Here is a 115,343-nt window from a genome sequence, read left to right on the forward strand (position 1 = left end):
TTCAAAAACACCATCATACACTAAATCAGTAAGTTGGCAGCATCACCGAGCTTCCCTATGTCACGATTGCGCCCGTGCTATATGAATTCTCTATGACCTTTCCTGAGGTCGATATCCATATCAAAGAGCCTTTTCGCGGCGATGTGGAGGCGATGGTGAAAAATGGCGAAGTCGATCTGGGCATCGCGCTGTCTCACCCCGTTGAGAGCGAGAAAATTCAGTTTAGGCAGCTGGGGAAAGTGGTCATGGTGCATGTCGTCAGCGCCGCGCATCCGCTGGAGCAGCGCATCCCCGTCTCCTTTGCCGATTTGCACAGCTGGCGGCACATCACCTTTGGTTCCCAGGAGACAAGGATCGCCACCACCGAATACTTAGGCAGTCCCATGCTCTGGCGGGTGGAAAGCTACAGCGCGATGCTGGAGGCGGCGCTGGCCGGTCTCGGATGGGCGTCGCTTCCTCGCGAGTTCGTCGATCGCGAATTGCGCGCAGGGACCTTGATCGAGCTACGGCAGCAGGAGTACCCCCATACCGACTGGATCGTCGGCATTGATCTGCTCTGGTCTAAACAGGCGCCCGCCGGCAAAGCGCAACGCTGGCTGCGCGACCGTCTGGTGAAACATAAAATTTTTGAGCAGGACAGGGCGGGGAACCGAACCACGCTATAACGGTTAAAAATAGTTATCCAGACGTAAACGCCCAGGTTTTTTTCACCGAAATCATTTGGCCTGCTCGCTTTTTTACCAGACAATCTGCCGCCTTGTTATGTGTCTGGTCTGGCGCGGATGTCCGGTCTCCTTCGCTCTGTTCAGTCTGGCCAGACAAAGAGTGATCAATCCTGTTGCGCCGGCATCTGAACAACCAGTAATTCAAAGTGTAAAAATGACTATTCAAGCAAGTACGGAAAACGCAGTAGCAAACAGACCATCCTGGTCGCTGAAAGATACCATCTGGATGATGGGGGTATATGGCACCACGGTGGGCGCCGGCACGCTATTTTTGCCGGTGGAGGTGGGAACGCGCGGGCCGCTGGTGTTTTTTATGATGCTGCTGCTGGGCCTGCCGCTGTCGCTGATACCGCACGTGCTGATCTGCCGCATCTTTATGCGCGACCATCAGGCGGAAAACGCCGCTCTTCCGCTCTTCGGTAAATTCTTCGGCCCAAAAGGGCGTCAGGGCATTAAGATCTTTTTCTGCGTAGCCCATTTTCCCGTCACGCTGGTGTACGTCGTCTCGCTGGTCAATGCGTTAGACAACTATGTTACCGCCCACCTGCATGTCGCCGCGCTGAACCGCGCCGTGCTGGCTTTTATCGCGGTGTCGTTACTCTATCTGGTGTTAAGCAAAGGCCGCGACCGCGTGGTCACCACCATGAGCACGCTGGCGATCCCCTTTGCCGTCTCTCTGCTGTTGATTGCCATGATGCAGATCCCGTCGTGGCATCTCTCCAACCTGATTCAGGCGCTGCGAGAGACCACGGCCGCACCTGCTGGCGAGTCGCTGAAGGCGCTCTGGCTGGCGCTTCCGCTTATCACTTTCTCATTCTGTTCCGCGCCGATGATGTCGCCGCTCTCCTCCTGGTACCAGGAAAAGGGGAAGGGCGGCGAGCAGAAAGCCGTACGCGTGGTCCGTCTGGCTTACTGCGCCATCTTTTTCAGCATCATCTTTTTTGTGCTGAGCTGTGTGCTGAGCATGCCGCGCGAGGTGTTTATCGCAGCCAGGACGCAGAACCTGAACGTGCTCGCGGTGATGGAAGGGAACAGTGGCGCAGGTCTGCTGTTTATCGTTGCGCCCTTTATTGCGATGGTGGCGATGACCAAATCGTTTCTGGGGGTTTGTCTGCCGGTCGCCGAAACTTTCGCTACGCTGATCGGCGACGCCGCCGGGCTGAAAGATCAATCCGGCCGCAAGCGAGCCAAAGCGGTGGCCTTTGCGCTGATGTTTGCGGTGTCGCTTGCGGTGGCCTACTGGAACCCGGACGTGATTGCGCTGATTGAAACCGTCTGCGGGCCGCTGATCGCGATCTTCCTGTTCGTGATCCCCGCCTGGCTGGTGTACACCCGAAGCGAGCTGCAGACGCTGCGAGGCGGCATGTCGCTTATCGTCATCGTCGGCGGCCTGCTCACCGTGTCGGCGCTGATGTACGGCATGCTTTAAACCGCGCCCCCCGGAGAAACGGGGGCGCGGTCGGGCGGTCAGACCTGACCGCTCGCCTGATTCCGGCCGTTGCGCTTGGCTCTGTAAAGCGCGCGGTCGGCCTCTTTTTTCAGCTGTTCAGCCTCTGCCGGTTTGCCTTCAGAGACCAGCGAACTGTAGCCGGCGCTGATGGTCACGATACCGAGCGAGACTTCGGTACTCTCATGCGCGATGCCCATCTCCATCACGCTCCTGACGGCGCGCTCGGCCACTATCTTCGCCTCGGACTCGTCGGTGTTCGGCATAATAATCGCGAACTCTTCGCCGCCGTAGCGCGCGACCACATCGCCGTGAAAATGAACGCTCTCTTTCAGCGCGTGGGCGACATCCTGCAGACACTCGTCGCCGGCCACATGTCCGTACGTATCGTTAAAGCGTTTAAAGCAGTCGATATCGATCATCACCAGCGCGATCGGGTCGCCGGTTTTCAGCGATTTAAGTAACCCCTGCTCAAGCAGCGCATCAAACTGCCTTCGGTTGGCCAGGCCGGTTAAGCCGTCGACCAGCGCCAGCGACTGCAGCGTGTGATTGATGTTGGTCAGCTCATCGCGCACGTAGGTTAATTCAATCTGATTTCTGACGTTGGCGCCCACCTGGCGCAGCAGCATGATGCCCATGCCGGTAATAGCGCAGAGCAGAGCCAGGTTAAGCAGCAGGTTAACCAAATTCCCCGCCAGCCATTCCCGACGAATGCTGTCGCGGTCGTAGCCCGCCGTGACGATCAACGGATAGCGCTCCAGCCGGGTGTAGCCAAACACGCGCACCACGCCGTCCAGCGTAGAGCGCCAGGTGGCGTTGCCGCTTGAGGCGGCCTTAAGCTCCGTTTTAAACAGCGGGCTGGACGCCAGCGTCCGGCCGATAAAGGCGTCAGGGAACGGGCGAATATATAAGACGGAGGAATCCGCCAGGATCAGCCCCAGGGTGTCTTTATTGCCCAGGGCGAAATAGCTGTAATACTGACGGAAATAGTCAACCCGCACGGTGGCCAGCGCGACGCCGGCAAAATGGCCCTGGCTGTCGTTCAGGCGAACGGAAACCGGGATCACCAAATCGCCGGTTGAGCGGCTGCGGATGACCCGGCTGATAAGCAAATTCGTATCGTTATGGGTCCGATGCCAGATGAAATAGGCGCGATCGGCATTACTGGCGTTCGTCGGAACAAAATTGCCGGAGGAGGCGATCCAGTGCCCCTCGGTGTCGTAAATGAAGAGCCCGTGCAGCTGCGGTAGCTTAGCCTGCTGCTCTTTTAGCTGGTGCAGGAAAGCCGGCGTCGCGGCGTACTCATTGCCCCGCTGCCGGAGCTGCCGGACCGCATCCGCCAGGGTGATATCTACCTGCAGAAACGCATCTTCCGCCTGCTTCGCCAGCGAAACCGACAGGTTGCGGGCGTCGTCGTTTTTTTCGCCCACCGTCTGCTGCCATGAGTTCCATAACGACCAGGCGTCGATGGCGATAACGAAGAGGCTGGTGAGCAACAAAAACACGGCCATGCTTTTGCCGAGAGAGGTTTTTAACAGGGCGACGCCGGAAGCGCCTGATTGAGTTTTTCGCATAGTTAAGGGGGATATCAGCGCATGCGGCAAAGGTCAGTAACGCATAATACATTAATTATGCTCAGGTCATAATGGTTAGCCGCATGCATTCTGAGCGCGCGCAGGTGCATGAGTCGCCTTTCAAAAAACGAATAAGTCATTCTCGCCTATACTTCACCGCGTTTGCTGGAATGTTCAGTCGCGCTCAGGTTTGCCGTTCGCGCGGCGGCGTATTCAGGCATAACGAGACGCATGATTTTTATCATTTTATTCTTACAGGGGATTTGCTGCTATGTTGCATTCTCAACCTTCACGCGCCGGCACGCTGCTGCTCCTGCTGGCGGCCGCGATCGGCTTCGCGCTGGCGCTCTACGCCTGGCTGACGCCTCTGACTGGCGTCACCGGCACCATCGGCGCGCTCGGCGTGGCGATCGCCAGCGTAGTTCTGGCTTTGCTGACGCTGATTTTGCGCGCCGCGTCAGGGCGCGGCGCACGCATTTTCTGGGGCATCGTGACGCTGATTGTGCTGGTGGGTATCGGCTTTGCCGCCTTACTGCTCCATCAGGGGATCATTACCGCCGCCATGGTACTCGGTCTGGCTGGTCTGATCCTTCTCGGCCGCCGTCCCGCCCGTCACACCACACCCGCCAGAGCCTGAGGAATTGCCCGTGCATAGCGATAAACAAAAGCAGCTGATGAAAGTCAGCATGACGGCGCTCGCGCTGCTGATGACGCCACTCACATTACAGGCCGAGGATAAGGCCGCCGAAGCTTCTCAGGGAACGCAGGAGAAGCTTAATGTGGATGCCGCCGATCAGCAGTCGCCTGGCACCACGAACACCACTAAAGAAGCCTCTTCCGAACAGGATGGCAAAAAGGTCGCGTCCGCCGCTAATACGGCGTCGCCGCTGGTGCCGGAAAAAGCGACCTGGGACAGCTTCCACGGCCAGCTTAACGCCCAGAAGTACAGCCCTCTCAAGCAGATCACGGCCGATAACGTCAGCAAGCTGGAAAAAGTATGGGAATTTCATACCGGCGACGTCTCCGACGGCAAAGGCAAAACGCCTGCCACCGTCTGGTCGGCCACGCCGGTGTTCGCCAACGATACGATTTACATCGGCACGCCTTTTTACCGGCTGATTGCGCTCGATCCCGGCACCGGGAAAGAAAAGTGGCATTACGATACGAAAGCGCCGCGCGAAGCGCTGACTCAGCCGGTCCTGAAGAACCGCGGCGTCTCTTACTGGCAGGCGAAAAACCCGGTTGCCGGGCAGGCCTGCCAGAAGATCGTTTATATGGGCACCGTTGACGGCAAACTCTATGCGCTGGATGCCGACTCCGGCAAACCATGCGAAAAATTTGCCGATAAGGGCGTGCTGAACGTCGAGCAGTGGAACACCCTGAATGCGAAATTTCCGCTGTCGCTGCTGCAGCCGCCCACCGTGGTCGGCAACCATCTGATCGTCGGCTGGGCGGGTAAAGACTGGGCCTATGCCGAAGCGCCTCCGGGTACCGTCTTCTCCATCAATGCCGAAACCGGTCAGCGCGAGTGGACCTTTGACGCCATTCCCGCCGACATCAGAAAGCGCACCGGCACCGCCAACGTCTGGACCCATATGTCCGCCGACGAGGCTAACGGGCTAGTCTATCTGCCGGTCTCTTCGCCTTCGCCTAACTACTGGGGCGGCAACCGCGTCGACGCCATTCCGCTCGGCACCTCAACCACCGCGCTTGATGTGAACACCGGCAAAGTCGTCTGGTCGCGCCAGTGGGTGCATCATGACGTCTGGGATTACGACATCAACTCCGCGCCGACGCTGATGGACATCACGGTCAACGGCAAACCGATCCCGGCGCTTATCCAGGCCACTAAACAGGGCTTCCTGTTCGTCGTGAACCGCCTGACCGGCGAAGATGTCTGGCCGATCGAGGAGCGTCCGGTTCCGCAGGGCGACGGCTCCGTTCAGGGCGAGAAACTTTCGCCTACTCAGCCGTTCCCGACCAAACCGGCGCCTTTGCTCGATCAGTCTAAAAAACCGGAAATCTGGAAGCTGGCCGATATCGTCGGCGCCGGGCAGTGCTCGCGTCTCTGGGATAAGCTGACCTATGAAGGCATGTATACGCCGCCAACCACCAAAGGCGAGGGGGCATTAACCTATCCTGACAGCGCCGGCGGCGTGCAGTGGGGCGGTGTCGCCTTCGATCCGCAGAATCAGATTGCGGTGGTGAACACCTCGCACATCGTGCAGTACGTCAAGCTCTACAGCCGTGAAGAGTACAATAAGGCGGATAAAGACTCCGGTAATGAGAGCGGATTCGCGCCGCAGGAGGGCGCGCCTTACGGGATGCGCCTGAACGTGGCGAATAACTGGCTCGGCATGCCGTGCTGGCAGCCGCCGTTTGGCGAGATCGTGGCGCTGGATATGCACACCGGCGACGTGAAATGGCGACGTCCGGTTGGCGCGTCTCAGCAGTACGGGTTCTTTATGCCGGAAAGCTGGGGCTCGCCCACTATCGGCGGCCCGGCGGTCACCGCAGGCGGCGTCATCTTTATCGGCGCCTCGATGGACGCGAAAGTCCGCGCTTACTCGCTGGCGAGCGGAGAGGAGCTTTGGTCCGATCAGGTTGAAGCGCCAGCCGTGGCAAACCCCTCGGTGTATGAATACAAAGGACGCCAGTATGTCGCCTTTGTCGCCGGCGGCAACACCATACTGAAAGATCAGGTCGGCGACCAGGTCGTGGTCTACGCGCTGCCTAAATAACCCTGCTGATAAGTTCTGAATCGAGAGCAAAGCGATTTGCTCTCGTTCAGAACGTAAAGAAGGCAGGCGACGCGGACGTTAGTTAAACACCATACCGCCGTCGATTAATAAGGACTGCCCGGTCATATAGTCGGAGTCGGGACCCGCCAGGAAAGAGACGCAGGCGGCGACATCTTCCGGCTCGGACAGTCTCCCCAGCGTAATGCGTTTAGCAAATTCCCGCGTGCCGTATCCCGCCGGCTCTCCCGCCGCCTCCGATATCTGCTTGTCGATCGCTTCCCACATCGGCGTTTTTACAATGCCGGGACAGAACGCGTTGACCGTAATGCCCGCAGCAGCCAAATCTTTAGCCGCCGTTTGCGTCAGCCCGCGCACCGCGAACTTGCTGGAGCTATACACGGCCAGCTCTGGGTTGCCGACGTGGCCCGCCTGAGAACAGGCGTTGATAATTTTCCCGCCGTGGCTTTCCGCGGCGAAGGCCTGGATTGCCGCCTGCATGCCCCAGATAACGCCCTTCACGTTGACGTTATACACCTTATCGATCACCTCTTCGGTGATATCGGCGATCGGCGTAGAGGGCGCGACGCCGGCATTGTTCACAATGACGTCGAAGCCGCCCAGCGCGCGTCTCGCCTCCTCGACCGCCGCAAAGACGCGATCGCGCCGGGCGACATCGACCTGCAGCGCAACCGCCTTGCCGCCGGCGCGGGTAATCGTCCCCGCAACCTGCTGCGCGGTGTCGGCATTATAATCGGCGACCGCCACGGCAAAGCCGTCTTTCGCCAGGCGTAATGCGATCGCCGCGCCGATGCCCTGACCGGCGCCGGTAACAAAAGCCACTTTATTTTTCATAACGCTATCCTTTTAAGGTTAGATCAGAGCAGCTGGCTGAGATGAAGCTGTCCCATCAGCAGCGGGTTGTCGCTGTAGTCGACGGGAAGGGCAACCACAGCCGGCCCGTTCACATCCATCGCTTTGCGCAGCGTCGGCTCCAGCTCTGCCGCGCTGTTTACCGCAAACCCGGCCGCGCCGAAGGCTTCGGCATAGGCTTTAAAGTCGACCGGGCCGAAGTTGACGCCGGAGAGGCGCTGGTACTTTTTCTCCTCCTGGATGGCGACCATGTTGTAGGCGTTATCGACCCAGATAATGTGCAGAATGTTGGCCTTCAGCCTGACGGCGGTTTCCAGCTCCATGCTCGACTGCAAAAATCCGCCGTCGCCTGAGACCGACACCACTTTGCGCGACGGATCCACCAGCCAGGCGCCGATAGCCCACGGCAGCGCGACGCCCATCGTCTGCTGCCCGTTGGAAATCATGATTTGACGCGCGCGGAAGCTGTAAAGATAACGGGCGATCCAGATATGAAAGCTGCCCATGTCGACGGTCAGGCTGACGTCGTTGTTGATGATGTCCTGCATGGCGCGCACGATGCGCAGCGGATGCAGCGCGAACTGATCCAGGCTGGCGCCCTGCATCGCCAGCAGCTGCCGTTGCTGGCGGCGATCCTCCAGCACGGCGGCGGCCGCCTCGCTGAGCTGCAGCGGCGAGGCGATGCGCGCGGCGATTTTACGCACGGTCTGGGCGATATCACCCACCAGCTCGGCGTCAGGCAGGTAGAGATTGTCAGCCTCCGCCGGCAGCACATCGATATGCACCAGCATCGCTTTTCCGCTGTTCCACATCGCGGGCTCATACTCAACCGGGCTGTAGCCGATGGTGATGATCAAATCGGCCTGCTGCAGCAGACGATCGCCCGCCTGGTTGTTAAACAGGCCGATACGTCCGGCGAAGCGCGAAAAGTGCTCCTGACGCACCGCGCCGGCCGCCTGATAGGTGCTGGTGACGGGAATGCGGCTTTTGCTCAGCAGCTCGTGGATCGCCTCGCTGTTCTCTGGCTGGCTCGCCATCAGGCCCAGCAGGATCACCGGATTTTTGGCCCGGGCGATTTCGCGGCTGACCGCCTCGACCAGCGAATCGGGCGCGGCGCCCAGCGTGACGCGTCCCTTGTGCTGCAGCGGCGTGCCTGACACCGGCTGGTCGACGATATCCTGCGGCAGGCTGATAAAGGCGCCGCCGCCGCGGCCGTTCTCAGCATGGCGAAAAGCGTTGGACACGCATTCGGCCAGCGCAGAGGCGTCGGTAACCTCGACGGCGAATTTCGTCACCGGACGAAACATCGACACGGTATCCATGCTCTGATGAACCTGCTTGGCGCTGTCGGAACGCTTTACCGCGCCGCCAATCGCCACCACCGGATCGCCTTCGCTGGTGGCGGTAGCCATGCCGGTCACGAGGTTCGAGCAGCCCGGCCCCGAGGTGACCAGCGCCACGCCGGCGCTGCCGGTCAGCCTGCCGACCGCGGCCGCCATAAAGGCGGCATTCGCCTCATGCCTCACCGGGATCAGCTGAATAGGGGAATCCACCAGTGAATCGAACACCTTGTCGATTTTGGCGCCGGGAATGCCGAACACATGGTTGACGCCCTGCGCTTCAAGCTGCGCCACCACGAGATCGGCGCCGCTGTTCCAGAGCACGTTGGTTTTTAGCGTTTTCATCATCACCTCAGTTGTTAGCTTTCGACAGCCCGAATGGCTTCATCCAGATCCTGCGGGTTCAGATCCGCCTGCAGAAAATCGCGGTCCTGCGGCAGATCGATCACCAGCTGGCTGATGGCGCCGAACGTCAGCTCTCCTCTCTCCAGCACATAATCGAGGATGTGGCCGCCGCCCTGGCGATCGCCGGTAATAAAGTGCTCGTGGTAGCCTGCGACGTTGATGCCCTGCATATACTGCGGCGTGCGGAAGCCAATCAGTTCGCCCTCCGCCTCGCGAAAGTCGAAGGTGGGCTGATTGCCGAGCACTTCAGGCATGGTGCGATAGGGACGACACTGGCAGGGCACGGTGCGCGTCTGTACGGCATGAAAGCGGCCACTGATGCGCAGCGCGCAGAACTGGTTATCTGAGGTGATTTTGCTGTCGATAACGCGGTGCACATCGTCACGCGTGGCGGTTTCAGCGAAGCGGTGCTGGTATTCAGGTTTGAAAAATGTCATTACCGCAAAAGGCGTTTTCTGATCGGGCCTGGCAGGACGGGCGCTGCCGTCGGAGCGGAGCTGATACACCTCGCTGTCAAAAGCGATCAGCTCGCCGTCGAGCTGATTAAAAGTGCCCAGACCAAAATCGCCTTTGCGCAGCAGATCCGCAACCGTGGTCGATCCGTCGTAAACCCCGTTAAGAAGCGCGCTCATCAGCGAGGTCTGATAGATAACTTTTTCTGGTGATTTTTCCGCAAGTTTGCCAAGGGTTTCCTTGAGCTGATCCTCACATGAACAATCAGATACAATATTACACATATGGTGCCTCACAAACCCATAGTTAAGCCGTGTTAATATCATGTTGGGCCAGTTGGCTCGCAGAATCCAATAGCGAAACCTGTTAACTTTGAGACGTTTTTGATATGGAACTTCGGCATCTACGTTATTTCGTTGCTGTGGCCGAGACGCTGCACTTTACCCGCGCAGCGGAAATGCTGGGCATTTCTCAGCCGCCGCTAAGTCAGCAAATCCAGCGTCTGGAACATGAGATTGGCACGCCGTTGCTGAAGCGCTTAACGCGTGGGGTCGAGCTGACCGAGGCGGGCAGCGCGTTTCTGCCTGATGCAATACAGATTGTGCAACAGGCCGATAATGCGCTGGAGAAGGCGCGCGGCGTGGCGCGAGGCATCAGCGGGCAGATGTCGCTGGGCTTCGCCAGTTCGGTGGCGTTTGGTCAGCCGGTATTCGATTTGATCCGGCGTTTCAAGGCGCGCTATCCCGCCATCACCCTGACCACGCGGGAGGAGAACATGGCGCTGCTGATGCAGGATTTACAGGAAGGACTGCTCGACGCGGCGTTTATTCGCCTGCCCTGCGAAAGCAGCAAAGCCTTTAATCTGAAGGTGATCGCCACCGAGAGAATGCTCGTCGCCTTGCCCGCTGGCCACGCGCTTGGCCATCAGCGAAGCGTGGCGCTGTCGCAGCTGGCGGACGAAACGCTGATTATCTTCCCGCGCGACGTCTCCCCAAGCCTGTATGAACTTATCGTCAGCACCTGTCTGCGCGCGGGCTTTTCCACGGCGCGATTTCAGCAGGCGCCGCAGATCGCCTCCTCTCTCGGCATGGTGGGCGCCAACTGCGGCATCGCGCTGGTGCCGGCCTCTATGTGCTGCGTCAATAACCCGCAGATTGTGTTTTGCGAGATCGAGAACAACACGCTTTATACGGATATCGCCTTTGCCTGGCGACGCAGCAGCACGGCCAGAACGGTATCGCACCTGCTCAGGCTGATTAACGATGCTGAGCAGGCCGCGTCGGGCGAGCCCTCTCCGCCCGACGGCGAGTGATCTTCAGCCCGCCAGCGCCGCCGCGAAGTCGCGGTACGAATGCAGCGGACGGCCCAGCAGCGCCACCAGCCGCTCACGATCGCCAGTCTGCGGGATCATGCCGTCGCTGACGTAGCGCTCGGCCATCAGACGCATTTCATAGGCCATCCATCTCGGCATAAATCCCGCCATGTTCGCTTCAAACGCGGCAGGATCGTCGCCGCCGTAGTTAACCGGTCGCCCGAGCGCCTCAGCCCATACCGCAGCGGCCTGAGGTCCGGTAAGGGTATCGGGTCCGACGATATTGATGGTTTCGACCGGCAGTTTGCCGGGAGCCCGGTCGCGTCGTATCAGTTCGATAGCGGCCACCTCGGCAATATCGCGCACATCGACCATCGCCAGCCCGACGTTTCCGATCGGCATCGGATAAACGCCGTGGTTGAAGATGACCTCTTTAACCATCGCGTCGTTATCGATGTAATAGGTCGGCCGCAGGATGGTGGCGCTAAAATTCATCGCCGCGAGCATCTGCTCCGCGCCGTACTTAACGGCAAAATGGGGAACGTTTACCGCTTTATCCGCCTCGAACACCGAAAGATAGACGATCCGTTCAACGCCGCATTCGCGGGCGACGTTCAGGGTAATGATGGCCTGCGTAAACTCATCGGCCGTGACGGCGTTCAGCAGGAAAAGCGTGCTAACGCCTGAGAAGGCGGCGCGCAGGGCGTCGAGATCGAGCAGCTCGCCTTTAACCGCCTCGACGCCTGGCCCAAAGCCGGCAGCGTCAGGGTTACGCGTCAGTACGCGAACAGCAGCGCCGCGGCTGATAAGCTGGGCGACGACATGGCGGCCGACACGGCCGGTGGCGCCGGTAACAAGAATAGTCATGATGTTTACTCCGTGATGTCAGGTGGGTGTAAACAGAGATTAGGGTGTTTTGTTTAATGGCGGAAGACGCTATTCTCGAGACTCTTTGTTCCATAAATGAGACAGCGTATGGATCTTAACGCCTTAACAGATTTTCACCTTATCGCCGCCTCGGGCGGGTTCGGCGCCGCCAGCCGCGCCAGCGGGCGTTCAAAGGCAACACTGTCGCGGCGGCTGGCCGATCTTGAAGAAACGCTTGGCGTCCGCCTTATTGAGCGCGGCAACCGTCGGCTTGAAATTACCGAGGCAGGTAAACTTCTGCTGGCCAGAACGGCCGGGGCCATGCGCGAAATCAGCGAAGCTGTCGTTATGACGCAGGAGGGCGCGACCCGTCCCAGAGGATGCCTGCGTATTGCAGCACCGCTGCTGTTTTCACAGGTGGCGCTGGGCCAGCTCACAGCCCGATTCCGCACGCGTTATCCCGACGTCCGGATTGAGTCCGTGGCAGAGGACAGGCTCAGCAATCTGGTTGAGGAGCACTTCGACGTGGCAATTCGCATTAATCCCCCACCGGACAGCGCGCTGGTGGGCAGATGCTTTGCCAGAGACAAGCTCATGCTGGTCGCCGCTCCCGGGTTTGAGATGCCGCTCAGCGATGGCGGCCGCCCGCTCCCGGTTGCTGCGGTCGTAATGCCCACGCACCGGGAAGGCGAAATCTGGTCGCTGGATAACGGGCGACGCTGCCTGGTCCCGCAGCCGGTGGCGCAGTTCTCTTCCCTGCTGGCCGTGCGTGACGCCGTAACGGCAGGCGCCGGCGCGGCGATGCTGCCCCAGTCGATTGTCAGTAATCTGCTGGAAAAAGGCGCGTTGATCGCATGGGGAGAGGCTAACGAGACGACAGAGCTGTGGGTGCTGCACACCTCTCGCCGCCTGCAGAGCCCAAAAGTCAGCGCCTTCGTGGCATTCATCTGCGAGCAATATCCCGGCGGCTGGTTTACAGCCTGAACCCGCGGGTTTAACCGGCGGGTTCAGGTGCATGCCGTTATTGTGCGCTGCCCGACTCCAGCGCACGCTGCAGCCGTTGCGCCGTGTTTTGCTCGCCCCGGCTCTCAAACAGCGGCACCAGTTCGGCCAGCTGCGCATCCGTCAGCCCTACGTTCCGGCTGATATTCAGGTGCGCTTTTAGCTGGGACTCCACGCCGGTCATGGCTGCCAGCGCGCCTACGGTCGCCAGCTCCCGGCGTTTCCAGTCGAGGTTGTCGCGGCTGAAAATATCGCCGAAAAGATGAACCTTCAGATAGCTATCAATGGCTGGCGCGAAATCGAAAAGCGCGCCTTTGACCGGGCCGCCAGCGAGCGTGGTCTGGTTCTGCGTGCCGACCGCCAGCATCTCTTCAGGCTTCGACAGCGGCCCTGGCGTGTTGCCCTCCGCATCGTTTTTACCCTGCTCACGACGCGCCTCAACGACTTTCATCAGCTCAGCCAGCGCATTCAGGCTACGGGGAAAACCGGCGTAGGCGTAAAGCTGGACCAGGATCTCACGACAGTCGCTGATGGTGAGACCGGCATCCAGCCCCTGGTGCAGCGCAGCGTTCAGTGCGGGTATGTCGCCCGTCGCAGCGCTGGCGGCAATCGCCACCGTCTGCTTCTGCGGCGCGGTAAGAGGATGTTGCTGCTGGGTCAGCATGGTTCTGTTCCTTATCGAAGTGGGACTGGAAGCTTCTTCGGCAGCGCCGCTGGAGCAAAACAGCGCGACGCAGAGCGCCAGCAGGCTCCCCATGCGCCGCCGAATCGTTATGCCGTCAAGATTTATCATGAAACGCATACTGCTCGTCGCTGACGTGCTCCATCCAGTCAACCGCTATGCCTTCCTGCGCCTCGGCAATGGCGATATGCGACATGCTGTTCTGCGGCGCAGCGCCATGCCAGTGCTTCACGCCCGCCGGGATCCAGACGATATCGCCAGGCCTGATCTCGCGCGCCGGACCGTCCCATTCCTGAACAAGGCCGAGCCCTGAGGTGACAATAAGCGTCTGGCCGAGGGGATGGGTATGCCACGCCGTACGGGCGGAAGGCTCAAACGTCACGGTCGCGCCGCCCACGCGCGCCGGATCGCCTCCCTGAAACGGCGAGTCAATGCGCACCGTTCCGGTGAAATAGTCTGGCGATCCCGGTACCGAGGGTTTTTCTCCACTTTGCATGATGGTAATCACAGGTGTCTTCTCCTTTGAGTAAGCAGCTGAACAGGCCAGTGCGAGGGACATCGCAGCAGCGGCAAGGGTCTTCATACGGCTCCGGTTCTCAGTACAGGGAGCAACGTCAGGCGCCAGCCCCGCTGGTGGATAGTGAGTTCAGTGTAGGCTCCGTAAGATTGTTTGATAAGATGGTCAAATGTGAATGCGTATGTGCAGAATATTCAACAATGGTCCCTGAAAATCTCAACGACCTGCGCGCCTTTCTTCATGTGGCGCGTGAGAAAAACTTCACCCGAGCGGCCGCGCAGCTCGGCATGTCGCGCTCTGGATTGAGCCATGCGATTACGGCGCTGGAGGCGCGCCTTGGCGTCAGACTGCTGACGCGCACCACGCGCAGCGTCTCCCTTACCGAAGCTGGCGCGCGGCTCTATAACATGCTGCTGCCGATGCTGCGCGAACTCGACAGCGAACTTGCCTCGCTTCGCGCGCTGGGTAAAAAACCGGCAGGCACCGTGCGCATAACCGCGCACGATCACGCCATCGAGTCCGTGCTCTGGCCGCGACTGCGGCCGCTGCTGAAGCGCTATCCCGAGATGCAGATCGAATTAAGCGTGGACTATGCGCTGACCGATATCGTGGCGCAGCAGTTTGATGCCGGGGTGCGGGTCGGCAACGTGGCCGATAAGGATATGATCGCCGTCAGGATCGGCCCTGACTTTTATATGGCGGTAGTCGCCTCGCCAGATTATCTGCAGGATAAAACGGTGCCGGAAACGCCCGCTGAGCTGACGACGCATCAGTGCATCAATCTGCGGCTGCCGACACGCGGCGGGATCTACGCCTGGGATTTTGAAAAAGCGGGCAAAGCGTTATCGGTGCGGGTGCAGGGACAAACCGTTTTTAACACGACCGGGTTGATGCTGCAGGCGGCGCTGGATGGGCTGGGGCTCGCTTATGTTCCGCTGGATCTGGCGCAGCACTATATCGAAAGGGGAAAATTAGTGCCGGTTCTGCAGGCGTGGTGGCCGCTTTTTCCGGGATACCATCTTTACTACGCCAGCCGCCGTCAAATGATGCCTGCGCTGACTGAAGTGATTAACGCGTTGCGCTACAAGGAGGCCTGAGGTTCATAAAGCGTGCGAATAAGCGAATTTAGCTGAACCATCATGGAAAAAAACGGTCAAAGTCTGTTGGCTGCACACCTCCAGATATGACATTAACGCATGGCTAAACAACAGGGGGATAACCTGATGTATTTGCGTGTTAATTCAGCGCTAAAATCGGCCTGTTTCCTGCAATACTGTACCGTTCAGCGCATCTTTTCCCGGAGTTTCACACAGGCTGTCCACTTTTTCTGTGGATAACTTAGCGGCTTACTCTTCACTGTTTTCCATCAGATCAACCATTGCGCCTTTGTGCGCTTCCACATAGCGGATATAGCGCATCAGCGTTTCCGGTTTTTTCCAGGTCCCTTCCTGCATGATTTGCGGAACAGAATAGCCTTTGCGCGCCAGATCCTGCGCGGCACCCACGCGTGCGCTGTGGCCGCTCCAGCGGCGATAGCGATTTTTGTTCGGCTTCACGGTCGTGGTATGCCCGGCAGCCTCCCACGCGCGGGTGAAAATACTTTTCAGCGCGGGCGTGCTCATGGGTTCGTCGGTCACGATCATCACTTTTCCTGAGCGGTGCACCGGCGCAAAGAGATAGGCATCGGGTTCATTAATCAGTCCGGATGCCATAATCCACTTTGTCAGCACCGCTGACGACTTCGACCCCAGCGCTTTCACCAGGCTGCCGGTGTCCAGAATGGTTTTGGTCCAGGAACCTTCCAGGATGATGCGGCCATCTTCGGCGCGCATTACGTCGCCAACGCGAAAGCGCGCCACTTCACTGATACGCATTAAGGTACTGTACGCCACATGGAGAAAGGCGAGATCGCGCAGGTGACGCAGGCTCGCATTTTCTGACCATGCTGCTTCCACCTTTTGCAGATCGCTTAGCCGGAAAGGAACCGCCTGGCCGGTGCGCTCGCCGGAGACCACCGCCACGCGATTGATCTTTTTTACCGCACGCGAGACCAGCGGCGAGGTCGATGGCGGCACCAGCCCAGCGTTACGGTGTAACATCGTGATCAGCGACTGATGCGTGCCGATAGTCGATGACGCGCGCCCGATAGACTGCAAATAGCTCAGGTAGTCGCGCAGATCTTCAGGCGACATAGGAAGCAGCAGGCGATTGTTGGCCAATGCCCAGCGGTGACAGACGCGCATTACGCTCATTAGCTGTCGCCAGGTATTGGGCGCAAACGCATCTTTATCCTGTACGAACTCGCGCAGGCGTTGCGCAAGGTCGTCATCCGACTGAGAAAGCGGGAGCAGGGCGTGTGAGGTGATTAATCCATCCATATCTGTTCAATTTGTCCGCAATTCAGCTGGGGATCGCGCTACGTGAATTCTGAAAAAAAAGCAGGGGTAAACTGCTGCAGATTTTGCGTAGCGTTGTCATTTTAAGGCACATTGGTTGCCTTTTTTAATGTCCGGACATCGTTTTAAAGAGGAAGACGGAGGGCAAATAGCGCTTTCACTCAGGATTCAGACCGGATCCGCATGATAGCGGGTTTAGGAAGGGATGTCGCTGGGTTTGTATAAGTCTTATTATATGAAGTTAGAAATTTAGCTCACCCATGATGGATAGTGAGCAGGAGGCACAGGCAGAATCAATATTCAACTATGCTGACAGTTTCAAATAAAAACCAATTCAATTAGAGGCCTAAAATTGCAGATTCAATAACAAATACTGAACCTGCAACTCACCGGCTTTAAATCAGGCTTTGGCTAAAAATCGCGCCCGCCAGGGCTTAAGTACCCATATGGCAAGTAAAGCACAGGCAATGTCCAGAGTAATGGCGCTACCAAATACTATGCTCCAGTTATGCGTATGCTGATAAAGCAATGCCGCTACGGGACCACCGAATATAGAACCAATACCCTGAGAAATATAGAGCCAACCGTAATTCTCCGTAGCGAAGCGAGTGCCAAAGGTGTCCGTTAAGGTTGCCGGGAATAAAGAAAATATCTCTCCCCAGCCAAAGAAAACTACGCCGGAAAGTAAAACAAATAACACAGGATCACTTTTACATAACAGCCACAACGTCATAGCAATGCCTTCAAGACCAAAAGCAAAAAACATCATTTTTTCACGACCAATACGATCGGAAATGTAACCACAAAAGGGTCGTGTAAGGCCATTCATCAAGCGGTCTATGGTCATGGCCAAGGGTAAAGCCGCCATCCCCAAAATTGTTATTGAAGTGATGCCAAAGTCTTCAGCAAATATAGCCATCTGTGACGTAACCATAAGTCCTGATGTAGACATCATGGTCATCATGATAAACATCAGCCAGAATATGGGCTGCCGTAGCATTTCTTTTGAGCTGAAACTTTTGGGAGCGTCAGCTGATCGCTGCCCTGCGCGCGATTCAATACTATCTTTTGGCATCCTTAGCCCCTGGCTGGCAATAAATCCAACGGATGCCATCATAATGCCAAACTGCCAAAACGTCTTTTCCAGTCCTGCTGTAGCGAGCGAGGCGGTGACGGGAAAGGTTGTTAAAATGGCCCCCATTCCATAACCTGCTGCCACCATGCCCGTTGCAAATCCTCTTTTTTCAGGGAACCAGCGAACCATTAATCCGACCACACCGATATAAACGATGCCCGTGCCAAGACCACCAATTACTCCATAATAAAGGTAGAGTTCAAAAAGCGAGTCAAGCCGTGAGACGAGCATCCAGCTAATACCGGCCATCAGCGTCCCGATGGTGATAAGCACGCGCGGGCCAAAACGGTCAATTAATTTTCCCTGAAGCGGGGAGAAAAACGTCTGAAGGATGATTAAAAGTGAAAAGGTGATCTGAATTTCTGCCAGTGGCGCGTGTAATTTTTCCATCAAAGGTCGGGTAAAAAGCGCCCAGACATATTGCGGGCTGGAGATTGAAATCATACACACCAACCCCAAAAAGAGTTGCGCCCATTTCTTTCTGTAGTGGGAAACCTCTACCTCTGATAATACTGAACTTGACATCATCACACTCCGGCTTAAACGCATTTTACTTTTTAAAGCATTTACCGTGCCATGCCTGATCAGAACGCTAATATCGCTGTTTTATAGAAATTTAATATACATGAGGAAGATTCTTGCCCTAAAATGTGGCGTCTCGCATCAAAAATGTGCGAGTGAATATATTTATAGCATTACCAGGGCTGATCTCCCCAAACAAACTGTTACGCAAAGTGATGGTTTACATGTTTATCTATTTTTTGCGCGAAAATATTGCGCATTTTAGCTAGCAGATCGTGATTTATTTTTTTTACAAATACCTTACTTCAGTTTTAATGTAGTTGTTACAAGGAAAAAATAAATTGCACCTTTGCTGACTTGCTTTTGAACAATTTGCACCCCTCCCAATCCTCTCCTACGCTTTCCCCCCTGAACACACAAAACCCATTGCGACTACGATCGCCTTTTTAAGCTGTAAAGGAGGAAAGTAAATGCAATACCGTAAACTGGGCCACTCGGGCCTGCTGGTCTCGAAATTCGTGCTGGGCACGGTGCCGTTCGGCGGCAAAGCGGGATTTGAAAAAACCGGCAACGTTAACGCCAGCGAAGCGCGCCGCTTTATCGATATCGCGCTGGATCACGGCGTTAATATGATCGACACCGCCGATCTCTATTCGATGGGCGGCGCGGAAGAGGTGGTCGGCGAAGCGCTCGGCGATAAACGTGACAAGGTCATTCTGGCGAGCAAAGCGCGCAGCCCGCTGGGCGATGGCCCGAATGAGAGCGGCGCCAGCCGTTACCATCTCGTCAAAGCGTGCGAAGCGAGCCTGCGCCGCCTGAAAACCGACCACATCGACCTTTATCAGATCCATAACTGGGATGGCGTCACCTCGGTTGAAGAGACGCTGCGCGCGCTGGAAGATCTGGTGAAAAGCGGCAAAATCCGCTACTTCGGCACCTCCAACTACACCGCCTGGCAGATGATGAAGACGTTAGGCTGCGCCAGCGAACAGCAGCTGCTCAAGCCCGTCAGCCAGCAAATCTACTACACGCCAGAATCGCGCGAAGCGGAGTTCGAGCTGCTGCCGATGGCGATTGACCAGCAGATCGGCACGCTGATCTGGGGGCCGCTGGGCGAAGGCCTGTTGACCGGCGCGGTCAGCCGTCACGGCAAAGCGCCGGAATCCACGCGTCAGGGCAGCGGCTGGCCGGAACCCTACGTCCACGATATGGAGCACGCCTATAACGTGATCGAGGTGCTGGAGCAGGTCGGCAAAGAGATTAACGCCTCTATCGCGCAGGTCTGCCTGGCCTGGCTGGCGGAGCGTCCCGGCGTCAGCGCGCTGATCGTCGGCAACCGCAGCGAAACGCATCTGCGTGAAAACCTCAATGCCTTCGAGCTCACCCTGAGCAATGAGCAGCGCCTGCGCATTGAACGCGTGACGCGTCCGGCGCCGCGCTATCCCTACTGGCACCGCTTCACCAGCGGCATGGACCGTATCGATCCGGCAGAGCAACCCTTCCTGGATGAGTACCGTCAGACCCTCGACGAACGTAAAGATCAGGCGCAGAAATAAGCCGCACGCTGGCCGCGCGATGTGGCCAGCCTTTATTTTTATGCCGTAAGCACCTCTTTCAGCACAAATAAAAACGGCGGCCCTAAGGCCGCCAAAAACCCTCAATTATGGTTAGTATTGAGGAAGCAGTGGCACTGCAATGATGAAGAGATTAGCCCTTAACGCCGCCCGCCGTCAGGCCGCTGACCAGCCAGCGCTGCGCCAGCAGAAACACCAGCGTGATCGGGATGGCGGAGAGCACGGCGGCGGCGGCGAAGTCGCCCCACAGATAGTTCTGCGGGTTGAGATACTGCTGCATCCCCACCGCCAGGGTGTAGCTGTTGACGTCCCGCAGCAGCAGCGAAGCAACCGGCACTTCCGTTACCGCGGCGATAAACGCCAGAATAAACACCACCGCCAGAATCGGTACTGAGAGCGGCAAGAGCACCAGTCGGAACGCCTGCCACGGCGTCGCGCCGTCCAGCGCGGCCGCCTCTTCAAGCGAGCCGTCGATAGTTTCGAAATAGCCTTTAATCGTCCAGACGTGCAGCGCGATACCGCCAAGGTAGGCGAAAATCACGCCGCCGTGCGTATTCAACCCCAGGAAAGGCAGATACTGCCCCAGCCGATCGAATAAAGCATAAAGCGCCACCAGCGAAAGCACAGCCGGGAACATCTGAAAAATCAGCATCCCTTTCAACAGGCTGGCGCGTCCGGCGAAGCGCATGCGAGCAAAAGCATAGGCGCAGGTGGTGGAAAGCGCCACTATGCCGAGCGCGCTGATGCTGGCGATCTTCACCGAGTTCCACAGCCACAGCAGCACCGGAAAGGGCGGCGGCGTGACGCGGCCGTCGGCATGGGTCACGCTGAAGCCCAGCGCCAGCCGCCAGTGCTCCCAGGAGATCTGCTCCGGGATCAGGCTGCCGGTGGCGAAGTTGCCCGCGCGCAGCGAGATCGCCACCACCATCAGCAGCGGGAAAAGAATCGCGGCGATAAACGCCAGCAGCAGCAGATGGGTCAGCAGCAGACGCAGCTTCTGCGATTTAGGTTGTACCATAGCCATAACGCCTCCTTAGTCGAACTTCATCCGCACGGCTTTCAGGTTAATCACCGCCAGCGCGCCCACCAGCAGGAAGATCAGGGTGGCGATCGCCGCCGCCAGACCAAAGTCCTGTCCGCCGCCCCCCTCGAAGGCGATGCGCCACGTATAGTTCACCAGCAGATCGGTATAGCCCGCCGGCGTGGTGGTGCCAAGGCGATCGGGGCCGCCGTTGGTCAGCAGCTGCACCAGCACGAAGTTGTTAAAGTTAAAGGCGAAGCTGGCGATCATCAGCGGCATCAGCGGCTTCAGCAGCAGCGGCAGGGTAATCAGAAAGAAATTCTGCATCGGCCCCGCGCCATCCATCGCCGAGGCTTCGTAGAGATCGTCTGGAATCGCCTTCAGCAGCCCCATGCAGAGGATCATCATATAGGGATAGCCCAGCCAGGTATTGACGATAACCAGCATGGCGCGCGCCAGCAGTGGGTCGCTGAACCAGGCGGGCTGCAGGCCGAACAGGGCGTTGAGCAGCACGTTGATCTCGCCGAAGCTCTGGTTAAACAGCCCCTTGAAAATCAGTATCGAAATAAAGGCCGGTACGGCGTAGGGCAGGATCAGCATCACGCGATAAATCGCTTTGCCTTTCAGCGCCTCCCACTGCACCAGACAGGCGAGCACCATGCCGACGGCGACGGTCAGCGCCACGGTCAGCAGCGAGAAGAGCAGCGTCCAGCCGAAAATCGCCAGGAAGGGCTTCTGGATGCCTTCGTCGGTGAAGACGCGCACAAAGTTCTTCCAGCCTGCGCCAACCGTAAAGCCCGGGCTGAGCTGCTCGCTGCCCCAGCTGCCGTCGGCGTTGACGCGCTGGAAGAAGCCGGTTTGATCGTTCGCCTGATAGATCTCGCCGCTCTGCTGATTTTTCAGCCGCTGGTCGGCGGTGAGCTGATAGAGCGACCGCGTGCCGGAGAACTGCCGCAGCGAACTCATCACCAGTTCGCGACCGTCCGGCAGCCTGGCGCGGAGTTGACTGAGCGCCTGCCGGTTGCCGGTGACGACCTTCAGCGTCGCGCGCTGGCCCGCCGGCGGCGCGGCAGGGGTCATGCTGAGCTGCTGTTCGCCGCCAAAAGCGAACGGCGGCGAGACATAGCTCTCGCTGTCAGCGGAGAGCACCAGCTGCCAGCGATCGCCCGCAGGATAGAGCGCGAAGTTCATTCCCGCGCCGTCCTGATACTGACGGCTCAGCAACACCTGCTGCGCGCGCGCCTGGGTGAGCTGGTTGGTGCTGCTGTAGTTGGTAAAGGCGATCGCCACGGTACAGGCGAGGGGAAAGAGCACAAACAGCGCCATCCCGGCGAGACCGGGATAAACGTAGCGCCAGGCGTAGGCGCGCCGGTTAGCGTAGATCCAGATGCCCGCCGCGCTGACGATCAGCGTCAGCAGCGCAAACAGATATTCGCCCTGCGCATACATCAGCACCAGAAGGTAGCCGACCAGCAGACAGCAGATCCCGACGAGAACGCGCTTCAGCAGCTGGCCCGCGCCTCCTGTTTTCGGTTTTCCTGACATGATTCGGTGTTCCTTAACAACCAGTGGTAAGCCGGCGCGAACCGGCTTTGGGAGAGGCGTTACTTGTTCAGGCGCGCCTGCGCGTCTTTCAGTGCGGCATCGACGCTCTGACGTCCGCTCAGGGCGTTAAGCGTGGCGGTGCGCATCGCATACCAGAAGGCCGCCATCTGCGGGATATTCGGCATGATGTCGCCGCTACGCGCGTTGTTCATGGTAGCGGCGATGCGCTCGTCTTTTTCCAGCGCCTGCTGGAACGACTTCAGCGTGACTGCGCCCAGCGGTTTGTCTTTATTCACCGCGTCCAGACCGGCATCGGTCAGCAGGTAGTTCTCAAGGAACTCTTTCGCCAGCTCTTTATTCGGGCTGGCGGCGTTGATGCCCGCGCTCAGCACGCCGACGAAGGTTTTCGACGGTTTGCCGTTCAGGGTCGGCAGCAGCGTGACGCCGTAGTTGATGCCGCTCTTGTCGATATTGCTCCAGGCCCAGGGACCGTTAATGGTCATCGCGGTCTGGCCTTTATTGAACGCCGCTTCGGCGATAGAGTAGTCGGTGTCGGCGTTGAGGGTTTTGGCTTTAACCTGATCGACCAGGAACTGCATGCCCGCTTTCGCGCCGGCGTTATCTACGCCGGTATCTTTGACGTCGTAGCCGCTGTCGCTCTTTTTAAAGGCGTAAGCGCCGCCTGCAGCCAGCAGCGGCCAGGTGAAGTAGGGTTCCTGCAGGTTGAACATAATGGCGCTCTTGCCTTTGGCGCGCAGCTGTTTGTCGACGGCCGCCATCTCTTCCCAGCTTTTCGGCGGGTTAGGCAGCAGGTCTTTGTTGTAGATCAGCGACAGCGATTCCACTGACACCGGGTAGCCGATCAGCTTGCCGTTAAAGCGCACCGCGTCCCAGGTAAAAGGAAAGAGCTTCTCCTGGAAGCTTTTATCCGGCGAGATCTCCGCCAGCAGCCCCGACTGGGCATAGCCGCCGAAGCGGTCGTGCGCCCAGAAGATAATGTCCGGGCCGTCGCCGGTGGCGGCCACCTGCGGATATTTCTCTTCCATTTTATCCGGATGCTCGACCGTGACTTTAATGCCGGTATCCTGCTCGAACTTCTTACCCACTTCGGCCAGCCCGTTATAGCCTTTATCGCCGTTGATCCAGATAACCAGTTTTCCCTCTTCGATCTTCGCGATTGCCGAGGCCGAAAACAGCATGGCCGTAAGGGCGGAAAGGGCAAAAATGCGTGCGCCGGTTTTCATTGTCATAACTCCATCCTGTTAGCGGAAACGGAAATCGTTTTCCCGCACATTGTGACCATCCGCCGCTGCTTCTCATCCTCCCGCGCTCTACGCCTGCCGACGCTAAGCCGTGATCTCCGTTGCAAAACCGGGCGGTTATCACGGTCTGGCGCACACTCCGGTCGCCGCGACTCTGCGCAGTCGATCACAAAAAACCGCGCGCCGCTGCCGTTACAGGGAGAGGCGCGGCGATCTCCTCCTCCTCTCTCATCCCCCAGCTAAAGCGCCTGCGGCGGAGGATGCGCGCGCCCGGAACCTTTCCCATAGTGGACGCCGGAGTCTGCCTGCGGCGATGCAGGCAAGAATGAGCAAGCGGAGAGGAAAGCATCATGGCGAGCGTCGCGTTACGCAATGTCACCAAGGCCTGGGGCGACACCCTGGTCTCGAAGGACATCAATCTGGAAATCGGCGAAGGAGAGTTTGTGGTGTTCGTCGGCCCGTCGGGCTGCGGCAAATCCACGCTGCTGCGCATGATCGCCGGTCTGGAGACCATTACCCGCGGCGAGCTGCTGATCGGCGGCCAGCGAATGAACGAGGTGCCGCCCGCCGAGCGCGGCATCGGCATGGTGTTTCAGTCCTATGCCCTCTATCCGCACCTGTCGGTGGCGGAAAATATGTCTTTCGGCCTGAAGCTGGCGGGCGTCAGGCGTGACGAGATCCAGCATCGCGTTAATCAGGTGGCGGAAGTGCTGCAGCTGGCGCATCTGCTCGACCGTCGGCCCAAAGCGCTCTCCGGCGGTCAGCGCCAGCGCGTGGCGATCGGCCGTACGCTGGTCGCCGAGCCGCGCGTCTTTTTACTCGACGAGCCGCTCTCCAACCTGGACGCCGCGCTGCGCGTGCAGATGCGCATCGAGATTTCGCGCCTGCACAAGCGCCTGAAGCGCACCATGATTTACGTCACCCACGATCAGATCGAGGCGATGACGCTGGCGGACAAGATCGTGGTGCTGGATGCCGGGCGCATCGCCCAGGTCGGCAGGCCGCTGGAGCTCTATCACTATCCCGCTAACCGCTTCGTCGCCGGATTTATCGGCTCGCCGCGCATGAATTTCCTGCCCGTTAAAGTGACCGCCACCGCTATCGATCAGGTGCAGGTCCGCCTGCCTAACGATCAGCGCATCTGGCTACCGGTCGAGAGCGCAGGCGTCCAGGTGGGCAGCAATATGTCGTTAGGCATCCGACCTGAACACCTGCTCTCCAGCGATATCGCCGACGTCACGCTCGAGGGCGAGGTGCAGGTGGTCGAGCAGCTCGGCAACGAAACGCAAATCCATATCCAGATCCCCGCTATCCGTCAAAACCTGGTTTACCGCCAGGAGGACGTCGTGCTGGTAGAAGAGGGCGCCCTGATGGGCATTGGCCTGCCACCGGAGCGCTGTCACCTGTTCCGCGAGGACGGGAGCGCCTGTCGCAGGCTGCATCAGGAGCCTGGTGTTTAGCCCTGCAAAACAATAAAAGCAATGATCTCAGGAGATAGAAAATGATAACTCTGCGCAAACTTCCCGTCGCTATCGCCATCGCGGCGGGCACGATCTCTGCCTCGTCGATGGCGGTCGACTTTACCGGCTACGCCCGTTCCGGCATCGGCTGGACCGGCAGCGGCGGCGAACAGCAGTGCTTTCAGGCTACCGGCGCGCAAAGCAAATACCGTCTGGGCAACGAATGCGAAACCTACGCCGAACTGAAGCTGGGCCAGGAAGTGTGGAAAGAGGGCGACAAAAGCTTCTACTTCGACACCAACGTCGCCTATTCAGTGGCGCAACAGAATGACTGGGAGGCGACATCCCCCGCCTTCCGCGAGGCGAACGTCAAAGGCAAGAACCTGATCGACGCGCTGCCGGGCTCCACTATCTGGGCCGGTAAGCGCTTCTACCAGCGTCACGACGTGCATATGATCGACTTCTACTACTGGGATATCTCCGGCCCGGGCGCCGGTCTGGAAGATGTAGATCTCGGCTTCGGCAAGCTCTCTTTCGCGGCGACGCGCTCCTCAGAGGCGGGCGGCTCCTATACCTTCTCCAGCGATCGCATCCGCGATTACGCCACCAGCACCGCCAACGACGTCTTCGACGTGCGCCTGGCCGGACTGGAAACCAACCCGGACGGCGTGCTGGAGCTGGGTGTCGATTATGGCCGCGCCAACGCGCGCGACGGCTACCGTATCGAAGACGGCGCGTCGAAAGATGGCTGGATGTTCACGGCGGAGCATACCCAGAGCATGCTCAAGGGCTACAACAAATTCGTGCTGCAGTACGCCACCGATGCGCTCACCTCGCAGGGCAAAGGGCTGCCGCAGGGCACCAACATCAACAACAACGGCAGCATGTACCGCGTCCTCGATCACGGCGCCATCTCGCTCGCCGACCGCTGGGACCTGATGTACGTGGCGATGTACCAGAACACCGATCTGGACAACAACCGCGGCACCGAGTGGTACACCGTCGGCGTGCGCCCGATGTACAAATGGACGCCGATCATGAGCACGCTGCTGGAAGTGGGCTACGACAACGTGAAGTCGCAGCAGGTCAGCGAACGCAACGGCCAGTACAAAATCACCCTCGCTCAGCAGTGGCAGGCGGGCGACAGCATCTGGTCGCGCCCGGCGCTGCGCCTGTTCGCTACCTATGCCAAATGGGATGAGAAGTGGGGCTACAGCAAAGATGCCTCCGGCGATCTGACCTCGCTGGCTTCCGCAGACAGCACCGGCAACGGGCTCTTCACCAACAGCCGCGGCGACAACGATGAGTGGAGCTTCGGCGCGCAGATGGAAATCTGGTGGTAAACCCTACCGACCTGTAACGCAAACGGCCGCCGTGCGTTCAGCGCACGGCGCTTTCTGAGCAGCCGCGGCCATTGCCTGGCTTCAGCGGCTGTCCGACAGCCTGTTGAGAATATAAAAAATGAAAAAGAAAACGCTTACCGCACTCTGTCTGAGCGTCGCGCTGCTGACGAGCCTCGCCCTGCCAGCGCATGCTGAAATTAACCTGGTGCCGCAGGATCTCTCCGCCGCGCCGACGATCCCGACCGCGAGCCTGCAGCGACTGAGCTGGCAGCCCGTCGACACCTCGCGCCCGCAGAGCATCTCGCTGTCGCAGAGCGGCACGCAGCTTGACGTCAGCGGCATCACCGGTCCGGTCGCCGCGTTTAGCCTGCCTGCCAGCCAGGGCGAGCTGACGGTGACGCTGAGCAGCGAAGTGTCGCACAATCAGGTATTCGCCCCCAATGTGCTGGTGCTCGACGAGAATCTGCGTCCCGCCGCCTGGTTCCCGAGCCGCTTTTTTACCTATCAACAGCCGGGCGTGATGAGCGCCGACCGCCTGGAAGGGGTGATGAAGCTGACGCCGGCGCTGGGCCAGCAAAAAATCTATCTGCTGGTATTCACCACCGCGCAGGATCTCGGCCAGACCACCACGCTGGTGGATCCGGCGAAAGCCTACGCCAGAGGCACCGGCCATGCGGTGCCCGATATTCCCGATCCGGTCGCGCGTCACGGCGTGGACGGCAAAATAAAGCTGAAAGTCTCCACCAGCTCCGCCTCCTCGATTCTGGTCGGCCCGCTGTTCGGCTCCTCAGGTCCGGCGCCGGTTACGGTCGGCAGCACCCAGCCGGTTGCGCAGGCGGCGGCACGCACCGCGCCCGCCGCGCCGTCGGCGCCGCTGGTGGACGATACCGAAAGTTACTTTAATCAGAGCATCCGTCAGGCGGTGGATCAGGGCAATATCGATAAAGCCCTCAAGCTGCTGGACGAGGCGGAACGCCTGGGTTCGACGTCGGCGCGCAAAACCTTTATCAGCAGTGTTAAAGGCAAGGGGTGATGCTGCCCCGACAGTGCTGAGTTGCCCCACCTGGTGCGCTACGGCGCACCTTTTTTTATGGAAAAATAACGTATGAAGGGCGGTTATACATCACGCCTTCCCCGGCATATTCTTGGCATATGTAAGGATGGGAGGACAAAAAAATGCGTACGGTATCGATATTCAAAAACGGTAATAAGCGGGCGATTCGCCTGCCGCGCGATCTCGATTTCGACGGCGTAAACGAACTGGAGATTATTCGCGAAGGCGACTCTCTGATCCTGCGACCAGTCAAGCCGAGCTGGGGGTCATTTCGCGAGCAAGAAAAGGCTGACGCCGATTTTATGACGGAGCGTGCAGACGTTTTCAGCGATGAAGGGCGATTTGAGCTGTGATTAAAACCTATATGCTCGATACAAATATCTGCTCTTTTATTATGCGGGAACATCCGGAAGCCGTACTCATGCGGCTGGAGCAAGCTGTGCTGCGTCGTCATCGAATTGTTGTGTCGGCGATAACCTATGCGGAAATGCGGTTTGGCGCTGTTGGCAAGAAAGCGTCGCCTCGCCATGTACAGCTGGTTGAAGCGTTCTGCGCGCGCCTGGATGCCATTCTGGCCTGGGATCGCCATGCAGTGGACGCAACTACAGAAATCAAGCGTGCGCTGACCGCTATTGGCAGGCTCATTGGTCCGAATGATACCGCCATTGCCGGGCACGCTATTGCGGCTGACGCCATGCTTGTTACCCATAACGTCAAGGAATTTGAGCGCGTGTCAGGGCTTGTTTTTGAAGACTGGAGCAAATGATCGCCTGACGGTGATGGAAATAGCGCAGTCCATAATCGTCAGCCCGCGCGCGGCGGGCTAACGTCTCTCTTCTATTTCATCCCCTTTCTGCCGCGATCCACCGCCGCCAGCAGCGCATCGACCGCCGGATCGCTGAACATCTCCTCCAGCGTCGCGCTGAGCTTGCGCCGCCAGTTAGGCCAGGCGTCGACGGTGCCGGGCACGTTTACCGGCGTCGTCATATCCAGCCACTCTTCCGGCTGCAGGCCGAGCAGGGCGCTTTGCGTGTCGGCCAGATAGCCCAGAATCGCCTGGCTGAGCGCGCGAGTCATACGCGCGCCGCCCCGCTGAAAGCGCCGGCGCGGGGGCAGCGCGCCGCTGCGCAGCAGGGTCTGCAACAGCGCTTTCCTTGCCGCCTGCCTGTCGCGATACAGCCCCGCTAGGACATCCTTATCGGGATAGAGGCCCAGCTTGCTGCCCAGACGAAGATCGTCGCTGCGCCACCAGCCGCGCAGCGTCGGCATATCGTGGGTGGTGGCGACCGCCATCGCCTGGCGCGGCCACTGCCCCGGCGCGCGGAACGCCTGCTTCGACGCCTGCTCGAAATAGAGCACCTTGTAGGAGTAGACGCCCGCGTCCCGCAGTTTGTCGACGATCGCCGCCGGCACGGTGCCTAAATCCTCGCCGATCACCATACAGCGGTGGCGCTGACTCTCCAGCGCCAGAATTGCCAGCAGCGCGTCCACCGGATAGTGCACATAGGCGCCTTCCGCCGCGCTTTCGCCCTGCGGGATCCACCAGAGGCGCAGCAGCGCCATCACATGATCGATACGCAGCGCGCCGCAATCCTGCATGCTGGCGCGCAACAGGGTGATCCAGGGCTCAAACGCGCGCGCGGCCATCACCTGCGGATCCATCGGCGGCAGCCCCCAGTTTTGCCCCAGCGGACCGAGAATATCGGGCGGCGCGCCGACGCTTGCTTCAAGACAGTAAAGCTCCCGCTCGCGCCAGGTTTCCGCGCCGTCGCGCGCCACGCCTACCGCCAGATCGCGGTACAGGCCGACCGCCATCTCATGCTGCCGACAGCGCTGCCAGCACGCCGCGAACTGCCGGGCCGCCAGCCACTGCAGCCAGAGATAAAAGCGCACCTCATCGCTCTGCTCAATGCGAAATGCCAGCACGGCGGCGCTGTCGGGATGCTGAAAGGCGTCCGGCCAGCTTTGCCAGCCGTGACTGTCACCATCCTGCTTACGTTGCTCGGCATGCAGGGCGTCAAACAGGCCCTGGCAGAGCAGGCTGTCGCCGCCCGCCTCGACAAAATCCTCAAACGCCGCCGCCTCCGCGTCATCCGCGTCGCGCAGTCGAAACGCCTGCCAGGCCAGCCGTAAGCCCTCCAGCTTCAGGCGCGTCACGGCAGGGTAATCTACCCATTCCGCGCGGCGCGCCGCCTGCAATGCCTGCTGGGTCGCCTCAAGACACCACCAGGCCCGCGCCGCCTCGCTCTGCTGAAAGTCCGGCACCGCGTTGACGTCGATGTAGAGAATATTGAGCCAGCGGCGCGACGAAGGACTGTACGGGCTGGCGCTCTCTGGCTCGGCGGGAAACAGGGCGTGCAGGGGATTCAGCCCGACAAAGGCGCCGCCGCGGCGCGCCGTCTCGTCGATCATCTGCCGCAGATCGCCAAAGTCGCCGATGCCCCAGTTATGTGCCGATCGCAGCGTATAGAGCTGGATGCAGCTGCCCCACAGCGATTCGCCCGCCAGCAGCGCGGGCGGCTCATAGCAGCGCGGCGGCGCGACGATAACGCAGCAGCCGTAGCGCTGCGCCTCATGCTCCAGCGTCAGCTGGTGGTAGCCGTCCGGCAACGGCGGCAGCGTCAGGGTTTCGCCCGCCGCGCAGCGGCCTGACCAGCACGCGCCCCCTTCGCTGGTCAGCTGCCAGCTGGCCGCGCTGAGAAGCACCGGCGAGAGCGTCAGCGGCTCGCCCTGGCGGAAGATGGCCGCAGGCGGCAGCGGAGACGCGCCCGCGTTCTGAGGCTGCATCAGCCCCAGCAGACGCTCGCGGGTCAGCGTGGAGACCTGCTGCGGCCGGCCGTGGGCATCAATGTAATCGGGCGCAATCAGGCCGTCTGCGGCGCGATCGAGATGATTTTTCGGTTTCATGGCGTTCCTCAGCGCGCGGCCTGCCAGATACGTTGCTGATAATCGCGGATGGCGCGGTCGGCGCTGAACATGCCGCAGCGCGCGGTGTTCAGGATCGCGGCGCGCGTCCAGGCGTCCGGATCGGCCCACAGCGCTTCGACCTGCTGCTGGGCGTTGAGATAGTGGCGGAAATCGGCCAGCACCAGGTAGGGATCGCCGCCCGTCGGGCCCAGGCTGCGCACCAGCGCGTCGAAGGCCGTCGTGTCACCGTCGCTAAAGGTGCCGTCCTCCAGCGCGGTCAGCGCCCGATCCAGCTGCGGATCTTTTTTGCGCCAGGTCGCCGGCGCGTAGCCCGCCTGCTTCAGCGCAGTCACCTGCTCGACGGTATGGCCGAAAATAAAGATATTCTCCTCGCCGACCTGCTGGGCGATCTCCACGTTCGCGCCGTCCAGGGTGCCAATCGTCAGCGCGCCGTTAAGCGCCAGCTTCATGTTGCCGGTTCCGGAAGCCTCTTTGCCCGCCGTCGAGATCTGCTCGGAGAGATCGGCGGCAGGAATGAGCCGCTCCGCCACCGAGACGTTATAGTCGGGAATAAACACGATTTTAAGGCGGTCGCCGACGCGCGGATCGGCGTTAACCACGGCCGCCACCTTGTTAATGGCGTAAATGATATTTTTCGCCAGCGCGTAGCCCGGCGCCGCTTTGGCGCCGAACAGCATCACGCGCGGCGTCAGATTCGCCTGCGGATCGCTGACCAGCGTTTGCCACAGGGCGATGATATGCAGCAGCATCAGATGCTGGCGCTTATATTCGTGGAGGCGCTTGATCTGCACGTCGAACAAGGCGTCAGGCTGAACGCGGATGCCGGTCTTTTCGGCGATCCAGCGCGTTAACGCCGCCTTGTTCTGCTGCTTGATGGCGCGATACTCCGCGCGAAACGCGGCGTCGTCCGCCAGCGGCGCCAGGTCGCTGAGCGCATCCAGATCGTTAACCCAGGGGCGCGACAGCGTATTGTCGATCAGCGTGGCCAGCGCCGGATTGCACTGCTGGATCCAGCGACGCGGCGTAATGCCGTTAGTGACGTTGTGAAACTTCTCCGGCCACAGCGCGTGGTATTCCGGGAAGAGATCCTGTACCACCAGCCGGGAGTGCAGCGCCGCCACGCCGTTGACCGCAAAACCGCTGACCACGCAGAGGTTAGCCATGCGCAGCTGCTGATTGTGCACCACCGCCAGCTTCGCCCAGATCGCCTCATTGCCGGGCCAGCGCGCCTCGACCTCTTTTTTGAGCTGCGCGTTCAGCGTATTGATAATCATCATATGGCGCGGCAGCAGCGCGCGTACCAGACGCAGGTTCCAGCACTCCAGCGCCTCCGGCATCAGCGTATGGTTGGTGTAGGCGAAGGTGCGCTGCGTAATGCGCCACGCCCGATCCCAGGAGAGCTGATGCTCGTCGATCAGCAGGCGCAGCAGCTCCGGGATCGCCAGCGTTGGATGGGTATCGTTGAGCTGGATCACTTCATAGTCGGGCAGCGTCTCGATGGCGCGGCCAGCCTGATGGTGACGACGCAGGATGTCGGCCAGCGTGCAGGCGCACTGAAAATATTGCTGCATCAGGCGCAGCTTTTTCCCGGCCTGGTGATTGTCGTTGGGGTAGAGCACCTTCGTCAGCTTCTCCGCATCGATGCCCTGCTGTTCGGCGCGCAGGAAATCGCCGTCGTTGAAGCGCTGCAGGTTGAACGGACGCGCGTGTTTCGCCTGCCAGAGGCGCAGCGGCTGGGTGACGCCGTTGCCATAGCCGACGACGGGCAGATCCCAGGCCTCGCCCTGCAGCAGGAAAGCGGGCTCCCAGCGCGGGCGCCCCTCTTCCGTCACCACTTTGCCGCCCAGACCGACCTGCACGGTCAGCGCGGCGTTGTGACGAAACCAGGGATAGCGGTCGCGTCCCCAGTCGTCAGGCTGTTCATGCTGCGCGCCTTCGATAAAACGCTGGCGAAACAGGCCATATTGATAGTTCAGGCCGTAGCCGATGGCGGGCTGGCCGGTGGTGGCCATCGCGTCGAGAAAACAGGCCGCCAGCCGTCCCAGGCCGCCGTTGCCGAGCGCCGGATCGGTCTCGCGCTCCAGCACGTCGCTCAGGGCGATGTCCCAGGCGGCGAGCGCGTCGGCGACCGCCTGATACCAGCCCAGGTTGAGCAGGTTATTTCCCGTCAGCCGGCCGGTGAGAAACTCCATGGAGAGATAGTTAACGTGGCGCTGCGACCCGGATGCGGGCTGCGCAGGCAGTTCGGCCAGTAGTTCGGCCAGCGCGCCGCTCAGCGCCTGCCACCACTGCTGTTGCGTCATCTCCTGCGCGTCGCGCAGGCCGAAGCGTTGCCACTGCCGCGTGAGTGCGGCGGTAAAGCGGGCGTGATCGAAGGGTTGCGAATTCATGTCGTGTGCTTCCTGTCAGAACGAAAAGGGATTGCCTGCCAGTTTGCCTGCCGCCTTTCGGGCGCTCCTCCTCCTGCATGAAATTCAGCAGGGAGGATAACGAGGGCGGAGAGGCCAGGGTAAATCTGAAAGCGGCGCAGGAGTGTGATTGCACTCGCTTTTGTTAAGCCTGCCTTACAGGTTCGCTTGCATTCAGCTAACGGATCAGTGAACGTGTATGAAGATTAATTACGAAGCGTAAAAAAATGATGCGCTGAACGTTAATGGAGAAGCGTGCGCCCATGTTAATTCCCTCGAAGCTCAGTCGTCCCGTACGCCTTGAAAGCACCGTCACGCGCGATCGCCTGCTGCAAAAGCTGGGCGCAGCGGGCAATTACCGGCTGGTGTTGATTACCAGCCCTGCGGGCTACGGCAAAACCACGCTGGTCTCGCAGTGGGCGGCGGATAGAAAGGATCTGGGCTGGTATTCATTAGACGAGGGCGACAATCAGCCGGAGCGCTTCGCCGACTATCTTATCGCGGCGCTGCAGCAGGCGACGCAGGGCGGCTGCAGCCGCAGCGAAACGCTGGCGCAGAAGCGGCAGTACGTCAACCTCAACGCGCTTTTCGCGCAGCTGTTTATCGAGCTGGCCGACTGGCGGCAGCCGCTGTGGCTGATCGTGGATGACTATCACCACATCGCCAACCCCGCCATTCATGAGGCGATGCGCTTTTTCCTGCGCCATCAGCCCGACAACCTGACGCTGGTCGTGCTGTCGCGCAATCTGCCGCAGCTCGGCATCGCCAATCTGCGCGTGCGCGAACAGCTGCTGGAGCTGGGCAGCCAGCAGCTGGCGTTTACCCATCACGAGGCGAAACAGTTTTTTGACTGTCGCCTGAGCGCGCCGCTCGCCTCTGAAGAGAGCGGGCGCCTGTGCGACGACGTGGCGGGCTGGGCGACGGCGCTTCAGCTGATCGCTATCTCCGCGCGTCAGGGCGCCGGCTCGGCGCAGAACTCCGCGCGGCGGCTCTCCGGCATCAACGCCAGCCACCTTGCCGACTATCTGGTGGAGGAGGTGCTGGACAATATCGACGACGCGACGCGTCATTTCCTGCTGAAAACCGCGCTGCTACGCTCGATGAATGACGCGCTGGTCGCCTGCGTGACCGGCGAGGCGAATGGGCGCATGCGGCTGGAGGAGATTGAGCGGCGAGGGCTCTTCCTGCAGCGTATGGATGATTCGGGCCAGTGGTTCAGCTATCACCCGCTGTTTGGATCGTTTTTGCGCCAGCGTTGTCAGTGGGAGCTGGCAGCCGAGCTGCCCGCGGTGCATCGCGCAGCCGCGCAAAGCTGGATGGCGCAGGGATTCCCCGGCGAAGCGATCCATCATGCGCTCGCCTCAGGCGACGTCGAGATGCTGCGCAACGTGCTGCTGGCGCACGCCTGGACGCTGTTCAATCAGAGCGAGCTGGCGCTGCTGGAGAACTCGCTGAGCGCGCTTCCCTGGGCGACGCTGGTGAATAATCCACGCCTGGTGCTGCTACAGGCCTGGCTGATGCAGAGCCAGCATCGCTTTTCCGAGGTTAACCGCCTGCTGGCGAAGTTCGAGCAGGCGTGCAGTTGCGAGATCGACGCCGCGCTTCAGGGCGAATTCAACGCCGTGCGTGCGCAGGTGGCGATCAACGACGGCAACACCGAAGAGGCGGAGCAGCTTGCCCGCCTGGCGCTGGAAGCCCTGCCGGAAAGCCGCCGCTACAGCCGCATCGTCGCCACCTCGGTGCATGGCGAAGTGATGCACTGCAAAGGCGAGCTGGCGAGTTCGCTGGCGCTGATGCGCCAGACCGAGCAGATGGCGCGCCGCGATGAAACCTGGCACTACGCGCTCTGGAGCCTGATCCAGCAAAGCGAAATTCTTTTCGCGCAGGGATTTCTGCAGGCCGCCTGGGAGATTCAGGAGAAAGCGTTCGTGCTGGTTGGCGAGCAGCATCTGGCGCAGTTTCCGCTGCACGAGTTTCTGCTGCGCATTCGCGCCCAGCTGATGTGGGCGTGGGGCCGGCTGGATGAGGCGGAGCAGGCGGCGCGCGAAGGTATGAAAGTGTTGAAGGGCTACCCGCCGCAGCAGCAGATCCAGTGTCTGGGCCTGCTGGTGCAGTGCTCGCTGGCGCGCGGCAATCTGGATAACGCGCGCAGCTACCTGAACCGTCTGGAGAATCTGCTCAACAACGGCAGCCTGCACAGCGACTGGATCGCTAACGCCGACAAGGTGAGGGTGATCTACTGGCAGATGACGGGCGACGTGCAGAGCGCCAGCCACTGGATGCGGCACACCGCGAAGCCCGCCTTCGCCAATAACCACTTCCTGCAGGGGCAGTGGCGCAATATCGCGCGGGCGCAGATCCTGCAGGGCGATCTCAGCCAGGCGGAAGTGGTGCTGGAAGAGCTCAACGAAAACGCGCGCGCGCTGCGTCTGATGAGCGATATGAACCGCAACCTGCTGCTGCTCAATCAGATCTACTGGCAGACCGGACGCAAAGCCGAAGCGCAGCGCGCGCTCATCGAGGCGCTAAAGCTGGCGCGCGGCACCGGCTTTATCAGCCATTTCGTGATCGAAGGCGAGATCATGGCGCAGCAGCTGCGCCAGCTTATCCAGCTTAACGCGCTGGAAGAGCTGGATAATCATCGCGCGCGCCGTATCCTGAATGAAATTAACAAATACCATCGCCATAAGTTCGCCCATTTCGACGAGGGATTCGTCAGCCGACTGCTGAATCATCCCGACGTGCCGGAGCTGATCCGCACCAGCCCGCTGACGCAGCGCGAATGGCAGGTGCTGGGCCTGATCTACTCCGGCTACAGCAACGACCAGATCGCCGGGGAGCTGGATGTGGCCGCCACCACCATTAAAACCCATATCCGCAACCTCTATCAGAAGCTGGGCGTCTCGCATCGCGCCGAGGCGATGCATCAGGCGCAGTCGATGCTGAAGCTGATGGGATATGTGTGAAGTTGCCCGCCCTGTGCTCGAGCGCGATAGCCTCATGAAAATGTCCGGTATTTCCGGAAAGGGTCTGGCACAAATCCGCCACTGAGGCTCTTTCCCGCCAGCCTGCGGCCAGAAATGCCCCCCTCACAGCCCCCCCCTTTTTTACGGCTGTGAGAGGGGCACACCGCTTTTACTCACTGTACCGGATAGCGCGTCGCGCTCAGCGCACCGCGGCGGTCGAAACGCCGCATCCCCAGCCACAGCAGCGCCGTAGCGAACCAGCCGATAACCCACGAGACGTCATTCCCGGCGAAAATCCAGGTCAGCGAGCCGTGGTGCAGCGGATTATCGATAAAGGGCAGCTGGATCAGCACGCCGATAAAATAGGTGGCGATGCCCGGCCAGTTCCAGCGGCCGTAGCGCCCGTCCGGCTGCGACAGCGCGGGAATGTCGATATGGCCTTTGGTAATAAGGTAAAAATCGGTCAGGCTGATGGCGCTCCAGGGCACGAAAAAGGCCAGCAGGAACAGCAGAAAGTGGGTGAACGATTTAAGAAAAGCGGGCTCACTGATCAGCGCGATACCGCAGGAGATCGCCACCATCAGCACCACGAACCCAATCCGTCCGCCCCGGCTCAGGGAGGTTTGCCGGCTGAAGCCGGAGACGATGGTGGTCAGCGACATAAAGCTGCCGTAGGCGTTCAGCGTGGTAAAGGTGATCTTGCCGAAGCAAATGGCAAAATAGATCACCATCGCCATGGTGGCGCTGCTGCCTAAGCCAACGATATAGCCCACCTCATTGCCGGAGAAGGCGCTGCCCGCGATAGCCGCGACGATAACGCCCAGCGTCATCGACGCCTGGGTGCCGAACACGGTACCGAAGAACACCGCGCTGAACAGACGTTTCGCGGAGACCTCCTGCGGCAGGTAGCGCGAATAGTCGGAGACATAGGGGCAAAACGCGATCTGCCATGACGAGGAGAGAGAGACGGCGAGTAAAAAGGTTGAGAAAGCGAAGTGGCGATTCTGCCAGAGCGGCGCTAAATCGTGGGTCGAGAGCAGCGTGACGAACAGATAGAAGAACGCCAGCACGCCGATGACGCTGGCTACTTTGCCCAGCTTATGAATAACGCGATATCCCAGCACCGCAATCACGATAATGATCAGGCTGAACAGGATCATCCCGGCGGCGTTATCAATATGCAGCAGCTTCGCCATCGCCTGACCGGCCAGCACCGTGCCGCTGGCGGAGAAGCCGATATACATAATGCATACCAGCACCAGCGGGATCACCGCGCCGAAGACGCCGAACTGAATGCGGCTGGTGATCATCTGCGGCAGGCCCAGTCGCGGTCCCTGCACGGCGTGCAGCGCCATCACCGCCGCGCCGATGATCTGACCCACGAGCAGGCCGATAATCGACCAGACCACATCGCCGCCCAGCACCACGGCGAGCGCGCCTGTGACGATAGCCGTAATTTGCAGATTGCCGCCGAACCATAGCGTGAACTGGCTGAACGGATGTCCGTGACGTTCGCGGTGAGGAATAAAATCGATCGATCGGGTTTCAGAAAGCCGCCGGCTCTCGCCGTCTGAACGCGCTGATGCAGGAAGTTCCGCTGACATAGGTTCCTCGCCAGGTTGAAGTGTTAATTATTATCTGCCCTTTGTTAACCGTTGCGATGCTACATGTATATACATGTACGGATGTTGTCATGCCGTTTTAAAAGTTACAAGGCGGCGGGTCATTGGAAATTGTGATGGCGCTGGCAAGCCTGGCATGACGAACAGAGAGAAAAGCGCGCAAGAATATGCTACATAAGCGCAGTCTGCCGCCGCGATAAAAACAGCAGATGAGAAGAACGGGCTAACCTGCAGTAAGCGCAGGATTTACCCGCAAGATTATTGTATAGTCCGCGCTTTTTGGAGGTTTCCCTTGCTTAACGCATCCACGCGCCTGAACAAATACATCAGCGAGAGCGGAATCTGTTCGCGCCGCGACGCCGATCGCTACATCGAACAGGGCAACGTGTTTATCAACGGCAAACGCGCTGCCGTCGGCGCGCAGGTCTTTCCGGGTGACAGCGTCAAGGTAAACGGCCAGCTGATTGAGCCCCGCAGCGAAGAAGATCTGGTGTTGATCGCTCTGAACAAGCCGGTCGGTATCATCACCACTATGGAAGAGGGCGAACGCGACAACATTCGCGACTTCGTTAACCACAGCGAGCGCATCTTTCCTATCGGCCGACTGGATAAAGATTCCCAGGGGCTGATCTTCCTCACCAACAATGGCGATCTGGTGAATAAAATCCTGCGCGCGGGCAATAACCACGAGAAAGAGTATGTGGTCACCGTTGATAAGCCGATCACCGACGACTTTATCGCCGGTATGGGCGCAGGCGTGCCGATGCTCGGCACCGTCACTAAAAAATGCAAAGTGGTGAAAGAGTCCACGTTTGTCTTCCGCATTACGCTGGTGCAGGGCCTGAACCGTCAGATCCGCCGCATGTGTAAGCATTTTGGCTTTGAGGTCACGAAGCTGGAGCGCACGCGCATTATGAACGTCAGCCTGAAGGGCATTCCGCTGGGCGAATGGCGCGACCTTACCGACGACGAGCTGGCGGAGCTGTTTAAGCTAATCGAAAACTCCTCTTCGGAAGAGAAGCCCGCAAAGAAAAAGACGCCCGCGAAAAGCAGCGCGGTGAAAAAGCCGGTTATCAGCAGCGCGCCGAAGAAAAGCGAGAAGAGCGACGACCGCGCGGGCAACCGCAAACGCTTTGTCCAGCCAGGACGCAAGAAGAAGGGGCGTTAACGCCCGGGCCATAACGGCGGCAGCGCGTTGATAAGCGGTTCAGGCGATATCGACGCGCTGCCAGTCGGGCTGGACGTCGGCGATCTCAATGCCTGAAAAAGCGCTCTCCGCGAGCGCATTGCAGTCCAGATGAAGATACACCGGCCGTCCAGCACCAGCCGGTCGAGGCGAATCCCGCTTCCCGGCCCGGAGAACCGCAGGTCAGCCGGCGCCGGGTATCGCCAGATCGTTGTGATCGCCGGCGCCGCCCTGGCAAACCGTTACGGCTATTTTCTTTTCATCATGCTGCTTCTTTTATCCCGTTGATTAGAAAGCTTTTTAACGCTTTAGCATAATCCATGATAAAGTAGACGCAAAAAAATCGCGCCCGCGTCTAGACGACCGGTCTAATAAAGGCTATTTTGAATTCATGAACACAGTCGCTCACAAGCACAGAGAAGACATTCGCGAACATATCCTGGACACCGGCCAGCGCATTATGGCCAGCAAAGGATACTCGGCTGTCGGTCTCAACGAAATTCTGACGGAAGCAGGCGTGCCGAAAGGCTCGTTCTATCACTACTTCGGTTCGAAAGATGCCTTTGGCGTCGCTATGCTGGAAAGTTACTTTGACGACTATCTGGCGAATATGGACGAGACCCTGAGCCAGCCCAACTGCACGATGCAGCAAAGGCTGATGCACTACTGGCAGCAGTGGCAGGATACGCAATCTTTTCAGGACTGTCAGGGCAAATGCCTGGCCGTCAAGCTGGGCGCCGAAGTGGCCGATCTCTCGGAAGCGATGCGCCATACGCTGGAAAAGGGCACCGCCGGCATCGTGGCGCGCCTGACGGACGCCATTGAGGCGGGCGTAGCGGAAGGGTCGCTGCGCACTGAAGAGAAGCCGGCCGTGGTGGCGGAAACTCTCTATCAGCTCTGGCTCGGCGCCAGCGTGATGGTCAAGATTGTACGCAACAAGCGGCCGTTTGCATCAGCCATGGCGCTGACGCAGCAAATGCTTAACGCTGCCTCCTGACGGGGCGGCAAAAAAGGTCGGCAACGACTTTTTTTATCAGCAAAATCTAGACGACTGGTCTACTATTTAAATGGCAACTTCATTAAGCGGAGAACAGACATGAAAGTATTAATGGTTTTGACCTCGCACGATCGGCTGGGCGACACCGGACGTAAAACGGGTTTCTGGCTGGAAGAGCTGGCCGCGCCTTACTACGCCTTTAAAGACGCCGGCGCCGAAATTACCCTGGCCTCGCCGCAAGGCGGCAACCCGCCGCTGGATCCGAAAAGCAATGAGCCTGATTTCCAGACCGAGCTGACCCATCGCTTCGAGGCGGATGAAGAAGCCAAAGCGCAGCTGGCGTCAACGGTACGCCTGGAGAGCGTTTCCGCCTCCGACTTCGATACGGTGTTCTACCCAGGCGGCCACGGCCCGTTATGGGATCTGGCGGAAGATCAGCACTCCATCGCCCTGATAGAAAGCTTTATTGCCGCTCAAAAACCGGTTGCGCTGGTTTGTCATGCGCCGGGCGTGCTGCGCCATGTGAAAACCGCAGAGGGGCGTCCGCTGGTCGAAGGTAAAAAAGTGACCGGCTTCGCTAACAGCGAAGAAGAGGGCGTCGGCCTGACCAACATCGTGCCTTTCCTGGTAGAGGATGAGCTGATCGCCAAAGGCGGCCTCTATTCCAAAGGCGAAGACTGGGGCTCCTGGGTAGTGCAGGACGGCCTGCTAATCACCGGACAGAACCCGGGCTCATCGGCGGCAACGGCGGCGCAGCTGCTGAAAGCGCTAGCGAAGTAATCGCTTATTCTGCGGCGGCGCACCTTCGCCCCGACGAGGGTGCGCCGGTCGTCTCCTCGCCGTATTCGCCCCAGATGCATCGCCTTTAAATCACTGTAATCTGCTTTTGCGCCAGCAGCCTCTTCATCTCCGCATCCGGCTCGCCGTCGACCACCAGCGTGCTGGCCAGCGTCAAATCGCCGATGGCAAACGCCGAGGCCGAATTCATCTTCTCCTGCGATACCATTACCACGGTTTCCGAGGCGCGCGCCGCCAGCGCCCGTTTAATTCCCGCCTCTTCATAGTCGCCGGTGGTCAATCCTGCGTTCTTATGAACGCCCGTGACGCCCATAAAAAAAAGATCGGCATTGATGCGTGCGATAGCCTCCAGCACCGCTGCACCTACCGCCACGACAGAGTGACGATAGAGCAGTCCGCCAAGCATAATCACCTCGACCTGAGGAGAGTCGACCAGCGCCACGGCAACGCTCGGGCTGTGGGTGACGGCGGTAAACGCCAGATCCGCAGGCAGCTGCCGCACCATCGCTTCGGTGGTGGTGCCGCCGTCGATAATCACGACCTGACCGGGCTGGATAAGTCTGACTGCTTTTTGCGCGATAAGCTGCTTGGAGCCGGTATGCACGTTTTTGCGTGTTTCAAAAGGGGCCACCGCTGCAGATACCGGCAGCGCGCCGCCGTGTACGCGCTGCAGCAATCCTTCCGCCGCCAGCTCGCGAAGATCGCGCCGTATAGAGTCCTCTGAGACGCTAAAGCGCTGGCTCAGCTCGCTGGACATCACCTGTTTTTCCTCGGCGAGTATCGCCAGGATCTGCTGCTTGCGCTGTGAACTCAGCATAAAGAAACGCCTTTGTTTTTTCTTGATGTTGCACGATTATGCATGGTAGCGTGTTTTTTGTCACCTTCCTGAGGAGAAAACATGCAGCCGAACATACGTCACCTGCGCGAGCAGGTGTTATCCGATAACTGGTACACGCTGAAGAAATATACCTTTGAGCAGCAGCGCGCCGATGGCAGCTGGCAAGAGCAGAGCCGTGAAGCCTACGATCGCGGCAACGGCGCGGTCATTCTGCTTTACAACCGCGCGCGTAAAAGCGTGGTGCTGACCCGCCAGTTTCGCCTGCCGGTCTATATCAACGGCCATAGCGGCTATTTAATCGAGGCGGCGGCTGGCCTGCTCGACAACGCCTCGCCCGAAGCGCGCATCCTCGCGGAGGCGGAAGAGGAGACCGGCTTCCGGGTCACGCATGCGGAGAAGGTGCTGGAGGCTTATATGAGCCCCGGATCCGTTACGGAAAAGCTCTACTTTTTCATCGCCGAATACCATGACGACGATCGGCGCGGCAAGGGCGGCGGGCTGGCGGAAGAGGGCGAGGATATCGAAGTGCTGGAGTGGCCTTTCGCCCGCGCGCTGGCGGCGATCCGCAGCGGCGAGATTGAAGATGCCAAGACCATCATCTTGCTGCAGCACCTGGCGCTCAGCGCCGTTTTCGAGGGGGACAGCCAATGATGATTTTGATCGCGGGCCCGGTTCGCAGCGGCACGAACGGCGATCCGGCGTTGATCGATGCCAACCTGGCGAAGATGAACCGCATGGCGCTGGAGGTTTATCAGCGCGGACATACGCCGGTGATCGGCGAGTGGCTAGCGCTGCCGCTCGCGGCGGCCGCAGGATCGGCCCACATCGGCGACGAGATCAGCGAGAGATTTCTCTATCCGGTCGCGCATCGCTTAATCGCCTGCTGCGACGCCATTTTGCGCATGCCGGGCGCGTCGCAGGGCGCCGACAATGACGTGCGCCTTGGCCAATCCCTCGGCCTGACGATCTTCACCTCGCCAGAAAGCCTGCCTGTCATCAAGCCGTAGTAAACAGAGCGAAGCGGGTGACAGCTTAGCCGCCGGAAGGCGCGGCGGCTAAGCGTAATGAGTCAGGCAGGACTTAGTGGCGGATCTGCTGCAGATCTTCTTCGGACAGGCCCGTCACTTTCATCACTGAAGGCACGTCCATACCGTTTTTCAGCAAGTTTCGGGCGATATTGAGGCTGGCTTCACGCTCGCCAAGCTGGCGGCCTTGTTCCAGCCCTTGTTCCAGTCCTTTTTTCAGGCCTATCTGCTCAAGCTGTTGTGCAAGGGTCATCAGTTCATCCTCATGCTGCGGCACGCGCTGTGCCAGTTCACGAATCATCGCTTTCGCGTCCGGCGTTTCGCCGGCCTGAAGCATATAGTTTACCAGCGCCATCACCTGCTGTCCGGTCATAAATTCCGTCAGCATTAGCGTGGCCAGCTGATCGAGCAGTCCTCGAAGATCGCGCTGGCGAATATGCTTTTGCAGCAGGGTCAGGGCCGCCATGCTGCGGTGCTGCATAATCTCTTCATCCGGGATCACGGTCACGTCCACCAGCGGAAAATGTCCGCTATAGAGCGCCGCGGCCCGCTCACGTTCGCTAAACGAATCGAGCCAGTTCATCGAGTAAGGATAAGGGCTGCGCTTGCCCTGGTAAAAAAGTACCGGGATCACCAGCGGCAGGGTTTTATGCCCGGCATCAAGATGACGCTGCATCGCCGCCACGGCATAGCGCATCAGCCGAAACGCCATATGCTTATCCGGCGAGCTCTGATGCTCAATCAGGACGTGCACATAGCCATCCCCGCCGCCGGTTTTCAGCGAGTAAAGCACGTCGCTGTAGTAAGGACGCAGGTCATCCTCGACGAAACTGCCGGATTCCAGCTTCAGCGTCGAGAGATCGCAGATCGCCAGCAGCGCGGGCGGCAGATGCAGCGCCATGAAGTCGCGCGCCGTCTCAGGGTGCGAGAGAAAGGTTTTGAACACCGCGTCGTGCGGGGTCGGCGTACTGTTTTTATGCATCCCGATTCGCCTCATGCGGTCTGAAATCCGTTCGGCGCATAGTATCACAAGGTATCCGCGCCGGTTCAGGAATCGCCCTGCCGCAAAAATATTTTCCGGCAGCGAAACTTTTCCGCAGCGGCTGACGAACCTCTGATTACATCCTCCAGGCATGTCGCCTGATTACCCACGGAGAAGAATGAGATGCCGATGAAAAACAACCTGAAAACGCTGGCGGCCGCCACGCTTCTCGCCCTGAGCCTGCCTGTCGCCTCGGCGTTCGCCGCGCTGCAGGTCGGCGACAAGGCGCCCGATTTCACACTCGGCGCGGCGCTGGCCGGTAAAGCGACCACCTTCTCTTTGCAGCAGGCGCTGCAGAAAGGGCCGGTAGTGCTCTATTTCTTTCCGGCGGCCTTCAGCGCGGGCTGCACGCTGGAAGCGCACGATTTCGCCGAGGCGACTGACGAATTCAACAAGCAGGGCGCGACGGTCATTGGCGTGACCGCGGGCAATACCGACCAGATTGCGAAATTCTCGCAGCTCGAGTGCCGCGATAAATTCACCGTTGCGGCCGATCCCGGCGCCAAAGTGGCGGCGGAATACAAAAGCACTATGGATTTTAAAGGGAAAACTTTTTCCGATCGCACCTCTTACGTGATCGCCCCGGACGGCAAAATTCTGCTCAGCTATACCGACAAAAATCCGGATGCGCATATCCAGAAGGCGATGGACGCGGTGAAAAAATATCGTCAGGCCAATCCTGCCTGACCCCTGAACCAGGTGAAATTATCATGCTGACAGCTATCGCCGCCGCGTTTCTCGACGGCCTGATACTCAATCTTATGCCGTGCGTATTCCCGGTGATTTCGCTGAAGGCGCTGAGTTTGATCCGCCATCACGACAAACCGGCGCACGCCCGCGCCGAGGGGCTGGCGTTTTTACTGGGCGTGGTCGTGACGATGCTGGCGCTGGTGGGGGTACTGCTGCTGGCGCGAGCGGGCGGCGCCTCGGTCGGCTGGGGCTTTCAGCTACAGTCGCCGATGGTCATCGCGCTGCTGATTCTGGTGATGCTGGCCTCGGCGCTTAATCTCTTCGGCGTGTTTGAAATTGGGCTTTCCCTGCAGCGGGCAGGCGAGGTGGGCGGCAATCGTGGCGGCTTAGTGGGGTCGGCGTTCACCGGCGCGCTCGCTATCGTCGTGGCGACCCCGTGCAGCGCGCCCTTTATGGCCAGCGCCGTCGGCTATGCGCTGACGCAGCCGCCCGCCGTCAGCCTGGTGATTTTTATCGCGCTGGCGCTCGGATTCGCCGCGCCCTTTACCCTGATCGCCTTCTTCCCGGTACTGGCGCGCGTGCTGCCGGCACCCGGCGCCTGGATGATGACGCTGAAACACGGGCTGGCTTTCCCGATGCTGGGCGCCGTTGGCTGGCTGATTTGGGTGCTGGAACGCCAGGCGGGTTCGGCGGCGCTGGCGGCGATCCTCGGCTGCTGCCTGCTGCTCAGTTTTGCCGCCTGGCTATATGGCATGGCGCAGAAACGCCGTATGATGGGACGTCGCCACTGGGCGCTGCATCTGACGACGGCGGTTTTCCTGCTGTTGCTGGTGCCGCCGCTGATCAATCTGAAAAGCGTTGCCGCGCCTGAAGAGAACGTCGGGAGCGCCGTGGCGGCGGCGGCCGTCGCCTGGTCGCCGCAGAACGTGGATGCGATTAAAGGCCAGGGCAAGCCGGTACTGGTGAACTTTACCGCCTCCTGGTGCATCACCTGCCAGGTTAACGACCGCACCTCTTTGTCGACTCAGGCGGTGAAAGCGGCGATGGCGCGCACCGACACCATCTATATGGTCGCGGACTCCACGAAATATAATCCGGACGTCGAGCAGGCGCTCAGCGATTTCGGGCGAGGCGGGCTGCCGCTCTATGTGGTTTATCCGGCAAACGGCGGAAAACCGCTGGTGCTGCCGCAGGTCCTGACGCCGGGCATCGTTATTTCGGCGCTTGAGCAGGCCGCTGAAAGCGGAAAGAAAACGTGAACGGGTGAATATTGATTAACCTCTTAGCCGGGCGGATGGTTCAGCCTTTAAGCGCGGGCGATGCCCGCCACTGACGCGCGCGCTCAGCACTGGCCTCTCTTAATGGCCCGCGCGCAGGCTGGCGATAAAGCCGCCTATAACCAGCTTCTGAAAGCGATGGTGCCCGCCATCCGTGCCCTGGTGCGCAAAAAAATCGCCGACGACGCGCTGGTTGAAGATGTGATTCAGGAGACGCTGCTGGCGATACATCGGGTGCGCCACACTTACGATCCGCGCCGTCCCCTGCTGCCCTGGGTGGCGGCTATCGCTTCGGCAAGGGCGATCGACGCCCTGCGTCAGCGTGGCCGCCAGCATGAAGTGCAGGACGAGGACGTCCTTCACCGCCTGACGACGGAAACGAACGAGGCCGATGCAGGCGAGGACGCGCTAAACGACTGTTTAGGCGCGCTGCCGGCACGTCAGCGACAGATCGTCGAGTCCGTTCACCTGCGCGAACAGAGCCTGGCCCAGGCGGCGGCTGAGGCCAATCTTTCGCTTTCTGCGGTCAAATCGCTTTTGCACCGCGCAATGCTCAACCTGCGTAAATCTGGAAGTGGCAAGCATGAGAAATCATGACCAACTTATCGAACAGCTCAGCGCGTCAGCGCAGCCGGTCAGACGCATCTGGCCAACGGCATGGCGCGTAACTGGCTGGATCGCGGCGGCGCTGCCCTGCGGCGCGCTCGGCAGCTGGGCGCTGCACAGCCGCTACACCGACTGGTCGCAGCCTGGCGCGCCGCTGGCGATAGCGGCCTTGCTGTTGTCTTTTATGCTGGGCGTCGGCGCTATCGCCGGAGCCTTTACCCTTAGCCTGGCGGGACGGAAGCCGCCCGCGCTGCGTTACCTTCTTTTGCCGGCGCTGGCGTGGCTGGCGCTCAATCTCGGCAACATGACCGCCGCGCAGGTGCCCGCTGGCGCAGGACGCTTTGGCGAGGGCATTCACTGCTATCTCTTTATGCTGTGCGCGGGCCTGCCGATGATGGCGATCTCGGTGTTCAGCCTCTATCGTACCCGCTCGCTCTTTCCGGCAAAAAGTCTGGCGCTGGCGGGATGCGGCATCGCTTTTATGTCGTCGATGCTGCTGTCGCTCTGCCACGACACGCAGCTGCATATGATCGATTTTTTAATGCATCTAGCAGCGGGCCTGACGCTGGTTGCGCTCACGGTGGCGACCGGACGTCGCTGGGTCCGTCTGGAAGGCAACGCGCGAATCTGACTCTCGCGGCCCTGCTGCTTGCATCACCGCGCCAGCGCATAAATTGCGTCGAGGCTCTCTTTAAAACGCGCCGGATTATGGTGCGTCTCTATTCGCCGCAGGGCGTTTTGAGAACGGGAGAGAACAGACGCGCGGTCCGCCAGGATCGCCAGCACTTGCGCTTTCAGCTGGGCCACCATCAGACGCCTCAGCGCTATTTTATCCCCAACGGACGCCACGGTGAGTTCAAACATCGCGTTCAGAGGACAGGCGAGGGTCCAGCCCGCGGCGTCTGGATTTATTTCAGGCAGCGCGCGCACGTTGGTGGTGATAACGGGACAGCCGCACGCCTGCATTTCCAGAACGGAAAAGCCATAGGTATCTTGCCAGCTAGGCAGCAGCCCGACATGGGCGCGCTTAAATAACGCGATGAGCTCGCTGTTGGGTCTGGACGTAGCATGAGTAAAAATATTATATCGCGTTAGCGATTGTTCAATTTTACTGTAAAAAGCGGCTTCATCCTGATATTTGCCATGAGCGATGTTATACCTATTGTTAAGATCGCCTGTTATATTCACCTCGACGGTATCGGCATTAATTACCCCTTCTTCGGCCAGCTCGCTAAAAGCGAGCACCACCTCGGCGCCGCCTTTGCGATAAAATTCATTACCAACAAAGGTAAAAATTAGCTTTTTGTCAGGCGTATCGCGCGGCCCGTCATAAAGCACCGGCTGCGGGGGATGCAGCTTATGCATTTTAGGGATGATGGCTGCCGCCTCGTCAGGAAAGGCTTCCAGCAGTTTTAGCTGAATCTGCCTTGCGGCTTCAGACATCGCCACGATCGCCACACACTGCGGCGCGGCGACCAGCCTGAGCGCTTTCTTTAGCGCGGGATTGGCGAGTTTGGGCACGCCCGGCACCGGCAGAACGCGTGGCAGCTCGGTTTCAAAGGTGGCGATCCAGCGCTGCCGGGTCTGAGCCACCTCGTTAAACAGATGGATGACCTGGGTGTCCGCCGGCATAAGGAAACGGAAAGGCCAGAAGATAAAGACCTTATTAGCACGCGCCAGCTTCTGTCTTATTTTATTGATGTAAAGCCATATATTTTTATAACGAAAATCAAGGTAGGTGTACTGCTCGTTAACGATAATGTTTCTTTTTTCCGGGTAGCCGCGCCCGCTCACTATTATTTTCATATAAGCCCCTGATAAAATTCCGGAAGCAACAGGTGACACGCTGAAAAAGCACGCTCAGGTGAAGTGATTATATAATCAACATCTTTTTAATTCCGCCACCGAGTAAAGCAAAGCATAATTATAGGAACATTCCCTTTTTCATTTAATTTATTTAATATTTATTCCTTCGCTCTCGCCTTATCTCTATTTATTATCAGCTAATCCGGTTTGAGCATTTGTCTTTTTTGGTTACACCGGGACGCTATTTATTACTTCTTTACTTAATGCAAACTGATTTATTTATCAGTTAATTTTTTTTATGCGTTATAGACGCGGGTGACAGGGTAGCAGGGCGTTTAGCTGGCCAGTCACCCCTGTTTTTTACGCAACCTCGCTTTCCGTGCCAGGCTTAAACGAAGCGGGGTTTATCCCCGATAATCGTAAACTTATTAACGAGGATGTGTATGACGCTGCGATCGCTTCAGGCGCTCTGTCTGGTAAATTTTTTTATGGCGGACGTGCGGGACGGACTGGGCCCGTTTTTGGGCATCTTCCTCACCGAACATCACTGGCGAGCGGATGATATCGGCTGGGTGATGTCTGCCGGCGGTCTGGCGGGCCTGTTCGCCACGCTTCCCGCCGGACTGATAACGGATGCGACACGCCATAAGCGCCTGCAGCTGATTGTCGGCTCGCTGGTCATTACCGTGTCGACGCTGCTGCTCTGGTATTTTCCCGATTCATGGGTAACGCTTTTTTCGCAGATCCTCACCGGCCTTGCAGCAGCGTTTATCGCGCCCGTGCTGACCGGCATCACGCTTGGCCTGACCGGGCCAGAGGGATTCAGCCGCCAGATGGGCCATAACGAAGCCTTTAACCACGGCGGCAATATGACCGCGGCCATTATCGCCGGGATTTCCGTCGCCTGGTGGGGAACAGGCGCCGTCTTCGTTTTGATGACCGCCATGGCGCTCTGCGCGGCGCTTTCCGTTTTAGCTATCCGGCATGAAGATATCGATCATCGCCTTGCGCGCGGATTAAGCGGCGATGACCACCGGCTTGCGGTGCCCAGGCTTTCGGTAATTCTGCGCAACCCCGCCATTATCATCACCGGATTGACGCTGCTGCTGTTCCATCTCAGCAATGCCGCGCTGCTGCCCATGCTGAGCATGCGTGCCGCCGCCGCCCATGACGGGACGATGCCTGCCGGCGTTTATGCAGCCGCCACCGTGGTGATTTCGCAGTGCGTGATGATCCCGGTAGCCCTGTTTGCCGCCAGCCGCGCGCAAAAGTCGGGCTATTCACTACTGATTACGGCGGCGCTGCTGGTATTGCCGCTGCGCGCTGCTATCGCCTCTGCCTGGCCTGGCGCCCTGGGGATGATCCCGGTTCAGATACTGGATGGCCTGGCGGCCGGACTGCTGGGCGTGGCGGTGCCGGGCTATATTGTTAACGTGCTGGCGGGAAGCGGACATACCAATGCAGGGCAGGGCGCGATTATGCTGATGCAAGGGGCGGGCGCCGCGATGAGTCCGGCGCTGGCGGGCACCATTGCCGCGCGTTACTCCTACAGCACGGCATTCGCGGCGCTGGGCGTTATCGCTCTGACGGCGCTCGCGCTCTGGTGGGTGGGCGGTCGGTTCGAGCGAAGAAGCGATAATGCTGAATTTGAGAGAGGCAAATAATGCGCGTTTTTAAGGGAAACAAACAATCGCTGCCGGTACGCTATTGTAAAAACTGCAAGAAGCCGATGACCTGGCGTAAAAAATGGGAAAAGTGCTGGGATCAGGTGCAGTACTGCTCCGAACGCTGTCGCCGGGAAGCAAAGCGCGGCGCCGACGCTAACCAGGCGTGATGCCGAGAAGCGCAATGGGTGCTCTTCACATAAACATGCAACGATTCCTCAACAGAATGACAACGGTAGTCGTATTACCCTCTACGGGCCTAACATTGCGACTATGCTCATCGGGCTGCTTATCGGCAATGTGCTGTTAATTCTTATGAGGATAGCGTTCAAATGCGTAAACTGTCGTGTTTAGTGATTACCCTGGGCCTGCTGATGTCGGTCGCCTCCCAGGCTGAGGCGAAGGGCTGCCTCAAAGGCGCAGCGGTCGGCGGCGCGGCCGGGCATATCAAAGATCATGCCGTCGCCGGCGCGGCGGCGGGCTGCGCCGTAGGCCATCATATGGCCCATAAAAAAGAGAAAAAGGACGCGGAAAAGAATCAACAGCAGGCGCAGTAAGCTGGGTTTCAGGGCTGCCCGGGCGGCCCTGAGTTCGCCGTGCAGGTGAGGCTGTAAGATCTGAACGGCGCTGTGAGCTATCAGGCGCAGTAAAATAGCGGGTAGCACGGGTTTTGCATAAAGTAGGGTAGCGGACAGAACATCGAGGCGGTATGAATATCGCGATCACATTTAACATAATTATGATTATACGAATCATGATCCAGTGTACACACAAACGGCAAGCCCCAGATTAATGTTTACCACGTAATTTAACGGTTGCCGGTAATACCGTTTGCTGGTTGGTAGGTTCTTCGCCGCCAATCATCGCAGTCAACAGAGTGAAACATTCTTGGGCCAGTCTGGGAACATCTTGCTCAATAGTATCAATCGCGACAGAGAGCGAGTCATAGAGATAGTGATCGTCGAAGCTGGCCATGCGCATATCGCTACTGAGCAAATGGTGCTGGCTCATATAGCGCAAAACGCCTTCCATCAGCCCGCAGGCGGCAGTGAATATCGCTTTAGGAGGACGGCCCAGTCTGGCACAAAGCGCTGCAAACATTTCGTAACCGCTGCTGGGGTGATAAGTACCATGAATGATCCACTCCGGACGAGGCGTGACGCCTGCACGTTCCAGTCCCGCCATAAAGCCCGCAAGACGGTCTCTGGTAGGAGAAAGGCGCGACTGCCCACCCAAAAAATAAATCTCGTCGGGATTAGCGCGCGCCATCCTTTCAACCAGGTCAGAGGTAGGCGTCACAGAGTCGGTGATCACCAGCGGCAGCCTGGTATCGCTCATGTAGCGGTCAAACAGCACCACCGGCAGTTGTTCGCTCAGCTTCACATAGTCGCTGTCGCTGAGCATGCTTGATGCCACAATTAATCCATCTACCTGACGCGCCACAAGGTTATCCACGACCACCCGCTCCTGCCCGGCATTTTCATCCGTACAGGAGATGAGCAACTGTAAACCCGCCTCGCGGCAGAGATTTTCCAGGGCATGAGAGAAAACTGCGAAACCATAATTAGTGATCTCAGGCACCACCAGACCCAGCGTATGGCTGCGATTCTCACGTAACAGGCGCGCATGGATACTCGCCTGGTAGTGATGTTCACGCGCCAGCGTTAGTACTCTTTCGCGCGTCTCTTTCGCTACGCGCAACTCTTTGCCCCGGCCATTCAGTACCAGGCTGGCGGTTGCTTTAGATACGCCTGCCAACGCGGCGATATCGGCAATGGTAACGCGTCTGGTTTTTTTCACATCAATGCGACATTTAATGAAACAATGACTTATTCTACCATGAGGTGACGCAACGGCCAGTAGCGGGCATTCACTTCTTCGTCGCCGATCAGCGTGAGTTGCGCGTGATGCGCCGGAAAATAGCGGCTGCTCATCACGCCTTCACCCTCATTGATAAAAATTTCAACGCTGGAGTGATCGCATAATATATGCAGCTCAGTAACCGCTCCACGCCAGTAGCGATAGTGCCATTCGCCGCTCACCAAACTGCGCCGGGCGAGACGCAATCCTTCTCCATGCCAGTCCAGATACAAAGTTTCAGCAAAATTCAGCGTAATACCGCCCGACCCCGTAAGCACCAGTTCCAGCCGCTGCGCTGCTAACACCGGGGCGCCGCTTGCCCGACCGTAATAACGGTGTTCGTCGCCGCGCAATGCCTGCAATTCAGCGACCGGTCGCTGCAGAAGACGGCCATCACGCGCGTCAAGTTCGCGCACGCAAGTCATCTGGTGGAGCCAGGATTGCGCAATTGTTGGCTGGTACATCTCTTCGCCGTCCGGCACGCCCATCCAGCCAATCAACAGCCGCCGTCCGTCGGCGGTAAGCGTGGTTTGCGGGGCGTAGAACTCAAAGCCAGCATCAAGCTCGTGAAAGGGTCCATGAGCGAAGTCGGCGGTGTCGTAATTAAAATTGCCAGCGAGCCAGGCACTGGCATGTGCGTTGAGAAAGCGCTGCTCTTCATGTGCAATGCCCTGCGGGCAGCAAATCAGGAAAGTCGTCTCCCCAAGAGTAAACAAATCTGGGCATTCCCACATATAGCCAGCGTCGCCCAGCCCGTTCAGACCGCTGCCGGCAATCTCGCCTAAAGGGTGCCAGTGATGCAAATCTGCAGAGCGCAGCAGCAGCACCTTGCCCTGCTTATGGCTGTCTTGTGCCCCGAGCACCATGTACCACTGATCGCCATGCCGCCATACTTTTGGGTCGCGAACATGTCCGGTATATCCCTCCGGCAGCGCGATAACCGGCCCCAGCTTATCGAAACAGCCCGCCTCATTTTGGACGGCCAGACATTGCCAGGCGGTGCGCGATCCGTCGTCAAATTTCACGTTGCCGGTGTAGATCAGCGTCAACACGCCGTTATCATCCACGGCGCTGCCAGAGTAGCAGCCGCTGCGGTCAAAGGCTTCATCAGGCATCAGCGCAATCGGCTCATGCTGCCAGTGGAGCAGATCGGTGGAACTCCAGTGTCCCCAGCATTTAAATTTGTGTTCACAGCCCAACGCATTCCACTGATAGAAGAGATGATAGCGACCAGCGAAATTGATAAAGCCATTGGGATCGTTAAGCAGCCCCGTTACCGGCGCGAGGTGCCAGCCAGGATAGTGGGGATCGCTGAGTGCCTTCGGCTGACCACGCATCACTGCGTTAAGAATTTGGGGTAACAGTGTGGTCGAGCCCATTAGTCTGCATCCGTTTGGTATTTGAGCAAATAAGAGAGAATAAACGCAGCGCTAAATGCGATCACCATGCCAGTCGCATAATTGAGCAGTGAGCTTGCCTGCACGATCGCCATGCCGGGAATACCGGTCAGGCCTACTGCGGTCATTGAAACATGCATTGATACCACCCAGGCCCCGCCTAACGCGCCGCCGACCATTCCGGCAATGAACGGCTTCATAAAGCGCAGATTAATACCAAAAATAGCCGCTTCCGTAATGCCGAGCAGTGCGGAGAAGCCGGATGGCAGCGAAATCGCCTTGATTTTGACATTTTTGGTTTTGAACCAGACCGCCAGACAGGCGCCGCCCTGCGCCACATTCGCCATTGCCCAGATCGGCAGCAGGAAATTAACGCCAATCGACGGATTGCCAAGCAGCCCTGCCTCTATGGCATGGAAGCTGTGATGCACGCCGGTAATAACAATCACCGAGTACAGGCCGCCGAAGAGTAATCCAGCCAGCCAGCCCGCATGAGCAATGAGTGTGCTGAGCACAAATGAAATGCCGTCACCGAGCATACGGCCTGCCGGACCGATAATAAGTAGCGCAATGAAGCCGGAAATGATTACCGTCAGGAACGGCGTGAGGATCAGATCAAGTGCATCCGGAATCACCCGGCGCAGCTGTTTCTCCAGAATACTCATAAACCACACCGCCAGCAGTACCGGGAATACGGTGCCCTGATAGCCGATCATCGCCACTTCTATGCCGAAGAAGTTCATTGTGTGGTATCCGGCCGCTACGCCCCAGGCATTTGTCAGCGCAGGGTGTGTCAGAATGCCGCCCAGCGTGGCGCCGAGGAACGGGTTACCGCCAAATTCTCGCGCAGCGGTGAAGCCAATCAGGACTGGCAGAATGATGAATGCCGCCGAGCTGCACATATCCAGCATGATATAGAGCGCATTGTCAGGGTTTACCCAGCCGTAAGTTTTTACCATTCCCAGCAGTCCCATCAGCAGGCCGGATGCAACGATGGCCGGAATGATTGGGACAAATATATTCGACAGCAGACGCGCGATGCGCTGGAAGGGGTGGAGCTTGCGCGCGGCGATATCAGCCGCTTCTGACTTACTGGCTTCACTAATGCCGGCTTCGCGAATAAAGGCAGCGTAGACTTTATTAACCACGCCGGTGCCAAAGATCACCTGCAATTGTCCCGCATTGCGAAAACATCCTTTAACGCCCTCAATTTTTCCAATTGCGGCGGTATCCGCTTTGGCATCATCCACCAGCACCAGGCGCAAGCGCGTTGCACAGTGCGCCGCGCTGGCAATATTTTCTCGGCCTCCTAGCAACGGCAGCAGCGCGCGCGAGATGTTCACAAAATCCATAATGACCTCAGTTTTTCATTTTAATGCCAACAAAAGGGAACAGGGCCCCCGTGGGGGGCCGCAATATCAGAACCAGGTTTCCATCTGTACGCCGACATTCCACTCACCACCGGCCTTAAAGCCGCTGCTGCCAAAGGCATCATCTGTGGCGTAGTTATCCAGGCGGTGATCCCAGTCCATCCAGCTGGCGAACAGGCGGATTTCAGGACGTTTTAGAAATTCCCCGACGTCGCTCGCCTTCAGCGTCGGCGCCATGGTTAATTTGTAGAAGTTGCCGCTAACGGCGTTGCGGTTGTTGTAGCCTGCAGGACGCAGATCCATATACTGCCAGGAGCCTTCATACTGCATCTCGAAATTCTGGGTAATTTCCTGAATCAGACGCAGGTTAGCGGTAACCCATTTATAGCTGTCGCTTTTGACGTAACGGTCTTTACTGCTTTGCGCCAGTAGCGCCGGTGCGACATGCCAGCCCTCGCCGAGCGGCGTCATGCCATAACTGGCCAGACGCCAGGTATCAGCTTCCGGCAGCAATGCGCCATCGGCACCGATGGTTTTCACCTCAGCGCCTAAGCCGTGACCATAGAGCAGAGCGGTTTTCGATGACCCTTCACGCAGGCCATAGAAGCTATCGCTGTGTAGTCCGATTAGCGCATGCACACCGTTGTTCGCTGCATCGTTTTTAACGCGATTGCCGTCAATATCGGTGCGCTCATTATTATCTTTAGCGCGCATGCCGCTCACCATCAGCTGCAGCGGCCCTACAAAATTATTCAGAGACAGAATGTAATTCTGTGCGGTGTTGTCATTATTCTCGATATCACCGAAGGTACGACCGTAAATCGCCAGGTTGCTGCGCGCTTCGTCGCTCCACTTGACGTCATAGATGCCTGCGCCGGTGCCAGCAAGAAACACCACGTCAGAATCAATCCAGTGAATATCGAAGTTATCGCGATCAAAGCGCTTACCAGCCCAGACGGTACTGTCTTTGAACGCACCAGTGAACGTGGGCAACTGTCCAAGTTCCACGAAAGCCTGACGCAGGTTGAGATCGCTGCTGGCGGCACTCCAGTCATTGTAGGTTCGCTGACCGTCGGCCAGCATCGCCTTGAACCTGGTCGTCGCGCCGTTAGCGAGGATTTGCTTATGTTCGAGATTAAGCTCAACGTAGGTATCGGGTTCGTTGCCGAGTCGGCCAACGTGACCGCCGGTTTCTCCTGCCGGCGTGACGGTCGGGCCGCCCTGCGTTTTTGCTGCGGAGCTATTCATCAGCAGCCCTGAACGCGCGTAGCCATGGAATTCAAATCCATCTGTATTATTCCTGCTACTCTGTTCTGGTTTCTCGGCGCGCGGTTCTCTCTGTTCGTTCACGATCTGGGGCTGCTGTTGCTGCTGTTGCGCGGCAGTCAGCTTCTGTGCCTGATTCTCAGCAGCCAGCGCGCGGTATTCCGCAGCACTGGCCCGCTGTTCAGCTGCAGCCAGGCGTTTTTCCATTGCCGCGAGACGCGCTTCAATACTTTCCATGGAGTTAGCCGCCCAGGCGGGGCCAGAACTCAATAATGTGCCGAGGCTAAGCGCTAAAAGACGTTTTTTCACTGGTTTGCATCCCTGAGGTAAGGCCATCATCAATAAAACGTTATTGCTAAACCGATTTAGGTCAGCATCATAGTTGTGCTGATTTTGAAAGCGCAACGGAATTTGCTAAACCGGTTTAGTTGATGTGAGGCATGTCTCAAAACAGGGAGTAAAAGCGATTACTGACTGAGGTGATCCTGCAGTTGCGGGTAATCAGGCAAAGCTGTCATTGCCCCTTTGGCTGTTGTCGCAAGCGCGCCGCATGCCTGTGCGCACTGCAGACGTGCCGCCAGTTGCGCAGCATCAGCAGGAAGCCCGTTCTGCGCAAGTCCCCATAACAGCCCTGCGACAAAGGCATCGCCAGCACCGGTTGTATCGATGCTGAGTACGGGCTTCGCCGGATAGTGAACAAGCCCGTCGTTATACCAGGCCCATACGCCTGCGCTACCCTGAGTGACCAACAGTAATCTGATCGCAAAATGCTTCGCCAGCTCCTCGATAGCGGCTTCAACGTCGGCGCAATCCGCTATCCATATCAGCTCTTCCTCGGAAAGCTTCACAACATCTGCCAGTTGAAGTGCCTGCCTGATACAGCGATGGAGTTCAGCTTTATCCTGCCAAAGATCGAGTCGAATATTGGGGTCAAAACTGACATAGCCGCCTGCGTCACGCACTGATTTCATTGCCTGTAAGGTGGTGCTTCTAGAGGGTTCCTGAAGCAGTGCAATTGAGCAACAGTGTAACCAGTCGTGAGGGATAAACTGAGGAAGATCATGGCGTTCCAGAAATAAGTCCGCGCCTGGGCGAACCATAAATGTGAAGGTACGTTCACCCTCGGCGTCCAGTGCTACTACCACGGTTGAAGTGCGGTGCGTCTTATCCATCAACATGCAGGAGACATCCACATTTTCCCTCTCAAGCACTTGTCGCAAAAAGCGTCCGAAAGGATCGTCTCCCACACGGCCAATAAATCGACTGTTTCCTCCAAGCCGGGCGATTCCCACCGCCACGTTAGCCGGCGCGCCTCCAGGACATTGCAGGAGACGCCCGTCCTCTTCAGGAAGCAAATCAACCACCGCATCACCTAAACACCAGATTCGATTCATCAGTAAACTCCAATAAAAAGCTAAACCGATTTAGCTATGTGGCGATAGTATGCATTAAGGATTTGGACATTGTCACGGCTGTTAATAATGCCAGGCAGCAGGTAAAGGCAGATAACAGATTTGGATGGCGCTCTTACAAAGGATGCCCGGTTCCATGATAGTGTCCCCAGCCCCTCCTCCGGCTCAAACAACCGGGATAAAGAGAGAGCCGGGCATGTTGGCGTAGCGGTTATGATTTAGCTGACGTTATTGTCGATGGGCTTCCTGATATCACCCCGTTACTTCTGAGAGCGCTTTACGCACGTCGCCGGTCGCCGCCGCATCAAGCGGCGTGACCAGGGCATAATTGTAATGCTCATCACTCCAGTACTGCGCCATCACATTCTCGGCTTTGCGCTCGCCGTGCGGCAGCTTAACCGGACTGAGCGGCCGGATATACCAGGCGAGGCGGGTGCCGTGCGCATCCTGATACATCACCAGCGCCGCCGGGCCCTGCGCCGTTGCTATCAGGCGCGCGCCGAGCGGTTTAAAGCCATACTGCTCCAGATTAGGCGGCAAATTGCCGTTGATAAAATAGCGCCCGACCCAGCTCGCCAGCTCGTTTTGCTGGCTGGCGACCACGTCCATCGGCGTCAGCGTCGCATTGCCGAACAGCTTATAGGCCTGCACCGCATCTTCCATCGGCAAATGACCGGCCATTTGCGAATCTTTCAGCTGCCAGCCGGTAAAGCCGCCGACGCTAAGGGATAGAACCAATACGCAGGCAAGCGCCAGCTTTCGCTGCCGCTGCTGCCGCGCACGGCGGCGAAAAGCGTGCGGCTCGGGCGTTTCCAGCGTCTGCTTTTGCTGGTGCATCGCCTGCCGCAAAAGCTGCATCTCATAACGCATCTCCGCCACGCGTCCGGCAGCCTGAGGATCCTCCGCCAGATACCGCTCGACGCGTCGTGCGGTAGCGTCATCCGCTTCGCCATCTATCCAGGCGTGCAGATCCTCTTCGTCGGGTTTCATTTCAGTCTCCTTAGGGGTAACGGCTTGACCTTGCCTTCTAATTTCTCATGCAGCAGTTTTCGCGCCCGGGAGAGACGCGACATCACCGTTCCCAGCGGGATATCCAGCGTCTCGGCCGCCTCTTTATAGCTCAGCCCCTCCACGCTCACCAGCAGCAGTATGGCGCGATAATCGGTCGGCAACGTCGCGAACAACGCCAGCGTATCGTCTGCAATCGCCATCGACTCCGTAGAGCTACTCAACGCCTCCTCGCCGGTAAAAAAGGCGAGAAGCGTTCGATAGCGCTTCCGCCGCCGTTCGCCGTCGATAAACTGCCGATAAAGAATGGCAAACAGCCAGGCGCGCAGGCTCTGCTCATCCCGGCTCTGCGGCGTTCGCGTCAATGCCTTGATTAAACAGCTTTGCACTAAATCATCAGCGCTGTGCGGGCTGCGGGTCAGCCACAGCGCGAAGCGTTGCAGATGCGGCATCACGTCCCGGATCTCTTCGTCAGTCAGCTGCGACACAGGCTTTCCTCAGCGTTTGCGGGTTCCCGCCATACTGTTAAACACACCGTCGCGCAGTACCAGCGCATGCAGTAACGCCGCCGCCAGATGCGCCATGATGGTCAGGAAGAGCAACAGCGCGACGATGGAATGCAGCGGACGCAACAGCGCGTACCAGTCGTTATTCACCGGCACGATGGCCGGCAATACGAATCCGCCGCCGAGGGTCACCGGATAGCCCGCCGCCGAAAGCATCGCCCAGCCAATCAGCGGCTGAGCCAGCATCATTGCATACAGCGCCCAGTGCGACAGGTGCGCCAGGGCGCGCTGCCAGGCGGGAATCGAGCCGGGCAGCGGCGGAATGGCGGTATAAAAGCGCAGCCACAGCCGAACCACCACCAGCACGAATATCATCAGGCCCAGCGGCTTGTGAATCGCCACCAGCAGGCCGTGCAGCGAGGAGACGGTCGACACCATCGCCACACCGATAAATAACATAGTCATTATCGCCAGCGCCATTAGCCAGTGCACCAGACGCAGCGCGGGATGAAAATAGGTTACCTGTTTCATAATGGATGACCTGCCTGTTCAGACTGTTCGCGGGTGCGCTGGTTATAGGATTTGGCATAGGCCGCGGAGCGCGCATTCAGTAAGGGATCGTCGGAGGCGGCGATGCCATCGGGCAGAATCAGCGGATCGTAATTGATATCGTTGCACGGGCCCTGCTGCTGAGGCAGCGAACGGGTCACCACCAGCGTCCCGGCATTAATGGTCTGGCGATCGGCAGGCCAGACTTTCGATGCGTCGTTACCCGCATCGCCCGCGCCAGCCAGGGTTACCATCAGATCCCATTTCAGCGGCCCGTTCGCCAGACGCTGCGCAAGATCCTTTTGCAGGAAATCTTTGTCGGTTTTCCCTTCCGCGGTCTCTGGCTGACGGGGCGTTTGCGCCACCATACTCCAGCGCACCAGATGCGCAGCGCTGGATTTGTCGATAAAACGGAAGGCATTCAGGCTGTTGAAGCTGTCGCTGCTCCAGCTGGACGAGGGCACGTACCCTTTTATCCAGGCGAGGAAAGGTTTGATTTCCGGATGCTGAAGCACAAAGGCTTTCATTCTGGCCGGATCGGGTTTGCCGGTAGCCGGATCGGGTCGCGAAGCGACCTGCTGATCGTAGAACCCCTGCACGGTGGCAACCGGAAAGAACGGGATCGCATTCATGCCGGTACGCCACTGCTGTCCGTCCGCCTGTTGAAACAGCAGCGCCATACTGCGCACCGGAACGGCATAATCGGGCGCCCCGGGGTTGCCGCCGGCGATGGCAAAGCGCCCCGTTACCGGCGTCGTCGCGCCCTGCGCGAACAGCGGCGCGCGCGAGAAGACGCTGGCGTTGCCGGTTGCCCTAAACTCGCCGATGATGCAGACCCCTTTGGCGTGATTGCGCCGATACCCAGGATGTTCGCCGCCGGACTGCTGCAATGCCGTAACCAGCTTATCGGCGGAGAGACGCTGCGGCGCCAGCCAGCCGCCGGCCCATAAAAAGACGATGATCAGCGCCAGCGGAACCATGCCGACCAGCGCGAGGCGCGCGACTTTCTGGCCGGTGGAAAGTGAAGAGTTCGTCATAGGATAGGATCGCCTGTTTGCAAAGAGCGCATAAGACGAACCAGCGACAGCTTTATTCCCGAGGCATAAGATTTTTTTTCGGCTGCGGGGAAACCGCTCAGGCTGTCGGTGACGACGTGGAAAACAAGCGGAGCGGCGTCATGCAGACTCGCGCACGACAAGTTCGCCGCTCAGCAAGATGCGCTGCCTGGGCAAACCAGGATCCCGGATGTTGCTGACAATCAGCTCTACCGCCTGCCGTCCGGTTTCCTCGCTCGCGGATGAGACGTAGGTCAAGGAGGGAGACGTAAGATTGACCTGCAGCATATCCTCAAAGCCGACCAGTGCGACCTGCTGCGTCAGGAAGAGATCCTTGCCTAAAGTGCGCCCGACCTGCTGAATGCCGTTAAGACAGCCAATCAGCGCCGTCGACGAATGACAGAGCAGTGCGGTAAGGGTGTTGTTTTTTTCCAGCAGGTGGCGCGTCGCCAGACTCGCCGCAAAGGTATCGTCGCTGCAGGCAGGCGCGAGCTCGTCCTTGTGCGCAATACCGTTTTGCAGCAGGCTGGCCCGCAGCCCCTGCAGACGCTGCGTGCGCAGCAGCGAATCCGCTTCGCCGCCGATATAGCCGATATTACGATGGCCGCGATCCAGCAGATAGCGCGTCGCCAGCGCCGCAGCCTGTCGATTGTCGCGCATTACCAGATTGCACGTTTCGCTGATTAGCGTCTGCGAGACCACCACGAACGGTAAGGGGCAGTGTCGCAGCCGCTCCGGCACGGTGGGATTAACGGTGTCGGACGTCAGGTAGATAATGCCTGCGACGCCCTGCTGTTTAAACGAGAGCAGGCAGCGTTCCAGGCTCGCCTCGTCATCGTGCGGCTGACCGAGAAACAGCATAAATCCCTTTTTCTCGAGCTCTTTAACCACGCTCGCCATCACCTTAACGGTATAGCTGTCGCTGAAGTCGCAGAGGATAAGCCCTATCAGATTAGAGGTGCTGGCGCGCAGGTTGGCGGCGGCGACGTTATGCACGTACCCCAGCCGCTGGATAGCGGCCTGAACCTTCTCGATAGTCGCATCGGAAATCTTGCCTTTCTGCCGTAAAACCAGCGAAACGGTAGAGACCGATACGCTAGCCTCTTTAGCCACATCGATGATGCTGACTTTTTTCAAACCTGCTCCTGATAACAATCCGATCCATTATTCCAGCGCGCGCTCCCGCCGAAGCCGGAGAGCGCCGCTGCCTGCTATTTGGCCATCATGGTCGACATCGTCTGCGCGATAAACTGCGCACGGGCGCCGAAAATAACCTGAATGCCCGTATCACCGACAAAGACCACTCCGCGCGCGCCGACGCCGTTAAGGCCATCCTTATCGACCAGTTCGCTTTTCACTACCTCAAGCCGCAAACGGGTGATGCAGGATCCGACAGTATTGATATTTTGCGCCCCGCCAAGCAAGCCGATAATTTCGGTCGCAATCTCGTTATCCGATTTATCGTTCATATTGGCCGTCACAAGGGTGCGGCCTGGCGTTTTGATATCAAAGCGGCGGATAACATAGCGGAACGTAAAGTAGTAAATCAGTCCCATCGGCACGCCGATGATCACGGCGTTGAGGAAGTGGGTCTGATAACCGTTGAACGAGGGCAGAATGCCGAATGAGAGGTAGTCGATAAATCCGGCGGAAAATGATTTAGCGATATGCGCATGCATCAGATACATCATCATGTAGGCCAGCCCCGCCATGATGGCGTTAAACACGTAGAGGATCGGCGCGACAAAGATAAAGGTGAACTCAACCGGTTCGGTTATCCCCGTCAGGAAGCAGGTGAGCGCGGCGGAGAAGAGGATCCCGGCGGCGATTTTTTTATTGGCCGTTTGCGCTTCGTGATACATCGCCAGGCAGGCGGCAGGCAAAGCAAAGAGCATCAGCGGGAACTCGCCCTGCATGAACTTGCCGGCGTTCTGATAGGAGTCGCTGTTGAAGGATTTAACGCCCTCTTCCAGCATCTTAAACCAGATCGTCTGGTCGCCGTGGATCACCTGGCCGGCGTGCGTGGTGTAGTCGCCGAACGAATACCAGAAAGAGGGATACCAGATATGATGGAGCCCGAGCGGAATCAACGCGCGCTCCACTAACCCGAAAATAAAGGTGGAGGCCGCCTGATTATCGCCGTTCACCACCACAGAAAGCGCATCGATGCCCGACTGGATATGCTGCCAGATATAGGGCAGCAGCAGCCCCATCAGAAAGGATAAGCAGGCCGTAGCGATGGCGACGAAGCGCTTGCCCGAAAAGAAGCCGAGGAACTCAGGCAGCTGCAGCGTGTGAAAGCGGTTATAGCACCAGGCGGCCAGGATGCCGCAGAGCAGACCGCCAAACACCCCCATTTGCAGCGTGGGTATGCCGACCACCATCGCATATTTTCCTCCTTGCGACGCCATCTCCGGGGTAATGCCCATTACCGTGCCGATAGTGATATTGGTAATAAAAACCGAGACGGCGGCGGAGAGCGCCGCAATGCCCGACTCAGACGCCAGCCCGACGGCGGAGCCGATGGCGAACAGCATCGGCAGGTTGTCGAAGATGACGCCGCCGGCGTTCATCATCAGCGGCAGATGGAATTTGTCACCGAATGCCAGCAGCAGACCAGCGGCTGGCAACAGCGAGATAGGCAGCATAAGCGCGCGGCCGATCATCGATAGTTTGGATAACGACTTTATCAATCCTGAGAACAGACTCATGCTGCTTTCCCCGATTTAAGACCCTGGATGACACTTTTTAAGTGCTGTTATAAGTGGTAGAACGTTCTACTAGAACGTTCTACTCATCATTCGAGAAGCCTGTTCAACAGGCAACTGATATTTGGCCTTCAGCCAGAGGATTTACTGATATTTTTGAAGTGGATCGTAAAAGCTGGGCTGCGTACCTGAACGCGCCCGCTTTTTGAGCCAGAGAGTGAAGAGCACGTGCCGAAGGAATGCCTGAGGTCATCGTCACCCCATGAACGGGATGGAAAGAGGCAGTGTGAGTCGCTTAGCAGGGTGATACAGCGCATAAATACGCTCTGCTAATCAGGGCTCGCCGGTATTGATGAAGCAGAAAAGGCGAATTTTTCCTGTTCACTGCGAACACTTATAAAAAAGCGCGATTTCATTCAACAATGTGGGTGATGCTGCCAACTTACTGATTTAGTGTATGATGGTGTTTTTGAGGTGCTCCAGTGGCTTCTGTTTCTATCAGCTGTCCCTCCTGTTCAGCTACTGACGGGGTGGTGCGTAACGGCAAAAGCACTGCCGGACATCAGCGCTATCTCTGCTCTCACTGCCGTAAAACATGGCAACTGCAGTTCACTTACACCGCTTCTCAACCCGGTACGCACCAGAAAATCATTGATATGGCCATGAATGGCGCTGGATGCCGGGCAACTGCCCGCATTATGGGCGTTGGCCTCAACACGATTTTACGTCACTTAAAAAACTCAGGCCGCAGTCGGTAACCTCGCGCATACAGCCGGGCAGTGACGTCATCGTCTGCGCGGAAATGGACGAACAGTGGGGCTATGTCGGGGCTAAATCGCGCCAGCGCTGGCTGTTTTACGCGTATGACAGGCTCCGGAAGACGGTTGTTGCGCACGTATTCGGTGAACGCACTATGGCGACGCTGGGTCGTCTTATGAGCCTGCTGTCACCCTTTGACGTGGTGATATGGATGACGGATGGCTGGCCGCTGTATGAATCCCGCCTGAAGGGAAAGCTGCACGTAATCAGCAAGCGATATACGCAGCGAATTGAGCGGCATAACCTGAATCTGAGGCAGCACCTGGCACGGCTGGGACGGAAGTCGCTGTCGTTCTCAAAATCGGTGGAGCTGCATGACAAAGTCATCGGGCATTATCTGAACATAAAACACTATCAATAAGTTGGAGTCATTACCCGCGCGTCGAAAAGATTAAACAGGCGATGCGCAACGGCGAACTACAGATGGACGCCGATAAAATCGCCGACGCGCTGCTGCGAAATATCCTTGAAGAGGGGTGACAGAGGCGCTCATGGAGAGTTTACAGGCCGCCTTAACCAGGCTGCAGGAAACGCTCAGTGAACTGGATGGCGTGCTGGCCGAAGAGATCAAACAGCTCAGCGGCGCGACTATCCATCCGGTTTCCCTTCAGCACCTTTCCGATATGAAAAGCCGCCTGCTGGCGACTGTCGCCTGGCATGACGAACAGCGGAAACAGCAGGAAGATCGTCTGCAGCTGTTTGCCCCCTATCAGCCGCAGCCTGCGCTGGCCGCACAGTGGAGCGTCATGCTGCCGATGATTAAACGGGCCAGCGAAATGAACCAGCAAACCCGCCAGCTGCTGGAGATGCATCTGCAGCGAGCGCGCCATTTAACCCGCGCGATAGATAAAACGGCGGCGGCCCCCGGGCTTTATACTGCTGGCGGGCAATCGGACTCTAACGGCTCGACGCGCGCTTACGATATTACTATCTAGCCGCCCTGGGGTGGCGGTCTTTACCCTCCTTTCCCGCTGTGCGATGGCGGTCTTTAACGCCCCTTTCCCGCTGTGCGATGGCGGTCTTTAACGCCCCTTTCCCGCTGTGCGATGCCAATACTTAATGCGCTTTCTGCCATGCGATGGCGGTCTTTATCCCCCTTTCCCGCTGTGCGATGGCAATACTTAATGCCCCTTCCGCCGTGCGATGGTGAGCTTTAACGCCCCTTTTTCGTTAGCGGGGGCTCTCCTGCTCCGCCATGCGATAACCGGCTGACGCCACGAAATAGCTCTTCGCGGCCTCATGGCGCTCCTGATGCTACCGCCCGCTGGCCGCTTCAGCGGCGCTAAACGCTTTGCCGCCTGCACGCCCGCGAAATTGGTCCTACCAAAACCTGTTGTTTGTGACAAATCTTCCAGCCTCAAATGAAAGTTTTAGCGAAAGATTGCATTCATCCCCGCACCAGATAAACAATTCTTTAACATTTACGCGCTTTTTGGTCTGACCAGCCTTGCGGCTGCGTGCTGTCTGACTGCGGCGCTCCCCGACCGCTGCCGTTTACAGGCAGGCACTCTTCTGGAGAATCAGGATCATGCAAAACTGGCAGCAACTTTACGATCCGCTCGATAATATCTGGCTGTCGAGCCTGATTGCGGCGCTTCCCATTCTCTTTTTCTTTTTCGCGCTGACGCGGCTGCGGATGAAAGGCTATCTCGCCGGCACCATCACGGTGCTGATCGCGCTGGCGGTGGCGCTGCTGTTCTACCGTATGCCGATCGACCAGGCGCTCGCCTCCGCCGTTTACGGTTTCTTCTACGGTCTGTGGCCTATCGCCTGGATTATCGTCGCCGCGGTGTTCGTGTATAAAATTACGGTGAAAACCGGCCAGTTTGGCATCATTCGCAACTCCATTTTGTCGATTACCGAAGATCAACGCCTGCAGATGTTGATCGTCGGCTTCGCCTTCGGATCCTTTCTGGAAGGCGCCGCCGGCTTCGGCGCGCCGGTGGCGATCACCGCCGCGCTGCTGGTCGGTTTGGGCTTTAAGCCAGTCTACGCCGCCGGGCTTTGCCTGATTGTGAACACCGCGCCGGTCGCCTTCGGCGCGATGGGCATTCCGATTATCGTCGCCGGCCAGGTCACCGGCGTGGATGCAATGGCGATCAGCCAGATGGCGGGGCGCCAGTTGCCGTTCCTGACCATGATCGTGCTGTTCTGGGTCATGGCGATCATGGATGGCTGGCGCGGGGTGAAAGAGACCTGGCCTGCAGTGGTGGTCTCCGGCGGCTCTTTCGCTATCGCCCAGTACCTGACCTCCAACTTCCTCGGCCCGGAGCTGCCGGACGTGATCTCCGCACTGGTCTCCCTGCTCTGCCTGACGCTGTTCCTGCGCGTCTGGAAGCCGGCGCGCATTTTCCGCTTTGCTGGCGAGGAGGAAAGCGGCGAACCGCAGCGCGTCGAGCGCTACAGCGCGGCGCAGGTGATGCGCGCCTGGATGCCGTTCCTGTTTTTGACGCTGACCGTCACCCTGTGGAGCATTCCGCCGTTTAAGGCGCTGTTCGCACCCGGCGGCGCGCTGTATGACTGGGTCTTCTCTTTCGCCGTGCCGTTCCTGCATCAGCAAGTGATCAAGATGCCGCCGGTGGTCGCCACCGCCACGCCTTACGCCGCTATCTACAAGCTCGACTGGTTCTCTGCCACCGGCACGGCAATTTTTATCGCTGCGCTGCTGTCGGTGATCTGGCTGCGCATGCGCCCCGCGCAGGCGATAAGCGCCTTTGGCGAAACCCTGCGCGAGCTGGCGCTGCCGATTTACTCCATCGGCGCGGTGCTGGCGTTCGCCTTTATCTCCAACTATTCGGGCCTCTCTACCACGCTGGCGCTGGCACTGGCCCATACCGGCAACGCCTTCACCTTCTTTTCACCGTTTCTCGGCTGGCTGGGCGTATTCCTCACCGGCTCCGATACCTCCTCTAACGCGCTGTTCGCCGCCCTGCAGGCGACCACCGCGCAGCAGATCGGCGTGCCGGAGGTGCTGCTGGTCGCCGCCAACACCACCGGCGGCGTTACCGGCAAAATGATTTCACCGCAGTCGATCGCTATCGCCTGCGCCGCGGTGGGGCTGGTCGGCAAAGAGGCCGACCTGTTCCGCTTTACCGTTAAGCACAGCCTGATTTTCACCTGCATCGTGGGGATTATCACTTCGCTGCAGGCCTGGGTTTTCCCGTGGATGATCCCGTAATGCATGAAGAACAACGCCTGGCGGAGAGCCTGGCGCAACGCCTGAGGGCTTTTATTGACGAGCAGCGGCTGCAGCCGGGCGAACGGCTGCCGGCGGAGCGCCAGCTGGCGCAGCAGCTGACAGCCTCCCGTTCGTCGCTGCGCGAGGCGCTGCAGAGACTGATCAGCGAAGGGGTACTGATCAGCCGGCGCGGCGGCGGCAACTTTATTGCCGAACGCCCGGCGGACTGGTCGGCGTCGCGGCTGGTGATGCCGCTCAGCACCCTGCTGGCGGACGACCCCGGTTACCGCTACGACGTGCTGGAAGCGCGCATCGCCATTGAATCCAGCACGGCGTGGCACGCCGCGCGCCGCGCCACGCCGGAAGACAAAGCGCATATCGAGCGCTGCTATCAGATGATGCTGCAGGTCAGCGATCGCGACGATCCCGACCTGGCTGCCCACTCCGACGTGCGCTTTCATCTGGCGATCGCCGAGGCCGCCCACAACCTGGTGCTGCTGCAGGCGATGCGCGGTCTGTTCGATCTGCTGCAGTCGTCGGTGATGCAGAGCCGTCAGCGGATGTACACCGCGCCGGAGATTTTCCAGCAGCTGGCGGTGCAGCATCAGGCGATCTGTCAGGCGATTATCGCCGGCGATGCCGAACGGGCGCGCAGCGTCACTATCCACCACCTTGAATTTGTTGACGCCACCATGCGCAACCTGCATGAGGAAGAGGCGCGACGGGCGCGCAGTATGCGCATTCCGGACAGTAAAGCGTAAGCGAGGACTACCGTGATTATCTCATCAGCAAAAGATTACCGAGCCGCAGCGAAAGCCAAAGTGCCGCCGTTTCTGTTTCACTACGCCGACGGCGGCGCTTATGACGAGTACACCCTGAAACGCAACAGCGACGATCTGGCGCAAATCGCGCTGCGCCAGCGCATTCTGCGCAATATGTCCTCGCTGAGCCTGGAAACGCAGCTTTTCGGCGAGACGCTATCGATGCCGGTGGCGCTGGCGCCCGTCGGCCTGTGCGGCATGTATGCGCGTCGGGGCGAGGTACAGGCGGCGCGCGCGGCGGATAAAAAGGGCATTCCTTTTACGCTCTCCACCGTGTCGCTCTGCCCGATTGAAGAGGTTGCCCCGGCGATGCAGCGCCCGATGTGGTTCCAGCTCTATGTGCTGCGCGATCGCGGCTTTATGCGCAACGTGCTGGAGCGGGCGCAGGCGGCGGGCTGCTCGACGCTGGTGTTTACCGTCGATATGCCGGTGCCGGGCGCGCGCTATCGCGATGCGCACTCCGGTATGAGCGGCCCGAACGCGGCGATGCGCCGCTATCTGCAATCGGCGCTCTATCCGCAATGGGCCTGGGATGTCGGCATTCATGGCCGCCCGCACGATCTTGGCAATATCTCCGCCTACCGCGGCGAGCCGACCCACCTGGAGGATTACATTGGCTGGCTGGGCAATAACTTTGACCCTTCGATCTCGTGGAGCGACCTGGAGTGGATCCGCGATTTCTGGAAGGGGCCGATGATCATCAAAGGCATCCTTGACCCGGAGGATGCGTGCGACGCGGTACGTTTCGGCGCGGACGGTATCGTGGTATCGAACCATGGCGGCCGCCAGCTGGACGGCGTACTCTCCTCGGCGCGCGCGCTGCCCGCCATCGCCGACGCGGTAAAGGGCGAACTGGCGATCCTGGCGGACGGCGGCGTACGCAGCGGGCTGGATGTGGTGCGCATGATCGCGCTGGGCGCGGATACCGTGCTGCTGGGCCGCGCGTTTCTCTATGCGCTGGCGGCGGCGGGCGAGGCGGGCGTCAGCAATCTGCTGAACCTGTTTGAAAAAGAGATACGCGTGGCGATGACGCTGACCGGCGCGCGCTCGATCGCGGAAATTACCCGCGATTCGCTGGTGCAGGCGGCGGCGCCGATGGAGCCTGACGCGCTGGCGAAGGCGGTAGCCAACGACTAAGGCGCGGCCATAAAAACAGAAAACCCGGCGGAGAGGCCGGGTTTTTTATCTTATCTGCTCACGCCTGAGGCTCAGAACTGTTCCCAGCCCCCCTGTGAGGCGGTCGCCGCGGCCGGCGTCGGCGTCAGCACGCGCGGACGCGGCGCGCTGACCGCCGGACTGCGCTCAAAGCCGCGCTGCGCGGTTTTAAACACGGCCACCGTCTGTTCCAGCTGTCGCGCCTGATCTTCCAGCGACGAGGCGGCAGCGGAGGACTCTTCAACCAGCGCGGCGTTCTGCTGCGTGGTGGTATCCATCTCGGTCATCGCCTGGCCGATCTGCAGGATGCCGCGGCTCTGCTCTTCGGAGGCGCTGGCGATCTCGTTCATGATGCCGCTCACCTGAGAGACGGAGCGCACGATGTCATCCATCGCCTGCCCGGCGCTGCTGACCAGCCGCGAGCCATTATCGACCTTCTGCCCCGCTTCATTGATCAGCGTTTCAATTTCGCGTGCCGCCGTGGCGCTGCGCTGTGCCAGACTGCGCACTTCGCCTGCCACCACCGCAAAGCCGCGGCCCTGCTCGCCGGCGCGCGCTGCTTCCACCGCCGCGTTCAGCGCCAGAATGTTGGTCTGGAAAGCAATACCGTTGATCAGGTGATGCTGCCAACTTACTGATTTAGTGTATGATGGTGTTTTTGAGGTGCTCCAGTGGCTTCAGTTTCTATCACCTGTCCCTCCTGTTCAGCTACTGACGGGGTGGTGCGTAACGGCAAAAGCACTGCCGGACATCAGCGCTATCTCTGCTCTCACTGCCGTAAAACATGGCAACTGCAGTTCACTTACACCGCTTCTCAACCCGGTACGCACCAGAAAATCATTGATATGGCCATGAATGGCGCTGGATGCCGGGCAACCGCCCGCATTATGGGCGTTGGCCTCAACACGATTTTACGTCACTTAAAAAACTCAGGCCGCAGTCGGTAACCTCGCGCATACAGCCGGGCAGTGACGTCATCGTCTGCGCGGAAATGGACGAACAGTGGGGCTATGTCGGGGCTAAATCGCGCCAGCGCTGGCTGTTTTACGCGTATGACAGGCTCCGGAAGACGGTTGTTGCGCACGTATTCGGTGAACGCACTATGGCGACGCTGGGTCGTCTTATGAGCCTGCTGTCACCCTTTGACGTGGTGATATGGATGACGGATGGCTGGCCGCTGTATGAATCCCGCCTGAAGGGAAAGCTGCACGTAATCAGCAAGCGATATACGCAGCGAATTGAGCGGCATAACCTGAATCTGAGGCAGCATCTGGCAAGGCTGGGAAGGAAGTCGCTGTCGTTCTCAAAATCGGTGGAGCTGCATGACAAAGTCATCGGGCATTATCTGAACATAAAACACTATCAATAAGTTGGAGTCATTACCCGGAATGTCGACGCAGGAACGCTAAAAATAGCGCAACCGCGCTGCCGGACTTAGACACTAAGGTGCGCTGTACGCGAGAAAAGCCTCAAAGCGTTTCGCGCGCGGCGAACTTCTCCAGAGCGGGGCCGTCAAGCCGGTAGCGCACCCATTCACTCAGAGGAAGCGCATCGATGCTGTGGTAAAACTCTTTGGCAGACTTATCCCACTCCAGCACGTTCCACTCAATACGGCTGCACTGCCGTCTGACCGCCAGCTGAGCGATATACTGCAGCATCGATTTGCCCGCGCCGCGTCCCCGGTAGTCAGGGGTAAAGTATAAATCTTCCATATTAAGGCTGCTGCGGCCCAGCCAGGCGGAGTAGCTCATGGAAATCACTGAATAACCAGCAATTATGCCGTCAATCTCGCAGATATAGGCTTCGGCATTGGTTTCGGGGGAAAACAGCGAGTTTCTAACCTCTTCAATATCGGGAACAGATTCCTGCGGCGCCTCGCGGTAAACGGATAAGCCGTTGATCATATTATAAATGGCGTCAGTATCTTCCAGGCTGGCCTGCCGGATCGTAACACGCATAAATTTTCCCTTAACCAAACCGTTTGATGGCGTTAAGGATAATCGGTATCGTTCAATGAATTAAGTGCAATAAAATCAATTAAAGGTGAATTCCATGCATCATGTGCTGCGACGGCTCGACCTTAACCTGTTGCCTGTGTTTGATACAGTCTTCCGGCATCGATCCGTCAGGCTTGCGGCAGAGGAGCTCGCGATGAGCACCTCGGCGCTGAGCCATGCGCTGACCCGGCTGCGCGATTTTCTGAAGGATCCGCTGTTTTATCGCGAGGGGCATAAGATGTGTCCCAGCGTTTATGCTTATCAGCTGGCGCCCCACATCGCCGACGCCCTCTCCGCTCTCAATCAACACCTCAGCCCGGTGCAGCCTTTCGATCCGCTCAAGAGCCAGGAGGCGTTTCGCATCGCGGTGACAGATTATACGGCGTTCAGCGTTTTTCCCGGGCTGATGAACAGCATTCAGAAAACGGCGCCGGGCATCGATTTCGAGCTCTGCTATTTGCCTCATAATCCGGCGCTGAACGAGCTGTTGGCGGGCGAAGTGGATCTGGCGCTGAGCTTCAGCGAACCCGATGGGATCAGACATCCCGATCTGGAAGAGATCGACCTCTTCAGCGACGAGTTTGTGGTGCTCAGCCATGCCGCGCGCGCGACCCTGACGCTGGAGGAGTATCTTGCTGCCGGACATCTGGTGGTGACGCCCTGGAACGAAAAGAAAGGGCTGCTGGACACGCACCTGGCGCGAATCGGGCTGACGCGGCGTATCACGCTAAAAACCCCGTCGATGCTGAGCTCCCCTTTTATCGTCGCAGAGAGCGAACTGCTGATGGCGATCCCCTCTTCCGTGGCACGCCGGCTGGAGCAGATCGCTAACGTGAAAACCTTTCCGGTGCCTTTCGCCGTGCCCCGCTTTACCGTAAAAATTTACTCCCACAAACGCAGCGGGAAAAAAAGCTCGACAGACTGGCTTAAAAACACCATTTTTCAAAGCGTTCAGCAGAAAAAAGAGTGCGCGAGCAGCTAAAGTCATTAGGGCGCCGATGCATACCTACCCTGCTTTCGGCTATGGCGAAGCGGCACGGCCGCAGGAGAAGCAGCGCGTATATAGAGAAGCGTTTTTATCGCTCGCCGCGATTAATCGCCAGCGTCGTCGAGCGCCACCATTTCGTGCGCTTCGCCTTGCTGCAGCCAGTCGCGGCTGTTAACGCGTAACATTTCGATAAAGGCGTGCCCCGCGCTGGAAAGACGACCGATATTCGGGCAAAGGATACCGATACGGGTGGCGGGCAATACCTCTTTCACCGTTAGCGGACGCAGCCTGTCGTGATAGCCGGGAAAGCGCAGGCGAACGGAGGTCCACATACTCACCATCGGCGCTTCGTCCATCATGCGCGCCATTATCCATGGCGATGAGCAGTGCGTAATGCGGGAGGGCAGAGGCAGGTTATAACGGCGAAAGACCTGCGCCAGAATGGAGTGTTCGCCCGGCTCATCCCAGTCCAGCCAGTGAGAATCCAGCAGGTTGCGCAAAGATACTCTGTGCGTCACCGGATGATCTTCTCCAACGATAAGGGTATTGCTCAAGGCGTACAGGGTTTCATGGTACATCGGCGCGGTTCCCATGCCGGCCGTAGCGGAGATGATCGCCAGGTCGATGCGATTATTTTCCAGTGCCTCGTAGAGCTGATGCGTACGCGCCTCCATCGCAATGATTTTTACGCCCGGCAGGCGCTGCTGAAAGCGCAGCAGGGTGGTGGTAAACGGGCCCCAGGCGGCGGCGGAGGTAAATCCGATGCGCAGCTGGCTCATCGACTTGCCCAGCAGACTGTCGATTTCCTCACGCGCCTGGCTCAGAGACTGATCGATATCGCGCGCATGGCGCAGCAGCACCTGACCATACTCATTCAGCGTAGCGCCGCGCGAGGTGCGCTCCAGAATGGGCATGCCGATCTCCGCCTCTATCTCCTGAATGGTTTTACTGATGGCGGGCTGCGTCAAATGCAGCGTCCGAGCGGCTTTGCTGAGGCTGCCCTGCGCCGCGACCTCCAGCAGTACGTCAAGCTGGTTCAGCTTTAATTTCATTTTGTTCCTCCCCACCGCGGCGTGCCTGGATGGTGCAAAAAACGCGCTATAAAAGGTCAGCCAATATAACCTGACCTATAAAAATTACTCATGGTTGATATACATTTATTTTATGGCAATAGTGCTGTTTCTCACCTTTTCCGCGTCATTACCCTAAGGATCAGCGTATGAAACAGACCGCCCGATATGCCTCTGCGGACACCGAGCTTTCCGCCTCGCTCTCTGTTCCTGACGCGGCTCTCTCACGGCCGCGCAGTCGGCAGGCGAAATCGCTGCTGGCGGTGACGCTGGGAAATGGCCTGGAGATTTATGATTTCACCGTTTACAGCTTTTTCTCCGTCATCATCGGTCATCTTTTTTTTCCTGCCAGCAGCGATTCCGCCTCGCTGCTGCTGGCCGTTGCGACCTTCGCCGTAGGGTTTATCATGCGTCCGCTCGGCAGCCTGCTCCTGGGGCAGTATGCCGACACGCACGGCCGTAAAGCAGCTCTTACCCTGATAATGGGACTGATGGCGATGGGCGTGATGATGGTGGCCTTTACGCCTGTTTACGCGCAGATCGGCCTTTGGGCACCGTTGCTGCTGGTGACCGGGCGGATGTTGCAGGGATTTTCAGCGGGCGGCGAAGTCGGTGCGGCAACCAGCTGGCTAATGGAGGCGGGAAATAAATCGCAGCGCGGCGTGCGCGTGAGCTGGCAGATGGCCAGTCAGGGTGGCGCGGCGCTAACAGGCGCCGCGCTGGGCGCGCTGCTGACGCACACGCTGAGTAGCGAAGCGCTCTACGCCTGGGGCTGGCGCATTCCGTTTATTCTCGGGCTGGCGATCATGCCGGTGGGGATCTATATCCGCCGCCATCTTCACGAGCCGCCCGTCACGCAGGCGGCGCGGCAGGAAAATCCGGCGCGCGAAATCTGGCGCACGCATCGCCGCAAACTGCTGCTGGGTATTCTGCTGGTGATGAAAAGCACGACGACATTTTATCTTATCGTCTACTACATGCCGGCTTATATGGTGCATACCCTGCACCAGCCTGCCGCCGCCTCATACTGGATCAGTATTATCGCTGCGCTGCTGACCCTGGTTGTGCCCTTTTTCGCCGGTAAGCTCGCGGACAAGCTACCGCGACGCAAACCGATCCTGCTCGCCTGCGCGCTCGGATCGATGCTGCTGATATGGCCCATTTTCGCCGCTTTGCAGCAGGGCGCGTCAATGCTGCTGGTGCTGCTGCTTATCGCGGTCGATCAGGTACTGGCCAATATCAGCGCGGTGGCGTTCTTTCTTTTGATTCTTGAAGCCTTTCCGCGCCAGGTGCGTGCATCGGGCATGGCGCTGGTATATGCCATCGGCGTGACGCTGTTCGGCGGCTTCGCCCAGTTCAACGTTACCTGGCTGCTAAACGTCACCGGCGAGGCCATGGCGCCCGCCTGGTATCTTCTTTTTAGCGCGGTCGTTTCGCTGACCGCCCTGCTGGCCTGGCGTGAACAGGCCCCGCTTGCCGACGACTGACCCTGAAGGAGAGAGTATGTTGATCACTGAAATCCTGGAATATGAAGCGGAGATGATCGCCATTCGCCGCGATTTTCATCAGCATCCGGAGTTAGGATTTGAAGAGTTCCGCACCAGCCAGCGCATCGCCGAGCTTCTGACCGAATGGGGATACGAGGTGCACCGAGGCCTGGGCGGCACCGGCGTCGTGGGCACGCTGAAGGTGGGCAACGGCGAAAAACGTCTCGCCCTCCGGGCCGATATGGACGCCTTGCCTATGCAGGAGCTGACCGAGGTGCCGTGGCGCAGCACGGTCGCCGGGAAAATGCATGCCTGCGGACACGACGGACACTGCGCTATCCTGCTGTCGGCGGCGCGCTATCTGGCGGAGAAGCGCCCTTTTTCCGGCACCCTGCATCTGATTTTCCAGCCCTCCGAAGAGTCGGTCGGCGGCGCGCGGCGGATGATGGAGGACGGCCTTTTCACCCTGTTTCCCTGCGATGCCATATTCGGCCTTCACAATATGCCGCTGCTGCCTGCCGGCACGTTCGTCACCAAACCCGGCGCGCTGATGGCCTCCTCTGACAGCATGACCATTACGCTGCAGGGCAAGGGCGGGCATGGTTCAACGCCGGAGAACTGCCGCGATCCCATTGTAGCGGGCGCGGCGATAATCATGGCGCTGCAGACCATTGTTTCGCGCAATGTCGATCCTCAGGAGGCGGCGGTGGTCACGGTAGGCAGCCTGCAGAGCGGCGCGACCCATAACATCATTCCCGATAAGGCGGAACTGAAGCTCAATATGCGCACCTTCAGCCAGCAGGTACGCGAGTCGGTTAAAGCCAGGATCCAGACGCTGGTCCAGGCGCAGGCGGAAAGTTTCGGCCTCACCGCGCGCATTGAGCCCGACTTTGGCTATCCGGTGACGGTTAATCATGTGAAGGAGACGGAATTCGCGTTACAGGTGGCGCGCGACGCGTTCGGCGCCGACAGCGTTGCCGATCCGCAACAGGTGAAAAGCGTGATGGGCAGTGAAGATTTCGCATTTATGCTGGAGGCGCGCCCGGGCTGCTATCTCTGGCTGGGAACCGGCACAGGCGAGAACGACTATGCCGTGCATCACCCCCTGTATCAGTTTAACGACGCCTGCATTTCAACGGGCGCCACCTATTGGGTGCGGTTAACCGAGGCCTTTTTGCCGCGCCGGTGAGTCGGCGTGGCATGGAGGCTGCCTGACCGGTTTTTTCGATGAGGCGGCGGCCAGCTTCTACGCTTTAAGAGGGGATAGCCTGCGGCTTCCCCTTTTCGCAACCATACGGAGAGCCTTATGCAGCACAAGCATCTACTTTTAGCGGGCGCCAGCGGCGTCGTCGGCTTTGCCGCTCACGATGCCTTTCATCAGGCGGGTTGGCAGATCACTACGCTCGGACGATCGCCGCATAGTCCCCACGCCTCTCCTCACCTCAGCGCCGATCTCACCTCAGCGGACGATCTCAGCCGGCACCATAAGGCGCTGGAATCCGTTACCCATATTTTCTATGCCGCGCTGCGCCAGGATCCCGACCCGGGCGTGGAGGCGGACGTTAACGCGCTGATGTTTGAAAACCTGATCGCGGCGGTGCGCGCGTCCGGTTCGGCGTTAAAGCACATCATCTTCGTACAGGGCGGCAAGGTCTACGGCGCGCATCTGGGAGTCTATCGCACGCCGGCGCGGGAAGAGGACAGCCGTCATTTCCCGCCTAATCTCTATTTCCGCCACGAGGACTATGCCCGGAAATTAGGCGACGAGACGGGTATCGGCTGGACGGCGCTGCGTCCGGACATTGTCATCGGCCACTCTTTCGGCTCGCCGATGAATCTGGGCAATCTGCTTGGCGTGTACGGCACGCTGTGCCGCGAAACCGGCACCGCCCTGCACTTCCCTGGGCCTGACGCGGCCTGGCGCAATACGCTGGTCAATATCACCGACAGCCGCATTCTCGGTCAGAGCGCGATCTGGGCCGCTGAAAATAGCCACTATGGCGCATTCAATATCACCAACGGCGACGTCTTTCGCTGGAGCCACGTCTGGCCAAAACTGGCGGAATGGTTCGGCGTGCCTGTCGGCGAGGCGCAGCCGATCTCGCTGAGCGAGCGTCTCCACGCTCTGAAGCCGCTCTGGGCCTCGATTGCCGATAAGGCGCAGCTGCAGGAGCGCGATATCGATCGCCTGGCGCTAGGCGGCTTTGGCGATTTTATTTTTCACGTCGAGAAAGATGCGATATTCGACGTGACCAAAGCGCGTCAGCACGGCTTCGAGGCCATGACTAAACGTTCCGACGAGGTGCTGATCGCGCATCTGGAGGCGATGCGCAGCGGCAGGCTGATTCCATAAAAAATCGGGCGCTGCCGTAACAGCGCCCGATAGCTGAAAAACCTGCGCCTGTTGACCGACGGTCTTATGACAGGCGCTGATAAAACGGAAAGGCGCCGAGTAGCAGGCAGCTGGCGAAAAACACGATGCTGGTAATAAACGACCAGCGCATCGTGCCGCGTTGCGTCTGCGCATAATCCAGCTTCAGCATCCCCACCAGCAAATAGGTCGAGGCGACCAGCGGGCTGAGAATATGCACCGGCTGTCCGACCAGCGCGGCGCGTGCCATTTCAACCGGCGCAATGCCGTAATGACCAGCTGCCTGCACCAACACCGGCAGCATGCCGAAATAGAAAACGTCATTGGAGACCAGCCAGGTCACCGGCACGCTAATCAGCGCGGTAATGGCGGCTAAATAGGGGCCCAGCGCGGGCGGAATGATATTAACGATCGCCTGCGCCAGCGCGTTCGCCATGCCGGTTTCGGAAAAAATGCCGGTAAATACCGCAGCGGCGAAAATCAGGCTCGCTACCGACAAAATAGCGGGCGCATGACGTGCCAGCTGCGCCTGTTGCTGATTAAGCTGTGGAAAGTTAACCAGAAACATAATGGCTGTAGCCAGCATGAACAGGTAGGCCATCGGCACAATATCGAGCACCAGCAGGGTAATTAAGGCGATGGTCAGCAGCCAGTTGGTCCAGAAACGCCAGGCGACGCAGGGTCTCTCTTCGAAAAGAATATCGTGGCGGACCGCCGTGTCGCGCTGCCAGCCGAGACGCTTACGCTCCTGGCGACCCAGTATCCATGCCATTACAAACGTCCAGACAATAGCGGCAAGCAAGGGCAGCAGCAGCGGAATAAACAGCGTGCTGGTTTCAACGTGAACCGCCGTTGCCGCGCGCGCCGTGGGGCCGCCCCAGGGAAGCATATTGCCCAGCCCCGTGCACTGCAGCAGCAGACAGGCGGCTTTTAATTTCGACAGGCCGACGCGCTCGTAAATCGGCAGAAAGGCGGAAAGCACGATCATATACACCGTAGCGCCATCGCCATCCAGCGCCACAATAAATCCCAGCAGCACGGTGCCGATGAATATTTTGACGGGATCCCCATCCACGGCGGAAACGATACGCTTAATCACCGGGTCGAACATGCCGGCGTCAGTGACGCTCATAAAATAGAGCATGGCGAAAATCAGCATGACGCCGGTGGGCGCCACAGTGCGCAATCCCTTAATGACCATATCGCCTGTCTCGGCGCCAAAGCCGGCTAGTAATGCAAAGAAAGTCGGCACCACAATTAATGCTGTCAGCGCAGAAAGTTTTTTGGTCATTAATAAACCAATAAAAAGGGCCAGCATCAGCAGGCTGATCGTCAGCAGCATAATTTTATCCTGTTGCAGGGTTAAGGCGCGCTTGTCAGCGACAAACGAGAACGTATCGGCATGTAAAATAAATATTTATTTGATAATTATTTTTAATATCAACAGCTAAAACAATCTTTAAAAGGATTGTTAACGTGCGCTATTTCATATTTCTTATAAATTTTAAAATTGCGCGAGGTGATAATAATCGAGCGTGAAACTCTACGTAGAAAATCGTATAGCGCTTCACGCCCGCGGTTATTTACAGCTTCGGCTAAACAGCGCTGAAATTAACGGTGATCGCGCGGCGACGGATGCACTGGCAAATCCAGGCGATAGAGTTTGACCGAATATTCAACGGTTGAGGGTTTACCGCCGGTAGTGGCGGGCGTGCGGTTAATTTGCGCCGACGGCATCCAGAGCTGTCCGTCAGCGATCCACATCGCATCAATCCACACCAGTCGGGGATCCTGCACAACCGTGCTGACCTTGCCCTGCGGCGTTATCCGTTTTACGGCGCGGGTATTGATGTCCGAGGCGTAGATATTGCCCTCCGCGTCGATGGCGGTGCCGCCCGTACTCCAGGTATCGATAAACTTCTCCGCGTGGCGCGCGACCTCTTCCGACGAGAGCCCGGCGTCGTTAAGGTAGCGCGTTTCGATACGCGCCATCGGGCCCGGAATCGCCTGATAGTAGAGCCATTTACCGTCCGGTGAGACCTCCAGCTGATCCAGCCCTACGCGCTTTTCCCGCCCGTCGCGCAAAAAGAGCTTTTTCCCGTCGGCGTAGATAGGCAGATGATCAATAGAGAGCGGATGGTTATCCAGCACCCGCCAGCTTTTGCCCGTTTTCAAATTCAACACCACCAGCCCCACCGCGCCGGGATCGGTGATATAGGCGAAATCGCCGTTGAAGCGTACATCGTCAAGATAGCTTTCAGCTTTTAACGTCGGCGCCTTAAACAGGTAGCTCGCCACTACCTTGCGGCTGTGAATGTCGATGCGCACCAGCTTTGCGCCCTGCTCGACCGCCTTATCACCGGTGCCGATGCCTTTATTGCCGGCATCCATGACCCAGAGATCGCCGTCCGGGCCAAAGCGCAGCGCGTTGACGTGTAAAAAGTGATGGGCGGGATCCTGGCTTTCCCAGCGGTTCCATTCCGCGTTCGGCCAGGCCTCGAGCGCGCCGTTTTTCACTTCGACCAGCTGCGGTCCCGCGCCCTCTGACTGCGTCAGCGAGGCGAAAATGCGCCCCTCTGGACTTACCGTGACCCCGTTCCAGACGCGCGGCGAGGTTTCCACCTGCTGCAGACGGCTGTCCTGCAGGGTTGGCAGCTCAGCCGGCAGCCGATCCTGCGCCAAAACCGGCGTTGTTGCGACCAGTGCCGTCAGCAGCGACATCATCTTTACTGTACTTTTCATCTTTCCTCTCCTTCTGTCGATCACAGCGGACATCCTTTCGCGCGCAGAATTGCATTGAAGCGCTCGGGATCGGCGCTGCCCTGCCGGTTCGTTTCGCGGATGCGCGCTTCGCGCTGCTCATGCTCCCGCACGCGCGGCAGCAGCGAAGCCAGCTGCGCCACGGGAATGCTGATCACTCCATCGGCATCGGCGACAATCAGGTCGCCCGGATTCACCACCAGTCCGGCGCACTGGATAGTGACGTTGATTTCGCCCGGCCCCTCTTTACTCGGACCGCGCAGCGTATTGCCGCGCGCCCAGAGCGCGACGCCGCCCTCGGCCCACTCGTTCACATCGCGGATGGCGCCATCAATCACAAAACCGGCGATTTTTTTGGTCAGGGCGGAGGTGCGCATCAGGCCGCCGATCAGCGCCTGGGTCAGATCGCCCGCGCCGTCGATCACCAGTACGTCGCCAGGCTGCGCCATCTCTATCGCCTTATGGATCATCAGGTTGTCGCCGGGTCGTACTTTTACCGTCAGCGCCGGGCCGCACAGCACCAGCGCGGGATCGTTATGCCAAGGCAGCAGGCCCAGCGCGCCGCAGGAGCGGCCCATGCAGTCGCCGATGTTGGGCACCGGCAAGCGGCGAAAGGCGTCGATAGTGTCAGCGTCAGGCAGACGATCGCGTTGCCCAATAAAGTAGCCGGCAGGCCAGGTCGCAGATGGGGTCATGAGGGCTCCTTAAGTACCGCGCGGTTAACACAGGTCAGCGGATTCACCGGCAGACCCTTGAGAAAATCGAGACACTGGCGGGCAGCGAAACTGGCGACCTTATCCAGCGCTTCCGGCGTAGCGCCGCCGATATGCGGCGTTATCGTCAGGTTTTTCAGGGCGCGAAAAGGGTGATTGCCTGGCAGCGGCTCCGTCGCCACGGTATCCAGGCCGGCGGCGAAAAGCTGACCGCTGCGCAGCGCCTCATCCAGTGCCGCTTCGTCAATCAGCTCGCCGCGCGAGGTGTTGATCACCAGCGCGCCCGCGGGAAGCAGCGCAAGCGTGCGGCCGTTGAGCATCTGACGCGTGGCCGCGTTAACGGGGCAATGCAGGCTCAGCACGTCGCTTTGCGCCAGCAGCGCGTCGAGCGACGCCAACTGCTCGCCAGCAGTAATCGCCTGCGGGTCGCGCAGTGCGGGATCGTAAAAGCGCACCCGCATGCCCATGGCCCGTGCCATGCGCGCGACGCGCTGGCCGATCTCCCCCATCCCTACCAGCCCCAGCGTTTTACCGCTCAGCTCCATGCTGCTGTCGTTGCGCGTCCAGCGGCCTTCGGCAATCTCCTGCTGCTGCCAGCTGATGCGGCGCGCGGCGTTAAGCATCAGCCCCAGCGTCAGCTCGGCGACTGATTGCGCGTTAGTGCCGGGCGTGGTGAGCACCGGGATGCCAAATGATGTCGCCGCCTCGACGTCGATATTGGTGACACCGACGCCATGCTTGCAGATCACTTTTAGCGTTGGGCAGGCGGCGATAGCCGCGCGGCTTAGGGTTACGGTGCGCGAAATCACCGCGTCAAACGGAATCTGTGCCATCAGCGCCTCGACTTCCGCCGCATCCTGGCTGCCGCGCAGGTAGTGGACTTCGCACCCCGCCTCTGCCAGCGCGCGTTCACCTCCGGCGCCCAGCACAGGCGCGGTCATCAGAATGGTCCAGCTCATGTGTTACTCCCTTGTTAATTTTCATCTAGCCTGGCAGGATGGAACGATAAAAAGTATTCCGCTTTTTTTATTAATTGATTCCTGAGAGGAATGAATGGAGCTAAAAGATCTCAGTTACCTGCTGGTGGTGCGCGAAACGGCACACCTGGGCAACGCCGCGCAAGCCCTTGGGATCACGCAGCCTGCGCTGACAAAGTGCATTCAGCGGCTGGAAAAATCGTGCGCTACGCGGCTGATTTTGAGGGTGGGACGCGGCATCAAACTGACCGAGGCGGGATTGCTACTTTGTGAACGCGCTCAAAAAGTGCTGCACCTGATGCAGGTCACCCGGCAGGATTTAAACGCGCTGGGATCCGGGGCAGCGGGCGTGATACGCCTGGGCGTGGCCGCCACCGCCGCCGAATTTATGCTGCCGCACCTGACGCGCGAGCTGTTGCAGCGCGCGCCGACGGTGGTGCTCGAGGTGCAGGTCGGGTTGAACGATCTGCTGCAGTCGCGACTGCGTGAGAACAGGCTCGACCTGATTCTGGGATTCCTGCCCGAAGAAAATCATGAGCTTGCCACCCGACCGCTGACGGAAGATCCGGTGGTGGTAGCGGCCAGCAGCTTTCATCCGCTGGCTGGCGTGCATCCTACGCCAGCGCAGCTGGACCAGTTTCAGTGGCTGCTGCCGTCGCCGCAGGTCGCCACGCGACAGTGGCTTGAACAGCGTCTGCGCAGCGGCGGATATGCCCCGCCGCGCGTGCAGATGGAGAGCAATACGCTGTCGCCGCTGCGCCAGGTGCTGGCCCAGACCCAGTTGTTGAGTTTTCTCTCGCGCCGACTGTTGCATGAAGATATGACACAGCACGCGCTGGTTGAAATTCCCCTGCCGCTGGTGATGATGCCACGCACCTTTGGCTGGCAGTTCCGCTCCCTGAGCGAACTAACCCCCGCGGCGCGCCTGCTGGTGGATTTGGCGGAAAAACGCTGGCAGTGGTAATCGCTTTTACCGTGCGGTAAATATCGCTACCGCACGAAAAGTCAAAAAAAGATTTTATTACGCAGCCTATTTTAAAAATAAGACATCTAACCCGACTTAATAAAAAAAATGCGCAACGTTAAAAACGGCATATGGGCGCTGTCGCGCCTGTTTGCGGTCGGACTCTTTTTTATTTCCGGCCTGGATAAAATAATTCATTATGATGAGAATATAATTCTTATACGTGAACATCACGTATCCGGCTATTTTCCCCCCTGGGTTATTTTACTGGAGGTGGCGGGAAGCACGGCGATAACATTTGGATTTCTGACGCGTTTTACCTGTGTTTTCATGGTGGCACTTTCGCTGTCGTCAGGCTTTCTGTTTTATCCCGGCTATTCGCATGTGCATCTTATGGTCTGGTTGAAAAACATCTCCTACTGTGCGGGATTTTTACTTTTATTTATTCATGGCGCAGGAAAATGGAGTCTGGATAACTGGCTAAAAATATATTTCAAAAATAATAAGCGCATCTCAATTTAAAAAAAATGTTATTTCCTTTTCCTTACCCGTACCCGGAGTAAAAATGAACAGGCGTCACTTTCTGCGTCTGATGCTCGCATCAGGCATCATCATTAGCGTGCCCATTACTGGCTCGCTGGCCACCGCCGCCGAACCAGAGAACCGCTTTCACCGTGTCAGCCAGGCGCTAACCGGACGCCAGCAGCTGGATCCGACCATCAGTCAGCGTTTGTACGCGCTGTTAACGCGCCAGAACCCGCTGTTTCCCCAGCGTCTGGCGCAGCTGGCCGAACACCTTAGCCGCAGCGAGGCTCGCGCACCTGAGGCGCTGCTGGCGTCGCTGTCCGAAGAGGAGGTCAACACCGCGCTGGCCATCATTACCCCCTGGTACCTTGGCTATACCGGCAATCCCGCCACCACGCGCGCTACTGACGACGCGCACTTTGTCAGTTTTCTCTCCGCCCTGATGTACGAGCCCACCGCCGACCTTACGCCGCGCCCCTCCTACTCGCAGCGCGGCAGCGACTACTGGCAGGCGGTACCGGATGGCGTCAGCGCGCCACAGATGCCGGCAACGATTCACGCCTGGGGAAAGGCGTCGCCGCGCGCGGCATCTGGCATCGCGCAGCCGCAACCGGCCTGGCTGGCAATGGTGGAAGGACGCGCCAGAACCTATGCGGAGGCCTTGCGCCTCACCGACGGCACTGGAGATGGCTCATGACGCACTATGACGCCGACGTAGTGATTATCGGATCGGGCGCCCTGGGAGCAAATGCGGCATATCAGCTGGCGAAAGCGGGCAAGTCGGTCATCATGCTGGAGGCCGGACCCTATATTCCGCGCTGGAAAGTGGTCGACAACTATCGCAACAGTCCCAGTAAACGCAACTGGTGCGCACCCTATCCTAATTTGCCCTGGGCGCCGAACAGCTACAGCGACGGCTATATTGAGACGCAGGGCGATGACGATTTCCACTATGTCACCAGCTTTCTCAAGGTGGCTGGCGGCAGCACGCGTCACTGGGCGTCCGCCTGCTGGCGGCTGCTGCCCAACGACTTCAAACTGAAAAGCGTTTACGGCGTCGGGCGTGACTGGCCGATTGCCTATGACGATCTGGAACCCTGGTATCTGCGCGCGGAGCGCGAGGTGGACGTGGTCGGCACCGCAGAGGAAGATCAGAGCGGTCAGGGACGCGACGCCTGGCCGCCGCGCTCCGCGCCCTATCCCTTGCCGCCGGAGGCGAAGCCCTACATGGTGCAGCGCATGCAGGCGAAGCTCGGACCGTTAGGCTACCAGGTGATCCATGAGCCGCACGCGCGCGTTTCTCGCCCTTATGACGGCCGTCCCGCCTGCGCCGGCAACAATAACTGTGAACCTGTTTGCCCTATCGGGGCGATGTACTCAGGGGATATGCACGTTGATAAAGCGGTGGCGCTGGGGGTCGATCTGCGCACCGAGTCGGTCGCCTGGAAGCTGGAGAAGGGGCCGAAAAACCACATCGTCGCGGTGCACTATCGCAAACCTGACGGCCGCGACGTGCGCCTGAGCGCAAAGGCGTTCGTGGTGGCGGCGCATGGGCTGGAATCTCCGAAGCTGCTGCTGATGTCTGATGTGGCAAACAGTTCCGATCAGGTCGGACGCAACCTGATGGATCACACCGGACTGAGCATGACTTTTCTTGCCGACGAACCGCTCTGGACTGGACGCGGCTCGGTGCAGCACGGCAGCATCGCCACCCGACGTGATGAACCCACCCGCGCGCAACACTCCGCTATCCGCTACGCGCTGCGCAATCTGGTGCCGAATAGCGATGTGACACCCGCGCTGCTCAGGCAGGGGCTGGTGGGACGCGAGCTGGACGCGGCGATACGCGACCGCGCCTCGCGCATTATGAATATCAGCACCATGAGCGAAACCCTGCCCAGCCCCACGAACCGGGTCACTCCTCACCCAACGCGGCGCGACGGGGCTGGCCTGCCGACCCTGCAGGTTAACTATCAGCTGGACAGCTATGTCCGCGGCATGCGACCGCAGGCCTACCGCGACTTCGCTAATTTCCTGATGGCGTTTAATGGCGAGATGGTGGAGGCGCCCACCGGCTGGCGCAATCAGTATCACATCATGGGCACCACGATAATGGGCGACGATTCGCGCGACTCGGTGGTCGATGCGCACTGCCGCAGCTGGGATCACGCCAACCTGTTTATCGCCTCTACCGGCGTGATGCCCACCTCCGCCACCGTAAATCCCACCCTGACGGGCATCGCGCTGGCGCTCCGTCTGGCCGATACGCTGATTCGGGAGCTGTGAACATGCGAACGGCAACCTTTCTCCTGCTGTTTTTACCCGCGCTGGCGCTAGCGCAGCCCGATAGCGCCACTCTGAAGCGCGGCGAATATCTGGCTATCGCAGGCGACTGTTCCGCCTGCCATCGCAACCCGGATAACGGTCATCCCTTTTCCGGCGGCTATCGCATCTCCTCGCCGCTGGGAGACATTATCGCCACCAATATCACACCATCGCGCGTTAACGGCATCGGAAACTACTCTCTGGCGGATTTTCGCCGCGTCATGCGCGAGGGCCGGCGGCGGGATGGTAGCTATCTCTATCCCGCGATGCCCTATACCGCGTTTGCCTCGCTGACCGATGAGGATATCGCGGCGCTGTACGCCTGGTTTATGACGGGCGTGCCCGCCGAAGATCATCAGGTGCCCGCGACGCAGCTCCCTTTCCCTTTCTCCTGGCGCGCGATGATGGCGCTCTGGAACGGCCTGTTCCTGTCACCCCAGCCACTCGCCAGCGGCAGCGCTGAAGCGATCGGCGACGCGCGCGGCGAGTATCTGGTGAAAACGCTGGGACATTGCGGCAGCTGTCACACGCCGCGCAACGTGCTGATGGCGGAGAAAAGCGCGAGCTTCCTGCGCGGCGGAGCCGTCGGCAGCTGGCAGGCACCCGATCTGACTCAGGCGCGCCTTTACGCCTGGTCCGAAACGGAACTGGCGACCTACCTTAAAACCGGCTCGCTGCCGGGCAAAGCCATCGCGGCGGGCGAAATGGCGACCGTAGTGGAAAACTCTTTTTCCCGCCTGACCGACAGCGATCGACGCTCTGTCGCCCGCTATCTGTTGACGCTGGGTCACGCGCCGGCCAGTACGCATGCTGCGCCGACGCCACCTCCGCGCGCTATTGCAGCGTTCGAGACCGGACCGTCCGCGACGCTGCGCGGCGCCATCGGCGGCGAGCAGATGAGCGGCGCGCAGCTTTATAACGCCGCCTGCGCAAGCTGCCACGGCGCGCAGGGCGAAGGCAGCCGTGACGCGCCGCAAACCTTTCCCCGGCTAACCGGCACCTCGGCGGTGCTCAACGCTAATCCCGCCAATCTGATTATGACCGTCGCAGAGGGGGTAGACCGCACCACCGCGTCAGGCCACGCCTTTATGCCGGCATTCTCCAGCCAGATGAGCAGCGCCGAGCTGGCGCGTCTGCTGGACTATGTCTCAACACAGTTCGGCGCGGCCGGACAGCACATTACCGAAGAGCAGGTTAATCACACCCTGCGCCATCCCAGGCATTCGCTCTGGTTGCAGCGCGCGCCGTGGGCAGGAGCAGGCCTGCTGGCACTGCTGATCTGTCTGGGAGTATGGCGATATCGATCTCATAAAAGGAGACTCCATGAAAGCACCTCTCTGTAGCGCACTCTGCGCCCTTGCCGCGTTGTGGACCGCCACAGTCAGCGCCACGCAGACCCAAACTATCTTGAGCGCCGATGATGCACAGCGCATTATTGCGCGTGCGGAGACGCAGGCGCAGTCGCTGAAAGCGCAGGTTTGCATTGCCGTGCTCGATCGAGCCGGACAGCTGCTGGCCTTCAAACGCATGGATAACGCGCCGCCGGGCTGTATTGACTCTTCGATGCAAAAAGGACGCGCGGCGGCGCTGTATCGCACCTCGACCGACAAATATATGGCGCGAGCCAATGGCACAGAGCCAGCGATAGCCACGCTGCCCAATATGGTGCCGCTTGGCGGCGGCGCGACAGTGACAGTTAACGACGAGGTGACGGGCGCGATTGGCGTGAGCGGAACGGCAAATCCGGCAGAAATCGCCATTGCCGACGCGGGCAGCAAAACCCTTCATCAGCCTTAATAACACGCGCGTCAGGCGCTTGAGGCAACAGAAATGACGCGAGGCTGCGAATCTGCTCGCCTTGCGTCAGAATAAGAATGAGAATCCACTTCGAGAAATTAATATTTTAAAACAGATATTTATTTTGCTGCATGAAAATCAAAAGGCAAAATGTTATAAACTTGATAAGCTAATCAGGCGCAAAGCAATTTTCTCTGCAACCGTGGCGTTGCGCAGGGCGCAACGTCTGCCCGAGACGCAACCGTTCAGGGTAGCGTTTTCGCCTGCGTCCAGATCAAACTAAATAATATGATGGCAATATGAGCAAAAATGACGATGAAAAGCTGGTAGATATTTTGACAGGCGAAGCCGTGATGGCGCTACTGGCGCAGGATTCGCCCGTTTTTGCCGAGCACGTCGTGGCGCAACTTCAGACGATGGCAGCGTCTGAGCGCAATCCCATCCGGCAGCGAGCCTTTCAGCGCGCGATTGCCGAGTTGATCAGCGCAGCAGGCCAGTCGGACCAGAACAGCGCCTTCTTTGGCAACGACGACTGGCCGGAGAGCGAGCCCACTCTTCACTGACAGCTGCCGTTATGACCCGATTTTTTCAGCGACAAAGCGTGCCGCATCACGATAATTTTTTTGCAGCGACGCATCCGCCGTCTGTTCAGCTTGTTGTGTGAGCATCGTGCTCAGCCCCGCCAGCTCAAGCGGCTTTCCCGCTTTCAACAGCAGCGACGCTATCTCTCCGATCGCCGCATGAATTTCGTCTGGATCTTCTGCTTTTTCAGTGCTCACAAGGCCTTTGTCCATGCTGGTCATTATCGTTTTAATCCCTGACAGCTGCGCCTGGGAAATGTCTACATCCGGACGATCAGGGAATCGCCTTTATCAGTTTCTGCCGCAGAGCGGCGACCCGGCTGGTCAGATCGGATAGCTCCTCAAGCGGCGTATCCATAACTGAGATCATATCCGCCGGCACGCCAGCGGCCTCAGATTTCAGCGCGGTTCCCGCTGGCGTCAGCGTAATCAGCACGCGACGCTCGTCATGTCCTACGTCGCGCCGTCTACTGATCAGGCCCGCCTGCTCCAGCCTTTTGAGCAGCTGGCTCAGCGTGCCCGAATCAAGATGGACGCGCGTCCCCAGCTCAGAGACGGTGACATTGTCGGTTTCCCACAGCGCCAGCAGAACCAGATATTGCGGATAGGTCAGCCCTAGCGGCTTCAGACGCGACTGATAGAGCTTGGTCATCGCCAGCGACGCGGAGTAGAGCGCAAAGCAGAGAAACTGATCGACGGTAACAGGCGCGCTGCCTTGCGAAGCGCCGCCGCAGGTTTCTGGTAATTCTACATTCATGGTGTTGCTGCTTATTATCTGATCGAAAGAGAGCGGCACAGCGTCATCCTGTGAGGTCGTGATAATATTGAATCAAATTAAATTGATGTCAACCTACTGGCCGGAGAGAAATCTCTGATTAATCGAAATTCCCTTTTTACGCGGCCAGCGTGAGCTGTTGCAGAGCCTCGCAGGTCCTGCAACAAAGCGAATTAGTTATAGTCGACCCGAACCACCGCCTTCGACTTTTGCGGGTCAAGGTAAGTCAGGCTGACATGGTCCACGCCAGGCAAAACCACATCGCCCTGCGCCACCTGCTGAAGGCCGATTTGCTGCGTATGAACGCCGTTGTTGTCCTGGCAGGCGAAGGTGATGCGGCTGGCGCCTGGGGTTAACTGGCAGGGATCCTGGGCGATCGCGCCGCTAAACGTCAGAGAACCGCCTGACGTCAGGGGCGCGGCGAAAGCGGAATTAAACAGCATAAGAAACGCCAGACCAAGACCAGCACTGACTTTTGCAGCGGACGATGTCATCAACAGGCTCCTCAGAAAAGTTCGTCCGTGAAAGAGATCATGCGATCCGTTATGGCATTGAGTGGCAGAGAGTGACTCTTGTTATCACTGGCACTGTAAGTAACAGTATATTCACGAAGATGAAAAACTGCCGGTGATTTAAGAATGAAGGGATCTGTCGTAAAAGAGACGGCGATGCCTGTCCGACATCGCCGCCGCGCTTTAGTCGATCAGTTTATCCAGAGAGAGCGGCAGATCGCGAATGCGCTTGCCGGTCGCGTGATAGACGGCGTTGCTGATGGCCGCCGCCATGCCCACAATGCCTAACTCGCCGACCGCTTTGCCGCCCATCAGGGTGGCGTGATGATCCGGCTCGCCGACGTCGATGGTGACGATCTCCGGCACGTCAGCATTCACGGCGATCAGGTAGTCCGCCAGGTTGTTATTGATGACGCGGGCGTTGCGCGGATCGATAACGCCGCCTTCCAGCAGCGCCTGGCCCAGCCCCATCACCATGCCGCCAATCCACTGGCTGCGCGCCAGCTGAGGGTTATAAAGCCGTCCGCTGTCGAAAGCGGAAACCAGCCGTTTAACCCGCACGGTGCCGAAATCCTCGTCGACGCGCACCTCAACGAACTGCGCGCCCCAGCTGTGCGCCGAAAAGGCTTCAGGACGCGTCATCTTCGACATCGAGTGCACCGCCCGATCGCGATCCTCTTCGCTCTCCTCTTCAGAGAAAGTGCCGGAGACCACGGAAAGCGTCAGCGAGTCGTTCAGCTCCACCAGTTTGTCGTAGCGAATGGCGCGATCGGGCTGGTTTTTCACGCATACTGCGCCGTCACGCAGCACCAGCTGCTCGCGATCCGCCTGAAACAGCGGCGAGCCAGGCGATTCGGTCGCCAGGGTAAAGAGTTTCTCGCGCATCGCTTCCGCCGTCTTGTGCACCGCCGCGGTAAGATTGCCCGCCAGCTGCGAGCCGCCTGCTACGCCGGCGCGCGGCAAATCAGTATCGCCCAGCTCGACGCGAATCTGACGCGAAGGAATGTGCAGCACCTCGGCGGCGGTCTGCGCCAGAATGGTATAGGTGCCGGTGCCGATATCCGCCCCGGCGCTCTGCACCACCAGGCTGCCGTCGCTGTGGAAAATCAGCTTCGCTTCGGCGGGCGAGCGGCTGACCGGATAGGTGGCGGTCGCCATGCCCCAGCCAATCAGCTCGCGCCCTTCGCGCATCGAGCGCGGCGCCATGCTGCGCTGGTCCCAGCCAAAGGCTTCAGCGGCGGCGGCGTAGGCCTCTTTCAACCGGCGCGTGCTCCAGGGCGCATTCAGCTGATAGTCATGATCGGCCCAGTTGCGCAGGCGAAATTCCAGCGGATCGATTCCCAGCGCATAGGCCATCTCGTCCATCGCCACTTCCAGTCCGAAGGCGCTCGGGTTCTCGCCCGGCGCGCGCATCCAGCCTGGCGTGACGGTGTTGATCGCCGCCACGTAGTGACGCGAATAGACGTTCGGCACGGCGTAGAGACGGCCTGTCACTTTATTGGTGCCCTCGGCGAAGGTGTCGATCAGCGAGGTGTCGCTCAGGCCGTCATGGATAATCGCCAGAATTTTGCCGTCGCGCGAGGCGCCCATCTCAAGGTTCTGGATCGTCGCCGGACGACCGCCGAGCCCGGTAAAGGTTTGCGGCCGGGTTAAAGAGACTTTAACCGGCCGTCCCAGCGCGCGCGAAGCGACGCAGGCAAGCGCCACATGAGTATAGGGCACAGGCTTAGAGCCGAAACCGCCGCCTACGTAGGGGGAGATGATGCGCACCTGGTCAACCTCGATGCCCAGCCATTCGGCGATTTCGGTCTGCGCGCCCATCACCCACTGACTCGGTTCCCAGACCGTCATACGCTCATTCTGCCAGGAGGCGACGCAGGCGTGCGGCTCCATCGGCATGTTGTATTCGCGCGGCGTCGCGTAACGCCCTTTGATTTTTACTTCCGCCTGCGCCATCGCCTGATGGGCATCGCCGAGATCGATGTTGGTGCCGCTGCTCTCTTTACGCGCGGCGCGCGGATCGTCCGGGTAAACCAGCGCCGGCTCCGTCTCATACTCCACTTCCACCAGAGTGGCTGCCCAGGTGGCCTGCTCGAAGGTCTCCGCCACCACCAGGCCGATATTCTGGCCGTTATGGATAATCTTATTGTTCTGAATCGGCGTATAGGTGGACTGCGCCGCGCCGCCGTCGGCGATGGCGGTCGGCTTATTGATTTTCAGGCTGTTGAGGTGGGTGTAAACCGCCAGCACGCCCGGCGCCTGACGCGCCTTTTCGGTATCCATGCGGGTAATGCGTCCGCTGGCAACGGTGGACTGGATCACCACGCCGTACGCCGCGTTTTCCGGCTGATGCTCAACCGCATAGCGCGCTTCGCCAGTCACCTTAACGACGCCGTCGCCGCGCTCGCGCTTTTCACCCAGCGCCTGATAACTCTTTTCTGCCGTATCCATTGTTAATCCTCTCTGTTCGGCCTGTTAAGCCATGCCGCCCGCTTTCATCAACGCGCGTGCGATGGCGCGCGGCGCCAGCAGTTTCTTGTGCTGGTTTTGCGGCAGCAGCTCGGCGTCCTGCACGACCAGCTCGGCGGCGCGGCGCAGGGTTTGCTCGTTGAACGGCTGACCGCGCAGCGCCCCTTCGACGTGCCGCGCGCGCCAGGGTTTCGTCGCCACGCCGCCGACGGCAATGCGCAGATCGCGGATGCGGTCGCCATCAAGCTCGATGCCGACCGCCGCGCTGGCGGCGGCGAACTCATAGGAGCTGCGATCGCGCACTTTCAGATAGTGGGACTGGCGCAGCGCCGGCGTTAACGGCAGTTCCACCGCTACGATCATCTCGTCCGGCCCCAGATCGTGCTCCAGATGCGGCGTATCGCCCGGCAGCAGGTAGAATTCATCGATGGGAATGCGGCGTTCGCGCTGGGCGGCGTTGCGTACGATGACGACCGCCTCGAAGGCGGTCAGCGCCACCGCCAGGTCGCCGGGATAAACCGCGATGCAGCTTTCGCTGGTGCCCAGAATGGCGTGGTTGCCGTTGACGCCGCCGCGCGCGGCGCAGCCGGATCCCGGCTGGCGTTTATTGCAGGCTGAAAAGGTATGGGGATCGCGGAAATAGACGCAGCGGGTGCGCTGCAGCAGATTGCCGCCTATCGACGCCATGTTGCGCAGCTGCGGCGACGCCGCCTGCCACAGGCTGTCATAAATCGCGGGCGCGTTCTGCTGGCATTCAGGATGATTCTCAACCTCGCTCATACGCGCCAGCGCGCCGATGCGCAGCGTATCCGCCGTAAAGGCAATTTCGCGCATCTCCGCAAGCTGGTTGATGTCAATGAGCGCGGCGGGCTGTTCGACGTCGCATTTCATCAGATCGATCTGGGTGGTGCCGCCTGCCAGAAAGCGGCTGTCCGCGCGCTGCTTCTGCCGCAGCGCGTCATCGGCATCGCTGACGCCGACGTAGTCGAATGGGTTCATGTCGCCTCCTTGCTAAGGTCGGCGGCCGCCTGCTGGATCGCCTCGACGATATTGGGATAGGCGCCGCAGCGGCAAAGATTGCCGCTCATATATTCACGGATTTCGTCCGCCGAGCCGGCATGCCCCTCGTCGATACAGGCCACGGCCGACATAATCTGCCCTGGGGTGCAGTAGCCGCACTGAAAGGCGTCGTGTTCCAGAAAGCGCGCCTGCACCGGATGCAGGGTGCCGTCGGCCTGCGCCAGGCCTTCGATGGTGGTGACCGACTGGCCGTTAGCCTGGGCCGCCAGCGTCAGGCAGCTCAGCACGCGTTTTCCATTGATGAGCACCGTACAAGCGCCGCACTGTCCCTGATCGCATCCTTTTTTGGTACCGGTAAGCGTCAGGTGCTCGCGCAGCGCGTCAAGCAGGGTGACGCGGGGATCCACCCGCATCGTATGCGGTTGCCCGTTGATCGCCAGCTGCAGTTGTAGATTTTCAGACATAGCTCGTTTCCAGTATTTAACGGGGTTTAAAATGGCGTGTTATGCACGTTATGAGGAAGTCTATTGTGGTGTGCAATCCGTTAAGTCTAGACGGCTAAGCGAAAGCGGGGTTGCCTGTTTCTGGAAATCTGTTGCCTGATTGTCCAGATAGCGATTCAAGGGGATTAAGGCTGGTCATAAAAAAGGAACCGGCCGCGGCGGCGGGTTCCCTGCTGGCGGTACGTTCCGAGACGTCAGGCGATCTCCACGATGGCGTACTCACGGGCAATCGCCACAGTTTCCCGCCCCCACGCCGAGGCTTGGGTTCTGGCCTGATGCATATCGAAGGTTTGCTGGCTGGTGAACCGCTCTTCTACCGACCAGATAAGCGGATCCGCTGTCTCCTTCACTTCGAAGCTAAGGCATCCTGATTCTTCTTTTGTCAGCCGGATGTGCTCGGGAAGATAACGGCGCACCAGCGCCGTCTCTTCCGTGTTTTTACAAATCAATCGGCCGGTAAGCTTAATCATCGTGTTCCCTTCAGTTGCGTCACGTTGCGACTTTTTTACTACGAAAACGTGACGCTGCGCCATCCCGGCGCTCTGTTCAGGGGGCGAATACCGCGCGCACGCAGCCATCTTCTTTATGCTTGAACATCTCATAGCCGCGCGGCGCCTCTTCCAGCGAGAAGCGATGCGTCGCCATAAAGGCGGGATTAAGCTCGTTCTTCGCCACGTGATCCAGCAGCCGATGCATATAGCGCTGGCCGTGCTGCTGCGCGGTGCGGATCGTCAGGCTTTTGTTGATCATCAGCCCCAGCGGGAATTTGTCCATCACGCCGTATACCCCCAGAATGGCGATATTGCCGCCTTTGCGGCAAGCGTAAAGCGCCTGACGCAGCGCGGCGCCGACGTCGGTTTCCAGATGCAGCAGCTGTTTGGTTTTATCATAAACCTGGCTGAGCCCTTCGCCGCGCGCCTCCATGCCGACAGCGTCGATACAGCTGTCCGGGCCGCGACCGCCGGTCAGCTCCAGCAGCGCCTCGTTGATATCGACCTGGGTATAATCGAGCGCTATGCTGCCGGCATAGTCACGCGCCATCGCCAGCCGCTCCGGGTAGCGGTCGATGCCGATAACCTGATGCGCGCCCATTAGCCACGCGCTTTGCTGCGCCATCAGGCCTACGCCGCCGCAGCCCCACACCACAACGGTGTCGCCGGGATGAATATTGCAAAAATCCGCGCCCATGTAGCCTGTCGGCGCCGCGTCGGAGAGAAACAGCGCCTGCTCGTCGCTTACTCCTTCCGGCACGACAAAGCAGTCGTTGTCAGCGAAGGGCACGCGGACATATTCGGCGTGCGAGCCAGCGTAGCCGCCAAAGGCGTGGCTATAGGCGTAAATGCCGCCGGTCGGGTGGCCCAGCACCGTTTCACCCTTCTCCCACTGCGGATTAGTGTTGTCGCAGCAGGAGGGCAGCTGATGCTGGCAGTACCAGCAGGAGCCGCAGGAGATAAACGAGGGCACCACGACGCGATCGCCACGGCGAATATTTTTCACCGCGCTGCCGACTTCGACCACCTCGCCCATAAATTCATGCCCGAGAATATCGCCCTCGCGCATGCTGGGGATCAGGCCGTCGATGACGTGGAGATCGGAGCCGCAGGTGGTCGTTAAACGAACGCGGATAATCGCATCATGGGGATTGAGCAGGCCGGGATCGGCCACCGTTTCAACGCTGAGATCGTTTACGCCGTTCCAGCAAAGTGCGCGCATCTATTTCTCCTTATCCTGACGGTCGGCATGGCGGCCAGCGGGCTGGCCGTCAAGGGTTGGGATTTCGCCGGTTTCGGCCAGACTTTTAAAGCGGTGCAGTGCTTTGCTGACAATCTCTTTAGGCAGGAGATCGAAAAAGGTCGTGACCTTTTTGCCCAGCGCACCGCCCGGCGGCGTAAAGCGCAGCGTCAGCGCCAGTTCGGTTCCCCACTCGCCGGGCGCCGGGCGCAGCAGCAGCTCGCCCTCGTTGGGGATGTCCGCGCCCTCCAGCGACTGCCAGGCGATGATGTTGCCCGGCTGCGCCTCGACGATGCGGCTCTCCCATGAGTGATGTTTGCCGAGCGGCCCGTCGACCTGCCACTGCGCGTCGCTTTTGTTAAGGGGCGTCACGGTGGCGAAATGGCTCATGATGCGCGGTAAGGTATCGGGTGCCAGCCAGAGCGCAAACAGCTCTTCAGCGGGACGTCCAACGGTTATCCAGCGCCGCAATACGAGCACATCGGCCGCGGCTTCAGGTTGTAATTTTTTGGCCAAAGGATCCTCCCGTAAGGCGCAATCAGGCGATGAACATAATTTGAGTTAAGTTCAGAGGATCGGATATTGCGAGCGTAACCGCAGATAGAGAGGGGCGCACGAGGGGGTGAAAAAAAACCGGGAACTTTCCCCGGCCCATGTTATTGCTGGCTGTTTTGCCAGTGACGCTCGCAGTGTTCGCGGGCTTCCGCGGGTAAATCTCGCAGCTCCGGCAGGCTGTCGCCAGAGCCGTAGTCCATGGCGACGGCCACCTCTTTTTGCTCATCTCTGGCTGCGAAGGTGAGCTTCTCGTCCAGTTTTTCCCAGTCGCCGTCGTGCTGGCGGTAAATCAGCGCATAGGTCGGCGTTTTTTCGTCGTCGCCGTAAATTTCATATTTCTGCTCTGGGGCATCATCAGGGCCGAACTGCAGCGTTTCGATCAGGGTTGCATCAGTCATCTTGCTCTCCTCCGTGGGTAAGCAGTAAGGGTAGTTCATAGATAAAGAGGTGGCAGACCTGACTCAGTTGCGTATTCTGACCTGCTAAGCCGATCACGTCTGAAATGAGGTAAAGCGTTATGTCCCAAAAGAGAGCAACGCTAACTGGCCTGCTGGCCATTGTGCTGTGGAGCACAATTGTCGGCCTGATTAAAAGCGTCAGCGAGAGCTTTGGGCCGATCGGCGGCGCGGCGCTGATCTACAGCTTTAGCGCCACGCTACTGCTCTTTACCGTCGGCTTTCCCAGCGTGCGCACCTTTCCGCGGCGCTATCTGCTCGTCGGCAGCCTGTTATTTGTCAGTTACGAAATTTGCCTGTCACTGTCGCTCGGCTTTACCAACAGCGGCCGTCAGGCGATTGAGGTCGGTATGGTGAATTATCTCTGGCCAGGCATGACGATTGTGCTGGCGGCGCTCGTTAACCGGCAAAAAACCAGCCCGCTGATTATTCCCGGCCTGCTGCTGGCCGTCGCGGGGATCTGCCGCGTGCTGGGCGGCGAGCACGCTTTCTCAATGAGCGAGATCGGCAATAACATTATGGACAACCCGCTCAGCTATGGGCTGGCATTTTGTGGCGCAGCGATCTGGGCGGTTTACTGCGTGGTGACAAAAAAGATTGCGAACGGCAGCAACGGCATTACGCTATTTTTTATCCTGACTGCACTGACCCTGTGGGTGAAATTTCTGCTGTCGCCGCAGCCAGCATTAGCTGTTTCGCCGCAGGCGCTGCTCAGCCTGGCGCTGGCCGCAATGGCGATGGGATTTGGCTATGCCGCATGGAATACTGGCATTCTGCACGGCAACGTTAACCTGCTGGCTGCGGTCTCCTACTTTATTCCGATCCTCTCCTCGGTACTGGCGGCATTTCTGCTGCATTCGCACCTGACGTTATCATTCTGGCAAGGGGCCGCAATGGTTAGCCTAGGGTCGCTGCTTTGCTGGTGGTCCACCCGCACGCCATCAGGCAACAAAGTTGCGCGCGAGCTCCCATAAAGGCGAAGATACATCCCCAGACCGCACGCCAGCCGCGCGGTCTGGGTAGAAAAAGGTAAGTACATCTCAGCAAAAATGTGTAACTAGTTAAATTACAAAAGCCAGCGATCTATTATTTTATGTCTCTTCTCATAATGTAATGGTTGCGTAAAACGCTGGCGACATAGCACTAGGTGATTTTTCGATAAAATGGCATTATTGTTGTTATTGTTCCTTTCAGTAACTATTGAAATTTAATGCAAATATATGATTCATCCAGAAAAGTCAGCTCTATTAAGTTCGCTTGGGGTCTGGCTGGCATCCTTTTCATAATGTTTGTTACTTACAAAATTCAGGCGAAAGCCATTTTGCAAACGGCCGAGTGCCTTTATCACAAAAGTCCTGACAGCTATACAGACTGGTTAACACATATTGCGCAGTTCGTTTACAGGATAATTTTTAAAACCTGCGATCACGATTATCGTTAACATTTCTGGCACAGCAACAGATTAATGAAAAAGAAAACGCAACAACGTGTGACATTTAATAAGGAAGAGCCACACCAGAAACCCGGCCGAGCAGTAAAGAAATAAAAACAGAATTAAGCCTGCCAGTTTGTCAGGGAATCGCATTAGCATCCTTTCCAGCTTCATCAAAAGACGTTAATAAAAATGATAGATTTCATTAACACCTCATTTGACATATCATGCTTTAATCAGACCTCATTATCAGACTGGAACCATAAATCCCTCTTCAACATTTAATCTTGCCTGCCCCTTCTTCTTTCTCCCCTTTCTGGAATGCGATCGTAATCAAATAGTGTGATGTCCCACCGGCGCGGCCGCCGCTGATTAAAGCAGACCTGGATAAATGCAATAGCGCAAGTGGCTTACGAGAAAGATGTTGAAGCAGGTTTTATTATCAACGAAATAAAGTGGTCGCTATTGTGACTACGCGCCATAACTCATGAAACGTTTGATTAATGTAACTCCCCTTGCTTGCGCCCTTTACCGGGCGTTTTTTTCATTTATGGGCTATGCGAATAAATAAATGCACCGCATAACAAAAACGTTATCGCTTGTTGATATTCGATTCAATGCCGGGATATTTTGATAACCTCATACAGGCTTCCTCTTTATGCTCACAAACTGGGCGTTTCATTGCTAATTATTAGCAGCGCTCCTCCAGAGGAGCGCTTTCTTTTTTTCTCTTCCCGCCCTAACGATTAGCTATCGTTCTCAATCTTTTTCCACCTGGCTTCTTGGCAGATCGCAGCCGGCAAGTCGAAGGCAGCGTCAGGCGCTGCGAACGGCCTTAAGCGTGTGCGCTTTGCGCGCCTTCACTCGCCAGACGACCCACAGCAGTAAAAACCAGAACGGCATGGCGCAAAGCGCGGCCAGCGTATCCGGATCGAAGACCATAATCACCACCGAGAAGGCGAAAAACAGCAAGCTAATCCAGCTCATCACGATGCCCGCAGGCATTTTAAACTGCGACTGCGCATGCAGTTCCGGACGCTGCTTACGGTAGGCCAGATAGGCCACCAGGATCATGCCCCAGCTGTAGATCACCAGTATCGCCGCAAGCGTGGAAACGATGGTAAACAGCGTCATCACGTTCGGCACCAGAAACAGCAGCAGCGTGCCGCTCAGCATGCAGAAGCAGGAGAAAAACAGGCTGCGCACGGGAATGCGCGTGCTCTTCGACAGAATGCGAAACTGCCAGTGCGCATGCTTTTCTACCGACAGGCCGTAGAGCATGCGGGTGCTGGAATACACGCCGCTGTTGGCGGAGGACATAGCAGAGGTGAGCGCTACAAAGTTGATAATCGCGGCGGCGGCAGGCAGCCCCGCTTTGGCAAACAGGGTAACGAACGGGCTGACGTCGGGAGAGATCGCCGCCCAAGAGGTGACGGCGATAATCACCACCATCGAGAGCATATAGAAAATGATGATGCGCAGCGGAATGGCATTGATCGCTTTCGGCAGAATTTTCTCCGGCTCGCGCGTTTCGGCGGTCATGGTGCCGAGCAGCTCAACGCCGGTATAGGAAAAGATGGCGATCTGAAAACCCGCGAGAAAGCCCGTCACGCCATGCGGCAAAAACACAGCCGGATCAGACAGATGCTGCAATGAAGCCCGCACGCCGTCGGGCGAGGTCCAGCCGGTGGCAACCATCCACAGGCCGGTAAAGATCAGGGCGACAATGGTGATGACTTTGATTAAGGCAAACCAGAACTCCGCCTCGCCGAACATCTTGACTGACAACAGGTTAAACAAACAGAGAATGCCCAGCGTGATGAGTGCCGGTATCCAGGCGGACATTTCAGGAAACCAGTACTGCATATAGCCGCCGCAGACCACCACGTCGGCGATACAGGTCACCACCCAGCTCAGCCAGTAGGACCATCCCAGATAAAAGCTGGCTTTGGGGCCCAGATAATCGGCGACGAAGTCGGCGAAGGAGCGATAGTCGAGCTTCGATAACAGCACCTCGCCCATTGCGCGCATCACCATATACATAAAGAAGCCCACCAGAGCGTAGATGATAAGAATCGAGGTGCCCGCCACGGCGATATTCTTGCCGGCACCCATAAACAGCCCAGTGCCGATGGCGCCGCCCAGCGCGATCATCTGGATATGGCGCTCGCTCAGCCCACGCTCGAGCTGCGGCGAAGAGGTGGAGCTGGCCGACGGCCCGTGCGGTTCTTTTTCAGTCATGGCAATTCCTTCTGAGTTGCGGAGAGCAGCCCGGCCCCAGCAGGCCCGAGCAGAAAGTCAGCGCGACCCTGATGGTCATCGTTCTTTTTTCAGCGCGGGAAGTCACAGATGCTTCTCAGCCACAGGATCTGCACGAGCTCGTCCTGCGACTGGTAGAGGTAAACTGCGCGTTAAAAGCCGGGCATCCTGTATTTATACGACGACATGTTTATTTCTCCTTTCGGAATAGGCGGAATAGCGTGATGATCCGCAGAGGAACTCGCGCCAGTAATATAGCGGCACAGTCAAATCGCGTAATAAATATATTTATCGCGTGGTATTATTCGCGTTAAATAGAGATAACAATGTTTAATCGGGTAGTTTCTGATTAATTAAGGCATTCCATCTGTTTCATTGGGATTCATACTGGCCGCCGTCTGTAACAAAGTCAACACAAGCAAGACTCATTCTATTCACTTTTTGACCTCTTTCAAAGTTCTGAAAAAATTGATAAAAACGCATTCTATGCAACACTACCGCATAAATAATGCATACTTATGCAGTACATGCGGGTTGTAAAAGATGCGTAATTATTCATATGTAGTCACCTTAAATCGGCCTGTGGAATTGGCTTACGCGGTCACCGTCGAAACAGCGTCAACGAATTAACCACAGTTTTACTGCCGTCAGGAAAATAAGGCCTAGATTATTGTCTTCATGGATTATCTGACCATATTTCTTTAGCCGAAAATTTATATCAATATCAAGATAATGAATACCTAATGCATGAATTGGGTAAGCACAATCACAGATGTGATACAAGAAAAACAGTCTATTGCGGTGGTTCACTGCGACAGGCCGCAGCTTTTTTATTTCCGATAGCGAAATAGTCTGCCTGTTTGCTCAAGCCGGGCGCATGTCGCGGGGTCGAGATTCACCGTTCGACGCTAAACAATGCATGCTGCAACCACCCGGAGGCGCTAAGCGTCTGCTTATTGCAGTACCGTAACATTACATGGTTTGCTGACATATAAAGGATCAACAGCGAGACGTACTGGTAAATGCAAAAAAATTCGAGCTTTGCCACATATGAGGATGAAATTAAAGGACTACACATGAAAACGCTTTACTTTCGATGAGTAATTGAGAGCGCCAATGGATAGCCCAGCTTTGAAGCTGACAATATGCTGCGTCAAAAGTGGGCTCGATGAGCAGCGCGATGCTGGAAGCGTAACGGTATGTTATTTCGAGTATTTTCGGAGATAATGAGCATCTTTTTTAATTGAAAGGAAACTAAACAGCGTATAGATAGAATGATGAACCAAAGGAAGGTTAGCGTCTAAAGGAAAACAAAAAAGAAACCTGCTTTTTACGCACGATAGCTTATATTGTTATCTGCGAAAGTCTCGGGATACTAAGATAAGATCAAAGTTTTTATCCAGTCTTGGGCTTTCTGCCCTTCTTGGCGGCAGGCTTTCACCATAATGCTATATCATGTTCATTTCAGACTGATAGTAACCTGCGGCAGTCATTTTTAATGTTGTGGCGGAAGTACCTCTTTGAGACCTTTACGGCATTATAAAGGCTGACTTAGGGTGACACTATCTTCAGTGATTACAGTGCTTACGAAGTAGAGTAGCGTTCTCTCATTTATCAGTGATCAGGCTTGTCCGCCTGCCAGCTTATCCAGCAGAATCACTTCAGAAAGGTCAATTAAGAATTTCAACTCTTCAAACAGCATTGATGATACGGGCTGCGCGAATATGCTGTTCAATTTGCGCTTATGACTGTCACTCTTCTGTCCAGACAAAACGGCGTAAGTTTTCTGTGTCACGGTTGAGTTGATAACTGACACAACCATCCTCTTTAAAGTGGTTTCAATAACGCTACGTAACAGCGATTCCACCTGACTTTCTTTGCTCGATTTGGCAATAAAAATAGAAAAGACAGGTACAGTAATATTTTACTCCTTACTGATCAGTAAGTTGGAATGAACCTTTAAGCTGATTAATTGTGCTTAATTTCATTAGCAGAGTCTATTATGATGCTTTTTAACAATGATTTTCTCAGAAGGGTTTACATCAATAAATGAAGACATACCTGTGTTGGCTGATTGTTTAGCAACAGGATAATCGACTGCTATGGTTAACGTGACTGGCGAAGTATCCTGAAAAAATTCAGCAGAAGGTAATTTGATGATGACAAGTCCTCGATCCTGCTAATTGCTTTGTTTGCTTGCTCTCTGTTAAATCTGTTGCTGCTACGTTTTGGAAAAACCAGTTTAATCATGAAAAGTCTCCGCAGGGTCTTTCGCATGCCCTCCTAAAACTTTTCAGGCTATGAAGTCTCCTATGGAATGATTTATCCACTGGGTAGATCCTAACAATTCGATCCTTATATGATCCTAATAAGATCCTAAAGAGATCCCCGATCGCTGTAGCCCTTGCCAGCTCTGGCCTAAAAGGGTGATCCCATAAGCTGTAGCAAGTAAAATATAAGCTGCAGTCAGTAAATCATAAGCTATGAAGCGTAGATTATAAGCTGTAACTGGTAAACAAGATAAGCTATAGTGAGTTAAATCACGGTTTTCTCTGCTTAACTGTGGATAATTTTTATCTTTAATTTCATGTTGCTATTCGCTGTCCTGTTTGTTCTGTCTGGATCATACATATTCGATCCACAGCTCAGCGGATCTGAAAGTGCCCTGCGCCACTGCTCGCTTGCTGGGTGCTTTACTCTCTTTACTAGCTAAATTAACGGTTTATAGCGTTAACGATTAGGATCCGGAGCCTGTTTTGGATAACGAAAGCATAGATCTTGATACTCTTTTCCAGGAGATGGACAAATCCACTGGCGAGCTCGTCACCCTAACGCCCAACGCCAATAATACGGTGCAGCCGGTTGCGCTTATGCGGCTCGGTGTTTTTGTTCCGACCCTTAAGTCGTTAAAAAATAGCAAAAAAAATACAATGTCCGTTACGGACGCGACTGAAGAACTCTCCCGGCTTTCGCTGGCCAAGGCAGAAGGCTTCGATAAAGTCGAGATCGTCGGCCCGCGGCTGGACATGGATAATGATTTCAAAACCTGGGTGGGGATTATCCACTCATTCGCCAAGCATAAGGTGATTGGCGATAAGGTACAGCTTCCCTTTGTCGAGTTCGCCAAGCTCTGTGGCATACCGTCTAATCGCTCCTCTAAGAAGCTCAGAGAGCGTATAAGCCCTTCTCTGAAGCGAATTGCGGGAACGGTCATCTCATTCACAGCAAACACCAAAGAGCACTCTAAAGAGTACGTTACGCACCTTGTGCAGTCAGCGTACTACGATACTGCAAAAGATATCGTTATCCTGCAGGCAGATCCCCGGTTGTTTGAGCTTTATCAGTTTGATCGTAAAGTACTTTTGCAGCTTAAAGCTATTAACGTCCTCAAGCGGCGCGAGTCGGCGCAGGCTATCTATACCTTTATCGAAAGCCTGCCAAAAAATCCGGCGCCTATCTCACTTGCGCGCCTGCGCGCCAGGCTTAACCTTAAATCCCCCGTATTCTCTCAAAACCAGACCGTACGGCGCGCTATGGAGCAACTGAAGGAGATTGGCTACCTAGACTATACGGAAGTGCAGAGAGGCCGTGCGGTCTTCTTTAACGTGCACTATCGACGCCCTAAGCTCAAAGCGCCCAGGAACGAGAGCGAAGAAACCATTCCGACCGCAGTGCCTGCACCAGCCAGCCCCGATCCCGAACTGACGAAAAAGCTCGAGGTGCTCGAAAAGCTGGGGATTACGATGGAAGACCTGGAAAAGCTTTTCAAAAACAAGTGATTGCCTTTCCAGTATTGCGCGGATAGGCGTTCAAAAGCATGCATTCCCCGTCAGTTTACTCACTACAGCTTATATAGCCTCTGGTGAGTAAATCTCGCTATGGATACCGCACTACTGACAAGAGCCTAAAGCTGCAGTCTCTTGTTATATACGAGAAACGTAAAATTACCTTTTAAATCATCAATATGTTCTGGCGCCATCCGAAACGTCGTCTGGAACGCACATCACAAATATAAGCTGTAGTGAGTAACTTACTCACTACAGCTTATATACTTTTTTTGTATGCTTTATCACACAGCACCCAGCCAGCCAGCTTTCCTTGTCAGGGAAACCGGGCCATTGCTCGTCCAATGCAGCCTGCCCTCTCTTCCGACATACCAGGCATTCAGGATCTGAACCCTGTCTACAACAGCGACCAGTAACGTCGCACAGACTAACTTATTCAGGTTACTCACTACAGCTTATACAAACTCCAAAAAGAGCCAAATACTTACTACAGCTTATGTCATAAGCTGTAGTGAGTAATATAAACTATAGCGAGTAATTTACTCATTACAGCTTATATCTCTGCCCTGCCCTAATGTTTAAAGAGGAATATTTCAAACCCGGGATTATGTGTAAGATATTGAGGTTTTGCAGATGCTTACTGCATGCTGTCTTGAAAATGCCGGTTTTCAGGCGTGCAATAAAACAACTGTTCAACAGATAAGGTGGCAGCAGCGCAAAAGGTAATTTACTGATTACAGCTGATATGAGGTGACGTCGTATTGCGCGCCTGTATGCCCGGCTCAACAACATGGCACCAGAACCGGCAGAGCCAGCAGAAGCAGCAAGATGCAATAACCATTTTACTGATAAGCCTATTTCAGGGGCAAAACTTAATCTGCTGTCATTAAGACTTAATAAGGCAAGGTTATTTACATGGGCCGAACTGGCTTTACTAATAAACAAAGCATTATCAGATCCGAAAAGACATAACGTCACATACTGGTATGGATACTGTGGTTATCCCTTAAGCGTGATAAAAGGGCTTTCAAAACTGAAAGCGGCGGGAATTTCAGTTTGAAATATTTAGCCTGTTTTTTTATAAAACAGCTGCTTAGAGTATTTTTTTCGCGGGTACTCAGTAGCGATACGCTGCTAGTAGTGCTAAAGGTGAGGCCCTGACAGAGTACCGCTCAGGGCCTTCTTGTTATCAGGCTTTACTTTCAGCCTGCATTTTTTCCAGAATCGTTTTTACCGCGGCATCAAGCTCAGCCTGATAGTGCGCGGGAATACGTGAAAACTCATAAGTGACCAGACGTTTTTCCGCATCCGTCTTCTTACGGGCGAACTGTTTTTTGTCAGCGAACACCGCCATCTTTTCCGTCACGACTTTCTTGTCAGCTTTTGCACTTTTCGCACTGCTGTTTACCGAACGAATGAAACCAATGATTCTGGATTTCGATGTAGGGTCATGCGGATCCAGCGTGGTGTCCCCTTCTATGCGCTCGCGCACCGTCTCTACCAGCTCATCCAGACTGCCCTTTCTTGCTTCCACTTTCTCAGCAATATCAAGCAGCGTCTGATAATCATTAATAGAGAGATCGCTCACCGAGGGAAACAGGCCAATCAGTTCGTCAGGCACCGAAGCGGCCTGAAAAGCCCGGCTGATTTTTGCAGCCGACAGCCCTTCTGCTCTGGCGATCTCTGACTGATTCATGCTCTCGGGATACATCACCATAAGTCGCTTGCCCAGCTCACGCAGCGTATGCTCTTTCGCGGTCTGGATATCGATAGCAAGCTGGCGCGCGTCAGACAGCGAAAGGTCATCTTTAGTGACAAGCACTTCGAAAGGTGTGCCGTTATAGAGGCAGGCGGCGCGACGGCGCGAGCCGTCAAGCACTTCGATACGGCCGTCCACTTCGCGGCCGATGGCGGGAAAGAACTGCTGGAGCTTGATGGTTCGGGAAATATCGCTGACCGACTCCGGCGTAAGAAAAGCCTGGTCGCGGCCGTTTACAGCGGCATCGACATAGGTCTGCGCTTCGATATCATCGTGCAAGATTTTCGTCAGGGCGAAACGTGCTTCGGCGCCAGACTTTAGGATAAAAACGCGCGTGCTTTCCGTTTCGCTCAGCATGCGCGAAAAGCTAGAATTACCCAGCGTGCGGCCCATTTTTTTCATTTCTTTCATGACTGCGAACTCCTGACAAATTCAATCCGTTTAAACACGGCCTGGGTAAAACGTTCTGCCTCGCGTTTAGCATTTTTAAGCGCCTCTGTGCTGCCGGGGTAAGACTGGGGATCGGCGCTGACGATAGTGTCAAACGTCTCTCCGCAGCGCTCGAAGCCATCCAGCCGCGGCAAAGCAGCGTCAAGAATGTAAGAGGTGAACACGTCACGCGCTAAGCCATGCGTCATCTCGTGGTCGCGCTTGGAGGTCATTTTCGACATAAACCCGATATTGCCTTTAATGCGGGGATTAATGCCCTCATCTTCCAGCTGCTCCAGCATTTCCGGAAGACGGGTCAGATATTTGAGCGTGGAATGAAAATCCACCTGCGCAGGCGGCGTCGGCGTAAGCAGCAGATCGCTGGCGGCGATGGCGTTGAGCATAAAGGCATCGAGATGCGGACCGGTATCGATAAAGATAAAGTCATAGTCATCGCCGACGCGATCGATGATGTTACGACGTAACACTTCGGAAGGCAGTACGCCCGGCAGGTGTTCGCGAACCAGATCGTTCCATTGACTGGCGACGAAGCCATCATCAATCGAGGCCGGAATGATGTCCACGCCAGGAATAATCGTTGGCTGAATAATCTCTTTGTGAAGCTGTTCGGCGTCCAGATCGTTAAGCATCGCCTGCGCGGCGGTTTCCATAATTGAGCCGATGCTGTTTGCATGGTTCAGAAACATCGTGCTGGATGCTTGGGGATCGAGATCGATAACCAGATTGCGCAGATCGTACTGCAGCAGGTCCGGATGAACGCGCAGGCCGTGGGCCAGAGTAACGGTGCTGACTGTTTTGGAGACGCCACCCTTGAGGTTCACCACAAAGATGACGAACGGCCCTTCCCCTTTATGGATATCGCGATACTTAGGTACTTTACGATGCGCATAAATATCGACGACATCCTGTACCGTGAGCGCGTAGTGCTTTGTATTGCCGGCATCCTTTTTGCCAAACACGTGACCTTTGGATTCCATTTCGTCAATTGCCTGCTCGACGGCCCGGCGGCTGAGCTTGGGCAAGTTAGCAACCGAATTGCGGGTGAAGGTCTGGTAATACTGATCGAGGCCAAATTCGTGACGCTTATCGATAATATCGTCACTCATACTACGCAACATAGCGTTTGCCCTGCGCGCCGTTTCGTCTACTCCACCGTAATTGCTCTTCATCACTCCGCTCCGTTGGCAATATTTCGGGACAGTGTACAGAGTGTCCTGCTATGTGCAAGATTTTTGCGTTTTCAGTGAAAAATTGTACAGAGCATAATATTTTGTTCATTCACCTTGCCAAATGACAATCTGGCTGTTTTTTGGGCGGAAAAGCAGTGCGGAAAGATAATGAGGAAGGTTGAAAAGTTGCCAGATTACCCATGCTCTTTTCAAATATAAGTTGCTGAAATATATTCTTTTTTATTAATTATTTCACATTGAAATTCCCATGGCGTTAAGTGATCTGCGGTCACGGCGACTCTCGAAATAAAAAAACGCCAGTGTAAAGCGCACAGGTGCGGAACAGTGGATTATGCATTGCGATATATGCGGCGTGTAAATGGATAACCGCGCAGTACAAAGGTTTGAAGACGAAGAGAAGAGACCAGCGCTGGCATATCAAGGATAACCGCAGCGAATCATCAGGAGATAATACGGGCGGCTCTGAGCTGAGAGAATAAGCTAAAAAACATCTCGTCATTCGCGCATGACTGCGTAAAGCCAGTCCGGCGCAGTTTGCTGCCATCACCGAACATATCGTCGTCCCAGCCGAAAACGAATTCTGCGAACTGTGCATCGCTAAGTCGCAGAATATCTGCTTCCTGCAGCTTATATCGTTCAGCTATAGCACGCCAGGTGACGCGATAATCTGCGAACAGCTGCTGAAAAGAAAGCTTGACCGGCGACGCGCACTCCAGCTCAAACCAGTTCGCAATCCGTGGCCAGTGTTCGCTCCAGCGCCAGATATCACCATTATTAACGTTATAAGCCTGATTGCTGGCGTCTGGCGCCGTTGCCGCCCATAGCATCGCTCCCCCAAGCAGGCCCGCATCAGTATGATCGACAATGCTGTGTCAATTTTGAGGCGAACCGGGAAAACGAAGCGGTAATCCTTCTGTCTTACACAACGAAGCATAAAGAGCGATGCTTAGCGTAGGTTCATCGCATTGCCTGGTGTCGTGCTGCCTACTACGCCAGGGCGCAGCGCCTGCCTGCGCCAGTTTTTATGCTGCTGGAAGTCGCTCAACCAGCTGAGCTGAGCGGCGTTAAATTCTGCGCCCGGCACGCCAGGATCGCTCTTGCGCGCCGGCGTTTTAAACGGGCCGAAGTGAGCGCCGTAAACTTTATAGCCCTGCATCAGGCTGACATTCTCCAGTGAAGCGACGAGTTCCACATTGCTCATCAGATTGCGTAATATAGTGACGTTCGGTTCAACCATCGCACTCCAGTTCGCTGCATTCAGCCAGGCGTTATAGAAGATATGCGTCACCGACAAAGCGGTTGCAGCGCTTGGGCGCTTTACAGTGCGCTGAGCAGGTCGACATTTACTGTCATAACGTTATATGCATGCGCTTCAGCACGGCGTGATAGCCCGATAATCTGCCATTTTTTAACCAGCAGGGCGTTAACCATCTGGCTGCGCCGACAATGCCGCTGGCGCCTGCAACCAGCGCGACTTTAGGCGTATCTTTCTGCGTCATCTCTGTTCTCCTGAGTAAGAAAGAAACAAAGTGTGCTATGTGTGATTTTCTGCACATGTCCTCTGAACAAGATGACACTTATAAGAAAAACGCTTAAATGAAGAATAAGCTCAGTACGATTGCAACCTTTCTAGGGGTAGCACAAGCGGAATCGTTCTCCGAAGCAGCGCGTCAGTCTGGCATAACGCAATCTGCTTTCAGCCAGAAAATTGCCGCGCTCGAATAGGAACTTGTCACGATTTTGCTGCACCGCACTGCGGGTTAAGGTGCATACCGAGCAGGGCGAATACTACCGCCGTCAAATAGTGCCGCTCCTGGAAGCGATGTAGGAAATCGAAAATCAGCTGCGACTCAGACAACAGCAGTTGCGGGGTATATTACATATACAGCTGCCAAACGGGCTGGGACAGCTTTTTCTGCCGCACCTGCTGACGCTGCAAAAAGATAATCCGGATCTAAACCTGACGCTGGCACTTGATGAACGCCTGTCAGAGCTGGTAAGTGAAGGCGTAGATGTAGCGCTGCGGCTCAGCAGCGAGTAGCCGGATACGCTTACAGCGCGCATGCTGGCATGCATTGAAACGCTATTATTTGCAGCGCCCGATTTAGCGCCGGTTGAATCGCTGGCGGAAGTGGCTAGGCTGCCTCACACGCGCTTCAGGGACATCTCGCAGGCATCGCCGCTTCCTTTGGTAGCAGATAATGAAACGGTTGAGCTGATGGTCAATACCATTTTTCACGCAAGCAACAGCGAAGGGCTGCTTCAGGCACTGTAGACCGGTATCAGCGTTGTGGGTATACAGCTGCTGCTGGCTGCGAAGGCGTTGCAGTCCGGCGAACTGGTTAGAGTACTACCGATCTAGCGTCTGCCAGATCGTTTTTTATATGCGGTCTTTCCTGATGCCCTTTTATTCCCTGGTGAATCAGGCACATCGTGCAGCTGGGTGAATCTTTGCTGAGGGATCTGCCTAGGATGACATTTTGTTCTTAAACGAAAAATGAGAGGATATGAATTAAGACATTTACTCAGACGCTTGCTTAAACCTGCTCCGATAGAATGAAAATGAATGGTGTTTCGGCAAGCGCAGCTGGCTGGCGTCGGTCGTATAAAAACTACCGCGTAACGTCTCTGGGATTTATAAAGAATACGTACCCGCTAACAGGAAGGAAAAAGGGCGCTTTTTTTCTTTGATCCTGCGTTTGAAGGCGTACATTGTTTGCCACAATAGCGCTAAAGAACAGAACGATGCGCGTATTACTGATGATGTTGAGGTAAAAATGAAATTTCCTGGTATTCCGGAAAATGAAGAAGAGCGACTGAAGTCGCTTTATATGATTGATCTGCTCGATACCAGGGATGATGAGCGCTTTGAAAGACTGACGCGAATTGGCCAGAGACTGTTCCAGGTGCCCATAGCGGTGATTAATCTTCTTGACCGCGATCGCCAGTGGACGCTTGCCTGTCAAGGCCTTAGCGGTCGCGAAATGAAACGGGATATCTCTTTTTGCGCCCATGCGATCCTGCAGGAAGACCCGCTGATTATCAGCGATGCCCGACTGGATGAACGCTTTCACGACAACCCGCTGGTAACAGGCGAGCCCTTTATCCGTTTCTATGCCGGTTACCCGGTGCGCCTGCCTGACGGCGCGGGGCTTTGTTGAATAAATCGAACTTTTGCTGAGTTGAAGGATCAGATCACGTATCTTCCCGACAACGCAGACCGTTCCGTGGCAAAGCAAAAGTTCAAAATCACCAACTGGCCCACCTACAATAAAGCCCTCATCAACCGTGGCTCCATAACTTTCTGGCTGGATGATGAAGCTATTCAGGCCTGGTATGAGTCAGCAACACCTTCTTCACGAGGCAGACCTCAGCGCTATTCTGACCTTGCCATCACTACTGTGCTGGTCATTAAACGCGTATTCAGGCTGACCCTGCGGGCTGCGCAGGGCTTTATTGATTCCATTTTTTCTCTGATGAACGTTCCGCTACGCTGCCCGGATTACAGCTGTGTCAGCAGGCGGGCAAAGTCGGTTAATGTCAGTTTCAAAACGCCCACCCGGGGTGAAATCGCACACCTGGTAATTGATTCCACCGGGCTGAAGGTCTTCGGTGAAGGCGAGTGGAAAGTCAAAAAGCATGGCCAGGAACGCCGCCGTATCTGGCGTAAGCTGCATCTCGCCGTTGACAGTAAAACACATGAAATCATCTGCGCTGACCTGTCGCTGAACAACGTTACGGACTCAGAGGCCTTCCCCGGGTTAATCCGGCAAACCCACCGGAAAATCAGGTCAGCCGCCGCCGATGGCGCTTACGATACCCGGCTATGTCACGATGAACTGCGGCGTAAGAAAATCAGCGCGCTTATCCCTCCCCGAAAAGGTGCGGGTTACTGGCCCGGTGAATATGCAGACCGTAACCGTGCAGTGGCTAATCAGCGAATGACCGGGAGTAATGCGCGGTGGAAATGGACAACAGATTACAACCGTCGCTCGATAGCGGAAACGGCGATGTACCGGGTAAAACAGCTGTTCGGGGGTTCACTGACGCTGCGTGACTACGATGGTCAGGTTGCGGAGGCTATGGCCCTGGTACGAGCGCTGAACAAAATGACGAAAGCAGGTATACCTGAAAGCGTGCGTATTGCCTGAAAACACAACCCGCTACGGGGGAGACTTACCCGAAATCTGATTTATTCAACAAAGCCACGGCGCGGTAGTGGGGACGTTATGTCTGGTCAACAGCGAACCGCGCGAATTTACTGACGAAGATGTTGCCTCGCTAAAAGATCTCGCGTTCATTGTAGAAGATGAATTTCAGGTCATTAACATGGCGATGACCGACAGCCTCACCGACATTCCTAACCGGCGCGGATTTTACCACAGCGGCGAGAAGCGCTTCAGGGAGTATCAGCATAACGGCAACGCTTTCAGCATTCTCTATTTCGATCTGGATAAATTCAAACCTATCAATGATATGTGGGGCCATGCCGAGGGTGATGAAGTGCTGAAAGTCTTTTCGGCGCACCTGCGTCAGCTAATGGGCTCAAAAGATGTTATCGGACGGCTTGGCGGTGACGAGTTTGCCGTCCTGCTTGCCAGCGGTAAAGAGCCTTTAATCTTTCAGAACCGGCTGCGCGAAAACCTGAATGCTTGGAATCAGCAATCAGGCAAGCCCTATAATATCAACTACTCTTATGGCGTAATTAACAGTAGTCCCAGTAAATACAGCTCGCTTATGGAAATGATTAAAGAGAGCGATAGCGTCATGTATTCCGAAAAGCGCCGGAAGAAACTAGTCTAGTAGAGATAAAATTTAGCTACTCTCCTGCCAAAGAAGTTGCAAACGTTTTTATAAGTAATAACAGGATGACCCGCAAAATATTTTACATGATACTGGACCGTACTGTTCACAAGATCAACGGCGAGTCCTGTTTAGCTCAGGGAGAAACGGCCTCCAACCGTACAGCCTTTCGCCATCAGAACGCGGTACAGTTCATAAATAAGATCGCGGTTTGGCCCTTCGCCCTCTTCGGCTTTTTCCAGCGCCAGCCTGGAGGAGGTTACCAGCACAACATGGTAAGAGGCATCAAGCTGAAGGACGCCGTCAATTAACCCCTGCATGAGGCAGCGTTTTGAGGTAGTGTCGTAATAATGGAATGTCAGTCCTGTTTTCCCGCTGTCCCGCTCGATCAGCACACGCGCCAGCCCTTCGCGCTTCTGCCCGTTGCAGCTGCCTGTCGAATAGATATGCACTGTTTCATGTTTACTTTGCGCGCTAATGCTGTTTGTCTTTTCACATGCTTACAAGTCTGTACCGGTTAGTCAATGCAGGTGATGCTGCCAACTTACTGATTTAGTGTATGATGGTGTTTTTGAGGTGCTCCAGTGGCTTCTGTTTCTATCACCTGTCCCTCCTGTTCAGCTACTGACGGGGTGGTGCGTAACGGTAAAAGTACTGCCGGACATCAGCGCTATCTCTGCTCTCACTGCCGTAAAACATGGCAACTGCAGTTCACTTACACAGCCTCTCAACCCGGTACGCACCAGAAAATCATTGATATGGCCATGAATGGCGCTGGATGCCGGGCAACCGCCCGCATTATGGGCGTTGGCCTCAACACGATTTTACGTCACTTAAAAAACTCAGGCCGCAGTCGGTAACCTCGCGCATACAGCCGGGCAGTGACGTCATCGTCTGCGCGGAAATGGACGAACAGTGGGGCTATGTCGGGGCTAAATCGCGCCAGCGCTGGCTGTTTTACGCGTATGACAGGCTCCGGAAGACGGTTGTTGCGCACGTATTCGGTGAACGCACTATGGCGACGCTGGGTCGTCTTATGAGCCTGCTGTCACCCTTTGACGTGGTGATATGGATGACGGATGGCTGGCCGCTGTATGAATCCCGCCTGAAGGGAAAGCTGCACGTAATCAGCAAGCGATATACGCAGCGAATTGAGCGGCATAACCTGAATCTGAGGCAGCACCTGGCACGGCTGGGACGGAAGTCGCTGTCGTTCTCAAAATCGGTGGAGCTGCATGACAAAGTCATCGGGCATTATCTGAACATAAAACACTATCAATAAGTTGGAGTCATTACCCATTTGGCAGAAATATTAAACTCAGCTGTGCGATCAAAAAACTCAATAACGAACCAATAGATATCTTGTTCAGTCGGGAGTTTCATTTCTAACTTTCGGGCTAGTTGTGAAACCAAATTAATTGTCTGTTCGTCAGTCTCAGGTAACTTTGTTGTAATCCCGCCAATTACAAACTTATCTTTTTTTTATCCCAAAAAATTTTCCTAATCCCATGATGTAGAACCCCTTTATGAGAAGTTGCTCAACATAGCAGAACCCTTTATGAAACCCACCTGCCATAAATAGTAGTTATGTAGGCTTGCAGCTTATCGGAAAGCAGATAAGGTCTGTTAATCAAGGCATTGGTTTGTATGATTTAATCTTAAATATTTAACTTGAGCTCTCATATCTTGCAGAAGGAAGGGGTCCTTACGTGACCGTTTCAAGGGCGATATTCTTCGAAACAGGAGGGTGTTGCGTACAAAAAAAATGTCAGAGAGAATGGGGTATGAATAGATAGCGATGTTAAGTGATACTTTGATGAATGAAGTCAGTTCTGTCCAGGTTAATTTCCTTGGGAAACTTTTTAGAAAACCTTCAGTCAATGCGACTTCAGATACGTTGTGGTTGTCACTTCAGGGTAAAGAAGTGGCCCATTACTCTATCAGGTCGATGCGTGCGTTTGCGCATGTTGATGAATCGGTGCTGGGAAGTCAGTTGCGCTTCAGTTCTGATGGTACTGAGATTAAAACCGGTTTTTTGCAAAAAAAAGTAACAGCAATCTTTCTGGAGTTTATTAATCAATCTGTGTCAGAGCATATTCAGGATTATCTGAAGGCATGCTTTTCTGAATTTAATGCTTTAGCTATCAACCATTACCCTCGAGACTCTTGGTCAGAGCAGATCGAAAGCCTGATATCAGAGCTGCACAGGCACTACGTGGTGCAAGCTGATACCTGGAAGAAGTATTTACCCGCCTCGGTTATTGAGAGGATCGAGATGATGTTAAAATTCTTTCCACTGGATATGGCATCTCTGCGTGAACATCATGAAAGCTGCCAGCTCAGGAACCGGGAAGCATTCTTTGATGTTGTGGAAGCTAATCCTCTCACAGTTGAGCAGCGACTGGGCGTCTTAAGGTCTAACGATCGTAATATGGTTTTAGCTGCTGCAGGTACGGGGAAAACCTCCGTCATGGTTGCTAAGGCTCTTGACCTGATCGACAGAAAACTCGCTGAACCTTCTGAAATTCTTGTTCTTGCTTATAACAAGACTGCAGCAAATGAGCTGAAAGAACGTCTGGAAAGCAAAGCAATTAATGGAAGCGTAACTTTAGCCACTAAGCCCTATATTTCTACTTTTCATGCATTGGGCAGGCAGATACTCAGAGATGCAGGTATTTCCACACAGATAAGTGTGTTTGCAGAAGATAATTATAAGCTCAAGCAGTGGGTTACAAAATGGATTTATGAGTATATCAGCGCCGATCCTGCGCGCGTTTTTGATTTGATTGAGCTGACTACGCCTCCCGTAGATGCTCTGCAGTTCAGTACAAAATCGGAGTATGAGAAACATCTACGCGATAACGAATTCAGAACTTTAGGTGGCGAAAAAGTGAGAGGTTACCAGGAACTTTTGCTTGCTAACTTCATGCACGTTAATAGAATTGAATATGAGTATGAATCATATTATGTAACGAAACGACGACTGGAAATTGGGTTTGATTACCGCCCTGATTTTCACATTAAAGATACCGATATATATATTGAACATTACGGAACTGACCGGGACGGAAAAACCCGGCCGGATATTGATGCCAGTAATTACGGTGAAATTATAGAGAAAAAGCGTGCACTTCATGCGGAGTGTGGAACTACGTTAATCGAAACATTTCATTATGAATGGCAGGAGAAAAAATTACTGTCGGCGTTTAAGGCCAGACTAGCCGCGGCAGGGGTCAGTTTCGACCCTATGAGTCCCCAAGAAATTTTTGAGAAATTGAATCAACAGCAGGAGTTAGGAAGCTGGGCTGAACTGATGACGAAAGCTCTCCAGTCAATCCGTGTCGAAAGATTAGATAAAAAAGGGATATTTGCGCGTTTTACCGCGGCAAAAATTTTTAATGCAGAGAAATATTCCAATCTACTGGATGAGTTGCACAGTGGCTACATTGATGAACTCAAACGTCAGAATACTATTGATTTTGATGACATGATCATCCGTGCCATAGATGTCATTAACACTGGAGCATATGTTCCGCAATGGAAATATGTTCTGCTTGATGAGTTTCAGGATATTTCTGCGGCCCGAATGGAGTTCATTCAGGGCATTTTAGCAAAAGGGCCCGCACCCTCCCTGACGATTGTCGGTGATGACTGGCAATCTATTTATCGGTTTTCAGGCGGTAAACTGGAGTTGACTACTCGCTTTGAGGATCTTGTTGGTCATTGCACGGTGACTAAACTTCAGAAAACTTTCAGGTATAACAATAGCATTGCCAAAACTGCCGGGACTTTCATTATGCAAAATCCCGAGCAGTATAAAAAGGAGATTGATACTCATCACAAGGTTGAGGAGCCTCAGGTTTATCTTCTTGATGATAAAATTGGTGTTCAGAGGAGTTTGTGCGACAAAGCGCTGGAGGTGGTTAAGAAAATAAGGCAGCACGAGCCCACCGCATCGATAGCTATTATCGCTCGCTATAATTACCTGTTAGCAGAAGCCAAACAATCTGTGTGGGGCGCTGAATTTAAGGAAAACGTATTTTTCTGGAGTTTTCATAAGTCGAAGGGACTGGAAGCAGACTATTGTATTTTGATTGGCTTTTCTCAGGGCAAGACAGGTTTTCCTAACGAAAACAGAGATGATGCTGTCATCGAAGCTCTGTTACCCTCTCTGGACACTTTCCCGCACTCTGAAGAGCGACGCCTCCTGTACGTGGGTATCACGCGTGCAAGGCACAAGTGCTACATCATTGCCGATCCCACTGCACCATCTGATTTTGTTACCGAGCTTCTTACACCTAAATACGATTTGCAAATCGCCTCTGATACCTTTAAAGAGCGGTATCGCAAAATGTTTAAGTGCCCTCACTGCGAATCAGGCTACCTTCGTTTGGTAAAGGGCAAGTTTGGAGATTTTTACAGTTGCAGTACTGGACTGGGTTGCACTGTAGGGAAGGCGAGGGTATGTGAAAAATGCGCTGCTCCTTCATTCGACATGCGAAGTCACAGCCAATGCAATAATCCTGCATGTGATAACAAAATGAAAATCTGTGAAAAATGCGGCAGGCCAATGAAATTAAGACAGGGTAAGTTTGGCGAGTTCTGGGGGTGCAGCGGCTACGGAATTAAAGGCGACCAATGTACTCATACGTCAAAATGAGACCTGATATGAGCACACGTATGAGATGTCATTTGATTGACTAATATCAGGGCCTCGGCAATACATGCAGGGGAAAGCCAGACTCGCTACCACCGTGTTTGACAACAACTGAGCCGGGACGCTCTGGTCCGTTGACGACCTGAGGCCATATGCCCGTCAACTCAGCCTTTTCAAGCTCATGCCATCGGCAACCACCATTCATATTGTCAGGCTCCGGAAAATGCTC

At 57.1% G+C, this 115,343-nt stretch carries 99 protein-coding genes and 6 pseudogenes; 53 read left to right on the forward strand and 52 right to left on the reverse strand.

Features of this window, described 5'->3' with window-relative positions:
• Positions 1-41 precede the first annotated feature (41 nt).
• Positions 42-665: a substrate-binding domain-containing protein gene (locus PVE98_RS22365; RefSeq protein WP_227741460.1), complete on the forward strand. Its 624-nt coding sequence runs from the start codon at positions 42-44 to the stop codon at positions 663-665.
• A 214-nt stretch (positions 666-879) separates the two neighbouring features.
• Positions 880-2,154, forward strand: a complete 1,275-nt coding sequence (locus PVE98_RS22370) for an amino acid permease (protein ID WP_200879048.1) — start codon at positions 880-882, stop codon at positions 2,152-2,154.
• Between the two features lie 38 nt (positions 2,155-2,192).
• Here the strand turns inward: PVE98_RS22370 and PVE98_RS22375 are convergent, their stop codons facing one another.
• Entirely contained in the window at positions 2,193-3,746 is a 1,554-nt protein-coding gene (locus PVE98_RS22375) for a sensor domain-containing diguanylate cyclase (protein WP_333620539.1), read from the reverse strand.
• Between the two features lie 271 nt (positions 3,747-4,017).
• Between PVE98_RS22375 and PVE98_RS22380 the strand changes: the two genes are divergently transcribed.
• Both PVE98_RS22380 and PVE98_RS22385 read left to right on the forward strand, forming a co-directional pair.
• Complete coding sequence (locus PVE98_RS22380) at positions 4,018-4,383, forward strand: hypothetical protein (RefSeq protein ID WP_033755676.1); 366 nt, start codon at positions 4,018-4,020, stop codon at positions 4,381-4,383.
• A 49-nt stretch (positions 4,384-4,432) separates the two neighbouring features.
• On the forward strand, positions 4,433-6,487 hold the full coding sequence (locus tag PVE98_RS22385) for a pyrroloquinoline quinone-dependent dehydrogenase (protein WP_369799195.1): 2,055 nt from the start codon (positions 4,433-4,435) through the stop codon (positions 6,485-6,487).
• A 78-nt stretch (positions 6,488-6,565) separates the two neighbouring features.
• Here PVE98_RS22385 and PVE98_RS22390 read toward each other — a convergent pair whose 3' ends face one another.
• The 3 genes from PVE98_RS22390 to budA are packed head-to-tail and all read right to left on the reverse strand — an operon-like array spanning position 6,566 to position 9,839.
• Positions 6,566-7,339, reverse strand: a complete 774-nt coding sequence (locus tag PVE98_RS22390) for a (S)-acetoin forming diacetyl reductase (RefSeq protein WP_033755672.1) — start codon at positions 7,337-7,339, stop codon at positions 6,566-6,568.
• Positions 7,340-7,362: 23 nt separating this feature from the next.
• Positions 7,363-9,042 (reverse strand): acetolactate synthase AlsS, encoded by a 1,680-nt coding sequence (gene alsS / locus PVE98_RS22395; protein ID WP_033755671.1) that lies wholly within the window; start codon positions 9,040-9,042, stop codon positions 7,363-7,365.
• Positions 9,043-9,056: 14 nt separating this feature from the next.
• Positions 9,057-9,839 carry an acetolactate decarboxylase gene (gene budA / locus PVE98_RS22400; RefSeq protein ID WP_033755670.1) on the reverse strand — a complete coding sequence of 261 codons (783 nt, stop codon included), beginning with the start codon at positions 9,837-9,839 and terminating at the stop codon, positions 9,057-9,059.
• 104 nt (positions 9,840-9,943) lie between these two features.
• Here budA and PVE98_RS22405 point away from each other — a divergent pair, with 104 nt between their 5' ends.
• A complete protein-coding gene (locus PVE98_RS22405; protein WP_033755669.1) occupies positions 9,944-10,867 on the forward strand; it encodes a LysR family transcriptional regulator in 924 nt (307 codons plus the stop codon).
• Positions 10,868-10,870: 3 nt separating this feature from the next.
• On the opposite strand, the gene PVE98_RS22410 is transcribed toward PVE98_RS22405, so the two are convergent.
• Positions 10,871-11,734 (reverse strand): SDR family oxidoreductase, encoded by an 864-nt coding sequence (locus PVE98_RS22410; RefSeq protein ID WP_033755667.1) that lies wholly within the window; start codon positions 11,732-11,734, stop codon positions 10,871-10,873.
• A 108-nt stretch (positions 11,735-11,842) separates the two neighbouring features.
• Here PVE98_RS22410 and PVE98_RS22415 point away from each other — a divergent pair, with 108 nt between their 5' ends.
• Entirely contained in the window at positions 11,843-12,718 is an 876-nt protein-coding gene (locus tag PVE98_RS22415) for a LysR family transcriptional regulator (RefSeq protein ID WP_033755664.1), read from the forward strand.
• Between the two features lie 37 nt (positions 12,719-12,755).
• Here the strand turns inward: PVE98_RS22415 and PVE98_RS22420 are convergent, their stop codons facing one another.
• Both PVE98_RS22420 and PVE98_RS22425 read right to left on the reverse strand, forming a co-directional pair.
• Positions 12,756-13,400: a carboxymuconolactone decarboxylase family protein gene (locus tag PVE98_RS22420; RefSeq protein WP_227741458.1), complete on the reverse strand. Its 645-nt coding sequence runs from the start codon at positions 13,398-13,400 to the stop codon at positions 12,756-12,758.
• Positions 13,401-13,515: 115 nt separating this feature from the next.
• Positions 13,516-14,001 (reverse strand): cupin domain-containing protein, encoded by a 486-nt coding sequence (locus PVE98_RS22425; protein ID WP_033755661.1) that lies wholly within the window; start codon positions 13,999-14,001, stop codon positions 13,516-13,518.
• 134 nt (positions 14,002-14,135) lie between these two features.
• Between PVE98_RS22425 and PVE98_RS22430 the strand changes: the two genes are divergently transcribed.
• Positions 14,136-15,032, forward strand: a complete 897-nt coding sequence (locus PVE98_RS22430; RefSeq protein ID WP_096073979.1) for a LysR family transcriptional regulator — start codon at positions 14,136-14,138, stop codon at positions 15,030-15,032.
• A gap of 249 nt (positions 15,033-15,281) precedes the next feature.
• Here PVE98_RS22430 and PVE98_RS22435 read toward each other — a convergent pair whose 3' ends face one another.
• Positions 15,282-16,313, reverse strand: a complete 1,032-nt coding sequence (locus PVE98_RS22435) for a tyrosine-type recombinase/integrase (protein ID WP_033755658.1) — start codon at positions 16,311-16,313, stop codon at positions 15,282-15,284.
• A gap of 418 nt (positions 16,314-16,731) precedes the next feature.
• Positions 16,732-18,015, reverse strand: a complete 1,284-nt coding sequence (oxlT, locus tag PVE98_RS22440) for an oxalate/formate MFS antiporter (RefSeq protein WP_033755656.1) — start codon at positions 18,013-18,015, stop codon at positions 16,732-16,734.
• Between the two features lie 443 nt (positions 18,016-18,458).
• Between oxlT and PVE98_RS22445 the strand changes: the two genes are divergently transcribed.
• Complete coding sequence (locus tag PVE98_RS22445; RefSeq protein WP_096073978.1) at positions 18,459-19,544, forward strand: aldo/keto reductase; 1,086 nt, start codon at positions 18,459-18,461, stop codon at positions 19,542-19,544.
• Between the two features lie 151 nt (positions 19,545-19,695).
• On the opposite strand, the gene malG is transcribed toward PVE98_RS22445, so the two are convergent.
• The 3 genes from malG to malE are packed head-to-tail and all read right to left on the reverse strand — an operon-like array spanning position 19,696 to position 23,378.
• Positions 19,696-20,586, reverse strand: a complete 891-nt coding sequence (gene malG, locus PVE98_RS22450; RefSeq protein ID WP_033755652.1) for a maltose ABC transporter permease MalG — start codon at positions 20,584-20,586, stop codon at positions 19,696-19,698.
• Between the two features lie 9 nt (positions 20,587-20,595).
• Positions 20,596-22,128 carry a maltose ABC transporter permease MalF gene (malF, locus tag PVE98_RS22455; RefSeq protein ID WP_096073977.1) on the reverse strand — a complete coding sequence of 511 codons (1,533 nt, stop codon included), beginning with the start codon at positions 22,126-22,128 and terminating at the stop codon, positions 20,596-20,598.
• Between the two features lie 59 nt (positions 22,129-22,187).
• Positions 22,188-23,378 carry a maltose/maltodextrin ABC transporter substrate-binding protein MalE gene (malE, locus tag PVE98_RS22460; RefSeq protein WP_033755649.1) on the reverse strand — a complete coding sequence of 397 codons (1,191 nt, stop codon included), beginning with the start codon at positions 23,376-23,378 and terminating at the stop codon, positions 22,188-22,190.
• 362 nt (positions 23,379-23,740) lie between these two features.
• On the opposite strand from malE, the gene malK reads away from it, so the two are divergent.
• The 5 genes from malK (at position 23,741) to PVE98_RS22485 (ending at position 28,013) form a co-directional block, all read left to right on the forward strand.
• Positions 23,741-24,850: a maltose/maltodextrin ABC transporter ATP-binding protein MalK gene (gene malK / locus PVE98_RS22465; RefSeq protein ID WP_033755647.1), complete on the forward strand. Its 1,110-nt coding sequence runs from the start codon at positions 23,741-23,743 to the stop codon at positions 24,848-24,850.
• Positions 24,851-24,891: 41 nt separating this feature from the next.
• Complete coding sequence (locus PVE98_RS22470; protein ID WP_033755645.1) at positions 24,892-26,193, forward strand: maltoporin; 1,302 nt, start codon at positions 24,892-24,894, stop codon at positions 26,191-26,193.
• 118 nt (positions 26,194-26,311) lie between these two features.
• Positions 26,312-27,226 (forward strand): maltose operon protein MalM, encoded by a 915-nt coding sequence (malM, locus tag PVE98_RS22475; RefSeq protein WP_033755643.1) that lies wholly within the window; start codon positions 26,312-26,314, stop codon positions 27,224-27,226.
• A gap of 143 nt (positions 27,227-27,369) precedes the next feature.
• Positions 27,370-27,600 (forward strand): type II toxin-antitoxin system VapB family antitoxin, encoded by a 231-nt coding sequence (vapB, locus tag PVE98_RS22480; protein WP_033755641.1) that lies wholly within the window; start codon positions 27,370-27,372, stop codon positions 27,598-27,600.
• Complete coding sequence (locus PVE98_RS22485; RefSeq protein WP_033755640.1) at positions 27,597-28,013, forward strand: type II toxin-antitoxin system VapC family toxin; 417 nt, start codon at positions 27,597-27,599, stop codon at positions 28,011-28,013. The genes vapB and PVE98_RS22485 overlap by 4 nt, the downstream gene beginning before the upstream one ends.
• A gap of 71 nt (positions 28,014-28,084) precedes the next feature.
• On the opposite strand, the gene malQ is transcribed toward PVE98_RS22485, so the two are convergent.
• Positions 28,085-30,154 (reverse strand): 4-alpha-glucanotransferase, encoded by a 2,070-nt coding sequence (gene malQ, locus PVE98_RS22490; protein WP_096073976.1) that lies wholly within the window; start codon positions 30,152-30,154, stop codon positions 28,085-28,087.
• 8 nt (positions 30,155-30,162) lie between these two features.
• Positions 30,163-32,565, reverse strand: coding sequence for a maltodextrin phosphorylase (gene malP, locus PVE98_RS22495; RefSeq protein ID WP_033755637.1), 2,403 nt, complete (start codon positions 32,563-32,565; stop codon positions 30,163-30,165).
• 281 nt (positions 32,566-32,846) lie between these two features.
• Between malP and malT the strand changes: the two genes are divergently transcribed.
• Entirely contained in the window at positions 32,847-35,549 is a 2,703-nt protein-coding gene (malT, locus tag PVE98_RS22500) for an HTH-type transcriptional regulator MalT (protein WP_033755635.1), read from the forward strand.
• Between the two features lie 173 nt (positions 35,550-35,722).
• On the opposite strand, the gene PVE98_RS22505 is transcribed toward malT, so the two are convergent.
• Positions 35,723-37,153 (reverse strand): cytosine permease, encoded by a 1,431-nt coding sequence (locus tag PVE98_RS22505; protein ID WP_033755633.1) that lies wholly within the window; start codon positions 37,151-37,153, stop codon positions 35,723-35,725.
• 310 nt (positions 37,154-37,463) lie between these two features.
• Here PVE98_RS22505 and rluF point away from each other — a divergent pair, with 310 nt between their 5' ends.
• The 3 genes from rluF (at position 37,464) to PVE98_RS22520 (ending at position 40,134) form a co-directional block, all read left to right on the forward strand.
• Positions 37,464-38,339, forward strand: coding sequence for a 23S rRNA pseudouridine(2604) synthase RluF (gene rluF, locus PVE98_RS22510; RefSeq protein ID WP_033755631.1), 876 nt, complete (start codon positions 37,464-37,466; stop codon positions 38,337-38,339).
• Between the two features lie 409 nt (positions 38,340-38,748).
• The gene (locus tag PVE98_RS22515) at positions 38,749-39,354 is read left to right on the forward strand and encodes a TetR/AcrR family transcriptional regulator (RefSeq protein WP_033755629.1); all 606 of its coding nucleotides are present in this window, start codon (positions 38,749-38,751) and stop codon (positions 39,352-39,354) included.
• 99 nt (positions 39,355-39,453) lie between these two features.
• Positions 39,454-40,134, forward strand: coding sequence for a type 1 glutamine amidotransferase domain-containing protein (locus tag PVE98_RS22520; protein ID WP_033755628.1), 681 nt, complete (start codon positions 39,454-39,456; stop codon positions 40,132-40,134).
• An 85-nt stretch (positions 40,135-40,219) separates the two neighbouring features.
• Here PVE98_RS22520 and PVE98_RS22525 read toward each other — a convergent pair whose 3' ends face one another.
• Positions 40,220-40,969 carry a DeoR/GlpR family DNA-binding transcription regulator gene (locus tag PVE98_RS22525; RefSeq protein WP_033755627.1) on the reverse strand — a complete coding sequence of 250 codons (750 nt, stop codon included), beginning with the start codon at positions 40,967-40,969 and terminating at the stop codon, positions 40,220-40,222.
• A gap of 81 nt (positions 40,970-41,050) precedes the next feature.
• On the opposite strand from PVE98_RS22525, the gene PVE98_RS22530 reads away from it, so the two are divergent.
• A complete protein-coding gene (locus PVE98_RS22530) occupies positions 41,051-41,641 on the forward strand; it encodes an NUDIX domain-containing protein (RefSeq protein ID WP_033755625.1) in 591 nt (196 codons plus the stop codon).
• A complete protein-coding gene (locus PVE98_RS22535; RefSeq protein WP_033755623.1) occupies positions 41,638-41,997 on the forward strand; it encodes an NUDIX hydrolase in 360 nt (119 codons plus the stop codon). Before PVE98_RS22530 ends, PVE98_RS22535 begins: the two co-directional genes overlap by 4 nt.
• Before the next feature lie 73 nt (positions 41,998-42,070).
• Here PVE98_RS22535 and PVE98_RS22540 read toward each other — a convergent pair whose 3' ends face one another.
• The gene (locus PVE98_RS22540) at positions 42,071-42,997 is read right to left on the reverse strand and encodes an Rpn family recombination-promoting nuclease/putative transposase (protein ID WP_033755621.1); all 927 of its coding nucleotides are present in this window, start codon (positions 42,995-42,997) and stop codon (positions 42,071-42,073) included.
• Positions 42,998-43,180: 183 nt separating this feature from the next.
• Here PVE98_RS22540 and PVE98_RS22545 point away from each other — a divergent pair, with 183 nt between their 5' ends.
• From PVE98_RS22545 to PVE98_RS22560, 4 genes are read left to right on the forward strand one after another with little or no spacing between them, the layout of a single operon-like run.
• A complete protein-coding gene (locus PVE98_RS22545; RefSeq protein ID WP_096073975.1) occupies positions 43,181-43,744 on the forward strand; it encodes a peroxiredoxin in 564 nt (187 codons plus the stop codon).
• A 23-nt stretch (positions 43,745-43,767) separates the two neighbouring features.
• Complete coding sequence (locus PVE98_RS22550; protein WP_096073974.1) at positions 43,768-45,006, forward strand: protein-disulfide reductase DsbD; 1,239 nt, start codon at positions 43,768-43,770, stop codon at positions 45,004-45,006.
• 60 nt (positions 45,007-45,066) lie between these two features.
• The gene (locus tag PVE98_RS22555; RefSeq protein ID WP_033755618.1) at positions 45,067-45,621 is read left to right on the forward strand and encodes a sigma-70 family RNA polymerase sigma factor; all 555 of its coding nucleotides are present in this window, start codon (positions 45,067-45,069) and stop codon (positions 45,619-45,621) included.
• Entirely contained in the window at positions 45,608-46,261 is a 654-nt protein-coding gene (locus PVE98_RS22560; RefSeq protein WP_096073973.1) for a DUF1109 domain-containing protein, read from the forward strand. Before PVE98_RS22555 ends, PVE98_RS22560 begins: the two co-directional genes overlap by 14 nt.
• A 23-nt stretch (positions 46,262-46,284) precedes the next feature.
• Here PVE98_RS22560 and PVE98_RS22565 read toward each other — a convergent pair whose 3' ends face one another.
• On the reverse strand, positions 46,285-47,436 hold the full coding sequence (locus PVE98_RS22565) for a glycosyltransferase (protein WP_033755616.1): 1,152 nt from the start codon (positions 47,434-47,436) through the stop codon (positions 46,285-46,287).
• Positions 47,437-47,879: 443 nt separating this feature from the next.
• On the opposite strand from PVE98_RS22565, the gene PVE98_RS22570 reads away from it, so the two are divergent.
• The 3 genes from PVE98_RS22570 to PVE98_RS22580 all read left to right on the forward strand — a co-directional run bounded on the left by PVE98_RS22570 (position 47,880) and on the right by PVE98_RS22580 (position 49,657).
• A complete protein-coding gene (locus PVE98_RS22570; RefSeq protein ID WP_033755614.1) occupies positions 47,880-49,100 on the forward strand; it encodes an MFS transporter in 1,221 nt (406 codons plus the stop codon).
• Positions 49,100-49,270, forward strand: a complete 171-nt coding sequence (locus PVE98_RS22575) for a DUF2256 domain-containing protein (protein WP_071997469.1) — start codon at positions 49,100-49,102, stop codon at positions 49,268-49,270. Before PVE98_RS22570 ends, PVE98_RS22575 begins: the two co-directional genes overlap by 1 nt.
• Before the next feature lie 162 nt (positions 49,271-49,432).
• Complete coding sequence (locus PVE98_RS22580; protein WP_033755612.1) at positions 49,433-49,657, forward strand: hypothetical protein; 225 nt, start codon at positions 49,433-49,435, stop codon at positions 49,655-49,657.
• A 232-nt stretch (positions 49,658-49,889) separates the two neighbouring features.
• On the opposite strand, the gene PVE98_RS22585 is transcribed toward PVE98_RS22580, so the two are convergent.
• The 11 genes from PVE98_RS22585 to PVE98_RS22635 form a co-directional block, all read right to left on the reverse strand.
• The gene (locus tag PVE98_RS22585; RefSeq protein ID WP_033755610.1) at positions 49,890-50,900 is read right to left on the reverse strand and encodes a substrate-binding domain-containing protein; all 1,011 of its coding nucleotides are present in this window, start codon (positions 50,898-50,900) and stop codon (positions 49,890-49,892) included.
• A gap of 29 nt (positions 50,901-50,929) precedes the next feature.
• Positions 50,930-52,339 carry a sucrose-6-phosphate hydrolase gene (locus tag PVE98_RS22590; protein WP_033755608.1) on the reverse strand — a complete coding sequence of 470 codons (1,410 nt, stop codon included), beginning with the start codon at positions 52,337-52,339 and terminating at the stop codon, positions 50,930-50,932.
• A complete protein-coding gene (locus tag PVE98_RS22595; RefSeq protein WP_033755606.1) occupies positions 52,339-53,709 on the reverse strand; it encodes a sucrose-specific PTS transporter subunit IIBC in 1,371 nt (456 codons plus the stop codon). Before PVE98_RS22595 ends, PVE98_RS22590 begins: the two co-directional genes overlap by 1 nt.
• 66 nt (positions 53,710-53,775) lie before the next feature.
• On the reverse strand, positions 53,776-55,302 hold the full coding sequence (locus PVE98_RS22600; RefSeq protein WP_033755604.1) for a carbohydrate porin: 1,527 nt from the start codon (positions 55,300-55,302) through the stop codon (positions 53,776-53,778).
• Between the two features lie 158 nt (positions 55,303-55,460).
• The gene (locus PVE98_RS22605; protein WP_033755602.1) at positions 55,461-56,387 is read right to left on the reverse strand and encodes an aminoimidazole riboside kinase; all 927 of its coding nucleotides are present in this window, start codon (positions 56,385-56,387) and stop codon (positions 55,461-55,463) included.
• Between the two features lie 270 nt (positions 56,388-56,657).
• Entirely contained in the window at positions 56,658-57,395 is a 738-nt protein-coding gene (locus tag PVE98_RS22610) for an anti-sigma factor (protein WP_033755601.1), read from the reverse strand.
• On the reverse strand, positions 57,392-57,865 hold the full coding sequence (locus PVE98_RS22615; protein ID WP_033755679.1) for an RNA polymerase sigma factor: 474 nt from the start codon (positions 57,863-57,865) through the stop codon (positions 57,392-57,394). Before PVE98_RS22615 ends, PVE98_RS22610 begins: the two co-directional genes overlap by 4 nt.
• 45 nt (positions 57,866-57,910) lie before the next feature.
• Positions 57,911-58,450, reverse strand: coding sequence for a cytochrome b (locus PVE98_RS22620; protein ID WP_033755600.1), 540 nt, complete (start codon positions 58,448-58,450; stop codon positions 57,911-57,913).
• Entirely contained in the window at positions 58,447-59,505 is a 1,059-nt protein-coding gene (locus tag PVE98_RS22625) for a catalase family peroxidase (RefSeq protein ID WP_033755598.1), read from the reverse strand. Before PVE98_RS22625 ends, PVE98_RS22620 begins: the two co-directional genes overlap by 4 nt.
• A 138-nt stretch (positions 59,506-59,643) precedes the next feature.
• Positions 59,644-60,660, reverse strand: coding sequence for a substrate-binding domain-containing protein (locus tag PVE98_RS22630; RefSeq protein WP_033755596.1), 1,017 nt, complete (start codon positions 60,658-60,660; stop codon positions 59,644-59,646).
• A 74-nt stretch (positions 60,661-60,734) separates the two neighbouring features.
• A complete protein-coding gene (locus PVE98_RS22635) occupies positions 60,735-62,234 on the reverse strand; it encodes a PTS transporter subunit EIIC (protein WP_313620817.1) in 1,500 nt (499 codons plus the stop codon).
• Between the two features lie 479 nt (positions 62,235-62,713).
• On the opposite strand from PVE98_RS22635, the gene PVE98_RS22640 reads away from it, so the two are divergent.
• The 6 genes and pseudogenes from PVE98_RS22640 (at position 62,714) to lldD (ending at position 68,186) form a co-directional block, all read left to right on the forward strand.
• A protein-coding gene (locus PVE98_RS22640; protein ID WP_224481720.1) for an IS1-like element IS1A family transposase occupies positions 62,714-63,411 on the forward strand; the annotation gives its coding sequence in 2 pieces (ribosomal slippage) (positions 62,714-62,963 and positions 62,963-63,411; 699 coding nt in all).
• Between the two features lie 17 nt (positions 63,412-63,428).
• A pseudogene (locus PVE98_RS22645) lies at positions 63,429-63,530 on the forward strand (flagellar biosynthesis anti-sigma factor FlgM); the annotation flags it as partial.
• A gap of 11 nt (positions 63,531-63,541) precedes the next feature.
• Positions 63,542-63,985 carry a flagella synthesis protein FlgN gene (locus tag PVE98_RS22650; RefSeq protein ID WP_033755977.1) on the forward strand — a complete coding sequence of 148 codons (444 nt, stop codon included), beginning with the start codon at positions 63,542-63,544 and terminating at the stop codon, positions 63,983-63,985.
• A 593-nt stretch (positions 63,986-64,578) separates the two neighbouring features.
• Entirely contained in the window at positions 64,579-66,228 is a 1,650-nt protein-coding gene (lldP, locus tag PVE98_RS22655; RefSeq protein WP_033755975.1) for an L-lactate permease, read from the forward strand.
• On the forward strand, positions 66,228-66,989 hold the full coding sequence (gene lldR / locus PVE98_RS22660; protein WP_033755973.1) for a transcriptional regulator LldR: 762 nt from the start codon (positions 66,228-66,230) through the stop codon (positions 66,987-66,989). Before lldP ends, lldR begins: the two co-directional genes overlap by 1 nt.
• Positions 66,990-67,001: 12 nt before the next feature.
• The gene (gene lldD, locus PVE98_RS22665) at positions 67,002-68,186 is read left to right on the forward strand and encodes an FMN-dependent L-lactate dehydrogenase LldD (protein WP_048786605.1); all 1,185 of its coding nucleotides are present in this window, start codon (positions 67,002-67,004) and stop codon (positions 68,184-68,186) included.
• Positions 68,187-68,257: 71 nt separating this feature from the next.
• Here the strand turns inward: lldD and PVE98_RS22670 are convergent.
• Positions 68,258-68,821: pseudogene (locus PVE98_RS22670) on the reverse strand (methyl-accepting chemotaxis protein); the annotation flags it as partial.
• A 54-nt stretch (positions 68,822-68,875) separates the two neighbouring features.
• Here PVE98_RS22670 and PVE98_RS22675 point away from each other — a divergent pair.
• Positions 68,876-69,573 (forward strand): IS1-like element IS1A family transposase gene (locus tag PVE98_RS22675; protein WP_224481786.1). Its coding sequence is split into 2 segments (ribosomal slippage): positions 68,876-69,125 and positions 69,125-69,573, totalling 699 coding nucleotides; the frame shifts between segments, so codons are not numbered across the junction.
• A gap of 100 nt (positions 69,574-69,673) precedes the next feature.
• Here the strand turns inward: PVE98_RS22675 and PVE98_RS22680 are convergent.
• Entirely contained in the window at positions 69,674-70,162 is a 489-nt protein-coding gene (locus PVE98_RS22680) for a GNAT family N-acetyltransferase (RefSeq protein ID WP_033755728.1), read from the reverse strand.
• 94 nt (positions 70,163-70,256) lie between these two features.
• Between PVE98_RS22680 and PVE98_RS22685 the strand changes: the two genes are divergently transcribed.
• Entirely contained in the window at positions 70,257-71,183 is a 927-nt protein-coding gene (locus PVE98_RS22685) for a LysR family transcriptional regulator (RefSeq protein WP_033755726.1), read from the forward strand.
• Between the two features lie 110 nt (positions 71,184-71,293).
• Here PVE98_RS22685 and PVE98_RS22690 read toward each other — a convergent pair whose 3' ends face one another.
• Positions 71,294-72,241, reverse strand: a complete 948-nt coding sequence (locus PVE98_RS22690; protein WP_033755724.1) for a LysR family transcriptional regulator — start codon at positions 72,239-72,241, stop codon at positions 71,294-71,296.
• A gap of 167 nt (positions 72,242-72,408) precedes the next feature.
• Here PVE98_RS22690 and PVE98_RS22695 point away from each other — a divergent pair, with 167 nt between their 5' ends.
• The 3 genes from PVE98_RS22695 (at position 72,409) to PVE98_RS22705 (ending at position 76,099) form a co-directional block, all read left to right on the forward strand.
• On the forward strand, positions 72,409-73,746 hold the full coding sequence (locus PVE98_RS22695; RefSeq protein ID WP_033755723.1) for an MFS transporter: 1,338 nt from the start codon (positions 72,409-72,411) through the stop codon (positions 73,744-73,746).
• Positions 73,747-73,762: 16 nt separating this feature from the next.
• Positions 73,763-74,935 carry a M20 aminoacylase family protein gene (locus PVE98_RS22700; protein ID WP_033755720.1) on the forward strand — a complete coding sequence of 391 codons (1,173 nt, stop codon included), beginning with the start codon at positions 73,763-73,765 and terminating at the stop codon, positions 74,933-74,935.
• A 117-nt stretch (positions 74,936-75,052) separates the two neighbouring features.
• Positions 75,053-76,099: an SDR family oxidoreductase gene (locus tag PVE98_RS22705; protein ID WP_033755718.1), complete on the forward strand. Its 1,047-nt coding sequence runs from the start codon at positions 75,053-75,055 to the stop codon at positions 76,097-76,099.
• A 64-nt stretch (positions 76,100-76,163) separates the two neighbouring features.
• Here the strand turns inward: PVE98_RS22705 and PVE98_RS22710 are convergent, their stop codons facing one another.
• The 4 genes from PVE98_RS22710 to PVE98_RS22725 all read right to left on the reverse strand — a co-directional run bounded on the left by PVE98_RS22710 (position 76,164) and on the right by PVE98_RS22725 (position 80,549).
• Complete coding sequence (locus tag PVE98_RS22710) at positions 76,164-77,459, reverse strand: CitMHS family transporter (protein ID WP_096073968.1); 1,296 nt, start codon at positions 77,457-77,459, stop codon at positions 76,164-76,166.
• Positions 77,460-77,728: 269 nt separating this feature from the next.
• Positions 77,729-78,859 carry an L-dopachrome tautomerase-related protein gene (locus PVE98_RS22715; RefSeq protein ID WP_051905666.1) on the reverse strand — a complete coding sequence of 377 codons (1,131 nt, stop codon included), beginning with the start codon at positions 78,857-78,859 and terminating at the stop codon, positions 77,729-77,731.
• Positions 78,860-78,879: 20 nt separating this feature from the next.
• Positions 78,880-79,572: an RraA family protein gene (locus tag PVE98_RS22720; RefSeq protein ID WP_033755715.1), complete on the reverse strand. Its 693-nt coding sequence runs from the start codon at positions 79,570-79,572 to the stop codon at positions 78,880-78,882.
• Complete coding sequence (locus tag PVE98_RS22725; RefSeq protein WP_096073967.1) at positions 79,569-80,549, reverse strand: hydroxyacid dehydrogenase; 981 nt, start codon at positions 80,547-80,549, stop codon at positions 79,569-79,571. Before PVE98_RS22725 ends, PVE98_RS22720 begins: the two co-directional genes overlap by 4 nt.
• A 94-nt stretch (positions 80,550-80,643) precedes the next feature.
• Here PVE98_RS22725 and PVE98_RS22730 point away from each other — a divergent pair, with 94 nt between their 5' ends.
• From PVE98_RS22730 to PVE98_RS22760, 7 genes are all read left to right on the forward strand, one after another.
• The gene (locus tag PVE98_RS22730; protein ID WP_033755712.1) at positions 80,644-81,531 is read left to right on the forward strand and encodes a LysR family transcriptional regulator; all 888 of its coding nucleotides are present in this window, start codon (positions 80,644-80,646) and stop codon (positions 81,529-81,531) included.
• Between the two features lie 108 nt (positions 81,532-81,639).
• Entirely contained in the window at positions 81,640-82,053 is a 414-nt protein-coding gene (locus PVE98_RS22735; RefSeq protein WP_033755710.1) for a DoxX family protein, read from the forward strand.
• 43 nt (positions 82,054-82,096) lie between these two features.
• Entirely contained in the window at positions 82,097-82,753 is a 657-nt protein-coding gene (locus tag PVE98_RS22740; protein ID WP_051905665.1) for a sugar dehydrogenase complex small subunit, read from the forward strand.
• Positions 82,750-84,342: a GMC family oxidoreductase gene (locus tag PVE98_RS22745; protein ID WP_096073966.1), complete on the forward strand. Its 1,593-nt coding sequence runs from the start codon at positions 82,750-82,752 to the stop codon at positions 84,340-84,342. Before PVE98_RS22740 ends, PVE98_RS22745 begins: the two co-directional genes overlap by 4 nt.
• A gap of 2 nt (positions 84,343-84,344) precedes the next feature.
• Positions 84,345-85,724 carry a cytochrome c gene (locus PVE98_RS22750; RefSeq protein WP_033755706.1) on the forward strand — a complete coding sequence of 460 codons (1,380 nt, stop codon included), beginning with the start codon at positions 84,345-84,347 and terminating at the stop codon, positions 85,722-85,724.
• On the forward strand, positions 85,705-86,178 hold the full coding sequence (locus PVE98_RS22755; RefSeq protein WP_033755705.1) for a heme-binding protein: 474 nt from the start codon (positions 85,705-85,707) through the stop codon (positions 86,176-86,178). Before PVE98_RS22750 ends, PVE98_RS22755 begins: the two co-directional genes overlap by 20 nt.
• Before the next feature lie 299 nt (positions 86,179-86,477).
• Positions 86,478-86,741 (forward strand): hypothetical protein, encoded by a 264-nt coding sequence (locus PVE98_RS22760; RefSeq protein ID WP_051905664.1) that lies wholly within the window; start codon positions 86,478-86,480, stop codon positions 86,739-86,741.
• Between the two features lie 9 nt (positions 86,742-86,750).
• Here the strand turns inward: PVE98_RS22760 and PVE98_RS22765 are convergent, their stop codons facing one another.
• The 10 genes from PVE98_RS22765 to PVE98_RS22810 all read right to left on the reverse strand — a co-directional run bounded on the left by PVE98_RS22765 (position 86,751) and on the right by PVE98_RS22810 (position 94,722).
• Positions 86,751-86,981 (reverse strand): hypothetical protein, encoded by a 231-nt coding sequence (locus PVE98_RS22765; protein WP_033755703.1) that lies wholly within the window; start codon positions 86,979-86,981, stop codon positions 86,751-86,753.
• 52 nt (positions 86,982-87,033) lie between these two features.
• Positions 87,034-87,516 (reverse strand): MarR family winged helix-turn-helix transcriptional regulator, encoded by a 483-nt coding sequence (locus tag PVE98_RS22770; protein ID WP_033755757.1) that lies wholly within the window; start codon positions 87,514-87,516, stop codon positions 87,034-87,036.
• Positions 87,517-87,707: 191 nt separating this feature from the next.
• Positions 87,708-88,028 (reverse strand): hypothetical protein, encoded by a 321-nt coding sequence (locus tag PVE98_RS22775; protein WP_127908358.1) that lies wholly within the window; start codon positions 88,026-88,028, stop codon positions 87,708-87,710.
• Between the two features lie 201 nt (positions 88,029-88,229).
• Positions 88,230-90,497, reverse strand: coding sequence for a xanthine dehydrogenase family protein molybdopterin-binding subunit (locus PVE98_RS22780; protein WP_033755700.1), 2,268 nt, complete (start codon positions 90,495-90,497; stop codon positions 88,230-88,232).
• 24 nt (positions 90,498-90,521) lie between these two features.
• A complete protein-coding gene (locus PVE98_RS22785) occupies positions 90,522-91,514 on the reverse strand; it encodes a xanthine dehydrogenase family protein subunit M (RefSeq protein WP_033755699.1) in 993 nt (330 codons plus the stop codon).
• The gene (locus PVE98_RS22790) at positions 91,511-91,999 is read right to left on the reverse strand and encodes a (2Fe-2S)-binding protein (protein ID WP_033755697.1); all 489 of its coding nucleotides are present in this window, start codon (positions 91,997-91,999) and stop codon (positions 91,511-91,513) included. The genes PVE98_RS22785 and PVE98_RS22790 overlap by 4 nt, the downstream gene beginning before the upstream one ends.
• 233 nt (positions 92,000-92,232) lie before the next feature.
• Positions 92,233-92,508: a putative quinol monooxygenase gene (locus tag PVE98_RS22795; RefSeq protein ID WP_033755756.1), complete on the reverse strand. Its 276-nt coding sequence runs from the start codon at positions 92,506-92,508 to the stop codon at positions 92,233-92,235.
• Between the two features lie 76 nt (positions 92,509-92,584).
• The gene (locus PVE98_RS22800) at positions 92,585-93,751 is read right to left on the reverse strand and encodes a zinc-dependent alcohol dehydrogenase (RefSeq protein WP_033755695.1); all 1,167 of its coding nucleotides are present in this window, start codon (positions 93,749-93,751) and stop codon (positions 92,585-92,587) included.
• Positions 93,752-94,285: an SRPBCC family protein gene (locus PVE98_RS22805; RefSeq protein WP_096073965.1), complete on the reverse strand. Its 534-nt coding sequence runs from the start codon at positions 94,283-94,285 to the stop codon at positions 93,752-93,754.
• Between the two features lie 140 nt (positions 94,286-94,425).
• Positions 94,426-94,722: a hypothetical protein gene (locus PVE98_RS22810; protein ID WP_033755693.1), complete on the reverse strand. Its 297-nt coding sequence runs from the start codon at positions 94,720-94,722 to the stop codon at positions 94,426-94,428.
• Positions 94,723-94,841: 119 nt separating this feature from the next.
• On the opposite strand from PVE98_RS22810, the gene yddG reads away from it, so the two are divergent.
• Positions 94,842-95,753 (forward strand): aromatic amino acid DMT transporter YddG, encoded by a 912-nt coding sequence (gene yddG / locus PVE98_RS22815; protein WP_096073964.1) that lies wholly within the window; start codon positions 94,842-94,844, stop codon positions 95,751-95,753.
• A 1,274-nt stretch (positions 95,754-97,027) separates the two neighbouring features.
• On the opposite strand, the gene PVE98_RS22820 is transcribed toward yddG, so the two are convergent.
• Together PVE98_RS22820 and PVE98_RS22825 are read right to left on the reverse strand one after the other, a co-directional pair.
• Positions 97,028-98,452, reverse strand: coding sequence for an amino acid permease (locus tag PVE98_RS22820; protein ID WP_033755689.1), 1,425 nt, complete (start codon positions 98,450-98,452; stop codon positions 97,028-97,030).
• Positions 98,453-100,091: 1,639 nt separating this feature from the next.
• Positions 100,092-100,337: a hypothetical protein gene (locus PVE98_RS22825; RefSeq protein WP_033755687.1), complete on the reverse strand. Its 246-nt coding sequence runs from the start codon at positions 100,335-100,337 to the stop codon at positions 100,092-100,094.
• Positions 100,338-101,268: 931 nt separating this feature from the next.
• Here PVE98_RS22825 and PVE98_RS22830 point away from each other — a divergent pair.
• Together PVE98_RS22830 and PVE98_RS22835 are read left to right on the forward strand one after the other, a co-directional pair.
• Positions 101,269-102,249 carry a RepB family plasmid replication initiator protein gene (locus PVE98_RS22830; RefSeq protein WP_033755755.1) on the forward strand — a complete coding sequence of 327 codons (981 nt, stop codon included), beginning with the start codon at positions 101,269-101,271 and terminating at the stop codon, positions 102,247-102,249.
• Between the two features lie 796 nt (positions 102,250-103,045).
• Positions 103,046-103,315: a hypothetical protein gene (locus PVE98_RS22835; RefSeq protein WP_127908357.1), complete on the forward strand. Its 270-nt coding sequence runs from the start codon at positions 103,046-103,048 to the stop codon at positions 103,313-103,315.
• A gap of 129 nt (positions 103,316-103,444) precedes the next feature.
• On the opposite strand, the gene PVE98_RS22840 is transcribed toward PVE98_RS22835, so the two are convergent.
• The 3 genes and pseudogenes from PVE98_RS22840 to PVE98_RS22850 all read right to left on the reverse strand — a co-directional run bounded on the left by PVE98_RS22840 (position 103,445) and on the right by PVE98_RS22850 (position 107,153).
• Positions 103,445-104,425, reverse strand: a complete 981-nt coding sequence (locus PVE98_RS22840; protein ID WP_033755686.1) for a ParB/RepB/Spo0J family partition protein — start codon at positions 104,423-104,425, stop codon at positions 103,445-103,447.
• Complete coding sequence (locus PVE98_RS22845) at positions 104,422-105,633, reverse strand: AAA family ATPase (RefSeq protein WP_033755685.1); 1,212 nt, start codon at positions 105,631-105,633, stop codon at positions 104,422-104,424. Before PVE98_RS22845 ends, PVE98_RS22840 begins: the two co-directional genes overlap by 4 nt.
• 461 nt (positions 105,634-106,094) lie before the next feature.
• Positions 106,095-107,153: pseudogene (locus tag PVE98_RS22850) on the reverse strand (SDR family oxidoreductase).
• Between the two features lie 97 nt (positions 107,154-107,250).
• Between PVE98_RS22850 and PVE98_RS22855 the strand changes: the two are divergent.
• From PVE98_RS22855 to PVE98_RS22870, 4 genes and pseudogenes are all read left to right on the forward strand, one after another.
• A pseudogene (locus PVE98_RS22855) lies at positions 107,251-108,144 on the forward strand (LysR family transcriptional regulator).
• Between the two features lie 287 nt (positions 108,145-108,431).
• Positions 108,432-108,803, forward strand: a pseudogene (locus PVE98_RS22860) (GAF domain-containing protein); the annotation flags it as partial.
• Between the two features lie 33 nt (positions 108,804-108,836).
• On the forward strand, positions 108,837-109,805 hold the full coding sequence (locus tag PVE98_RS22865) for an IS5-like element IS903B family transposase (RefSeq protein WP_013087110.1): 969 nt from the start codon (positions 108,837-108,839) through the stop codon (positions 109,803-109,805).
• Between the two features lie 58 nt (positions 109,806-109,863).
• Positions 109,864-110,457, forward strand: a pseudogene (locus tag PVE98_RS22870) (GGDEF domain-containing protein); the annotation flags it as partial.
• Positions 110,458-110,588: 131 nt separating this feature from the next.
• Here PVE98_RS22870 and PVE98_RS22875 read toward each other — a convergent pair.
• Complete coding sequence (locus tag PVE98_RS22875) at positions 110,589-110,852, reverse strand: hypothetical protein (RefSeq protein WP_316135210.1); 264 nt, start codon at positions 110,850-110,852, stop codon at positions 110,589-110,591.
• A gap of 189 nt (positions 110,853-111,041) precedes the next feature.
• Between PVE98_RS22875 and PVE98_RS22880 the strand changes: the two genes are divergently transcribed.
• Together PVE98_RS22880 and PVE98_RS22885 are read left to right on the forward strand one after the other, a co-directional pair.
• Positions 111,042-111,739 (forward strand): IS1-like element IS1A family transposase gene (locus tag PVE98_RS22880; protein WP_224481786.1). Its coding sequence is split into 2 segments (ribosomal slippage): positions 111,042-111,291 and positions 111,291-111,739, totalling 699 coding nucleotides; the frame shifts between segments, so codons are not numbered across the junction.
• 534 nt (positions 111,740-112,273) lie between these two features.
• Complete coding sequence (locus PVE98_RS22885; protein ID WP_333620647.1) at positions 112,274-115,117, forward strand: UvrD-helicase domain-containing protein; 2,844 nt, start codon at positions 112,274-112,276, stop codon at positions 115,115-115,117.
• Positions 115,118-115,343 lie beyond the last annotated feature (226 nt).

The sequence above is a fragment of the Pantoea sp. GABEPS69 genome (assembly GCF_045780835.1).
GTDB classification, from domain to species: domain Bacteria; phylum Pseudomonadota; class Gammaproteobacteria; order Enterobacterales; family Enterobacteriaceae; genus Pantoea; species Pantoea septica.

Bases quoted from the DNA above. Each gene is read 5' to 3' on its own strand.
- PVE98_RS22370 (WP_200879048.1), top strand. From the start codon at position 880: ATGACTATTCAAGCAAGTACGGAAAACGCAGTAGCAAACAGACCATCC.
- PVE98_RS22375 (WP_333620539.1), bottom strand. From the start codon at position 3,746: ATGCGAAAAACTCAATCAGGCGCTTCCGGCGTCGCCCTGTTAAAAACC.
- PVE98_RS22380 (WP_033755676.1), top strand. From the start codon at position 4,018: ATGTTGCATTCTCAACCTTCACGCGCCGGCACGCTGCTGCTCCTGCTG.
- PVE98_RS22385 (WP_369799195.1), top strand. From the start codon at position 4,433: ATGACGGCGCTCGCGCTGCTGATGACGCCACTCACATTACAGGCCGAG.
- PVE98_RS22390 (WP_033755672.1), bottom strand. From the start codon at position 7,339: ATGAAAAATAAAGTGGCTTTTGTTACCGGCGCCGGTCAGGGCATCGGC.
- alsS (WP_033755671.1), bottom strand. From the start codon at position 9,042: ATGAAAACGCTAAAAACCAACGTGCTCTGGAACAGCGGCGCCGATCTC.
- budA (WP_033755670.1), bottom strand. From the start codon at position 9,839: ATGTGTAATATTGTATCTGATTGTTCATGTGAGGATCAGCTCAAGGAA.
- PVE98_RS22405 (WP_033755669.1), top strand. From the start codon at position 9,944: ATGGAACTTCGGCATCTACGTTATTTCGTTGCTGTGGCCGAGACGCTG.
- PVE98_RS22410 (WP_033755667.1), bottom strand. From the start codon at position 11,734: ATGACTATTCTTGTTACCGGCGCCACCGGCCGTGTCGGCCGCCATGTC.
- PVE98_RS22415 (WP_033755664.1), top strand. From the start codon at position 11,843: ATGGATCTTAACGCCTTAACAGATTTTCACCTTATCGCCGCCTCGGGC.
- PVE98_RS22420 (WP_227741458.1), bottom strand. From the start codon at position 13,400: ATGCTGACCCAGCAGCAACATCCTCTTACCGCGCCGCAGAAGCAGACG.
- PVE98_RS22425 (WP_033755661.1), bottom strand. From the start codon at position 14,001: ATGAAGACCCTTGCCGCTGCTGCGATGTCCCTCGCACTGGCCTGTTCA.
- PVE98_RS22430 (WP_096073979.1), top strand. From the start codon at position 14,136: ATGGTCCCTGAAAATCTCAACGACCTGCGCGCCTTTCTTCATGTGGCG.
- PVE98_RS22435 (WP_033755658.1), bottom strand. From the start codon at position 16,313: ATGGATGGATTAATCACCTCACACGCCCTGCTCCCGCTTTCTCAGTCG.
- oxlT (WP_033755656.1), bottom strand. From the start codon at position 18,015: ATGCGTTTAAGCCGGAGTGTGATGATGTCAAGTTCAGTATTATCAGAG.
- PVE98_RS22445 (WP_096073978.1), top strand. From the start codon at position 18,459: ATGCAATACCGTAAACTGGGCCACTCGGGCCTGCTGGTCTCGAAATTC.
- malG (WP_033755652.1), bottom strand. From the start codon at position 20,586: ATGGCTATGGTACAACCTAAATCGCAGAAGCTGCGTCTGCTGCTGACC.
- malF (WP_096073977.1), bottom strand. From the start codon at position 22,128: ATGTCAGGAAAACCGAAAACAGGAGGCGCGGGCCAGCTGCTGAAGCGC.
- malE (WP_033755649.1), bottom strand. From the start codon at position 23,378: ATGACAATGAAAACCGGCGCACGCATTTTTGCCCTTTCCGCCCTTACG.
- malK (WP_033755647.1), top strand. From the start codon at position 23,741: ATGGCGAGCGTCGCGTTACGCAATGTCACCAAGGCCTGGGGCGACACC.
- PVE98_RS22470 (WP_033755645.1), top strand. From the start codon at position 24,892: ATGATAACTCTGCGCAAACTTCCCGTCGCTATCGCCATCGCGGCGGGC.
- malM (WP_033755643.1), top strand. From the start codon at position 26,312: ATGAAAAAGAAAACGCTTACCGCACTCTGTCTGAGCGTCGCGCTGCTG.
- vapB (WP_033755641.1), top strand. From the start codon at position 27,370: ATGCGTACGGTATCGATATTCAAAAACGGTAATAAGCGGGCGATTCGC.
- malQ (WP_096073976.1), bottom strand. From the start codon at position 30,154: ATGAAACCGAAAAATCATCTCGATCGCGCCGCAGACGGCCTGATTGCG.
- malP (WP_033755637.1), bottom strand. From the start codon at position 32,565: ATGAATTCGCAACCCTTCGATCACGCCCGCTTTACCGCCGCACTCACG.
- malT (WP_033755635.1), top strand. From the start codon at position 32,847: ATGTTAATTCCCTCGAAGCTCAGTCGTCCCGTACGCCTTGAAAGCACC.
- PVE98_RS22505 (WP_033755633.1), bottom strand. From the start codon at position 37,153: ATGTCAGCGGAACTTCCTGCATCAGCGCGTTCAGACGGCGAGAGCCGG.
- PVE98_RS22515 (WP_033755629.1), top strand. From the start codon at position 38,749: ATGAACACAGTCGCTCACAAGCACAGAGAAGACATTCGCGAACATATC.
- PVE98_RS22520 (WP_033755628.1), top strand. From the start codon at position 39,454: ATGAAAGTATTAATGGTTTTGACCTCGCACGATCGGCTGGGCGACACC.
- PVE98_RS22525 (WP_033755627.1), bottom strand. From the start codon at position 40,969: ATGCTGAGTTCACAGCGCAAGCAGCAGATCCTGGCGATACTCGCCGAG.
- PVE98_RS22530 (WP_033755625.1), top strand. From the start codon at position 41,051: ATGCAGCCGAACATACGTCACCTGCGCGAGCAGGTGTTATCCGATAAC.
- PVE98_RS22535 (WP_033755623.1), top strand. From the start codon at position 41,638: ATGATGATTTTGATCGCGGGCCCGGTTCGCAGCGGCACGAACGGCGAT.
- PVE98_RS22540 (WP_033755621.1), bottom strand. From the start codon at position 42,997: ATGCATAAAAACAGTACGCCGACCCCGCACGACGCGGTGTTCAAAACC.
- PVE98_RS22545 (WP_096073975.1), top strand. From the start codon at position 43,181: ATGCCGATGAAAAACAACCTGAAAACGCTGGCGGCCGCCACGCTTCTC.
- PVE98_RS22550 (WP_096073974.1), top strand. From the start codon at position 43,768: ATGCTGACAGCTATCGCCGCCGCGTTTCTCGACGGCCTGATACTCAAT.
- PVE98_RS22555 (WP_033755618.1), top strand. From the start codon at position 45,067: ATGCCCGCCACTGACGCGCGCGCTCAGCACTGGCCTCTCTTAATGGCC.
- PVE98_RS22560 (WP_096073973.1), top strand. From the start codon at position 45,608: ATGAGAAATCATGACCAACTTATCGAACAGCTCAGCGCGTCAGCGCAG.
- PVE98_RS22565 (WP_033755616.1), bottom strand. From the start codon at position 47,436: ATGAAAATAATAGTGAGCGGGCGCGGCTACCCGGAAAAAAGAAACATT.
- PVE98_RS22570 (WP_033755614.1), top strand. From the start codon at position 47,880: ATGACGCTGCGATCGCTTCAGGCGCTCTGTCTGGTAAATTTTTTTATG.
- PVE98_RS22575 (WP_071997469.1), top strand. From the start codon at position 49,100: ATGCGCGTTTTTAAGGGAAACAAACAATCGCTGCCGGTACGCTATTGT.
- PVE98_RS22580 (WP_033755612.1), top strand. From the start codon at position 49,433: ATGCGTAAACTGTCGTGTTTAGTGATTACCCTGGGCCTGCTGATGTCG.
- PVE98_RS22590 (WP_033755608.1), bottom strand. From the start codon at position 52,339: ATGGGCTCGACCACACTGTTACCCCAAATTCTTAACGCAGTGATGCGT.
- PVE98_RS22595 (WP_033755606.1), bottom strand. From the start codon at position 53,709: ATGGATTTTGTGAACATCTCGCGCGCGCTGCTGCCGTTGCTAGGAGGC.
- PVE98_RS22605 (WP_033755602.1), bottom strand. From the start codon at position 56,387: ATGAATCGAATCTGGTGTTTAGGTGATGCGGTGGTTGATTTGCTTCCT.
- PVE98_RS22610 (WP_033755601.1), bottom strand. From the start codon at position 57,395: ATGAAACCCGACGAAGAGGATCTGCACGCCTGGATAGATGGCGAAGCG.
- PVE98_RS22615 (WP_033755679.1), bottom strand. From the start codon at position 57,865: ATGCCGCATCTGCAACGCTTCGCGCTGTGGCTGACCCGCAGCCCGCAC.
- PVE98_RS22620 (WP_033755600.1), bottom strand. From the start codon at position 58,450: ATGAAACAGGTAACCTATTTTCATCCCGCGCTGCGTCTGGTGCACTGG.
- PVE98_RS22625 (WP_033755598.1), bottom strand. From the start codon at position 59,505: ATGACGAACTCTTCACTTTCCACCGGCCAGAAAGTCGCGCGCCTCGCG.
- PVE98_RS22635 (WP_313620817.1), bottom strand. From the start codon at position 62,234: ATGAGTCTGTTCTCAGGATTGATAAAGTCGTTATCCAAACTATCGATG.
- PVE98_RS22650 (WP_033755977.1), top strand. From the start codon at position 63,542: ATGGAGAGTTTACAGGCCGCCTTAACCAGGCTGCAGGAAACGCTCAGT.
- lldP (WP_033755975.1), top strand. From the start codon at position 64,579: ATGCAAAACTGGCAGCAACTTTACGATCCGCTCGATAATATCTGGCTG.
- lldR (WP_033755973.1), top strand. From the start codon at position 66,228: ATGCATGAAGAACAACGCCTGGCGGAGAGCCTGGCGCAACGCCTGAGG.
- PVE98_RS22680 (WP_033755728.1), bottom strand. From the start codon at position 70,162: ATGCGTGTTACGATCCGGCAGGCCAGCCTGGAAGATACTGACGCCATT.
- PVE98_RS22685 (WP_033755726.1), top strand. From the start codon at position 70,257: ATGCATCATGTGCTGCGACGGCTCGACCTTAACCTGTTGCCTGTGTTT.
- PVE98_RS22690 (WP_033755724.1), bottom strand. From the start codon at position 72,241: ATGAAATTAAAGCTGAACCAGCTTGACGTACTGCTGGAGGTCGCGGCG.
- PVE98_RS22695 (WP_033755723.1), top strand. From the start codon at position 72,409: ATGAAACAGACCGCCCGATATGCCTCTGCGGACACCGAGCTTTCCGCC.
- PVE98_RS22700 (WP_033755720.1), top strand. From the start codon at position 73,763: ATGTTGATCACTGAAATCCTGGAATATGAAGCGGAGATGATCGCCATT.
- PVE98_RS22705 (WP_033755718.1), top strand. From the start codon at position 75,053: ATGCAGCACAAGCATCTACTTTTAGCGGGCGCCAGCGGCGTCGTCGGC.
- PVE98_RS22710 (WP_096073968.1), bottom strand. From the start codon at position 77,459: ATGCTGCTGACGATCAGCCTGCTGATGCTGGCCCTTTTTATTGGTTTA.
- PVE98_RS22715 (WP_051905666.1), bottom strand. From the start codon at position 78,859: ATGAAAAGTACAGTAAAGATGATGTCGCTGCTGACGGCACTGGTCGCA.
- PVE98_RS22720 (WP_033755715.1), bottom strand. From the start codon at position 79,572: ATGACCCCATCTGCGACCTGGCCTGCCGGCTACTTTATTGGGCAACGC.
- PVE98_RS22725 (WP_096073967.1), bottom strand. From the start codon at position 80,549: ATGAGCTGGACCATTCTGATGACCGCGCCTGTGCTGGGCGCCGGAGGT.
- PVE98_RS22730 (WP_033755712.1), top strand. From the start codon at position 80,644: ATGGAGCTAAAAGATCTCAGTTACCTGCTGGTGGTGCGCGAAACGGCA.
- PVE98_RS22735 (WP_033755710.1), top strand. From the start codon at position 81,640: ATGCGCAACGTTAAAAACGGCATATGGGCGCTGTCGCGCCTGTTTGCG.
- PVE98_RS22740 (WP_051905665.1), top strand. From the start codon at position 82,097: ATGAACAGGCGTCACTTTCTGCGTCTGATGCTCGCATCAGGCATCATC.
- PVE98_RS22745 (WP_096073966.1), top strand. From the start codon at position 82,750: ATGACGCACTATGACGCCGACGTAGTGATTATCGGATCGGGCGCCCTG.
- PVE98_RS22750 (WP_033755706.1), top strand. From the start codon at position 84,345: ATGCGAACGGCAACCTTTCTCCTGCTGTTTTTACCCGCGCTGGCGCTA.
- PVE98_RS22755 (WP_033755705.1), top strand. From the start codon at position 85,705: ATGAAAGCACCTCTCTGTAGCGCACTCTGCGCCCTTGCCGCGTTGTGG.
- PVE98_RS22760 (WP_051905664.1), top strand. From the start codon at position 86,478: ATGAGCAAAAATGACGATGAAAAGCTGGTAGATATTTTGACAGGCGAA.
- PVE98_RS22765 (WP_033755703.1), bottom strand. From the start codon at position 86,981: ATGACCAGCATGGACAAAGGCCTTGTGAGCACTGAAAAAGCAGAAGAT.
- PVE98_RS22770 (WP_033755757.1), bottom strand. From the start codon at position 87,516: ATGAATGTAGAATTACCAGAAACCTGCGGCGGCGCTTCGCAAGGCAGC.
- PVE98_RS22775 (WP_127908358.1), bottom strand. From the start codon at position 88,028: ATGACATCGTCCGCTGCAAAAGTCAGTGCTGGTCTTGGTCTGGCGTTT.
- PVE98_RS22780 (WP_033755700.1), bottom strand. From the start codon at position 90,497: ATGGATACGGCAGAAAAGAGTTATCAGGCGCTGGGTGAAAAGCGCGAG.
- PVE98_RS22785 (WP_033755699.1), bottom strand. From the start codon at position 91,514: ATGAACCCATTCGACTACGTCGGCGTCAGCGATGCCGATGACGCGCTG.
- PVE98_RS22790 (WP_033755697.1), bottom strand. From the start codon at position 91,999: ATGTCTGAAAATCTACAACTGCAGCTGGCGATCAACGGGCAACCGCAT.
- PVE98_RS22795 (WP_033755756.1), bottom strand. From the start codon at position 92,508: ATGATTAAGCTTACCGGCCGATTGATTTGTAAAAACACGGAAGAGACG.
- PVE98_RS22800 (WP_033755695.1), bottom strand. From the start codon at position 93,751: ATGCGCGCACTTTGCTGGAACGGCGTAAACGATCTCAGCGTTGAAACG.
- PVE98_RS22810 (WP_033755693.1), bottom strand. From the start codon at position 94,722: ATGACTGATGCAACCCTGATCGAAACGCTGCAGTTCGGCCCTGATGAT.
- yddG (WP_096073964.1), top strand. From the start codon at position 94,842: ATGTCCCAAAAGAGAGCAACGCTAACTGGCCTGCTGGCCATTGTGCTG.
- PVE98_RS22820 (WP_033755689.1), bottom strand. From the start codon at position 98,452: ATGACTGAAAAAGAACCGCACGGGCCGTCGGCCAGCTCCACCTCTTCG.
- PVE98_RS22830 (WP_033755755.1), top strand. From the start codon at position 101,269: ATGGACAAATCCACTGGCGAGCTCGTCACCCTAACGCCCAACGCCAAT.
- PVE98_RS22835 (WP_127908357.1), top strand. From the start codon at position 103,046: ATGGCACCAGAACCGGCAGAGCCAGCAGAAGCAGCAAGATGCAATAAC.
- PVE98_RS22840 (WP_033755686.1), bottom strand. From the start codon at position 104,425: ATGAAAGAAATGAAAAAAATGGGCCGCACGCTGGGTAATTCTAGCTTT.
- PVE98_RS22845 (WP_033755685.1), bottom strand. From the start codon at position 105,633: ATGAAGAGCAATTACGGTGGAGTAGACGAAACGGCGCGCAGGGCAAAC.
- PVE98_RS22885 (WP_333620647.1), top strand. From the start codon at position 112,274: ATGAATGAAGTCAGTTCTGTCCAGGTTAATTTCCTTGGGAAACTTTTT.